Consider the following 115,343-nt stretch of genomic DNA (forward strand, 5'->3'; position numbering starts at 1 on the left):
CAAGGATTCCAAATCTATCAATATCAATATTGACGGTTCTTGTTTTTTCCGTACACCATATATATATCACATACGGTGCACCGGCTTGTACTACTTGTTTGTTTATCTTAAATCTTTCAAAGAACTCATTCATGCCTATTTCCGTTTTTCTCGGAAATGTTTTGCAAAGATAAAGCGTTTATTTCAAACTACCAAAAAAACATCGAACTTTTTTAAAACTTTTTTGTTTCATCTATGTTCTTCAAATCATCTTGTCAGTTTTAAACTTACCTCTCTTGCTAAGCGGATGCAAAAGTAGTTGATTTCATTTCTTTATCCAAATATATCTACTGTTTTTTCTATTTTTTTTGTGATTATATTTATAAACATCTGATTTACAGATTATACGTAATGTTTATTTCGATAATCCATTTTACAATATCAAAAAGTATACACCATATTATATTATCGCGCGCGACAGACTAAAATGAATATTGGGTAAACATCGGCTCACCTGCAAAATCATAGGAAGAGGGAACGCTCTTAAAGCATCATTTTCTTCTTCGAACAATTTCCGAAAGTCTTCTTGACGCATCATTCAAAAAAAGTTGGGAGCATTTATGCCCTCATGCCCTCACTTCGTACACAACAAACTCATTATAAGCAACTTATGTAGTTATAGTAAAAATTATTGCCCTCACTTATACCCTATGCCCTCACTACGTTTTGAAGCTGATTTCTGTATAACATGCTTACTTTCAGTTATATAAACTTCTTTTTTAGACTATTCCAACTTGATGTAAAATAGGGTGTTCTCGTTTTTTTGCTCGCAAACAGTGTGCATATCTCCACGAAATATAATAGTATCCCCGGTAGTGGTAAAAAGGCCAAGACACTTTTAAAAAAGCCCGTTATCTTTTAAAAAAAGCTCTTGTTCTTTTTTGAAAAGCTCTTGATCTTTTTTAAAAGTGTCCTTATCTTTTGGAAGAGAATAATTTCACTGATGTCTACCGAGATTTTGTTGACAACTTCTATTGTTATTACTCGCTTCTTTTAGCTACAAAATTAATGAACATCGAGCCTTTTGAAGTCATGAAAAGTAACGAATACATTGAAAGAAAAATCATTTACCATTTTCTGACTATCCGCATTTGCAAAACAACGGGTAAGTAACGGAATTCGCAGAAAAATATGCTCCATAATACTCGATTTACCTACCGCCAGCCAAGATAAAAGCCCATAACTATTTGATTATTAATCATTTTTCTACTTTTACAAACAGTAGGAAACACTTTGTTTCCATTAGATAAACTGTATCATTCTGTTTCTTCCTTTTTGATTATTGTCTTCTTTTTCTTCATTCTGCCACTCTTGCGCAAAGCTTCCGCTATAATCCATTGAAGCTGTCCATTCGTGGAACGGAATTCATCCGCCGCCCATTTCTCGATAGCTTCCATGGTTTCCGCATCCATTCTGAGCACAAAACTTTTTATCGTTTCTTTCTTTGCCATCTCCTACACTAATGATTCAACGTTCCGGAATTAATTACCGGCTGTGCTGGCTCATCCGCACAAAGCACTACCAACAAATTACTGACCATAGCGGCTTTCTTTTCTTCATCCAGTTCTACAATTCCATCCTCGGCTAATTTATCCAAAGCCATTTTAACCATAGAAACAGCCCCCTCCACTATTTTTTCGCGCGCTGTAATAATAGCACTTGCCTGCTGACGACGAAGCATCACCGCTGCAATCTCCGGAGCATAAGCCAAATAATTGATTCTGGCCTCTACTATTTCCATACCTGCCATAGCCAGACGCTCATTAAGCTGACGTTCCAGCTGGTCATTAATCTCCTCACCTCCGCCACGCAAGGTCAGCTCATTCGTATCATGCTCATTGTCATCGTAAGCATACTGTCCGGCCACCTGACGGAGGGCCGCATCACTCTGCACACGTACAAAATCCTCAAAGGCATTCATACGCCCTGCCACGCTGACACTTGCCGTCCCTGTCCCTTTACTGTCCGCCATCGTCTGCGCGTCAATCTCAAACATCGCCTTATAAGTATCTTTCAATTTCCAGACCAAAACCAGCCCTATCAGAATAGGATTGCCAATCTTATCATTCACCTTTATCGGCTCCACATCCAGATTACGGGCGCGAAGAGACAACTTCTTCTTGTTCATGAAAGGGTTTACCCAAAAGAAGCCTGTGTTTTTAAAAGTGCCTTTATATTCACCGAAAAACACCATCACACGTGCCTCATTAGGTTCTTGAGAAAAATATCCCGGAAGCATCAGCACAAACAACAATACCAGCATAAACAAAACAGGAATAGATAACCAAGGTAGTTGCCCAAAAATCAAAAAGTTCAGGAATACTAGTGCAGGCAACATAACCAAGTTAAAAAACAAAGCCATAAACCCATTAATTACCAGCTCATTGTAAGACATTTCTTTTGTTTCCATAATGATTTATTTTTGATATTATTATGATATCACAAATCAAACAATACTTCTTGAGATAAACAAACTGATTTATATGTTATACGACAGAAGCAAACAAAATATTCACCAAAATGCAATAAGAAACTCCTACTTTTTTTGACCTAAATCAATAAAATTGAGATATCGATTAAAAATATGCTGTAAAACATATATTATAACGAACAGACTCCTTATCTTTGTGTTGTAAAACATAAAAAGATATTTTTTTAGTAGCTACTAAGGTAAAAAGAAAGATTGTTTAAAGAAGGCCAACCGGGAGGTGCGCCTGCTATTTATGAGTGTTTTTAGGTATTAATTAAAAAAAGAAAGGATAACATTATGAAAAAGGTAAAAAACATTTTTCACAAAATTGCTAACGCTGATCCTATGATTTGGGGTTACGTTATGTTGAACGAAACAAAGTAAATTAGAACCAATACAGGGCAACCCCCTGTAGGACTATAAAAAAGGACGGTTATTTAACCGTCTTTTTTATGCCCTTTTACGGGATTTCCACTATCTTTGTCCATTCATTTTCAAACGTATGGACAAAATGCAAGTAGACACCCATAATAAAGAGTTTCAAGATGCCTTGAACCTTATCCAATATACACGTCAGTCAGTATTCCTCACTGGAAAGGCGGGTACAGGTAAATCTACTTTTCTAAAATATGTTTGCGAAGTAACCAAAAAGAAACATATAGTACTGGCTCCCACAGGTATTGCAGCTATCAATGCCGGCGGAAGCACACTGCATAGTTTTTTTAAATTACCATTCTATCCACTTTTACCGGATGATCCTAAATTCAGTTTGAAAGATGGAAAGTTACATAGCTTTCTAAAATATACTTCCGCTCATCGAAAACTGATAAAAGAAGTAGAATTAGTGATCATCGATGAAATTTCCATGGTTCGGGCAGACATTATTGACTTTATAGACAAAATATTGCGGGTATATTCACAAAATATGCGTGAACCATTCGGAGGCAAGCAAATATTGCTGGTAGGAGATGTTTTTCAACTTGAACCAGTCATTAAAAATGACGAACGTGAGATAATCAACCGCTTCTATCCCACCCCTTATTTCTTTTCGGCACGGGTCTTTCAGGAAATGGAGCTGGTATCCATAGAACTGACAAAAGTATACCGCCAGTCGGACAAAATTTTTGTTAACGTATTGGATCATATCCGGACCAATACTGCCGGAGCAGCCGACTTGCAACTACTGAACACCCGTTACAACACTCACATAGAAGAAAATGAAAGTGATATGTATATCACACTTGCTACCCGGAGAGATACCGTAGACTTTATCAATGAAAAGAAATTATCTGAACTACCTGGAGAATCAACGATTCTGACCGGTGAGATACACGGAGAATTTCCAGAAAGCAGCCTTCCCACCCAAATGGAACTGGAAGTAAAACCAGGAGCACAAATTATTTTTATAAAAAACGATTACGACCACCGTTGGGTGAACGGTACGATTGGCACCATTTCAGGTATAGACGAAGAGGATACATTATATGTTATCACAGAAGACGGACAGGAATTTGACGTTAAAAAAGACAGTTGGCGCAATATACGATATAAATATAATGAACTAGAAAAAAAAATAGAAGAAGAAGAATTAGGAGTATTTATACAATATCCTATCCGTTTGGCATGGGCCATCACGATACACAAAAGCCAAGGATTGACTTTCAGCAGGGTCGTTATTGATTTTACAGGAGGGGTGTTTGCCGGTGGACAAGCCTACGTAGCATTGAGCCGCTGTACTTCACTAGACGGCATCCAACTAAAAAAGCAAATTACACGTGGAGATATCTTTGTCCGCCCGGAAATAGTAAAGTTCTCGCAACGATTCAATAACCGCCAGTCCATTGAAAAAGCATTGAAGCAGGCACAAGCTGATGTACAATATGTAGAAGCGGTACAACACTTCGACAAAGGTGATTTTGAAAGATTTCTAGAACAATTCTTTCTTGCCATCCATTCACGTTATGATATCGAAAAGCCTTTGATCAAAAGATTTATACGTAAGAAGCTGGGAATCATCAACAATTTGAAAGTCGAAAACAAACGGCTAAAAGACCAATTCCATGTACAACGCAAAAATCTTGAAAAATATGCCCGCGAATATTATTTAATGGGAAATGAATGTATCATCCAGGCACATGATTCACGTGCTGCTATTGCCAATTATGACAAAGCGATTGAATTGAATCCTTCTTATACGGACGCTTGGATACGTAAAGGTATCACATTACATAATGACAAGGAATACTACGAAGCCGAAGTTTGTCTGAATGAAGCGGTACGCCTTAGTCCCGCTTTATTCAAAGCTATTTACAATCGAGGAAAAAACAGACTGGCATTAGATAATATAGAAGGAGCTTTGGGAGATTTTGACCGGGCTGTTTCTTTAAAGCCGGAACATCCGAAGGCCCATGAATATTTCGGAGACGCATTGATGAGAGTCGGAAAAGAAGAGGAAGCCGCCCTACAATGGGCTATTGCGGAACGCTTGCGTGAAAAAAAATCTAAAAATTAAAATAACATGCTTTTAAGACTTTATAATAAGAATAATAATCCCAAAGATCTGGAAGAAGTAATCCGGATATTGGAAGAGGGAGGGTTAATTATTTACCCTACCGATACGATGTATGCCATAGGATGTCATGGTCTGAAAGAACGTGCAATAGAACGTATCTGCAAACTGAAAAACATTGATCCACGTAAAAACAATTTATCCATTATCTGTTACGACTTAAGCAATATCAGCGAATATGCCAAAGTAGACAACAGCACATTCAAGCTAATGAAACGCAATCTTCCCGGACCGTTCACTTTTATCCTGAATACGGGAAACCGTCTGCCCAAAATATTCAAGAACCGTAAAGAAGTAGGTATACGCGTACCAGACAACAACATCATCAGGGAAATATGCCATATACTAAAAGCACCAATCATGACCACCACGTTGCCTCTGAAAGACGGCGAAGACATAGAATATATTACCACTCCAGAACTGATAGAAGAAAAATTCGGCAAAGAGGTAGAACTAATTATTGATGGAGGTATCGGAAGCATAGAACCTTCTACCATTGTGAACTGTACAAACGGAGAAGCAGAAATTGTACGTCAAGGTAAAGGTATTCTGAACGATTTTTAATCTGAATTGTTTTATATATTAGAAATGTCAAATTAAAGTAAATTTATCATGTTATTAGCATCTGAAACAAGTATTCAATTAACCAATGCATTAGAGAAACTTATCGACTCCGGCATTCAATTAGGAGAAAGAGTATTAGGAGCACTTATTATTTTTATAATCGGAAAGTTCCTCGTAAATTGGCTGAACAGACTTTTTGCACGTATTTTGGAAAAAAGAAAAGTGGACCCGAGTATCCAGTCATTCCTAAAGAGTATGGTGAATATCTTACTGCTCATCATGCTGATTCTTGCTGTGATAGGGAAATTAGGTATCGAACTGACAGGATTCGCCGCACTTCTCGCTTCTGCCGGTGTTGCCATCGGTATGGCACTGTCTGGTAACTTACAAAATTTTGCCGGAGGACTGATTATCTTATTGTTCAGGCCTTATAAAGTGGGGGACTTTATCGAAGCTTCTACCGGTGCCTCGGGAACAGTAAAAGAAATACAGATTTTTCATACTATTCTTATCACTGCAGACAACAAGATGATATATGTACCTAATGGAGCCATGAGTAGTGGGGTCATTACAAATTACAGCAAACTGGACACCCGCCGTATAGAATGGAATTTTGGCGTGGACTACGGAGAAGACTATAATAAAGTAGAAAAAGTATTGCGTGAAATCATTGCCAATGATAAACGTATTCTCACCAGTCCTGCCCCTTTTATTGAATTAGGAGAACTTGCTGCCAGCAGTGTAAATATAAAAATCCGCGTATGGGTGAATAGTTCGGATTACTGGAACGTATTTTTCAGTATGAATCAGACTGTTTATACTACTTTTAATAAAGAAGGAATTAACTTCCCATTCCCACAGCTTACTGTACATCAAGCCTAACGTCAGAAATCTTTAGAACACGAATGACGCAATTGTCACAAGCTTGATCTTATCAATCATGTGTCATTTGCGTCATTTGTATGCTATCACAAGATTTATTTTCTATCCGCTTTCAAACGATCAGCCATAGCCTTAGCCAACTCCTTTGCCTGAGTGTTAGTTTCGGCCTTCATGCTATGTTTCATTTCTACAGGATTTCCGACAGGCTCAAATTTCAACTTATCATTAAACTCTGCAATTTTCTTCACAGCAGCGCTAGCCCATGTAAATGAGCCAAAATATCCCAGATAACGTCCCTTTATCTCGCGAGAAGCCAGCTTGCTCAGCAGAGCTTCCATTTCCGGATACATCTGAGTATTATAAGTGGGGCATCCCACAATCAGTCCTTTATATTTGAATACATCCGCAATAATAAAAGAATGACTGGTATGAGAAACATTATGCATCACGATATTACGAATTCCCTGCTTGCTCAGTTCTTCTGCAATAGCTTCTGCCACCTCCTCTGTATTACCATACATCGAGCCATAAGCTATTACAACCCCTTCTTCGGCCTCATAACGACTCAAACGGTCATAAATACGTACCACACGAGGAATTTCCTCTGTCCATACCGGACCATGAGTAGAACAAACAGTCGTTATTTTCAAGTTTTGCAATTTCTGTAAGGCCTTCTGTACCGGCGCACCATATTTGCCTACAATATTAGAATAATAGCGCACCATTTCATTCCAATAAATATCTGTATTAATATTTGTATCAACTACACCACCATTCAATGCACCAAAACAACCGAAAGCGTCACCGGAAAACAAAATACCTTCCGTTTCATCAAAAGTAACCATCGTTTCGGGCCAGTGAACCATCGGAATCAATGAAAAGCGCAGTCTATGATGTCCCAAAGCTAGAAAATCTCCTTCACCCACTACATAACGCTCACCGCCTACACCATAATACCCTTCAATCATTTCGAAAGTCTTCTTGTTACCGACAATCACAATGTTAGGATAATATTGCTTGATCAAACTGATAGAACCGGAATGGTCTGGTTCCATATGATTTATAATCAAATAATTGATAGGTTTATCACCGATAATGCTACGAATTTTCTTCAAATAAACCTCAAAATAGCATACGTCTACTGTATCCACCAAAGCGACCATCTCGTCGTCAATCAAATAAGAGTTATAAGACACACCGTAAGGTAACGGCCACAAGTTCTCAAACAAAGCCTTGTTACGGTCATTCACTCCCACATAATGTACTTTTCCTTTGATTTCCATATCTGTTTTCTTCTTTTAATATTTATAGTATTTGCCTTGCCAGGCATCTTTTTCTCTCATCCGTTTTTTCACCTTATCCGTAAATTCATAATTTTTCAATCCCCAATCAGGAGCTATCAACAATTCTTTAGGTGATTGGGAAACAAAACGCTCCAGTACGATGTCCGGACGAAGATGTTCTATATAATCAATAACCAAATCAACATATTCATCAGCTGTATAAAGATGGAAAGCTTCAGGCTCTTTCACATATTCACTCGCCATGCGCGTACCTTTAATAAGTTGTAACTGATGCAGCTTTAAAGTAGTCAGAGGTAATTGTGAAAGTACTCCTGCCTGTCTGATTAACATTTCTCTTTCTTCTCCGGGCAAACCAAGAATTATATGCCCTCCTACTAAAATCCCTCTCTCTGCAGTCTTCCGAACAGCCTCCGCAGAAACGGCGAAAGTATGTCCCCGGTTTATCCGGCGCAACGTTTCATCATCCGTACTTTCAATGCCATACTCCACTAATACAAAAGTGCGTTTACCAAGATCTTCCAAATAATCCAGTAATGATATCGGCATACAGTCCGGACGAGTTCCTATCACCAGTCCTACCACATCCTCTACCATCAGTGCCTCTTCGTATTTTCTTTTCAACTCTTCCAGTTCCCCATACGTATTGGTATAAGCCTGAAAATAGGCCAGATATTTCATTTCCGGATATTTGCGTACAAAGAACCGCTTTCCTTCTTCCAACTGCTGAGTAACAGACTTTCCCGTATGGCAATAGGCCGGATTAAATGTTTGATTATTACAATAAGTGCAACCTCCGTATCCTACCGAGCCGTCACGGTTAGGACAAGTAAATCCGGCATTAATAGAAATCTTCTGCACTTTGCAAGGAAAGTGCATAGCTAAAAAGCCGGATAAGTCGTTATAAAGCATCTCTCTGTTCATGAACTTATTTTGCGGGACAAAGATACGTATTTTCAAACAAAAGTTTTACCTTTGTCTTTGATTATCATTTAAAGAATTTATCTATTATGAGAAAATTAAGTATATTTATTATTTTATTCTTCTGCTTGCTGACAGTCAGAGCCCAACAAGTAAGCTTGCAAGACGTAGCAAACAGAACGTATCGTGCCGAAGGAATCAGAGGTATCAAACCGATGTTGGATGGAGAACATTATACCCAAATGAGTGCCGATGGCAAAAAAATCATACAGTATTCTTTCAAGACCGGCAAAGAAACAGGTACCATCTTCGATGTAAATACGGCCCGTGACTGTAGCATCAAGTCATTTGATGACTATATCATGTCACCCGATGAAAAACTGATTCTAATACAGACTGAAACCAAACCTATTTATCGTCGTTCGTTTACCGCCAATTACTATATTTTCAACGTAAAAAACAATAAAATGGAACCGCTCTCAGAAAACGGTCCACAACAGGTTCCTTTATTCTCGCCGGATGGCAATCAGATAGCTTTTGTACGTGATAATAATATCTATCTGGTAAAATTATTGTTTGGCAACAGTGAATCACAAGTAACCAAAGACGGCAAATTCAACGAAGTGCTAAATGGTATTCCCGACTGGGTATATGAAGAGGAATTCGGCTTCAACCGTGCTTTCGACTTCAGTGCAGACAGCCAGATGCTTGCCTATATCCGTTTTGATGAGAGTCAAGTACCTATGTATTCTTTTCCATTATACAAAGGTATGGTTCCCGCATTAGAGAAATTCAGCACTTATCCGGGAGAATATGAATACAAATACCCTATGCCAGGAATTAACAATTCCAAAGTAACCGTTCATACTTTTGATATAAAAAGTAAGGTAACCCGCAAGATGAACTTGCCTCTAGATGCAGACGGTTATATCCCTCGCATCAAGTTTACGGATGATGAGAATGCGTTGGCAATCATGACTTTGAACCGTCATCAAAACCGTTTCGACCTCTATTTTGCCAATCCACGAAGTACATTGTGTAAACTGATGGTACGTGATGAAGCTCCCCAATACATTAAAGAAGAAGCCTACTCCAACATCGTTTTCTATCCAAAAAACTTTGTGGTGATGAGTGAAAAAGACGGTTATAACCATCTCTATCTTTACACTAGCGGAGGAAACCTGGTTAAGCAAATCACAAAAGGGAACTTCGAAGTGAAAGATTTCCTGGGATGGGATGAAGCTACCAACACATTCTATTTTGAAAGTAATGAAGGTAGTCCGCTACGCACCGCTATCTACAAAGTGGACGGCAAAGGTAAAAAGACCAAACTATCCAAACAGGAAGGAACTCATAAAGCTATTTTCAGTAACAATATGAAGTATTACATCAATACTTTCTCTAATATCAACACCCCTCCTGTCATTACCCTTAATGACAATAATGGTAAAGAATTGGCAACCTTAGTAGATAATAACACATTGAAACACCAAGTTTCACGTCTGAATATGCCAAGTAAAGAACTATTTAGTTTCAAGACCAATGACGGTGTGGAATTGAATGGTTGGATAATGAAACCCGCAAATTTCAATCCGAACAAAAAATATCCTGTTATCATGCACCAATATAGTGGACCGGGTTCACAAGAAGTTGCAGACAAATGGGGAATTGGAGCCCGTAGAGATGGCGGCATGTTCGAAGCTTATATGGCCGGTCAAGGCTTCATCATGGCTTGTGTAGACGGACGCGGAACCGGTGGCCGAGGGTCTGATTTTGAAAAATGCACCTACTTGAGTTTAGGAGTAAAAGAATCGAAAGATCAAGTAGAAGCCGCCAAATACTTAAGTACACTACCCTATGTAGATGGTAACCGTATCGGTATATGGGGATGGAGCTATGGAGGTTACAATACATTAATGTCCATGAGTGAAGGAACACCGATATTCAAAGCTGGAGTAGCTGTTGCAGCTCCTACAGACTGGCGTTTCTACGATTCGGTATATACAGAGCGCTTCATGCGTACCCCCAAAGAAAACATGGAAGGTTACAATGCTGCATCTGCTATTAACCGTGCCAACAAACTGAACGGTGAATTGTTGCTGATCCACGGCACAGCAGATGATAATGTACACTTACGTAACAACGCAGAATACAGTGAAGCATTGGTACAGGCCGACAAGCAATTTGACATGCAAATCTATACCAACCGCAACCATGGAATCAGTGGAGGCAACACAACTAAACATTTACTGACTCGCGTAGCCAATTTCTTTATTGATAATTTAAAATAAAAAACCATTCACCACAGATTATACAATTTTACATAAAAACCGAATGAAAACAATTTGCATTGGTATAATCTGTGGTGAATTATAAATCTAATATCATCATGAATCACGTTAAAAAACCAGACTGGCTTAAGATAAACATAGGGGCAAATGCTCGATATACCGAAACCAAACATATTGTAGATTCCCACAAACTACATACCATTTGCAGTAGCGGACGATGTCCCAATATGGGAGAATGCTGGGGAAAAGGTACTGCCACTTTTATGATAGGTGGCGAAATTTGTACCCGTTCCTGCAAATTTTGCAACACACAGACCGGACGACCTCTTCCGTTAGACCCTGAAGAACCTACCCATGTAGCAGAGTCCATTCAACTCATGAAATTATCTCATGCCGTTATTACCTCTGTAGACCGTGATGATCTAGATGATTTGGGTGCTGCCCATTGGGCTAAAACGATTTCAGAAATCAAGCGCTTGAATCCGGAAACCACAACCGAAGTTTTAATCCCTGATTTTCAAGGAAAGAGCGAACTGATTCAGCTAGTCATTGACGCCAAACCAGACATCATCTCACACAATATGGAAACCGTACGCCGCATCAGTCCCCTGGTACGAAGCGCAGCCAACTATGCAACCAGTTTAAAGGTCATCAAACAAATAGCCAATAATGGTATTACAGCTAAATCCGGTATTATGGTAGGTTTGGGAGAACGCCCGGAAGAAGTAGAAGAAGTCATGGACGATTTATTGGCACAAGGCTGCAAGATACTTACTATTGGCCAATATCTACAACCTACCCACCGCCATTATCCGGTAGCGGAATATATTACTCCCGATCAATTTAAACAGTATAGAACAATTGGATTAAAGAAAGGATTCCGAGAAGTGGAAAGCGCACCTTTGGTACGTTCCTCCTATCATGCAGAAAAACATATAAAATTTAAAGGGTAACGAGTAAACCAACTTTATATCTTTTTTGTTATAAAGATATAAATAGAGATAGAGAGAATGAAATCGTTACTGGAATACAAGAATTTAATCATGTCCACAGGGTTAATACCAGCCATTGTATGCATGATTTTCTGCATTTTCTTTCAAGATGCAGTTGTTTTGTATGTCTGTAGTTTGGCTAGCATTATTTATATCCTATACAGACTTGTCAAACCTCCTGTTTATCAGCCAAATCTAGTATTACTACATGGAACTTTGGCATTAATCATTGCATCCATCATAAAAGGCATAAGCGGAGATATGCTTATTCCGGACCGAACAGTTCCCATTACGCTAGAAATACTGATACTCTGTTTTTCACTACTCTATCTCATGGTCCCCAATTTTTATACAAAACTATTCTCCTACTTTCATTATAAGATATCTATTCTGAACTGTTGGGCCACACAGGTTATAGCTGTTTTATCCGGCATTCACCTGTTTGCTTCCTGCATAATTTATTTATTTTTCAGTCCACTATCTTATAATACCCTTTACGCTATGACCCACATCATCCCTCCTTTGATATATGTCATTTGCATTATTGTCAATCATGCATTTGTGAAAACAATCAGTTTAACCTATAAAAAAATGCCTTTTTTACGTATCGCCCCTATTTGCAATGGAAAGATCTATGTTGCTCCCCGCAGTTATCAAGGTGAAGAACCCGGCAAGTTGGACATACCTATGGAAGACTACATTTATGCCTGCAAGACAGATACGGATAAATATGCCAAAGAAGTAGAAAATAAATATAGCAACCATATTACCGGACAACCGGAACCACGCTTCAGTTTGAAACATTTGGTAAAAGAAACCAATGGAGTTAAAAAAACCATCATGCTATATATTCTTCCTTTAAACGATGAAGAACAGATACATTTTACCGGAGGAAAATTTGTAACTCCCGAAGAAATAGAAATGAATTCTGCCCAATATAGTTCTTTTCTAAAAGAAGAAATAGATCATCTGAACATAGTGACACAGATGTGGGAGGAATTTAAATGAATATCTGTTATCGCATTACTTATAAATCAAGAAAATACAGGGAATCTTCGATAAATCCGGCAATTTCCCCTGCCACTCCTTTATTGTCTTAGTCTTTATATATTCTCCTTCACACGTAATATTGGCAGCAATACAAAGTTTGGTTTGCGGACGGCAATTCTTAAGAATATCTTCCGCCATCTTATTATTACGATAAGGAGTTTCAATAAAAAGCTGCGTCTGATCTTCTGCATAAACACGCTGCTCCAATACCTTAATACGTTTCGCACGCTCACCAGGCTCAATAGGCAAATAACCATGAAAAGCAAAACTCTGTCCATTAAAACCCGATCCCATAACAGACATAATAATAGAGGAAGGTCCTACCAAAGGCACCACTTTAAGATTCTTACGCTGAGCAATAGCAACCACGTCCGCTCCAGGATCAGCAACAGCCGGACAACCGGCTTCAGAAATAACTCCCATGGACTGTCCGGCCAACAAAGGTTTCAGATAACCGGAAATATCTTCAGGAGAAGTATGTTTGTTCAATGGATAAAAAGTCAATGCATCTATGTCAATCCCGCGATCTACCTTTTTCAAAAAGCGACGTGCCGAGCGTACATCTTCTACAATAAAATGTTTGATGCCGAGAATGACCTCTTTATTATACACAGGCAACACATTTTCCACAGGAGTTTCGCCTAATGTGACAGGCAATAGATACAAAGCAACTTCCATCATACTACTAATCAATCAAAATATCAAGGTTTGAAATCTGTTTCAGCCAACATCTGATGATAATCCGTCTTAGCCAACAAATCCTTTATTGTCATATCAGGATGCTTTTTCATATATTCATCAATCAGCAAAATCCCCATCCATACTCCAATACTTGCAGGAGTTTTCTCACCCATAATAGAAATAAAGGGATCCTTGCGTATATAAGTACGTACAACAAGGGGATCGGTAGCATATAAATGACCATTTTCAACCATTGTCTTCCACAGACTTGTTTTATTCTTCCTGCACCACTCAGCCTCATCCTCACTATATCCCATCTCTTTCTCAAAAGATTCATACCCTAAAATATGAGCCACTATCCAATTTATCTTTCCACGATGCATAATCATATCTAATAAAGTACGACCAGGCTGCCATGGCAAAGGATACTGACTCAGCAAATAAAAGGTAAAACAATCCGGAACAATACGATCAGGCTCCATACTGCGACATTGATAGTCATAATAGAAGCGTTTATATAAAGGATAATCTGCTCCCATATACTTATCAATACTAAAACCCAAAATACTATCCCCAACTACAACAGACTGATTCAGAGCAGCTATTTGAGCATAAAAATGAGGAACGAACAATGTAGGAACCTCTTTTTTCAAACGTTTGAAACCTTTGGTCAGTTTTTCCTCAACCCAACCAAGATCCTTAAATTTCTCTTCGGCATCGTGCATCAAAGTCAATAAAGTAGAATCCGAATAATATTCCAACATCCGGTCGTTAATCTTCATGTCATCCACCTCACCTATCGCCAATACATCTTCTATCAACAGCTTGGTAACCTGAGGATAGTCCGTATTCATTTTTTGCAGTGCCGAGAAACTATTCATCGTGACATACTCATACTGCAAACGATCATAACGGGCAACTCTTACATCCACATCAGCAGTATTGCCACTCTTCCCATCCCACTGACAGGAGGAAAGAGCAACAAGACATACTACTAATATGAATATAATTTTGCGCATCATCTATTTCTTATCCGTAAATGATGTTTCCGTTTTCGTCTTTATATTCATCCAGACCTTTTTCATAAGTTGCCATAGCACGCAAACTCATACCTACACTGGAGAAACCTCCATCATGATATAAATTCTGCATAGTCACTTTACGAGTCAGGTCAGAGAACATTACAATGCAGTAATCTGCACATTCGTCTGCCGAAGCATTGCCTAATGGTGACATACGGTTAGCAAAGTCAAACAGCTTATCCATACCTTTCACACCTGAACCGGCAGTAGTCATGGTCGGTGACTGAGATATGGTATTCACACGCACATGATGTTCACGACCATAAATGTAACCAAAACTGCGTGCGATAGATTCAAGCAATGCTTTTGCATCCGCCATATCATTATATCCATAGAATGTACGTTGTGCAGCAACATAACTCAAAGCCAGAATTGAACCATACTCCGCAATAGCATCCAGCTTTTTAGCAGCTTGAATCATTTTGTGGAACGAAACGGCAGATATATCCAGAGTCTTGCTCAACATATCATAATCGAGGTCATCATAAGTACGTTTCTTACGAACGTTAGGAGACATACCGATAGAATGCAGAACGAAATCTATTTTTCCACCCAATATTTCCATCGAACGTTTGAAAACATTCTCCAAATCTTCTACGCTGGTTGCATCTGCCGGAATTACCTCACAATTCAGTTTCTCAGCTAAAGCAGAAACTTCTCCCATGCGGACAGCTACCGGAGTATTGGACAATGTAATGGACGCACCTTCTTCTACAGCCTTTTCAGCAACTTTCCATGCGATAGACTGTTCGTTCAATGCACCAAAAATAATACCTCTTTTTCCTTTCAACAAATTGTAACTCATACCTTCTTTATTGTTAAATTAGTTTGCAAAGATACAAACAAATAAATTAATCATAGCTTTTTTTGCACACAAATGAAGAAATAATGCAATTATAAAACTAATTTTTACCATTTAAGGTTTCAGCTAAATGAGAATTTAACAAAAAATCCACTTATTCTATCAAATAGTGCACATAAAGGACAATTCTTTCAGCTATATTTGCCATCGAATTAAGAGGTTTTTTCATAATATTTATTTAAGGTTAGAATTAGGTTAACATGAAACATTATTGCTGCTCCCGTAAATAGCCCGTGAGGGTCTTTTACGGGAGAGTGATAAGACTTCTTAAAGCAACAATCAACTAGATAATTATTAATCTTAAACATATATAATACCAATGACTACTTTAATAAAGAAGATTCTATTACTTCCTGCCACATGTTTAATTCCTTTTTTGACCGGATGTAATAATTGTCCGTCTACGACTATTGTAGAAGATATTATAGATCCCGCCATCTATACAAGCCTCCCTTTCAAGATGGATAAAGTTGAACAACCTACTTTCCCAGACTATTCGGTAAACATCATAGATTTCGGTGCCAAGCCAGACGGTATTACTTTAAACACAAAGGCTATTAATGATGCAATCCAACAGGTTAATGCCAAAGGCGGTGGTAAAGTCATTATCCCTGAAGGCTTGTGGCTGACCGGTCCCATCGAACTATTGAGCAATGTGAATCTATATACAGAAAAGAATGCGTTAGTATTATTCAGTGCAGACCATTCACTATATCCCATTATAAACACTTCTTTTGAAGGTTTGGAAACCCGTCGTTGCCAGTCTCCTATTTCAGCACGTAATGCTGAAAATATAGCGATTACAGGCCACGGAGTATTTGATGGTAATGGAGACACATGGCGTCCGACCAAGAAAGATAAACTGACTGAAGGCCAATGGAAAAAATTGGTCGCCTCCGGTGGTGTGGTAGATGCCGACGGAAGAATCTGGTATCCCAGTGAAGGTGCATTGAAAGGTGCTATCCTGTCAAAAGACAACTTCAACGTACCTCGTGGAGAACTTACCGATTCTGACTGGGACTACATGCGCGACTGGTTACGTCCTGTATTGCTAAGTTTCATCAAATGTAATAAGGTATTGCTGGAAGGAGCGACATTCAAAAATTCACCCAGTTGGTGCTTACATCCGCTATCATGTGAAAATATTACAATTAATAAAGTTACAGTTTCTAATCCTTGGTACTCACAAAACGGAGATGCTCTTGATTTGGAATCATGTAATAAAGCATTGATTATCAACAACTCATTTGATGCAGGAGATGATGGTATCTGTATAAAGTCAGGAAAGGACGAACAAGGGCGCAAACGCGGTGAACCTTGTCAAAATGTTATCGTTATGAACAACACCGTATTACATGGACATGGAGGTTTTGTTGTAGGTAGTGAGATGTCAGGAGGTGTAAACAACATATATGTAGACAATTGTACTTTCATGGGTACAGATGTTGGATTACGCTTTAAAAGTAATCGTGGGCGTGGCGGATTGGTAGAGAATATCTACATCAGCAATATCAACATGATTAATATTCCGAACGAAGCATTAATATTCAACTTATACTATGGTGGAAAAGGTCGTGGTGAAGATCCTAATCAGGATGAAAAGAAAGCAGAAACTACCATCCCTCCTGTAACAGAAGAAACTCCGATATTCCGTAATATCTTTATCAAAGATGTAACCTGTAACGGAGCAGGCAGGGCTGTGTTCTTCAATGGCTTGCCTGAGATGAGAATCAAGAATATCAATATGGAGAATATCATCGTATCTAATGCTAAAGAAGGTGTAGTATTAAGCGAAGCCGACGAAGTTAATATGAAAAATATCAAAATAGAGTTATTAAAAAGTGGAAAGAACTTGAAGATGCAAAATGTTTCCAATGTAACGATAGACGGAAAGAATCATGCTGAAATCGGGGCACAAGGAGAAGAACTCAACTTCTAATTCTTACACCCATTAGTGCATTTCTCCACTTAATTTATAAAAATAGTAAAGCACGGATTGCACGGATAAACACGGTTTTCATACTAACACTGTGTAATCCGTATGATCCGTGCTTAAAATAATAAACTATACATCATTATGAAAAAGCGCTCAATTATTATCCTCACATTATTAGCAGGATGCTTTACCAACTCTTTTGCACAAAAAGGCGAAAAGACACTGACCGTAGAAGTCAGCAATGAATGGACTCAAAATAAGACCGACGAACCGATAGTGATAGATTTAAATAACCTGAAAGCAGGTTTCAACATCAAATCCGCCACTGTATGGGAAGGTAATAAAGAAATTCCGTCCCAACTGGACGATCTGAACGGTGACGCACGTGCTGACGAACTGGCTTTCCTCATCGATATGCCAGCCAAAAGCAACAAAAGTTTCCGTATAATTCTCTCTTCAGAAAAAAGTGAAAAAAACTATCCGGCACGTACTTATGCCCAAATGAAAGCTTACGGACATAACAACAAATTCGCCAATATTACGGGATTTTCAGCGGCAGGAACCGAGAATGTATATAGTTTTGTTTACCATCACGGACCGGCTATAGAGAGTGAATTAGTTGCCTATCGTATCTATTTCAACGAAAAACAGACGGTAGATCCATATAGCAAAGTAAATAAAAGACTGGAAATAAAAGAGACTTGTTTCTACCCTACCAAAGCGCAACGTGCCAACGGCTACGGAGATGATGCGCTACGTGTTTACAATAGTGGTGGTGTAGGTGCATTAAAAGGTTGGAATGGTACTGAAGCGACCCACATAAAACCAGTAGTAAACCGCACGGAACGTGTACTAGCCTCCGGTCCTGTACGTGCCATCGTCGAAGCAGAAGTCATCGGTTGGGAATATCAAGGGAACGATTTGAACATGATCAATCGATATACCATCTATGGCGGTCATCGGGACATGAAGGTAGATGTCCTGTTTGACCGTCCGCTTAAACAGGAAGTCTTTGCAGCAGGTGTACAGATTCTGAAAGAAGGAGGTCACATGAGCGACCATAAAGGACTGACTGGAAGCTGGGGAACCGACTGGCCCGTCACAGACACCATAGGCTATGTGAAGGAAACAACAGGTATGGGAACTTTCATTCCTAAATATATCGGTAAAGAAGTACAAGACGGTTCAAACTACTTATATACCTTACAAGCACCGGGGCAACAGCATTTCCACTATTACGTTACTTTCACCTCAAAAAAAGAAAGTTTCGGATTTAAAGATATGAAAGACTGGTTCAATTATCTTCCCCAATGGAGAAAAGAATTGGAACATCCTTGCAAAATTACGATTAAATAAAAAATCTAAAACCATGAAACGACTAATCACTCTCTGTCTGCTAGGAGGCTGTTTTTTATCTGCTCCCGCACAGAATTATGTATCCCAAGCCTGGGTGGCCGACCAAGGCAATGGGACCTACAAAAATCCAGTCCTGTATGCGGATTACTCCGATCCGGACGTTTGCCGTGTAGGAGACGATTATTATTTGACCTCATCCAGTTTCAACTGTCTGCCCGGTTTACAAATATTACACTCCAAAGACCTTGTCAACTGGACTATCATAGGTGCGGCTGTACCCTACGCACTGCCCCCTGTTACCGATGTCCGTCCTGAACATGGCAACCGTGTATGGGCACCCAGTATCCGCCACCATAACGGTGAATTCTATATATTCTGGGGTGACCCGGACCAAGGAGCATTCATGGTGAAAGCCAAAGATCCGAAAGGTCCCTGGAGCGAGCCAGTTTTGGTGAAAGCCGGAAAGGGCATCATCGACACGACTCCATTATGGGATGATGACGGTCGTGTATATCTGGTTCACGCTTATGCAGGAAGCCGGGCCGGACTGAAAAGTGTAATTACAATTTGTGAGCTAAGTGCTGATGCAAGTAAAGCTATCACACAATCCCGTATCATTTTCGATGGTCATGAAGCACATCAGACTTGTGAAGGGCCCAAATTCTATAAACGTAATGGATACTATTACATCTTCCATCCGGCAGGCGGCGTTCCTACAGGATGGCAAGTCGTACTTCGCTCAAAAAACGTATACGGTCCATACGAATGGAAAACAGTATTAGCGCAAGGCAACTCTCCCGTCAACGGGCCTCATCAAGGCGGTTGGGTAGACACCCCTACGGGAGAGGACTGGTTCATGCACTTCCAAGACGTAGGAGCTTACGGACGCTTAGTCCACCTGCAACCTATGAAATGGGTTGATGACTGGCCCGTTATAGGTGTTGATAAAGACGGCGATGGTTGTGGCGAACCTGTTCTGACTTATAAAAAGCCTAATGTAGGTAAGAACTATCCTATTTGTACCCCGCAAGAAAGTGACGAGTTTGATGGTTATACATTGTCTCCTCAATGGCAATGGCAGGCTAACATCAATGAAAAATGGGCGTATTTCAACGGAGGAGAAGGATTTGTACGTCTATACTCCTACCCAGTTCCCGAAGATTATAAAAGTTTATGGGATGTTTCTAATCTGATGCTACAAAAAACCCCGGCTCCCAATTTTACTGCCACCACCAAACTTACTTTCAAGCCGACAGAAAAATATAAAGGTGAACGTACGGGACTGGTTGTAATGGGAATGGATTATGCCGGATTAGTTGTTGAAAACACAGACAACGGACTTGTCCTGTCACAAGTGGAATGCCTGAAAGCCGATCGGGGGGCTACTGAAAAAGTAAATGCTTCCGTTCCCTTAAAAGACGGCACAATCTATCTTCGCGCTAAATTTTCTGCAAAAGGAGACAAGATTAAAGCCAGTGAAGGCGGTCACGACTTATTAGTGAAATGTAACCTCAGTTACAGTACGGACGGCAAGAAATTCCAGCCATTAGGAGAAACTTTCCAAGTAAAAGAAGGTAAATGGATAGGAGCCAAGGTAGGTATCTTCTGTACGCGCCCCGCTATTGTAACCAATGACGGAGGATGGACGGACGCTGACTGGTTCAGAATTGAAAAATAAAGAAAATATTCATAATACATTGTACTTTTTGCATTTTTAATCCATGAAAGTCGTATATCGTGTCGGTTAAATTCCTAATTTTGTGCCGCAAAAGGCATCCATGAACAATAATGCAAGAAAATACAATAGATATAATGAAGTAGACGAAAGGATACTAGCTCTCTTTGCAGAAAACAAAGAAAAGGCCTTTCGTCTACTGTATGATACTTATTATCTCCCTTTATGTCTCTACTCTGTACAGTTCACAGGTTCTGCGGAAACATCAGAAGATATCGTACAGAATTTATTTGTGAGTTTTTGGGATAAAAACTCGCATACCACTATTTCCTCCAATCTGCACGCATGGCTATTCAATGCCGTCCGTTTCTCCTCACTGACCAAAGTACAACGGGAACGTTACTTTTCTTTAGACGAAATGGAAGAAGAATCTTATTCTCCTATCGATGATTTTTATGATGAAGAAGAGCTATTGCAAAAAAGGAATCAATTACTGGCCGAATTAAAAAAATTGCCGGAACAAGAGTATAATGTTTTAGTCAAAATTATTCTAGAAGACAAAAAATACAAAGAAGTAGCTGAAGAGCTCCATATTTCCATAAATACAGTAAAAACCCACCTATCACGCGCACTAAAAATGTTGCGTCGTTTCAATATGACAGAAATCCTAATCTTATTTAATTTATAAATTTCTTCAGATTTTTGTCACCCATTTTGTGTAATTGTGATACTTCTGTTAAACAGTACAACAATTATGCAAAAGAATAAAACAGAAATCCTAATTCAAAAATACCTGTCCCATCAACTCAATGAACAGGAATTTGAAGAATTAAAGCAATGGATTGCAAAGGACGCATCGCATAGAGAAATTTTTGTGAAGTTACTTTCACTCCATCATGTAAACAACCAACTTAACTTATTACATCAGTTTGATAAAGAAGGCTCATGGAAGTCACTTCAAAATCGTTGTAACCAATCCGGTAGTATTTACCGCCGTATCGTAGTCTATTCCTCAGCCGCTGCAATAGCAATACTGATAGGGATTACCTCCATTTTATATTTCAATGACCGGAACCTAGCACCTGTTATTACCCAAAGCGAACAATCACAACAATCACCTCTTTCCCAAAATCCAGAAACTCCTAAAGCCACCTGGGTACAAGCAAACCAGTCTGTAGTTCCACTTTATAACAGCCAACGGGAAATCAATGGAAGTCGTATCAACAATGGAGAGATCACATTCCCACAAGAAAGTAATTATCCTCATAAACCAGAACCGGATGCTGAATTATTACAGAATAAAATCATAGTACCCAAAGGCTCGGAATACGCAATAGTACTGGCTGACGGCACAAAAGTAAAAATGAATGCGGACTCCCATATCAACTTTCCGGTTCAATTCGGAGATACCCGGGAAGTTACTTTGGAAGGAGAGGCCATGTTTGAGGTTACACACGATGAAGCCCGCCCTTTCATAATAAAAACACACGACCATACTATTTATGTATTAGGAACAACTTTCAATATCTCGGCTTATCCCGATGAAGAATTATCAGTAACCTTGATTGAAGGAAAATTAAAGGTAAATGCTCCATCAGGTGAATATTATCTACTACCAGGCGAACATTACTCTTCTGCACAATCAAAAGTTTACAAAGTAGATCCTGAATTCTATATTTCATGGACTGAGGGCGCTATGGAATTTGACGCAATGCCATTTCCCTTGCTGATAGCCCGTCTGTCCCGATGCTATAATGTAGATATTCAAATAGCATCCAAGGAATTAGAAACCATGAAATTCACCGGAGTTATTTTCCGCAACAAGCCTTTGGACTTTGCACTAGACATCATTCATCGTGTATCCGACGTCAAGTTTGAGAAAAAGGGAGAAACCATATTAGTAAAAAAACAATAATCAAGCCCTGTATAACAGGAATATTCTAAATTATTAAATAAGTTATTTGAGTTTTATGAAAAGAAACGAGCTTTGGAAGAGTTTAGTAGCTAAACCTCCAAAAATGAGGTTTTTAGTAATGCTAATGTGCATATTCTGCACATTCAACGCTGTGTTTGCAAATGTATCAGCTGATAAGACAGTCACTATCAAAAGTGAAAACATCAGTGTGAAAGAAGCCCTTAACATGGTCAAAAAGCAAACCGGAATTAATATCATGTACGAAGATGCAACTTTGAACAATGTACCTTTGAAACTAACATTAAACAAAGAACCTTTAGAGCAAGCACTTTCAGTGATTTGTAGCCAGGCAGGTATGCGTTATGAGTTAGTGGAAAACAATTATGTGTTAATATTACCGATTGACAGAAATGCCAAACGCAGAACGATTACCGGAGTTATCAAAGATGATACGGGTGAACCGGTCATTGGAGCTTCTATTGTCATCCAAGGTACAACTTTCGGTACTGTAGCCAATATGGATGGGCAGTTCATGTTGTCTTATCCCGAAAATACTAAAAACGACGAACTGATGATCAGCTTTATCGGTATGCAGACGGTTAAGGAGAAAATTGGTAACAGACATGTCTTCAATGTAAAAATGGAAAGTGAAGTAACTAATCTGGACGAGGTTGTCGTAGTAGGTTACGGCACTTCCTCCATTAAGGACTTGACCGGTTCTGTTGCTTCAGTAGGTTTAAAACAATTGAGCCAATTAAACACTCCTAATGTAACCTCCATGCTTCAAAACTTGGCTGCCGGTGTACAGGTATCCCAAAATACAGGTGTTCCAGGTGAAACTGTCCGTGTACGTGTGCGGGGTGCCACGTCATTGACCGGTTCCAATGAACCCTTGTATGTGATCGACGGAGTTCCTGTAGAAGATCCCAGTATGCTGGATGCAATTTCGCCCAATGATATCCAGTCTATGGACGTACTAAAAGACGCTTCTGCGGCTGCTATCTATGGTTCTCGCGCCGCAAATGGTGTAGTTATCGTTACCACTAAAAAAGGAGTGGAAGGTTCCAAACCTACCGTCAGCTTCAACTACAATGTTACCACTGATGTTCAAATTAAGAACTTCCGTATTTTATATGGTGATGAATGGCGAGAAACAGTACGCCGCTTTGCCAAAGAAACCTTGGTATATGATCCGTCCAACCAATATGCATTGGAAATTCTTGAACCTAATTCCACTGCATTAGGCAGTGCCAACACCAATTGGTTTGATGAAGTGAAACAAACTGCTATCCGCCATAATGCCGACTTGACTGTAAGCGGAGGTAGTAAAGTATCTAAATACCTTATTTCATTATCAGTATTCGATCAGCAAGGTATGGTCAAAGGAGGTGACTTAAGCCGATATAACGCACGTGTGTCTACAGAAATGAACGTGCTGCCTATCCTTCGTTTTGGTATTAATGCCAATATGAGTTATACAGACCAAAATAATGCGAACACATCACTATTTAGTGCGCAAGGATTCCGTCCTGACCTTCCTATATATAATGATAACGGTGAATTTGATATGTCCACAGGTCAAGCCAACCCGGTAGCCAACACCTATAAGAAAAATCATGATAATATTTACCGCATCATGGGAACCGTATACGGAGAAGTTGATATTTGGAAAGGATTCCGGTTCCGTTCCAGTTTATCGGGTAATTTACAATTTACTGAAAACAATTCATTCAGTCCAAGTTTTCTAAGTACTAGAAATGAAGCCAGTGGGTCAGAATATCATTATAAATATTCAAAAACCGTATTCGACAATACATTGAATTATAACTATGAGTTCAACAAGAATCATGTTTTGGATGCCGTAGCCGGTATCTCCTTTGAACGTGGTATAAGCCGTAGTACAAGAATGAATAGCCAGACTTATCCGGATAATGATATTTACACCAATTTAGGAAGTGCCGCAAGCATCTCATCTTGGGGTAACGGATATAATGCAAGTGGTCTGTTCTCTTCATTTGCCCGTATCAATTATAAATTAATGGAGCGCTACCTGTTCACTTTTACAGGGCGTTATGATGGTTCATCCATGTTTGGTTCGAACAACCGTTATGGTTTCTTCCCTTCAGGAGCCATTGCATGGCGTATCTCTCAGGAAAAATTCATGAAAAACCTGACATTCATTAATGATTTGAAATTACGTGCCAGCGTAGGTACTACCGGTACCCAAAACTTAACCAGCTTCTCTAATCGTGATTTATACGAAGCAACCAGTTATAATAACCTGTCAGCCATTATACATAAACAAGTGGGTAACCGCGACATCCGTTGGGAAAAATCGACCCAATATGATTTAGGTCTTGATTTCGCATTGTTCGATTACCGACTGACCGGTTCTATCTCCGGCTATATCAAAGATACCAAAGACTTGATCTGGTCATTTGATTTCCCGCCCAGTGCAACCGGTGGCTCTATGCAGATGAACCGTAATATCGGAGCATTGACCAACCGCGGTATTGAAATAAACCTGGTAGGCCGTGTATTATCTACTAAAGACTGGAACTTGGACCTGACCTTGAATATGTCACATAACAAGAATAAAGTCACCAAACTGGTTGAAGAAGGTAGAGCACAATCAGCTATGAATGTAGTAGTTCAAGGCAGCTATGCCGACCAAGTATTGGCTGTAGGCTATCCAATGGGAGCTTTCCATGGTTATGAATATGCCGGGATCATACAAGATCAAGCCAGAATAGATGAATTGAATGCCTATGCTAAATCAAAGGGACAAAGTTATTACGATGGTAACTCATTAAAACCGGGACATTTGGAAATTAAGGATTTAAATGGAGATGGAATCATCAACTACAATGACCGTGTTATTATCGGTAATCCGGATCCGGATCTGTTCGGCGGTCTGACTGCCAATTTATCTTATAAACAATTCAGCCTGTTCGCCAACTTCGGATATCAGATCGGTGGTTTGAAGATTTATAACAAAACATTGCAGAATCTACCCGGACAATTAACCGGTTTGATTGACTATGGATTGAATGACAGATGGTCTGACACCAACAAAGATGCCAAATACCCGGCCTTGTATATAGGTGACGGTGTACCTAGACTAACCGATCATGAATTGTTTAATGCCTCCTTCTTCCGTTTGCAGGAAGTGCGTCTGACTTATAATTTACCTTTAAACAAAGTAATTAAAGGACAACTATTTGTCTCGGCTACCAATTTGTTCACGCTCACCTCTTATCCGGGAACAGACCCTGCTACCGTAAACAGTAACAGCAACTATGGCGGTAACTATGAAACCTCCACTTATCCGGGTTTCCGCTCTTTCTCGGCTGGTTTAAAAATTAACTTATAATCATTTAAATGTATAATCGAATGAAAAAATATATATTCTTAGCTTTACTTACAATGGGCGTTTCCTCGTGCCAGTTGGTAGATGTCTTGGACCAAAAGCCCGAATTCGAAGCAGATTTAGACGGTGCCATCACAACACCCGCTGCTGTAGAGTTAGCCTTAAACGGAATCTATTACTCCTTGCCCGGAAATGGATTCAATGTCATATTTCCTACAGTAAGTGGTTCCTTCAAAGCCGGGACCATGTGGCGTCAAGAAATTGTCAGCGCCGGTAATGCCGTTTACTACTCCGAACGAATGTTGCCTACCCTATCATTCAGTGATGCAACGGAATGGGATGCAGATTACGCTGTAATCAAAAACGCCAACTTCCTGGAAACAGCCTGTAACCGCATGAGTGACGGAGAGTTCTCCGGAAACCGTAGAGCCGAAGTGTTAGGTGAAATAGCCTATTTACGCGCTTTGGCCTACTTCAATATCTTGGTTCGTTACTGCGAATTTTGGGATATGAATAGTGAATACGGGGTTGTCATGCGTAATGAAGCTCCATCCGTATCCAATGCTCTAAAGGCACGTAGCTCCGTAGCCGATTCTTATCAATATATTCTGGATCAACTGGAAATAGCTATTGAAAAAGCTCCTGATTGGAAAAAGCTTTCACAAGCTTCTAAAGAAGCAGCCAAGGCATTAAAGGCAAGAGTATTGCTGTATGCAGGAAAATACACAGAAGCGGTAGCAGCAGTTAATGATGCAATTGATACAAATTCTCCATTGCCGGAAGCAAACTATGGTGACGTTTTTGATAAGTTTTCAACAACCAAAGAGATTCTATTCGCTCGTGTATTCGACCAAAAAGATGCCACCAACACTTCAACCCGTCAGCAATGTTACGGTAACAGCCCCACGAAAAAACAAGGTTACTGGGGGCCCACCAATGAGTATGTGGAACTGGTGGGGGATGATCCTCGCGCCGATGCCATCTTCTCTAAAGTAGACAGCCTGATGGACAGCCGCAGTTCTGCGGTAGCCTACAACCTGAAATCGGTAAAGAAGCTGCTGAATGATGCCAATGACATGCCTGTCATCTTCAGCCGTGTTTCTGAACTTTATCTGATAAAAGCCGAAGCCTTGTATCGTTCGGGAGCCTCTATATCCGAAGCCTACGCACCGATCCGTAAACTACGCGAAAGAGCAGGAGCCGAAATAATTCTTCCAGCCAATAACGAAGAACTGGAAACCGCCATATTCAACGAATGGATGCTGGAATTGTCTTTCGAGAACTGGCATGAATGGTTTGCCATGATCCGTTTTGCAGGATACACAGAGAAACCCGATTTCACCCGTCTGCTTGCTTTGAACAAGACGTTAAGAGAAGCTTTGGAAAAAGAATATGAAAAATCGGAAGCACAAGGAGACAATTATTACCAACGCATCATAGACCGCCGTATCGATGCCATTCCGTCGTCAGAAATCAGTTCTAATCTGGAATGTAAACAAAACCCTGGTTATTAACATATTAAATTCAAAGACATGAAAAAATATATCTTACTCATTTTCGCATGTATCTATGCGATTCACTTAAATGCCCAGAATGCAGGAATCAATTTCCTGCACGGCACTACTTGGGCAGAAGCCGTAGCCAAGGCCAAAGCAGAAAATAAACTGATATTCATTGATTTCTATACCCAATGGTGCGGACCTTGCCTGAATATGGCACAAACCGTATTCTCATTGCCTACAGTGGGTTACTACTATAACCAAACTTTCATCAACCTCAAAATTGATGCTGAAGAAGGTGAAGGAATTACATTAGCCAAGAAATACGGTGTACGCAGTTATCCCACCTATGCATTCATAGATCCTGCCACCGAAGAAATCGTTCATCGCAGCAGCAGCCGTCAGACTCCCGAACAGTTTATTCAGACAGGAAAAGATGCAAACATTCCTACCAAACGCTCTTTTTACCTGCAAGAGCAATATACCAAGGGGAACAGAGAACGTGCATTCTTGATTGATTACATCAATTATCACTATTCAGTCTATGCACGCAATAACGTACAAGCCGCTTTTGATGAATTAATAAAAGGAGGTGCCAAACTGACTGATCCGAATGTATGGGAAGTATATGTAAACACCATCAATGGCATGAACCCGTACCTGAAGCAAGTATCAGACAATTATGCGGATTTCTGCCAGCGTTTCGGCAAAAAAGCTGTTGACGCTAAATTGGCAAAAGAAACTTCATACGGCGAATTGGCGGAAATTGAAGCCTTATGCAACTATGAAGGAAAAGATTTCAATCTGAAAATGATCCGTATCAATAATGATATCCGGGAACAAAAGTATGAAGCGGCAGCTACCCAGATTGATGCGATGATTGCAGACACCACAGTCAATCAGCAAGAGTTAATCAGTAGACTGAAATTTATCGCCCGTTTGGGATACAAAGCAGAGGAACTTCCCGAATTCTGGTTCAACAAATGTGTAGGCTATCTGCAATACATTGCTTATAACCAAACAGACAGAGATGATGCTTTCATCCATCAGGAATATGCAGCCGCCTTGGAAATGGTACTTCGCAAACTGAACGGCAAAGCCCCCATCCCTGCCTGCCTCAGCACAGAACCCGCATACGGAAAGAAAGTCTATAACATGCGTCCCGATGCATTGAAAATGAAACCTAAAAGAAAAAAATAAGATGAGAACTCTAAAATCCATCATGGTACTTGGCCTTGCGCTGAGTACCTTTACCGCTACAGAAGCTGCAAAGCTCACTTTTAAGGTCACCAATCCCAATGAGAAGGTCAAAGTGAGATTGACTTTCAGCCAAAGTGGCGAACAAAAAGAAGTGGCGATTGATGCCGCTGGAAACGGCAACATAGAAATCACAGGATTCACTCCGCAATATGTAACCATGCAATACACACGCGGACGCCGTACTCTTTATCTGGATCCCAATCAAGACCTTACCTTGTCATTCGACAGTGACAACATGTGGAGAAACACAACCTTTGAAGGAGCAGGTGCCGCTATCAACACCTATCTGGGAAGCAAAGAGCTCCAATCACTCGGTATGCCCGATATGAAAATGCAAGAGGCCGCCCTCATACACAAAGGGGACAGCCTGTACGCAGCCAATTGCCAAGTATTGGAAGCCGCAAAACTTCCAGCCGATTTCACTACACAGGAAAAAATACGTTTGCAATTCTATACGTATTATTATTTCTCCAAATACGCTTTGTATCATCCTCATTTTGGAAAGGATGACAACTATATTCCTTCCAAAGCATATTATGAAAAACTGGAAGCTATTACTCCGATCAATGCCAGTTTATTAGCTCTAAAAGAATATAAGGCTTTTCTTCCCGATGCTATCAGTGCCTTTAGTAATAAAGGAAAAACAGTTGCATCAAGTTCTACAGAACAAAGTGTAAACTACGTAGATGCAACCATACAGGATGAAAAGGTTGCAGAATTTCTGATTGACCAATTTGTTTATAACTTTGTAGACAATAACGGGCTGGATGAAGCAGACGGGCTGATTGTCCTATTCCGCAAACATGTGAAGGATGCAAAGTCCATAGAAAAATTCAACGCACTTTGTACCAAGTGGGAAAAATTAAGATCAGGCAATCCCTCAGCAGCTAGCTTCTCCTATCCGGATATCAATGGAAAAACAGTATCTTTGGCAGATTTGAAAGGGAAATATATCTATATTGACGTGTGGGCTACCTGGTGTGGCCCTTGCCGTGGAGAACTTCCTGCGTTAAAGGAATTGGAAGAGAAATATGCAGGAAAGGATATTCATTTTGTCAGCCTGTCATGCGACAAGAACAAAAAGGCATGGGAGAACATGGTAACAAAGGATCAACTAAAAGGGATCCAGTTACACATGGGAACAGACAGGACCTTTATGGATGCTTACCTCATCAACGGCATTCCCCGTTTTATCCTGCTGGATCGGGATGGCAAAATCATCTCTGCCAATATGACCCGTCCGTCAGATCCCAAGACAGCAGAGAAGTTCAATGAACTGTTAGGACTATAAAACTCTCTCTTATATTAAACATTAATCTAACGATAGGCTTTCTTCGTGAGGAGAGGGCCTATTCTATTTGTTTTAGCCAGGAGAACGATACAGAAAGAGAATAAAAGACACGAACTATACAGATCTTACAGTATTGTCTAAAACACCTGTAATTTCCGTATAATTCGTGCCCGAACAATTTAAATACGATGATTTTTATTGTAGGAATGAAATCAGCACACCGGCAGCCACGGCAGAACCGATAACTCCTGAAATGTTACTTGCCATACAATATTGAAGCACATGATTTTTGGGGTCATACTTCAAAGCAATTTCATTAGCCACACGGCTGGCCATGGGCACAGCACTCAAACCTGTAGCCCCAATCAGTGGATTGATCTTCTTCTTAGTGAAAAGATTCACCAACTTCACAAACAAGATACCACCGGAAATAGACAAGGCAAACGCCAAGAAACCACCTATCACAATACCGATAGTAGTCCAATTCAAAAATGCCTCCGTAGTCATTGTCGCACCGACTGACAACCCCAAGAAGATAGTTGCCGCATTCATGATACTATTTGAAGCTGCATCAAACAAACGTGAAGTATCACTACCTATTTCCTTAATCAAGTTACCAAACATCAACATACCAATCAAAGGCACTGCACTTGGCACAAACAGAGCGACCACCGTAGTCACTACAATCGGAAATACAATCTTCAGCACACGAAGATTCTTGATTTCTACCGAAGAAGGATATTTCTTTTCCTGTTCCTTCATATTGATACTCAATTCTTTCTTCGTACACCAGATTTTCACAACCAACGGAATGATAACGGGTACCAGAGCCATATACGAATAAGCGGCAATAGCAATCGGCCCTAGCAAATGGGGAGCCAGTTTAATAGTGGTAAAGATAGCGGTAGGACCGTCTGCTCCACCAATAATACCCAATGAAGCCGCCTCTTTCGGAGTGAACCCCATCAAGATAGCTACCAACAATACTGTGAAAATACCCAACTGTGCAGCAGCTCCGAAAATAGAAAGCCGCAAATTACGCAACATCGGACCAAAGTCTGTCAAAGCACCTACCCCCATAAAAATGATAGGCGGAAGAAAACCGGTCTTAATCAACATGTAGTAGATAAAGTTCATCAGGCCCAAGTCGTGCGCAATTTCGTGCAACGGCATTTCCCAGATGTTCTTCAGTGCTCCATTCACCATTACCATGCCGTTTTCATCGGCCTGGACAACCCCCATCTCACCACCGGGAAAGTTAGCCAGCAACACTCCGAAAGCTATCGGAATCAGCAGCAGCGGTTCGTACTTTTTCTTGATCCCCAAGTAAAGTAAGATGAACGCAATGGCATACATTATCAAGAATTGCGGTTCAGCAATAATATTGCTGAAAGCAGTCATATCATAAAGTCTTTCAAATATATCTTCCATTATACTATTTTCATTAATACGTCATCCTCTGAAACCGTGTCACCCGAATTAGCGCAAATAGCAGTTATAGTACCGTCATATTCCGCACGGATCGCATTATAGGTCTTCATTGCTTCGACGTAACAAATCACATCACCTTTATTAACCTTTTCACCCACCTTCTTCGGAGTTTCCTGGGCATTCTTTACTAGGAAGAATTTACCTTCCAACGGAGAAAGCACATCTTTCCCTTCCCCTACCGGAGCAGGAGCAGCTTGTGCGGGAACTGCACCCGAAGCAGCTGTCAGCGTAGCAGGATCTACAGCACCATATGCCACTGTAACGCGATAAGGTTGCCCGTTCACATCCACCGTCAATACCTTGGTCTTGTTTTCAGCTTCGACAGGAGTAGTGGCATTCGCTTTCTCCTCACGACGTTTCTTCACATCTGCCAAGAAGTCTTCTTTTGCCTTCCCGCTCTTATAAGCTTCATACTGGGCCGGATGCATGGCATACTCAAACAGTTCTTCGTCATCCTGTCCTTTATCCCATTGTTTTTCAAGCATCATCTTGCGATATTTTTCCAACTGGTCGGGATAATTGTCCTGCGGATTGCCATCAAAGAACTTGCGGCCTTCACGTTCTGCCTTTTCAATAATTTCAGGAGCCAGTTTACCCGGTAAACGTCCCGCTTTACCCAAAATCATATCCCAAATATCATCGGCAATCATTCCCCAACGTTCCTTACCTTTCTCCATAGCCATTACATTCATCATGGCAAGGTTCTTCACATACTGGCTGAACGGAGTAACCAAAGGAGGATAACCCACACGCGGCCATACGTAAGCAACTTCATTGAACAACTTGATCAACAATTCATCCTGAGTCATAAACGGCAGGTTACGTTTTGCCTTGTACTTGTTGATAGATTCCAGATTCGTTTCAAGATCGGCCATCAAACTTCCCATCATGCCGCCCGGCAATCCCGGAGCAATCAGTAAAGAATTCATCAGACGGTTTTTGGGACTGATATATAAACCAAGGAAATCATCCATAAACTCCTGAATCATGGAACGCACTTTCATATACGCTTCCATATTAATTTCGGGCACTTTAAATCCGGCATCTTTCAACATGGCTTGCACACTAATCAAATCAGCATGGCCGGTTCCCCATGACAATGGTTCCATACCTACATCAATATAGTCGCAACCAGCCTGGCATACTTCCAAAATAGAAGCCATATTGAATCCGGGTCCCGCATGAGAGTGATACTGTATAGGAATATTTTTAATCTTCTTGATTCCGGCAACAATCTTTCCCAATGAAACGGGACGTCCGATGCCGGCCATATCTTTAATACAGATTTCATCGGCTCCGGCTTCTATAAGCTGCTTGGCCATATTCACATAATATTCCACAGTATGTATCGGAGAAAAAGTGATACAGAGCGAACATTGTGAAATCATTCCGGCTTCGTGAGCATAGCCGATAGAAGGGATAATATTGCGGACATCATTCAATCCGCAGAAAGTACGGGTAATATCTGTTCCTTGCACATGTTTAACCTTATAGAATAATTTACGGACATCTGCCGGGACGGGACTCATGCGGAGACCGTTCAGCGCACGGTCCAGCATATGAGTCTGGATGCCTGCTTCGTGGAAGGGTTTCGTCCACTCGCGCACAGCTCTATTCGGATTTTCACCAAACAATAAATTTACCTGTTCAAAACCACCACCATTTGTTTCCACACGGGCGAAACAGCCCATTTCAATAATAGCCGGGGCAACCTTAACCAACTGGTCTACACGAGGCACGTACTTACCCGCACTCTGCCACATATCGCGGAAGACCAGACTAAATTTTACTTCTCTTTCCATTTTTGATAAATGTGTTTTTCTTTTTTTGGATTATAACTTCTCAATCTTTATCACCTGACCTTTACCTGCTGTCAAAATCTCAACTGCCGCCTTAATAGCATCCATAGCACCAGTATCTGCCGTAGGTGCTACAGCAGGTGCTTTTTTGGGGGTCTCTTCGGGGGCCACTTTGTTGACAACAGTAATAAGGTACTTGCTTAGATAGATAACGATGAGGAGAATGACAAAGACGGTCGCCATACCGACCACCATCAACATCAATCCAACTCCTATGTTCTCCATAATTTTCAGTGTTATTAATAGTACTTACTACACTCATAGGTTATTCAAAGCCTAAAAAGTGCTCAAATTTAGCCATTTCGGCTTTACTTCTATCATAAATGGAATACAAAATATGCAAAATTATCAGAAAATAAGAAGAGTCTAAAGAAATGTGCTTAAAATCCGGAACAGTCATCAGGTCAAGAAATTAACAGTACCTTCATCCACTGTAAAAGGAAATTGAATCTGCCTGCCCGATGACACTCCGAAAGGTGGTTTTGTGATTTTTTAAAGAAGGATTTCATTTAATGGTTTCCGCTTCTTTTCTGTAGGTTCATCCTCCGCATAACCGACCGGAATCAAAACGGCCGGTTCCAAATTTTCCGGCAGTCCCAAAACCTCACTGCATTGCGGAGCATCAAAATTACAAACCCAACAAGTACCCAGTCCTTGTTCGGCAGCAGCCAGACAAAGATGTTCTACTGCAATAGCAATATCAATATCAGCATGATCCTTATTATCGGCACGGCGATGCCAAGACTCATTATGATCCACACAAGCCACTATGATACAAGGAGCCGTAGCAAGCCATTCCCGTTTATAACATGAATACAACGCTTTCAGTACGGCCTCATCTGTAACAATACGGAAACGCCATGGTTGAAAATTAACTGCAGATGGTGCAAAACGTACACATTCCATGATATAATCCAACTTTTCAGCCTCAACAGGACGATTGGCATATTTGCGTGCAGAATAGCGCGCCTTCACTAATTCTAGAAAGTTCATAAGCATTATTATTAGTTTGCATACAAAAATAGTAACTTTGCACCGATAAAAGAAGTACAAATATGAAGAAACTTGTAATATTCGACCTGGACGGCACATTACTGAACACCATTGCCGACCTGGCTGCCGCCACCAACCAAGCCTTACAATATTATGGCTATCCTACACATGAAACGGAAGCATACCGCTTTTTTGTAGGAAACGGAATCAATAAATTATTTGAGCGTGCTCTGCCTGAAGGGGAACGTACGGAAGAGAATGTATTAAAGATACGTTCACAATTCATCCCCTATTATGATGAGCACAATGCCGATTTAAGCCGCCCTTATCCCGGTATCTCCGAATTATTAAAAACACTGCAACAGCAAGGGATCATGATAGCGGTCGCCTCCAATAAATACCAGGCAGCTACCCGAAAGTTAATAGCACACTATTTTCCTGAAATAAACTTTGTGGAAGTATTGGGACAACGCGAAGGTATCCCCGCAAAACCCGATCCATCCATCGTAAACGAAATTATGACAAAAGCAGGAGTCAAACAGGAAGATATACTTTATGTAGGTGATTCTAATGTAGATATGCAAACAGCGCATCATGCCGGAGTAACAGCTATAGGTGTGGCATGGGGATTCCGCCCGCGCACAGAATTGGAAGCCTTGCATCCGGCGCACATCATAGAAAAAGCAGAAGAATTACTTCCACTTCTCCTTTCATGATTATTTTCATTAAATACATAATTCATCAAGCACCTTGATAAGCGATTTATCGGGGGGCTTGTCTTTTTTAATTGCCTCAGAAAAAGGCATATATACCACCTCATCGTTATAAATGCCAATCATTACATTGCGCTGTCTGACACATAACAAACATTACACTTTATAGAACTTCCGAACATTTCACCCTTTTGTTACGTTTATATAAATATAGTATAAACAAAAAAAATAAAAACGTATTATGTCAGTCATTTATAAATTCTTATTTCCATCCAAGCCCGATGGCACTGCTATGTCACTTCTGATATTAGCTTTACGAATCCTGTTTGGTGTTTTACTCATGTCGCACGGTGTACAGAAATGGGCCAACTACGATGTCATGTCCGGCAGTTTTCCCGATCCTTTAGGAATAGGAAGCCAACTTTCACTGGTACTGGCTATTTTTGGTGAAATGGTTTGTTCGATGGCTTTCATTTTCGGATTCCTTTATCGCTTGGCAATGATTCCGATGATCTTCACCATGTGTATCGCATTCTTTGTTGTTCATGGTTCTGATCCTTTCGCCGTTAAAGAATTAGCCTTTATTTATCTGGTAGTATTCATATTATTGTATATAGCAGGACCGGGTAAATTCTCACTAGATCATTTCATAGCCAAAGCACTTGCCTCCCATAAGAAATAACCGATTCAGATATGTTTCAAGAAACGTTCTATATCTGCTTCCAATTTTTTATAAAGAGGTGATAACTTATAGCTGGTATGTTTGCGGAGTACAATGTCTACTCCCAACTGCCGGCGCTGATAGCTAGTCAGTTCATTATGAAACTGCATATTATGCTCTGCCAGTTCTTTAATCTCCGTTTCACGTTCACGGCGTAACACATTGCAGACAGGTACTAACAATCTCATCACTACACTATCCATAATGTGATGTCCTTGAATAAACATATAGGTATTGTCCTCATTCACTCCCAATTTGGCAAATTCCCCCTTCATCGCCTCTATTTCCTCCAAGGCTTTCGGATGGCGGCGTTCCAGCTCCAATAATTTACGCCTCACCCTGCGGCTCATACTCTCTAAACTCCGTTCAAGATGATAGACACTGACCCTATCTAATTTTACATACGAACAGAAATCAAGCAAAGAGAATTCGGAAAGATTATGTTTTCTATAAAACCACACCGACCAGATGAACAACGGATAAGCTATTTGAGAATACATACGCATAAAAGCGACAAAATCCACCAATGGATGATCATTCAACGTTGCCATGACACAAACCTCATGCAATGCTTCAGCATAACACTGATAGTTTTCTATTGCATATGCATAGGTATGAAAAACATATTTGTTATTTATTATATAACGTGAGGTATGGGTAGCCCCCTGCAACAGATAATCATAATCACTATCTACACAAGCTATCATATTTTGTCCCAACCGAGGTCCCAGTTCATTCATCAGCACAGACTTCTTACCTTTAGCCAAAGTGGTTTTCGAAGGAAGCATCACTTCGAAATAACGAGTTTCATTTTCGTATTCACCTAACAAGGTACGCCAGAATGAAATATCATCATAACTCTCAACGTATGCAATAATCTTGCGTCGCGAACATTTAGGCTTCAATTTGTTGGCCGCACCAATATATAAGGAGGACAGATTCTCGGACAATCTTTTTCCCATAGTATCGTCGTTAGAAATTGTTTATTTTGTAATATCACTCACCTCGGTCACTGCATCCAGCCAGCCATCCATAATCACAGCAGGCGAATGAGTTGTCAATACAATCTGTACATTAGGATTCAATTGCCGTATCAATGAAATAAGGCGTTGCTGCCATTCCACATGCAAGGATACTTCAGGCTCATCCATAAACAAGACCCCGCGGCGATTGTCTTGCACCAGAACCGTCAGCAAAATAACCAAAATCTGCTTCTCGCCGGAAGACAGTTGATAAGGATAAAGTATATCTCCATCCTGTTCAAACAAAATCTCATTGCTTTTACGAATGATTTTCTTACCGGTCTCACCAAACAAGTCATCCATCAGATTCTGGAATTTTGTCTTGGGGTAAGACATCTCGGCGGCACGAAGCTGACCGTCAGGACCACCGGAGGTAAGGCACTCGATGATGCGGTTACCGATATTTACCTGATAATCCAGATAACGCCGTTGCAACTGATAAAGTTGCCAATCCAATTCTGTCTTAACATTCTTATCCGCCATCTTTTCGAGAAGTTCCGAATGAATCAACGGACGGTCAAAACTACGGATTACATCAAAGTGTATCTGGGTAGCATCTTCCGGAGAGAAGACAAAATGTACCCCGGGAGCCGAACCGTTACTCAATGCTCCACCTTCCAAAGCCGTCAGGCTATTCACAGATCTGTTCAGGATAGTGCTCTTGCCGATACCATTCACTCCGCTCAGAATATTGACATCCGGACGCAGTTCCCATGAGATATCTTTACGGCCCCAAAGCCGCTTTATCTCGATACGTTTTATATAATCAGCTTGTTTTTTCATTTTTGATAGATTTACTTGTAAGCAAAGATAGAAAATATAAAAAAAACCTCCTACATTTGCACTGTTATTTAAGGTAAAAAGAATGGCTATTCAAAAGTACAAAGGACATTTGGCATTGCTAGGCGCTGCCATAATGTGGGGATTGATGTCCCCAATTGGTAAAACGGCGTTAGAAAACGGTATTTCAGGCCTTTCCCTCGCTACATTTCGAATGACAGGAGGTGCTATCTGTTTTTGGATAGCTTCTATTTTCGCTCCTAAAGAACAAGTAAAGCCGCACGACTTGATGATGTTGTTCTTTGCAGGATTGTTGGGTATCGTCCTGAATCAGGGATGTTTTACTTTCGGACTATCACTGACTTCCCCCATCGATGCTTCCATTGTAACAACCACAGCCCCTATCGCCACTATGATTGTCGCTGCCATTTATCTGAAAGAACCGGTTACAGGGAAAAAAGTGATTGGCATTTTTCTAGGTTCCATCGGAGCTTTAACACTCATACTGAGCAGCCAGGGCTCAACAGATGGAAAAGGCGGAAGTATTCCGGGAGATTTGCTTTGCCTGTTGGCACAAATCAGTTTCTCATTCTATCTGGCTATTTTCAAAGGACTGATCAGCAGATACAACATATTTACTTTAATGAAATGGATGTTTACCTATGCAGCCATCTGCTTTATTCCATTTTCCTATCATGAGGTCTCGACCATACATTTTCACGAAATTTCCACTTCCACATGGGCCTGTGTAGCCTATGTCATTGTAGGTGGAACATTCCTTGCCTATATTCTGATGATGATCGGACAGAAAACATTGCGCCCTACTGTCATCAGTATGTACAACTATGTGCAGCCTATTGTAGGAACCAGTGTCTCTATCTTGTTAGGAATGGGAACCTTCGGTGTTGCCAAAGGAATAGCTGTGGCACTGGTATTCACGGGAGTTTATATTGTAACCCAAAGTAAAAGCCGTGAACAGATGCTGGCAGAACAAGCAGCCAAGAAAGAATAACCTCAACTACACTGCAATCCGAAACCAGACACTCTTCACCGACCATAAAAGCCGTATCCACTCTACTTTTGAGTAACGATACGGCTTTTATGTATTTAAAGGAATTCTCAGCCAATTGGCTCCTCCAATTTCAGTTTCTCCAAATATGCTTTCGTATCCGCCCAAAGCTGTCTTGCCTGCGGATGATTCATAAACTTATCCTTTACTTTTTTAGGCTTGCAAGAAGCAAACATCTGTCCTGTAACTTCTTTCCATCGCTCATCCAAAAGCAAACTGACAGCTGTCGCAGCTCCTTGCTTCGGAGTACGGATACAAGGACGGAACAGTATGTCGGTCAACGGATCAAACCACATATCCATACGGATGATATTGGTAGAAACAATACCGGGATCGGCAGCATTGACGGTGATTCCCTCTGCTTTCAACCTTTCAGAAAGTTCACGGGTAAAAAGCCACAAAGCCAACTTTGTATTGCTGTAAACAGGGATACGCCAAAAACTTCCTCTCTTTCCACGAACAAAAAATTCAGGAGTAATCTTCCCTATGGAATACGTACAAGAAACCATGTTCACAATCCGGGTTCCCTGCCCCATCAGAGGTAATAATTTCAAGGTCAGTAAAAAAGGGGCCACATAGTTCACGGCTACCGTATATTCCAAACCATCCTCCGTTGTAATCAAACCTCCGGAACTCATGGTTCCCGCATTGTTCATCAGTAAGTCGATATGTTTTCCACGCCCCAACAAATCTTCTGCGATATTAGTCACAGAAGCCATAGAAGAAAGGTCAACCTGTCTGACTTCTATCTCTTTATTGCCTGTTTCCAAAATCAACTGGTTCTTACGCTCCTCTCCTTTGAAAAGAGTGTAGCACAACATAATTACATGATAACCGGCCTGTGCTACCGCACGGGTTATTTCGGTTCCCATTCCTCCATCGGCACCGGTTATTATGGCTAATTTACTCATTGGTTCTCTAATTTTTCTATTTCACGTTCCAAGCAAAGGGGCAATTTCTCTTCCAAATGTTTGTGGCATGCCATATCAATAGTGTACATTCTCGCAATGCAATAATTACTATGACCGCAATTGCAACGCGCCTTTTCTTCAGTGCGCAACCGATTCACAAAACCAGGTTCATTCAGCAGCGCCCTTCCCATCTGTACAAATTCAAAACCATCATCCAATACCTCATCTATCTTTTCACGAGATACCAGCCCCCCCACATATACTAACGGAATTTCCTTTATTTCTGTTCTGAATCTCAATGCATCTTCCAAAAAATAAGCCTCTTTGAAAGGTACTGTCGGAATCATCCATTTGCCTACCATACGCACCCCATATTTCAGCCACCAACAGTTCATATAATGTGTCATACTTTTTATAGGCATCGCTCCCCGCATGACATACATAGGCGCTTTGCTTACAAAACCTCCACTCAGCACCAACGCATGAGCCCCGTCCTGTACCAACCGTTTCGCTACCTGCACAGCTTCATCTATTTCCATTCCTCCTTTAAAACCGTCACGCATATTGGTTTTTACCAGAACGGCCATGTCATTACCTGCGGCACGCATCACTTCCTCCATCACCATATCCATAAAGCGCATACGATTCTCCAACGAGCCGCCGAACTCGTCTTTACGATGATTGGTGTAAGGTGAAAGAAACTGACTGATAAGATAGCCATGCCCCGCATGTATCTCCACCGCGTCAAATCCGGCCTCACGCGCCCAGTTGACCGACTGACCGTATGCCTTTGCCATCTGCGGCAGTTCCTCCTTGCGCAAGCCACGCACGAAAGTAGGCGAATAAAGATTAAAACCGGAAGAAGCTCCTATGGGTGTTACCCCACAAATACTTTTGTGCGACATATTTCCACAATGTCCCAACTGAATGCTTACGGCAGCCCCTTCTTTATGAACCGCATCGGTTATTTCCCTTAATCCCGGTATAATTTCAGGGCGCATCCACAATTGCCTGTCGAAAGAAAGGCCACTCTGTGTAACTGCTGCATAAGCAATAGTAGTCATTCCCACTCCACCTGCCGCCACCGAGCAGTGATAATCCTTCAATTGCCGGGACGGAGCATTGCCCGGACACATACTCTCAAAAGCAGCCGAACGAATCGTACGGTTACGCAAAGTCAGCGGTCCGATAGAAGCGGGAGTAAATAATTTAGAGTTCATCATTCATATGTTATGTTTCGCTTTCATCATTTCCTGAAACAGAAACGATATACTATTCAAATTCAATAAATAAAAGGAATCATTCTTTTCTTTTTTCCTACCGCATCCTTACCAAACTCTTCCCGATAACGGTTACGGATGGAATTGGCACGTGGAGCCAGATTAGCAAACGTCCACAGCACAAACACCCATGCAGCGGGCGAACAAGTGAGTACAGCAAACCCTATCCATTCCACCAACTCGCCAAAATAGTTGCCCGAAGTGACATATCGGTACATTCCCTTCTGCGGCAAATAATGGCGTGTATCGCCCGGTTTACGTAAATGGCGGATCACACTGTCGGAATGTAGATTAATGCCCATCCCTATAAAGAACAAAATAACCCCAAGCCAAAAAGAAGGAGTACTGAGCCAGGCATCTGTATAGAGTCCTTCCGGAGCCAGATAGAACAACCATTCGCCCTGCATCAGTCCGTTCAGGACATTAAAGACCACTCCCATCAACATAATGGCAAGGGGCATCCGGCTCTTTCCTTTCATCAGGAAAGGGAAGATAAAAGAGCGCTGGAAATAATGTAATTCAAAAAGAAGAAAAAAGAGGAAAGGAGCGGCATCAAAACGCACGCTGCTATTCCACCACAGATAAAGCATTACAAGGAATACAGGCGCTTCCATCAGTACCCAACCTAATTTATTGTTCACTGAAAGTCCCCATTTCGGGGTGTGGAACATACCATAACCGGCACGTACATAATAGAGGGCTACAAATACAATCACCGCAAGTGCGGACATTGCCAATAGCAAAAATTCAAAAGTCTGTTGTCCCATACTCGTTCCTCCCTGTATTAAATTTAGTAAGTCACTAACAAATTTAAGGGAAAAATCAGAGGAAAGCAACAATTAAGAGATTTTTTGCAAGAAAAGGATACGATTTTTATCGCAGAGAAGACTTTACTTAGAGAGGTATGTACTATTTTCTACAGGTTTTCCATTGATTTCCGACTTCCCTCCCCCGCCAATCATCAAAGTACCATCACGTTGCATTTCAGCATCAGACATATACAGGAAGCTCGTAACGCCATTAGCAAACTGGACATGCTTTTTTATTGTACCCAGACTTAGACACAGAAAAAGAGTTGGGATAAGATATTTCAAAATTATATTAAGAGCAGTTTATTTTAGATTTTCATCATCTTGGATTAACCAATTGAAAAAACAAATGTTTAGCGTAATATTTAAGGAACAGAGGTAACGATTCAGCAACTGTGCAAATTTCAATAATTTGTGGTGCTATGCTGTCAAATAATTATTTACTATTTTTTCAATAGACAATATTTTGATCTCTTGTCAGTTTTTAATTTTCGTATCTTTGCCACGAATTTCAAACGAAAGTTCTATGACACAAGATAATTCAATTGTAATTAGAGAATATTTGACGACAGATAAAGAAGTTGTCATGAATTTAATTAAATTAAACACACCCAACTTCTTTGCAAAAGAGGAAGTTAATGATTTGAGCAATTATTTGGATAAAGAAATAGAGCTCTATTATGTCTTGCTCGTTGACGGGAAAGTGGTTGGATGCGGCGGGATAAATTTCGCAGAAAAAAGAACCATTGGAAAAATAAGTTGGGATATTATGCATCCCGACTATCAAGGCAAATCTTTAGGTAAAAAGCTTTTAAGATACAGAATTGAGGTTTTAAAGGCTATTCCCAGTATCAAAAAAATAACAGTCCGAACCTCGCAATTAGCATATAAATTCTATGAAAAGCAAGGATTCACACTGAATGAAATCAAACGCAATTATTGGGCTGACGGTTTTGATATGTATAGTATGCAATATAATGAATTATAATTGTAAAATATTCAATAGTAACGTATCATCCCACACGTTATTAACCTTCCGGCATACACGTTACTAACCTTTCAAACGTCTTGTTCTTTTTTTTAAAGACCTTGTTCTTTTCAGAAAAGAACAAGACGTTTTCATTGAAAGAACAAGAGCTTTTTAAAATTTGACCTGTTGTTTTTTCCCATAACGGCATCTACATGCCGAAACGCCTTATTTTTCCTTCAGATCTTTCAGCCATTCCGCAAACGCCCTGCCCGTCGGCATTCCGGCTGAAGGATATGCATTGTGAAATGTTTCAGCCGGAAAATATCCTTCAGAAAAACCAATTCCCTAAGAACTGGAAAGACACCGGTCTGGCTGAAGGATTCCCGAACCCAATTCTTCAGCCGAAAAGCCGACGGGCAGGGCATTTGCGAGCAGGCTGAAAGATTTGAAGGATTTTTCAAGGTACTCTATATAGAGTATTATGAACGACCATATCTCACTGAAAAAAGTAAGATAACGTGAGTTCGATATTAGAACTCATATCGAACTCACGTTAAATAAAACCCCTCCTCGGCAGTCTTTAGACTGCTAAAGGAGGGGTTATCATGTTTACCTATTGAAAAATCAAGATAGCTTCCGCCAATCGTTTATTTTTCAGCACGTCCACCAGCTTGGATAGGCCAGTACAGATTCTGATACAAGTTACTGTTGTTCAAATCTCGATCGGCAGAGCCTGTACGAATGTCTGTAATACCCAGAGGATAAAGATAATAAGCTTCACGCCATGTATATCCGTTGAGTAGTTCGTTGGTTTCCAATGTACTGATGCTATACGGACGCACATACTTGCTCATTTCCTTCATTGACATGTTGGCATTGGCGGAACCGTCGGCAATAAGCAAGTCACGTGGATCATCTTTGTCATTAGGGTCTGTCTTGAAATGCGTGTACATCTCATCCCAAAAGTTTACGCCTTCAGGAACCCATTTGGTCGTGATGAGGCGGTCGAAAGAACGCCAGCGAATCAAGTCGGCAAAACGGAATCCTTCACTGAACAATTCCTGCATACGTTCACGGCGGATATTGTAAAGTGTCTTGTCTACCTGCTGTGTACCCGAATAAACTCCGAAGTCACTTTCTTTATTCAAATCAGTAGCTGCAATGGTTTTCTCGAAATCATCGCTTACGCCGGCGCGCTGACGTATTTTCCTCCAATAGCTTTCGGCGGTAGCATCCAGCCTTCCGTTCTTTTCATAGCAGGCTTCCAAGTAGTTCAGCATGCCCTCAGCCACACGGAATGCCGGGCAGGCATTGGTGCCTTGCTGTTCGTCGCTCTTTCCTTGACTGTAGTCATACGCATAGAACTTGCGTGACTGATAGCCGGAAATCATACGGGTCTGAGCTTCTAGGGAAATCAAGTTGGGAAAATCAAATGTGCCCCCCACTTGTTCTTCTCCGGCATCGGGATCAGAGAATACCAACGTGCTTTCACCCCATACGAAGAGCTGTAGACGCAAGTCTCTGTCGGTCTTTACGTCATCAATAGTCTTGTCGCCTTTGTACTGGTATTGTCCTCCAGTTGCATAGATAGGCAGTCCGTCTTTCATAAGAAATGATTCGATGAACGGACGGGTATAGCCGCTTTGGGCACCGATTCGTGAACGGTAGATGGCATTGTGCTTGACGCCTAGGTCAAAGTTATATTCTTTCCACAACAGAACTTCGGGGACATCTTTCAGGCTCGGTTGGCTGAACATTTCAAAATAAGGATTCCATCCTTCAATCTGTCCGATTTCCGGCTGTAACACTCCATTGTTTGTGGTCAGTTCAGTTGTACCTACCGCCAATGTGGCAGCTTTCATGGCCTCGTCCAGGAAAAAATCGATTTCTGCCTCAATGTTAAAGGTCTTTCCTTGATTATAAGCCATCTTGGCACCCGGCCAGTTAGCATCGCCCGGCACGCGGCCTGAACCTTTGTGGTATTTCTCGAAAGTAGCTTCAAACAAGGCAACGCGTGATTTCAAGAGAGCGGCTGTCTGCTTGTTTACACGTTGACCCTTAAAGTGGTCACGGTCATACAGACGTTCGATGGCTTTATCCAAATCGCTCAAGATGAAACGGACAACTTCATTGCGTGGAGCCCGTTTGCTATTTTCTACAATTACCTCATTGTTATCTTCCAACACTTCAGTAACAATGGGAAGGTCTCCATATAAAGCCAACATGCGGTAGTAAGTCAATGCACGGAAAAAGTAGCCCTCACCGATATAGTTCAGAATTAACTTATCGTCGCCTTCTATTTCACCGGCTTCATTTCTTGCTTCGGCTGTCTTCAAGAAATAGTTGAACGCACGTACAGTGCCATACCATCCCTGCAATTGCTTTCCACCGGACACCTCCCATTTGTCGGGAACAAAAAGCTGTGTGTTTCCTCCGCCTACTACCTGAATATCTGTATTTCCGTCGGAACGGGCAATTCCATCATCGTAACCTCCGCCATGAAACATGGCACCGCTGAACGGGTTCTGTAATTCACCATAGTAATTAATCATGTAAGCCCCTAACTGATCGGCTGTCTTGTAAAAAGAGTCGGGAGTAATTTGGCTCACAGGGTCAAGGTCAAGCAAATCGTTGCAGGATGTAGCCGTCAACAATGTCCCTCCCAACAAAAGGCAAGCGCCTACGTTTTTTATATTTAATTTCATAATAATCTTCAGTTAACAAATTTAAAAATTCAAATTTACACCAACAGAAATGGTACGCTGCAAGGGGTAAGTTTTACCACTGGTTCCGTAGCCGTCGTAACTTCCGAATGCCTCCGGGTCATAGACGCTTGACAGTCCGGTAATGGTAAACAGATTGTCGCATGAAAGATAGATACGGCAGTTGCTGATGCCGGCTTTTTCGGTAATGTGTGTCGGCAGGGTGTAACCCAACTGGATGTTCTTGCAGCGTAGGTAAGAAGCTTTCTGCATATAGGCATCTTGAGCCTGTTGGTTTTTCGTTTCATTGAAGTAGGGTTTCGGATAATAGGCATCGGTATTTTCCGGAGTCCAGTAATCCATGTGTTCTTCAAAGCAGGCTGCTTGCCACATTCCGGATCCTGCGCCCCAAAAATAAGGGTCACCTGCGTCAAACATCCAGTCACGTTTCAATACCCCTTGGAAGAAGATAGAGAAATCAATGCCTTTCCAAGCTGCATCCAGATTCAAACCTACCCGATAACGCGGTGAGTTGTTTCCGATGCGTTTCAAGTCACCGTGATTTTCCAAAGTGCTGGCACCTGGGGTTACTTCTCCTTCACCGGTCAAGTCCTTGTACTTCACGTCACCTGCCTGCCATTTGCTTCCCCAGTTTGGCTTGTTGCTTGTCAGCCATTCTTTCATTTCTTCATCGCTTTGTGCCAGTCCTACACTAGTATATCCCCAAAGTTCTCCCAATTCTTTACCATTATAGTAGCCGTAGATTCCTTGGTTTCCGAACTCACCGTCGAACGGATAAGATATGATTTTAGACTTGTTGTCGGAAAGGTTGAAGCGGACACCGTACTTGAAATCCTGAATCTGGTCACGCCATCCGATTTCCAATTCCCAACCGGAGGTACGCATGTTGCAGTTGTTTGTTTTCGGAGCATCAGTTCCCAGCATGGAACCCAATACCGGAGCAGGACCAATCATATCTTTGGTTGTTCTGCGGTACCAGTCGAATGTAGCGGTCAGTCGGTTGTTGAAAGCGGCCAAGTCAAAACCGATGTCCCAAGTCTCGACGGTTTCCCAAGTCATGGTTGAGTTGACGATTCCGGGCAGACTTGCGGTATTGACGCGTTGACCGTCAATTAGCCATCCGCTGTTTGCCGTACCGGTGCCTTGCTCCTGATAGAACGGATACCAATCCCAGAACGTTTCATATTTGGAACTTGTATTACCCAATTGTCCCCATGAAGCACGAATCTTGAATGTTGAGATAGCATTGCTCAATGGTTTGAAGAATTTTTCGCGAGCCATATTCCAACCTAATGAAACAGATGGGAACCAAGCCCAGCGGTTGTTGGAGAGGAAACGTGAAGAACCATCATAACGGATGTTGAACTCAGCTAGGTATTTTCCATCGTAGTCATAGTTCAAGCGAGCAAAGTAACCGGCAGTTGCACGGTTCCAATAGCCGTCTCCGGTCTTCATGTTTTCCTGAGCTTGGCTCAAAAATGGTTTGTCGGTAGTGGTAAGTTTGTCTCCACTTCCCCACAGATTATCCTGATCGTAACGTTCGTAGTTCAAACCGACCATAATCTTTCCGTTATGCAACCCAAAGTTACGGGTATAGTCTGTATACACATTCACCGCATAATAGTTCTGGCGGAAGCGGTTATCGTATACATTTGAAACGGTTCCATATCCGGAGTCACGTAGGTAGGAATTGCCGTCAATATCGTAAGAATAAACGGGAATCTTACTGGTCGTTTTCTTTTCATTTGAAGTACGCATTGCTCCTTCTGCATAGATGTTCCATCCTTCAAGCGGAGTGATGGTAAACTTCAATTGCTGGGTGAACCAGTCTTTGTGTTCGGAAGTTACACCTCCGTCTTCCAGCTCGGCAATTTCCATTCCATCCATCCAATGGCCATTAGGATCAATAGCCGGACAGGTCGGCCAGCGGCGGGCAATATTGTGAAAGAACAAACCAGTTAGATATTGGGGCTTTTCATAGTCTGTACGAGTCCATTTGGTGTTGTAGTCCAAACGAATCCAAGAAGCAATCTCAGCTCCGATTTTGCTGTTTACGGTATAACGATCCAGTTCGTCATGTCCGTGGCGAATCAAACCATTCTGTTTCAGGAAACTGCCGCTGACAGACCAGTTGATTTTTTCGCTACCGCCGCTTAAACTGATATTATGCTGGGTAGAGGGAACATTTTTCTTGTAAAACTCGTCAAACCAGTCGGTATTGGCAAAGGCACCTCCATAGTTGTTCCATTTCTTGTTGTCCAAGTTTGCTGTAGTACCATAATATTCCGGCTGGGTAGGATCATTGAATTCTCCACGCTGGAATTTCAGAATCTTTTCCATCTGCTCTTCATTAAACTGAGCCTGTCCTCCGTTATTGATGGAAGCAGCATTAAAATAAGTGGCAAAACGATAAGAATCTACCATGTCCGGAGTCTGTGTAGCTGTGCTGAAGCGCACATCGCCCGAGTAGTTTACTCTTACCTTGCCCGCTTTTCCGCTTTTTGTGGTTACCAAGATGACACCGAATGCGGCTCTCGAACCATAGATAGATGCTGAAGCTGCATCCTTTAATACAGATACACTTTCTACATCATTGGGATTCAAGGTATTCAAATCTCCTTCGATTCCGTCAATCAAAATCAAGGGCTTGTCGGTAGATCCGGAACCAATAGAACCTGCACCACGGATATTGATGTTCATTCCAGAGTTCAAGTCACCACCGTTTCCACCTACAGTTAAGTTCAATCCAGGAACAGCACCTTGCAGTGCTTGTGTAACATTGGCTACCGGACGCGATTCAATGACTTCGGCTCCTACCATACTTACGGCACCGGTTACATTTACTTTCTTCTGTGTACCATAACCCACAACGACTACCTCATCCAACATTTCCGAGTCTTCCTTGAGGATGATATTCAAAGGAGAACCATTCCATTTTACCTCCAATGTCTTGTATCCTACAAAAGAAATTTTGATAGTACTTCCTTTAGGCACATTGGGAAGGCTGAAATTACCGTCCAAATCGGTAATTGTTCCATTTGTAGTTCCATCCACTGTTACAGAAGCTCCGATAACAGCTTCTCCACTTGCATCTTTTACTACACCCGTACATGCCCCATTCTGTTGCACTGACTGTATTCTCGTTACAGGGGCAGGATGGACTGCATAAAGAGACCCGACCGGAAAGCCAGCGCATATCAGCATCGCACTGATAATCTTTTTTCTCATAAAAATTAGTATTAAGGATTAGTAATCATGCGAATTAATGATTTTTCCTATATCTTAATTCGCAATTTAAATATCTGATTTGGCTAATGTTTTTTTTCATGTTGTTGAAAATAAAAGTGTTATACGTGTATTCTTATTCATAGTATCGTAATGTAAAAACGCCTTGTGGCAGAAATATTTTTTTGATTTAATTCTTGTTGTTTTTATTACATTTTCTTCTTACGAAAGAAAACTTAGGCAAAAGTAATAAAATACCTGGAAGATATTTAAAAAATAAATAAAAAAGTAGTGCTATTTAGTAAAAAACAAAAAAGCAGTACTCCTTTTAAGGCAACTTTTTTACTTTAAATCAAGTTATGCAAGTGTTTAATTTATTTCTTTCTCGTTTCAAAAGCAGATAATGAAATTAGAGTAACTTTAAGCTTTTTGATTCGTTGTTTGGAGAATCTGCTTCCTTTGTATGGGAAAAATGGGGTGAGAGTTGTATGGACTTTTATGCGGAGGAGTGATACTGCTTCTGAATTTAACTTCTGGTTTTAGAAATTGTTAAAAAATAATTCGGTTAGCTGTATGATAACGTGAGTTCGATATAAAATCAAAAAATAGAAAATTGTTCATCATTGACAAAATTTACGTCAATGGCAAGCTTCTTCTCAAAAAAGCAGTATACTGCAATAGCTGACGAAGAGTTGACTATAAAGTTACTGAATGAACGATGTCTGGAATGTTCGATCTGTACAATATTCTTCAGTTCATCATTGACAGTTTCAATCAAGGCTCTTCTTCTGAGCAGAATTTTATCAGCTATACTCATCAGTAAATTCTTCATGTTGCTTTTACCTTCGTAACAAACCGAACACCGTTAAGAAAGAGATTTTCAAACAAACCTGTCTAATGTTTCCTTTATCTGCACATAGTTTTCCCTTAATGTTTTCCAGAAACTTACCCTGTTTCAATGGCTCATGATCATCTACATTTCCAAGTGTAAACATGGAATTAAGGATTTCACATTTATTATTGATAATCAGGTATAATTTAAATCCGAAGAACTATCCCATGAAACATTTTCCGCGCTCTGCAAGTCCTTTAAATATCTTATGAATCAGGATTCTTTGGTTATAACAGAGATGTAAAGGGAGAAGATAGAGTCAACAAAACTGATGCCAGTACAGCTCCCCAACAAGGCTTTTTTATGAAAATGGTCAGGGGAAGCAATACTTCTTTCTCGAGTTCCACAAAACGGTTATAGGACACTTGACGAGGAAAAAGGTGTTTCAGATGTTTACAGACATACTCCTTGGTAATAATACTTGAAGCAGCGGAAACTACTAGAATGAAACAAAATAAGAATAACCATAATCTCAGCACCATTCATGCGGTTAGGCTTCTTACTATGCCTAGCCTTTTTGCTTCAATCATGTATTGTTCCTACTGCAATGAAAATACCTTGCAAAAATCATCGGCCATACAATAAATCTCTATAACTTTAGACTCTAGGAACATAATGGTAATCGTTTAAATGTTATAATTGAGCACTATAAATTTAATAACTTTATCAATATATCACTAATAATCAAGCAAATATATTAATCCTAATATCGAATTCACGTTAAGATATCTTCGTGGAACAAATACGTGGTGTTACTTTGCTCGGAAACATATCTTACTTTGCCCACGAAGATATCTTACTTTTCTTTACAACAATACAGACCTCATTGCCGCCAAGCTAAAACAATAATACCAAAGCTTATCGCCAACCGAGGTGCCTCTAAACCGTTATCTCTGTTTCAAAGGCACATATTCCAGTTCTTCCAACACATTCTTGTATGCCGGACGAATAATGCGTTTTCCTTCAAAATTCAGCTCCTCATTGCGGTGTGCGCACCACCCCACGATACGAGCCATCGCAAACAAAGGTGTAAATATTTCCTGTGGCAGACCAATCATTTCATATACGAAACCTGAATAGAAATCGATATTGCTGGACACCGTCTTGCCGTTATTCTTAATCTTTCCGAACATAGCAATGGCACGTTCCTCCAACAATTCCAGGAAGGCAAATTCTTCTTCCTTACCTTTTTCTTTTGCCAAATCACGAGCCAATTCTTTCAACAAGATGGCCCGAGGATCGGATATCGTATAGACCGCATGGCCGATACCATAAATCAGACCGGACTTATCATACGCTTCCTTATTCAACATACGGGTAAAGTAAGTATCAATTTCGTCCACATTGGTCCAATCCTTGATATTTTCCTGCAAATGATGGAACATATCCGCCACCTGGATATTTGCCCCTCCATGAAGCGGACCTTTCAACGAGCCGATACCTGCGGCTATGGCCGAATAAGTATCCGTACGGCTGGACGAAACTACACGGACGGTAAAAGTAGAGTTATTACCACCTCCGTGTTCAGCCTGAAGTACCAACAGCAAATCAAGCGTACGCGCATCCAGTTCCGTATAATCCTTTTTCAACATATACAGGAAGTTTTCTGCGATAGACAGTTTTTCACGCGGATGACGGATATGCAACGAACGACCATACGTGGCATGGCGCAACATGTTATAAGCGTATGCAATAATGGTCGGGAACTTGGATATCAAGTCAATACTCTGACGCATCAGGTTATCACGCGAAGTATCATCCGCCTGCGGGTCAAAACGGTACATTTCAAGCACGCTACGGGCCAGAATGTTCATAATGTTATTTCCCTCCAACTCAATGATATTCATTTTGGTCTTCTGTTCCAACGGAGTATTGTCATTAATCAACTCACAGAAAGACGCCAACTCTTCCTTGTCAGGCAAATGACCGGACAATAACAGATAAGCCACCTCCTCAAAACCAAAACGTTTCTCCTTAATGATACTATGTGCCAAATCTTCCAAATCATACCCACGATAGAAAAGTTTGCCGGGAATCGGCTTCAATCCTCCGCCGGGAATACGTTCATACCCTACTACATTGCCTATCTTGGTCAACCCTACCAAAACACCGGTGCCATCTTCGTTACGCAATCCGCGCTTTACATCAAACTTCTTGAACAATTCGTTCTCAATCCGGGTCGCATTCTTCATTTCCTCGGAGAGTTTGTAAATGATATATTCTTTCTTCATATCCGTGAATTTTTAGGAGTTTATTCTTTCTATTATTTCTTTTGTAAATGCCGACGTGCCAAGCGAGACACCTCCGGGCATAAAACGGGCAAGGTCATGTGTGGCACGTCCCTCGCCAAAACTGGATTCCAAGGCATTCACTATCAGCTCCGCCGCCTTATTCCAGCCAAAATGTTCCAACATCATGACAGCCGAGAGGATTAATGAACAAGGATTCACCACATCCTTTCCGGCAATATTGGGAGCCGTACCGTGAGTCGCTTCAAAAATGGCATGACCGGTATTGTAATTGATGTTCGCTCCGGGAGCAATTCCGATGCCGCCTACCATGGCAGCCAACTGATCCGAGATGTAATCTCCGTTCAAATTCAAGGTAGCCACCACCGAATATTCTTCGGGAATCAATAACGTATTCTGCAAGAATGCATCGGCTATGCAGTCTTTTATCACCAACTTGCCTGACGCAATGGCATCTCCGAATTCACGTTCCGCCAGTTCATATCCCCATTTCTTGAAGCCGCCTTCAGTAAACTTCATGATATTTCCTTTATGCACCAACGTCACTGACGGCAAGCCATGCTCCAAAGCATATTTACATGCCGCACGTACCAGACGTTCCGTTCCTTCTTTGGACACCGGTTTCACGCCAAACGAAGAAGATTCGGGAAAGCGCACTTTAGCCACTCCCATTTCATCATGCAAAAAACGATAAAACTTCTCAGCTTCCGGCGTGCCTGCTTCCCATTCTATACCTGCATAAATATCTTCCGTATTTTCGCGGAAAATATGCATATCCACCTTCTGAGGCTCTTTCACCGGAGATACCACTCCGCTGAACCAACGTACGGGGCGCAGACACACATACAAATCCAGCGTCTGGCGCAAAGCCACATTCAAGGAACGGATACCACCTCCTACCGGAGTAGTCAACGGACCTTTTATGCCCACACCATATTTCTTGAAAGCCTCCATCGTCTCATCCGGCAACCAGGAACCTGTTTCGTTGAAAGCACGTTCACCTGCCAGCACTTCCATCCATTCTATTTCATGTTCATTGCCGTATGCCTTTTTCACGGCTGCATTCACTATGGCTTGCATGGAGGGAGTGATTTCTACTCCCACTCCGTCTCCTGTAATATAAGGTACTGTCTTTTTCATCTTTTATCTTGCATTTAGAGCAGAGCCGGCACGGAACCAACCTATCTGCTGTTCATTATAAGTATGCTGTACTTCAAAACGATCCTGAGTGCCATCTTCATGGTGTAAAGTCACAGTCAGATTTCTTCCGGGAGCAAAGTCCGCCAATCCGCTGACGGTAATCAAATCATGTTCTTGAATCTTGTCATAGTCCGCTTTGTCTATAAAAGTCACCGCCAACATTCCCTGCTTCTTCAGATTCGTTTCATGGATGCGGGCAAAACTCTTTGCCAAAATAACCTTTACATTCAGAAAACGAGGCTCCATAGCGGCATGTTCACGACTGGAACCTTCTCCATAATTTTCCTCCGCAACTACCATAGACCCGATGCCTTGCGCTTTATACTGCTTAGCCGCGCCCGATACACTCTCATAGGTATTTGTCAATCGGTTCCACACCTTGTTCGTTTCACCATTGAAAGCATTCACCGCCCCCATCAGCATATTATCCGAAATATTTTCCAGATGACCACGGAAACGCAGCCACGGGCCTGCCATCGAAATATGGTCTGTGGTACATTTACCTTGAGCCTTAATCAGTAAAGGCATATCCGTAAAATCCTTTCCATCCCATGCCGGAAACGGAGCCAATAACTGCAAACGCTGTGATTCGGGATTCACCTTAATTTCTACCTGTGCACCGGCAGGAGCCAAATAACCGGGATTACCTTGAGTGAAACCTGCCGACGGCAATTCATCTCCCTCGGGAACGCTCAATTTCACCTTCTCGCCTTCTTGATTTATCAACGTATCTTTCAACGGATTGAAACATAAATCACCGGCAATAGTCAGAGCCAATACCAATTCAGGAGAAGCCACAAATGCATGTGTATTCGGATTACCATCGGCACGTTTGGCAAAATTACGGTTGAAAGAAGTGACAATCGAGTTTTTGCGGACAGGATCATCGGTATGGCGTTTCCACTGTCCGATGCACGGACCGCAAGCATTCGCCATAATAGTAGCCCCAATCTTTTGGAAAGCATCAATCATCCCGTCACGCTCGGCGGTAGCTCGAATCTGTTCAGAACCCGGATTGACAATCAAAGGAGCAGCCACAGCCAAATGTTTTTCAGCTACCTGACGGGCAATGGAAGCAGCCCGACTTAAATCCTGATAAGATGAATTGGTACATGAACCTATCAGCCCGACTTCCATCTTACGCGGATAACCATTAACCAATACCTTTTCGGCAAACTCTGAAATAGGTGTTGCGGCATCCGGTGTAAACGGCCCATTGATATAAGGTTCCAACTCGGACAAATTAATTTCAATCACACGGTCGTAGAAAGCAGAAGGATTGGCAACAACCTCAGCATCGGCACGTAAATCATTTGCCACTTTTCCGGCCATCTCTGCTACAGACTCTCTTCCGGTAGCTTTCAGATACACAGCCATCCGGTCGTCATAGGGGAACAAGGATGTGGTAGCCCCCACCTCTGCACCCATATTGCAGATAGTAGCCTTACCGGTTGCCGAAAGTGAAGCTGTCCCTTCTCCAAAATATTCTATAATGGCATTCGTTCCACCTTTCACGGTCAGAATACCGGCCAATTTCAGAATCACATCCTTTGGCGAAGCCCATCCATTCAAGCTTCCGGTCAAATGAACTCCAATCAGTTTCGGCATCTTTAACTCCCATTCCATACCGGTCATTACATCCACAGCATCGGCACCACCGACTCCGATTGCCACCATTCCCAATCCTCCGGCATTGGGGGTATGAGAATCCGTCCCTACCATCATTCCCCCGGGAAAAGCATAGTTTTCGAGTACCACCTGATGAATGATTCCTGCTCCCGGTTTCCAAAACCCGATACCGAAACGCGAAGAAACATCTCGTAAGAAATCGTATACCTCACGGTTGGTTTCCGTAGCCGTTGCAATATCCGGGCCCGCTCCTTTATATGCCTGAATCAAATGGTCACAATGCACAGTAGAAGGTACGGCAGCGGAATCCTTTCCTGCATTGATAAATTGCAACAATGCCATTTGCGCCGTCGCGTCTTGCATAGCCACGCGGTCGGGACGGAAATTCACATAGTCCTCGCCACGTTCATAATTCTTCAGTTGAGCATCATCATAAAGATGTGTATACAGAATTTTCTCAGCCAATGTCAGCGGACGCTGCAACACGGCTCTTACCCGACCTATCTTCTTTTCGAAAGAAGCATAAAAGGCCTTTAACATGTCCAAGTCATATACCATACCTTTTACTATTTATAATTATTACAGTTTTAAATCTATTTTATTTTTGGCAATATAGGAATAATATTTGAATTCTTGTGTTATCTATAATACGTTTAACAAAATAAAACATAAAGTCCTACCTAAAGGATTATTATTATCTTTGCAATTCTTATAGAAAAAAGCATCATTATGAACCAACATATACCCCTTTCTAATATAATTAACAAACTACAACGCAAAGAGTTGTTACTAAAATTAGAATATGATTACGAAAAAGAGACTTTCAGGCAACAGACTGAAGCAATGGGCATCGGGCGCAAAGTGAAACGGGGTATGTGCTGGTATCCTATATCGGCAGGCAGAAGCTATTATAACTCATTGAATCAATTGGTTGTAGAAGTTGAAAGGCAAGAAGACAAAGACATAGAACATGTATTTGAATTCGGCCGTCCGGTATGCTTTTTTACGCAAAATGCATCAGGCCAATTACATTATTTCAATTTTACGGCAACTGTCAACTACGTGGACGAAGACCGAATGGTAATCGTTCTCCCCTCGGCAGATGCATTGCTCAGCATACAGGCAACCGAGCTACAATTGGGAGTACAGCTTTATTTTGATGAAACCAGTTACCGGTTGATGTTCGAAGCGTTGGGACAAGTCCTCAAGGCAAAAGGGAATCGTCTGGCAGAGTTACGTGAGATTTTTCATGGCAGCCAAAAGGCGGAAACTTTCAGTTTCGGCTTCACCCGTTTCCCTTGGTTAAACAATACGCAGGAGGAAGCAGTAAATAAAGTGATGCATGCCAAAGATGTTGCTATAGTCCACGGTCCGCCCGGAACCGGTAAGACTACCACATTGGTAGAAGCCATTTACGAGACCCTTCACCGGGAAAATCAAGTGATGGTTTGCGCACAAAGCAATATGGCTGTAGACTGGATTAGCGAGAAACTGGTGGACCGGGGTGTTCCCGTTCTCCGTATTGGTAATCCCACCCGCGTCAATGACAAAATGCTTGCTTTTACCTATGAACGCCGTTTTGAAAGCCATCCCGATTATCCGCAATTATGGAGTATCCGAAAAGCAATACGCGAGCTCTACGGACGTTCGCGCAAAGGAGCGGAACGTGAGAATATCCGACAGAAAATAAACTCACTGAAAGACCGTGCCACCGAACTGGAAATTCGCATCAACGAAGCATTGTTCGGCGAAGCACGTGTGATAGCCTGCACACTGGTAAGTTCCGCCAACAGAATATTGACAGGACGCAAATTCAGTACCTTATTCATAGACGAAGCCGCACAAGCTCTAGAACCTGCCTGCTGGATTGCCATCCGCAAAGCAGACCGTGTCATTCTGGCCGGTGATTATTGCCAGCTTCCTCCTACCATTAAATGCATGGAAGCAGCTCGTGGAGGATTAGACCGGACACTGATGCAGGAGATTGCAGACAACAAACCCGACACTGTATCCTTGTTAAAGGTACAATATAGAATGAATGACGAAATTATGCGTTTCTCTTCAGAATGGTTCTATCAGGGTGAACTGAAATCAGCTCCCGAAGTAAAATATCGGAGTATATTGGACTATGACACACCGATAGAATGGATAAATACGGAAGGAATGGAATGCAACGAAGAGTTTGTGGGTGAAAGCTTCGGCCGTATCAATAAAGAGGAGGCGGCACTCTCCATTTCCCAACTCACCAACTATATCAATAAAATAGGTAAAGACCGTTTTCTGGAAGAACGGATTGATGTGGGACTGATTTCTCCTTATAAAGCACAAGTACAATATCTCCGTCAACTGATAAAACGAGATGCTTTCTTCAAGCCTTACCGACACCTTATCACCATCAATACGGTAGATGGTTTTCAGGGACAGGAACGAGACGTTATCCTCATCAGTTTAGTACGTGCAAATGAAGAGGGACAGATTGGTTTTCTAAATGACTTGCGACGAATGAATGTAGCAATTACACGTGCACGCATGAAACTTATTATATTAGGAGATGCCTCTACGCTGACGAAACATCCGTTTTATAAGAAGTTATACGAATATATCTTGGCGCTGCAAGAATAAAAGAAGGAGAGCAGAACTCCATGACACTCTTTTTCAGATTGTCATTCGTTTTGCTCTCCTTAAATATTTTTTATTAAAGCACGTTCTTCATTCCTCTACTTGATTTCCCGTTATCGGAACAAATAATATTCAGAATCACAAAAGAAGGGAAGCTCTCAGTTGTGGCATAATTTCAAATAATTATTGAGACAATTTACTCATAAACTTCTCTTTGTCCACAATATAACGTACATGTGTACCTTCTCCAATCACGCCCTTGCTATCTTGCGCCCGCACTTCAAAAGTAAGTTTTCTGCCTTCCACCTCTTTTAATACGGCAGTAGCCGAAACCGTGTCTCCCACAGCCGAGGGCTTGATATGAGTAGTGTTCATCATGGCCCCTACTGTAGTGGAACCTTCAGGCAACTCATCTGCCACGGCACTCATGGCAGCATTCTCCATCAACGCCACCATAGCGGGAGTGGCAAACACATTCAAATCGCCGCTACCCATGGTGGCAGCTACATTTTCTTTTGAAACGACAACAGTCGAAGTATAAGTTAATCCTGTTTCCATCATGCTGTTTTTTTATTCTAAATGCAAATGTAACTGAATATCGTATATCATACAAATCTATTTTTCCACATTCATCTTTTACTCTCTCATCAAAATCACAAAAAATGTATAACAGAAATACAAATTCACATTTCAACTGCCTGCCACAAAAATCATAATGTTTAAGCCCCCCAAAGCTGTCCGGCCCTATGAAACATCCGCCTGTTTACCTAGCATAGCCTAGGGGATAATAAAATTACAACCAAACGCCGTCCTTATCTACCTTTACTTTAAGCTCTTTATCGATCTGTTTGTTTTCCAAATCAAGTATATACCATTCATTATCAGGTGTCACCACATAATCAGCATCATCTATCACATAGTCTGAATATTTTTCCATAACCGATTTTTTTACCGCTTCCGGTAAATTTGCCACCTGTACATCCCAGCTTGTTCCCATCCATTCGTTCCGCTCATTGAAATAAACCTCTTTCTCTTTGTTTTCATCTAAAATAGTAACTTCCTGCAAACCTTTTTCACGTTCTATTTCTACAATTGTCGCATTGGGATATTTCTGCTTGACAATAGCTATAATGCCGTTTGCATCAGGCTGCGGCAAATAATCATCATAATCTTCTTCGTGTCCGGTATCTACAACAGTTTTTACCAATATGCCTGTAGACGAATAAAACAAATCCAGCTCGGATTCTCCTTTCTCCACCTCAATGACATAAAGAGTTTCCATTCCCTCACGAGTCAACTTATCCACATCATCCACCCGCCAATCAGCATATTTGCCTGCTTTATGGGCAGCAAGTACAGGTTCGGGAAGATTTTCATAACGAACATCTGTTTCTGTCATATACCAGGCAGCCGATAACGGATTGAACCATGCAGAATGCTCTCCACCATCCCAATAAAAATCTACTACAGCATAATCACCTTTCAGCTCCCATTTCACGTCTTTGGCTTGCGGATATTTTGCATTAAATGCAGCCTGTACTTCTTTTGAAACCAAATGTGTGTTTTCAGGAGCATCACTATTGTCATCATCACTACAACCACTAAAAGTTAGTGCAGCAAAAGCTGCGAAAAATAAAAATAACATCCAACTCTTTTTCATAATTACATTGTTTTATAGTTTCTTTTTGATGCAAAATTCTTATAGGATTCTGAAAAGAAACTGAAATCATAGAGAAAAGTTCAAAAGACATTCGTCAAACAGCAAATAACAGAAAAACCATACCTAACAGCCCATTTGCACTGAAATGACCTTAAAGCCCCCGATACCTACTTTTAAATTCTTATAAAAGAAGAACTAATAAAGACAAAACAAAATCTCTTCCGAGGTTTTTATTACCTTTGCAATCCTATTTGAACAGAAACGAAAAAAAATATGATAGTTTGTATTGCCGAAAAACCTTCCGTAGCCCGTGACATAGCGGATGTACTGGGAGCAAAAACCAAAAAAGACGGATATATAGAAGGAAACGGATATCAGGTTACCTGGACATTCGGACACCTCTGTACTTTGAAGGAGCCTCATGAATACACTCCCTCATGGAAAGCATGGAGTCTGTCCAGCCTTCCTATGATTCCACCTCGTTTCGGCATTAAGCTAATCAGCGATCCGGGCATTGAAAAACAATTTCGTATTATAGAAGGACTGATGCAAAATGCCGATGAAATTATAAATTGCGGTGATGCCGGCCAGGAAGGAGAACTTATTCAACGATGGGTCATGCAGAAAGCAGGAGCACACTGCCCGGTGAAACGTCTATGGATTTCATCCTTGACTGAAGAAGCCATACGCGAAGGATTCAGCAAACTAAAAGATCAAAAAGAATTCCAACCTTTATACGAAGCCGGATTAAGCCGTGCTATCGGCGATTGGGTATTGGGCATGAACGCCACCCGGCTCTATACCTTAAAGTACGGACAAAACAGACAAATTCTATCGATAGGACGGGTGCAGACCCCGACTTTGGCACTGATAGTAAAGCGTCAGCAAGAAATAGAGCACTTCACTCCTCAACAATATTGGATACTGGCTACTTTATACCGGGAAACCACATTCTCTGCCATCATCCGCAAAAGCGATGAGGAACTGGCTCAGGAAGAAAGCGATGCTAAAGAGAACCCCAAGAAAGTCAAAAAGGCTGAAGGGAACAGGGGAATTCCTCCCATCACCGATCTTGCTACCGGACAGGCACTTATGGAACGTATCAAAAATGTTCCTTTTACCGTGACAGAAGTAGCAAAAAAACAAGGCACAGAAGCACCTCCCCGTCTTTTTGACCTGACTTCCCTACAGGTGGAATGTAACAAAAAATTTGCTTATTCAGCTGACGAAACTCTAAAACTTATCCAGTCATTGTATGAAAAGAAAGTGACTACTTATCCTCGTGTAGATACTACTTTCTTAAGCGATGACATCTATCCCAAATGTCCCAATATCTTGGCGGGACTAACTCCATATACAGTATTTACCGCTCCGTTGGCAGGACAAAAGCTCATCAAGTCCAAAAAAGTATTTGACAATTCAAAAGTAACGGATCACCATGCCATTATTCCTACGGGACAACCTCCTGTAAATCTGACAGAAATGGAGAAACGGGTATTTGATTTAGTAGCACGCCGCTTTATTGCCGTATTCTATCCCGACTGCAAGTTTGCCACTACTACCGTAATAGGCGAAGCTGACAGTATAGAATTCAAAGCCACAGGAAAACAGATTCTAGATCCCGGATGGCGCGTTATCTTTGCCAAACCACAAACCAATCTGCCAGAAGGTATGACCGATCCCGATGCAGAAGCCCGTGAAAATGACGAAGAACACTCCTTGCCCGCTTTTGTGAAAGGAGAAAGCGGGCCGCATCTGCCCAAACTGGACGAGAAGTGGACACAACCCCCACGGCCATATACAGAAGCAACTTTACTACGCGCTATGGAAACTGCCGGTAAGCTGGTAGATAATGACGAGCTACGCGATGCATTAAAAGAAAATGGAATAGGACGTCCGTCTACACGTGCAGCCATTATTGAAACCCTATTTAAACGCCATTATATCCGTAAAGAACGTAAAAATCTGATCGCAACCCCTACCGGAATAGAACTGGTGGGACTAATTCGCGAAGAACTGTTGAAATCCGCCGAATTAACGGGAATATGGGAAAAGAAACTACGTGAAATAGAAAAGAAAAGCTATGATGCAACGACTTTTCTAAATGAATTAAAGCAAATGGTAAGTGAAATAGTACACAGCGTTTTAAGTGATAATACAAACCGCCGCGTCACCACAATAGAGGAAACAGCAACGAAAACTGCAACAACCTCTACGGTCAAACAGCCGAAAAAAAAGGCAGGGACCTCACGAAAAAACGCTTCTTCAGCCACGCCCGCTCCCACTATCCCATCCGATAACGAATTGGTGGGAAAATCCTGCCCGCTATGTGGCAAAGGAACGATTATAAAAGGAAAAACCGCGTATGGCTGCTCAGAATGGAAAAACGGGTGTACCTACAGGAAGCCTTTCTGATAATCACATTTTCCTTGTACGAAGCCAAACAAATTTGTATATTATAGAATACAAACAAGTCTGTACCCGGAGAAGCATTGCGCCAGTCTATGAAAAACAATATGCACAATCTTCCCGAACAAATCTATGGCTCCTTTTAGCATACAAAAGAAAGTTCTTCGGGTAAATAACCGCTTCGGATACGCCATTCCTGCGGATAGAGGTTATTAGCCCGATTGCCAATGTTCTTGGCAAATCCTAATGGAATGTTTTTATAAGTCAAAAGTATATAACCACGCGGAACAGAAGCATCCAATGTGATCGCTTCTTTACGCAAATAAGCAATAGCCTGTTCATAGGTCAATTCAAAACGAGAGAAACCATCATGATTCAGCAATGTGCTCATTGCCAACGAATGATCCGGTATAACGTCTTTTCCTTTCAACTCACCTATAGTAACACCCGCATGAACAACTTTTAATTCCTGACGGAACAGATCATATTCTGAAAGATGGACATTGGGGAAGGCTATCACCTTCGTGCCTCTTACCTCAAATCGGAAATCCTCCGCCTGCTTTAACCAACTTTTTACTTCTTTGGGAAAAGGAACAACCTGAGACAAGCTCCCCTTTTCTCCTTTTCTCTTCTTTTTTGTTATTTTCTCTTTGTCATCCTGACAACGAATACAAGGAACAACATGAGAAATGGCAGCACTCTTCCTCAATACAGCCAAGAAAAATCCTTCTCCTTTCACTCTATGAGGCAAAAAACGATAAACAGGAAAATCCTGTCCCGCCAAATTTCCTATTATCCCCCATTCCGACGCCACTGGCACTTTCAGTATCTCCGCACCCAATTCATCAGCAATCCAAGCCACATTTTCCTCATCCTCTTCCCTATTATAAGTGCAGGTACTATAAATCAGCAGACCACCGGGTTTCAAAGCCGGCCATATATCCGCTAAAATCCTACGCTGACGTTGCCAACAAACCTGCACATTGTCCGTACTCCATTCCTCTACAGCCACAGGATCCTTCCGGAACATCCCCTCACCGGAACAAGGCACATCCGCCAAGACAACATCAAACACCTCTGTCAAAGAAGTGAAATCGGCCGGATCGTTGTTCGTCACCACAACTTCTGCATTTCCCCACTTTATCAAATTTTCAGCCAATACCTGAGAACGGTTACGCATCACCTCATTAGCCACCAACAAACTACCTACGGGGAGAACTGAACGCGCATGAGTAGACTTGCCACCGGGAGCAGCACACAAATCGAGCATCACTACAGGTCCGGTAATATAAGTGCGTAATACCTGTTCCACAAACATGGAAGATGCTTCTTGCACATAATAGCAACCAGCATGAAACAACGGATCGAATGTAAAAGTGGGCCGTTGCGATAAATAAACCCCTGCAGATGCCCAAAGTACCGGTTCTCCTGCAACTTCCCCACTCCACTTCGTACGATTGACACGAATACTGACAGGAGGCTCCGTCTGCAAAGCCGCTTCCAACGCGCGATAAGTTTCTTCTCCCATCCATTCCAGGGTTCTTGCTTCAAATTCTGATGGTAATTTCATGTTCCTTCCTTTTTATGTTACAAAAATACGATGATATTTTGGGATTATCAGAAAATTTTCTGTCTATTTGCAACCTATTTCCTTATTCGTTCCGTCTAACTAGCAGAAAACAATAATAAAGATATAAAAACATGAAACAGTTACTTTTTATTTTGACCTTACTCATAGGGACTTGCTTCGCAACCCATGCCAAAACAATCAAATTAGTACCTTCAGCCCTTGACAGCACTCGGATGGATACAGTCGTTATAAGCGACCTGCAAGATGTAAATGAAGATCAGAATGCTGCCATGCATGACATTAGTTCGGATTTCGGTGATTGGAATAGCGGTCCTCCTACTTCGGTAGCAATTGTCGCACTCATCATCTGTTGTGGCCTCCCTTTCTTTATCGTAGCTATTGTACTTTGGTTCAGGTACAAGAACAAACAAGCCAAATACAAACTGGCTGCAGAGGCTCTGGCAGCAGGACGAACCATTCCGGCCGAACTGTTCAATGACCCCGAAGAACAAGGAAATGCTGTAATGACAAAGGGGATCAAGAATATATTCTTAGGCATTGGTTTGGGAGTATTCCTTTGGGTACTGACAGAAGAAGAAGGATTGGCAGCTATCGGATTCCTTATTTTCTGTATGGGGTTGGGACAAGTATTGATAGCTTACACTACCACTCCACACAAAAAGAAAAAAGATGATCCTTTCCCTCCTACCCGAATAAACCAGGATGAAAACGGAGTCAGATCAATGAAAATTGAAAATATTGAACTGGGACGTAACAAAGAGGCCAAAGAAACACAAAACATAAAGGACAATATAGACACTCACCACAACGAAGAATAAAAATGAGCCAAATCAACGACATAGCGTTGGTAGCACAAGTGGTGGTCTTTAAAAACACCCGGGCGTTTGATACTTTGGTCAAAAAGTACCAATCGCCCATCAGGCGTTTTTTCCTGCACCAAACATTGGGAGATACAGAGCTCAGCGACGACTTGGCACAGGAAACTTTTATAAAAGCATACACCAACTTGGCTTCATTTAAAAATTTGTCCAGTTTCTCCACATGGCTTTACCGTATTGCTTATAATATATTTTATGACTATATTCGCAGCAAAAAAGAAACGTCCGGACTGGAAACTTGGGAAATAGACGCTGTTTACCAAACAGAACAAAGGCAAGTAGGTGAACACATGGACATATATCGGGGATTGAGCCAATTAAAAGAGGTAGAGCGAACCTGCATCACCTTATTTTTTATGGAAGATCTTCCGATAGAAAAAATTGCAGTGATTACAGGAATGCCTGCAGGAACAATCAAGTCCCATTTATCACGCGGAAAAACAAAATTGACAACTTTCTTAAAACAGAATGGTTATGATGGAAAACGATGATACATTAATTAAGAATTTCATGCTTGCCAACAAACATGAAATTGAGGACAATGGATTTTCACGCGGGGTTATCCGCCGCCTCCCCCAACCAGCCCAATGGTTATCGGATATACTCAGTGTAACTTGCGCCATTGTCTGTTGTGCATTATTCTACATTTTCAATGGCTTTGAAATTCTATGCCAGACAATCAGTGACATAGTTACTTCCCAAACTTATTATTTGGTAAGTGATACTAATTTCCAATCACTGGTTATCGCCACTGCGGTTCTTATCATCATCGGCTTACAACGTGTATGCAGCCTGAAATGGTGAAAACTGAAATAGAACTAGGGTCATGCTCGGAAAAAGAAAGATTTTGTGTACTTTTGCAATCTATAAAATGAATATCCGAACATGAAACAATATTTAGACCTATTAAACCGTATCCTGACCGAAGGTATTCACAAGGAGGATCGCACCGGTACAGGAACCATCAGCGTATTCGGTCATCAAATGCGCTTCAACTTGGAAGAGGGTTTCCCTTTGGTCACCACCAAAAAGCTGCATTTAAAATCCATCATTCACGAACTTCTGTGGTTTCTGCAAGGGGATACCAATGTGAAATACCTGCAAGACAACGGGGTACGCATCTGGAATGAATGGGCCGATGCAAACGGAGACCTAGGACATATCTACGGCTATCAATGGCGTTCCTGGCCAGATTACAATGGAGGCTTTATTGACCAAATTTCCGAAGCAATAGAAACGATCAAGCATAATCCGGATTCACGACGCATCATTGTCAGTGCATGGAATGTAGCCGATTTAAATAACATGAATCTTCCCCCTTGCCATGCTTTTTTTCAATTCTACGTTGCCAACGGACGTTTAAGCCTACAACTTTACCAACGCAGTGCAGATACATTCTTGGGAGTACCTTTTAATATCGCCTCCTACGCATTGTTGCTGCAAATGGTAGCACAAGTTACCGGATTACAGACCGGTGATTTTGTTCATACACTAGGTGACACACATATCTATACCAACCACTTGGAACAAGTAAAACTTCAATTGAGCCGTGAACCCCGTCCCTTACCTCAAATGAAAATCAACCCGGATATCAAGGATATATTCAGTTTTAAATATGAAGATTTTGAATTGGTGAATTATGATCCATGGCCACACATTGCGGGTAAAGTATCTGTTTAGCAGTTATGGTGAATAGGCTGCACAAGCTTATTCATCACTTACCACTAATATCACTAAACATTCACCACTAACCACTCATCACTATGAATATTTCAATTATAGTAGCAATAGCACGCAACCACGGCATTGGATTTGAAAATAAATTATTATATTGGCTTCCCAACGATTTGAAACGTTTTAAAGCTTTAACAACCGGACATACTATCATCATGGGACGCAAAACCTTTGAATCACTTCCCAAAGGAGCACTTCCCAATCGCCGGAATATTGTATTAAGCCGCCGGGAAGGAGCAGTCTTTGCCGGAGCTGAATGTTTCCCTGCATTGGAAATCGCTTTATCCCACTGCAAAGAAGAAGAAGAAGAAATATTTATTATAGGCGGTGCAAGCTTGTATAAAGAGGCAATGCATATAGCCCAACAATTATATATCACATTTATTGATGACACATCCAAGGAAGCTGATGCTTATTTTCCCGAAATAAAGAAAGAGGAATGGAAAGAAACAGGCAGAGAAGATCACCCGACAGATGAAAAACATCTCTACCCGTATAGTTTTATTAATTATAGCCGGATAAAGTAACGATTAATCTTCATCAGCTAAATCGAGGATAGGCATTTGTCTCTTGATAGCCTCATTAAAAGATATAATAGTTTCTGAACGAGCCAAGCCCAATGGTTGCAACTTATCATGAATTATGCTAAGCAAATGATGATTGTTCTTTGCATAAATCTTGATAAACATATCATATTGTCCCGTAGTGAAATGACATTCTACGACTTCAGGAATATTTTTCAAAGCCTCTGTCACTGAATCAAATTGTTCCGGATCTTTCAGATAAAGACCAATATATGCACATGTCTCATATCCGATCTTTTCTGGATCAATAACATATTCAGATCCCTTAAGAATTCCCAGATTAGTTAATTTCTGAATACGCTGATGAATGGCTGCACCGGATACATTGCAAGCACGGGCTACTTCCAAAAACGGAATACGAGCATTACTGGCTATCAACCTCAAAATCTGCTCATCCAAACTGTCTAATTGATGATGTCCCATTCTTTTTAGTTTAATTTTCTGCAAAGATATGACTTTTCCCGACAATATTCGTGCGATTCATAACTTTTATTGTATAAATACCAATAATTTAATAGAATGTCCTATCTTTGCAGAAAATGCAAAGACGATGAAAAAGACATTTATTTTTACCTTGTGCAGTTTATTCAGCATGACTGTAAACGCTCAAAATTTCAGTGATTATTTCGAAGATAAAACACTTCGGGCAGATTATATTTTTACCGGAGATGCCAAAAAACAAGAAGTATATCTGGACGAACTGTCAAGCCTTCCGCAATGGGCAGGACGCAAGCATCATCTAGCAGAACTTCCTTTGGCAGGCAACGGTGAAATCACAATGAAAGACAAAGCAACAGGAGAAACCATTTATCGAACGTCATTCTCTAGCCTTTTCCAAGAATGGGTAAGCGAAGAAGAAGCAAGTAGGATAAAAAGAGGCTTCGAGAATTCTTTTCTTTTGCCTTATCCCAAAAAAGAAGCAGTAGTGACCATATCTCTAAAAGATGTATATCATAAAGTAAATGCCTCACTCACACATGAAATAATCCCCAATGATATTCTGATCCATCAGAGGGGAACAAACCATATTACCCCTCATCGCTATCTTCTGCAAAACGGAAATGCCGCAGATTGCATCGATGTAGCAATCATGGCAGAAGGATATACAGAAAAAGAGATGGATATATTTTATAAAGATGCCCAGACAGCGTGTGACGCCCTGTTCAGTCATGAACCTTTCAAGAAACTGAAGGACAAATTTAATATTGTCGCTGTGGCAAGCCCTTCGGAAGACAGCGGAGTCAGCATACCGGGACAAGGCAAATGGAAATCTACAGCTGTAAGTTCACATTTCAACACGTTCTATTCCGACCGGTATCTCACTACCAGTCGGGTAAAAAGTATTCATAATTGGTTGGCTGGAATTCCTTACGAGCATATCATTATTCTAGCCAATACAGACACCTATGGAGGAGGTGGCATCTATAACTCATATACACTGACCACAGCACACCATCCTGATTTTCAACCGGTTGTAGTCCATGAATTCGGCCATAGTTTTGGAGGATTAGCAGATGAATATGCATATACCGAAGCCCCAAGCCCGCAATATCCATATGAAGTGGAACCTTGGGAGCCAAATATCACCACATTAATTGATTTCGACAGTAAATGGAAAGATATGATTCCGGAAGGTACTGCCATACCTACTCCGGTAGCTACAGAAAATGCCGACTTATACACCAAGGTGGGTGTCTATGAAGGAGCAGGCTATACACAAAAAGGACTTTATCGTCCTACTACCGAATGCAGAATGAAGATAAACGAAGCACCTGCATTCTGCCCGGTATGCCAACGTGCATTAGAAAGACTAATAAACTTTTATACTGCGAAATAAGTTCATAACTTAAGACTAAACAAAGACAGATAAAATGATTGAAATTAAACAAGTAAAAACACAAGATGAGGTTAATTATACCTTTGTGGAAAAATTAATGCATACGGCATTCCCTCAAGAAGAACGCCGTGATACCGTACAGCAGAGAGAATATTCTGATAATAATCCCCGGTTCTGCAACAACATTATTTTAGAAAACGGTAACAGCATTGGTATGATCAGCTATTGGACAATGGGAGATTTTTACTATATCGAACATTTCGCTATTGATCCCAGCCTCAGAAACGGAGGGTATGGAAAACGTGTGCTGGAAATGATAAAAAAACAGTTAAAAGGTCCAATTGTATTGGAAGTAGAGGAGCCTAATGATGAAATGAGCACACGCCGTATTCACTTCTATAAACGTTTGGAATTCACTTTACATAAAAAGCCCTATATACAACCTCCCTACCGTAAGGGAGATAGCGGCCTACCAATGCTCTTAATGACCTATGGGGATATAGATATGGAAAGTGATTTTGAGAAAGTTAAAAAGACTCTTTACAAAGAAGTTTACGGACAAGAGCTCTGAACATTCTTTTTCTTCAATTCCCTGAACCACCACACAGGAGTTTGTCCTCAAAAAATCCATTGTACGTACTATTACTAGCCATAGGTAACGGATAAATTCGTCCATAACAAATAGAATGGAAAACATAAAAAAAGGAAGCTGTTAAAAACAGCTTCCTTTTTTATCTATGCTTATATAACTATTACTGACGTTGAGTAGCTGAATAGTTTATTTTCAAAGCGTAAGCTTGACGAAGTGCCTGCTTTACATCCTGTACAATACCCATCTTTGTATCTTTATCAACTTTCAAGGATACTGTCATAAATGGCTGGTCTTCTTCTTTCATATTCTCACGTTCCTGATAAATGTAGTCCTGAACTTCTGACACTTCAGCAAACTTATCATTCAACTGAATACGACTTTCAGCACCCATTTTCTTTTGGAATTCCGGCAACGGTTTACCTATATAAATAAAGGAAACCAACGACTTCTTTTCCAACTTTTCCAATTCTGTTCCTTGAGGAACCTGAAATTGAACCTTCAATGTAACCTCACGCATGGTTGTTACAATCATAAAGAAGAACAACATGGTAAAGATAAGGTCAGGCAATGAAGAGGTATTCAACTCAGGCATTCCACGTTTACCTGTTTTATTAAATTTTCCCATTACTTACCTCCATACTTTTTAGGTTCAGCTTCAGAAATCTTCTGCGGATAATATTCACGAATAGCTTTTTGTTCATCTTCGTTGCACTCATTATAAAGCTTTCCAAATTTAGCTTTACCTAGTTCATTACGAAGTTCATTATACGCAGCAACCAATTCATTTTGCACATCAATATATGCTTGATAGCTAGTTCCAACGTCATTCTGAACAGAGATTACATGATTTTCCGTAATCATACAATCACCCAGCAAAGGAATATTCTTTCTATGCTTTTCAGGCAGATTTTCATCATCATACGGATTGGCTATAAACTCTTTTGCCTTTTCTTTCAATTGCTTCACATCAATATAGTCCGTACCACACATCAGCTGGTTGTCTTTATTCAGACGGACTTGAAGGATGTTTCGTTCCTTTACAATAATATCATCATCTTTCTGATCCTTGTTTTCGGGAGGAGGCGGAAGCCGTCTCGCCAAGCCACGGTCAGTATCCATTGATGTTGTTATCAGGAAGAAAATAAGCAACATAAAGGCAATATCAGCTGTTGAACTGGAGTTAATTCCAGGTACGCCTCTTTTTTTTCTTGCCATTTTACTTACTTCGTTTTAAATTATTTAATCAATGTAGATAATATTATCTTTTAAAGATACCGCTCAAGTTTACTAAAGTACCGATTGCAGCCACACCAAACAAGAAATAAATGGAGTAAATCAGCATATCAGTAATTTTCAACCAACCTGTATCAGTGTAAGCACTACCATCGGCCAAAACAACAGGAGAGTCAGAACCCATACCGTAAGAAACGACCAATACTACCACAAACAAGACCAAGCCGATCAAAGACTTTATTGCACTTTTAGGATTATCTCTCAAAGCAGCGCCAAATTGTGCTATCGCACCAATTACAGTTACTGCCACACATATTCCAAACATTGCATACATTAAGTAAATCAATGTTTCCGTATGTTCAGGTGCATTATATTCACCTACCGGATTATTGTATCCTACAAAATAGAACATTCCCAGCACGACAAGAATCAGCGCAAAGCAAATGTACATTATGTAGTAAGACACTTTATATGATAACTTAGCCATCTCCTAATTATTTTTTGTATTTCAAGTTATATTTAGTGATCATATCCAACAAAGTGATAGAAGAGTCTTCCATTTCACTTGTCAAACCTTCAATCTTAGAAAGGATGTAGTTATAGAATACCTGAAGAATCAATGCTACAACCAAACCGAAGATAGTAGTAATCAAAGCCACTTTCATACCACCAGCTACAACTGTCGGAGAAATATCACCAGCCTGCTGAATCTTATCGAACGCCATAACCATACCGATTACAGTACCCAAGAATCCCAAAGACGGAGCCATTGCGATGAACAATGTAATCCAAGAACATCCTTTTTCCAAATAACCGGCTTGAACTCCACCGTAAGAAACAACTGAACGTTCTACTACATCAATACCTTCATCTATTCTCATCAAGCCTTGATAACAAATAGAAGCGACCGGACCACGAGTATTGCGACATACAGTTTTAGCAGCTTCAACATCACCTTTTTCCAAAGCAGCCTCAATGTTAGCCATCAACTTCTTTGTATTCGTTTCAGCCAAGCTCAAATAAATGATACGTTCAATACAGAAAGCCAAACCTAAAACCAATGCGATAGCTACCAATGACATGAAGCTGGCATCACCTTCAATAAATTTGGTTTTTAACTCTTTGTGAAGACCACCACCTTCTTCAACCACTGCTGCTTCAGTAGTCTGTTCTGTTTGAGCCGGAGCTGCGTCTTGAGCCATAACAGGCTGAACTGATCCTAAAGTAAGGACTCCCATCACTGCAAGAATTGCAAATAACTTTTTCATTGTGTGTCTAATTTTTAAGATTAATTAATTGTTATTTATTTGTTTTAATTGTCTTCCAGTCTGTTGTGCTTTCCATTACAATGCGGAGAGAGCGGGATTCGAACCCGCGAAACACTTTTGGCGTTTACACGCTTTCCAGGCGTGCCTCTTCAACCACTCGAGCATCTCTCCTTTTCGGGCGACACAATACTATCTTTTTTAAAATCGGGTGCAAATTACAAAGAAAATCGGGAACTGCAAGCGATTTCAGCTACAAATGTATTCTTTTTTTTCGTCTTACGTAGAATTAGCCCTGCCAATATTTAAATTACCTATCAAAATTAATAAACTTTAAAAACTTATTCAGCCATTTTGAACACTTTTAAAGCATTATTGGCAGTAATTCTATCCACATCTTTAAAATCCAGACCATAGATTTCGGCAAGTTTCATCGCTACATTCTTTATATAAGAAGACTCGTTCCGTTTTCCCCTGAAAGGCACAGGAGCCAAATAAGGAGAATCCGTTTCAAGAACGATTCTGTCTAAGGGGATATGAGGTAAGACCTCAGCCAGACTACTCTTCTTGAATGTAACGACTCCATTGATCCCAAAGAAAAAACGAGCATACTCTAAAACCTGCCCTGCTTCCTCCAGAGTACCCGTAAAACTATGAAAGATACCGCTTAACTCAGTTTTTTTATAAGGTTCCATCACTTCAAACAACTCCGGAAAAGCTTCACGGCAATGCAACACCAAAGGCAGATGATATTCCAATGCCCATTGAATCTGTATATCCAACGCCTTCTGTTGTTCTTTCAAATATGTCTTATCCCAATACAAATCCATTCCCACCTCACCTACAGCCACAAAAGGATGTTCACCGGAAAGCAGCTTTTTCATCTCATAAATACGGAATAACGAATCAGCCCCAACAGAAGTCGGATGAAATCCAATCATAGGAAAACAATACCCCTTATATGCCGTACAGACATTCAACATCGCTTCCACCGTGGTGTCATCAATATTGGGCATAAAGACTTTAGATACTCCGGAATCCCGAGCACGTTCTATCACAGCCGGCAAATCCTCATCAAACTCCTCAACAAACAAATGAGAATGCGTGTCAATCATATTATACTTTTCTATTCATTAAATGACAAACAAAAGACTTCAGCTCTTCTTTTCTTTCAGAAGGCACAGCCATACTTTCCAACAATGAAAGCCCCTCGACATAATAAGCGTTAATCTTTTCTTCACAAATTCCGCCGATGCCTATCTTATCATAAAGAGCTGTTACAGCTTTTATCTTTTCTTCCGGACAAAAAGCAGTAGAAGCTATCCATTTTTCCAACTCCTTCCGTTGTATCCCATCTGCCAAAGCCAACGCATTGATCAGCATAAAAGTCTTCTTATTGCATAAAATATCTCCACCTATATTTTTTCCAAACACTTTCGAATCCCCATACACATCCAGATAATCATCCTGTAACTGGAATGCCAATCCCATTTTGATACCGAAATCGTATAATTTGCGGGCATCATCTTCCGACCCCCCCCCTAATACAGCACCAATTTTTAACGCAGCAGACAAAAGTACCGATGTCTTTAAACGAATCATCTCCATATATTCGGGAACAGTAACATCATTCCGGGTTTCAAATTCCATATCCCACTGCTGTCCTTCACAAATTTCCAAAGCAGTCTGACTGAAAATATCCATCACTTGCTTCAAATAACGCTCCGGACAATTGTTCATCAGCCGATAAGCCAACACCAGCATGGCATCCCCCGAAAGAATAGCCGTATTCTCATCCCAAACCTTATGCACGGTAGGCTTGTTTCTGCGCATATCCGCACAATCCATCAAATCATCATGCAACAATGTATAATTATGATAAGTCTCTATACCTGCCGCTTGTGGTAAAATATCATCCACATTCTCTTTGTAAAGCTGATAGGAAAGCAACATCAAAACAGGACGGATACGTTTACCGCCTAATGACAAGACATACTCTATAGGAGCATACAATCCTTTTGGTTCGCGCACATAAGGCATCGTAGCAAGATAAGTATTTACCTTTTCCAATAACTGGTCTGCAGAAAAAGCCATAAATTATTTTGATTAAGGGGTTCTAGAAAAAGAGGCTGCTTTTTAAAGGCAGCCTCTTAATTAAGATATTAAAGTATTTTATTACTGTAATTTGAAAGTTACAGGCACTGTATATTTCACACGTACAGCTTTACCACGCTGTTTGCCAGGTTTCCATTTCGGCATGGTCTTGATTACACGGAGTGCTTCCTTATCCAAGTAGGGGTCTACACTACGCACAACCACCGGGTCAACGATAGAACCGTCCTTATTAACGACAAACTGAACGATAACCTTACCTTGCACACCGTTTTCCTGAGAAATAGTGGGGTATTTAATATTCTTACCCAAGAACTTCAAACATTCAGCCATACCTCCGGGGAATTCAGGCATTTCCTCTACAACTTGGAATATCTGCTGTTCTTCAGGTTCTTCTTCTTCCACTTCTACCGGAACATATTTAACTTCCACAGCCTGACCTGTTTCTTCAGAAGCCTGAATGGCAGTTTCTTCTACTTTAGCATCGTTTTCAACGATCTGAAGCACTTCTTCTACCTTAGGAGCTTCGGGAGGAGGAGGAGCTTGTTTTTGTTCCTGTTCCGTAATAGGGATAATTTCTTCTTCAAATACGACATCGGTTATACCTGTTTCCGTAGTCACTTGCTTGTCGCGATCAGTCCATTCGAAAGCTACAAACATGAGAGCAAGGATAAACACATAACCGATAAGCAGCCAGGTACTCTTTTTACCTTCGAGATCTGCTTTAGGCGATTTTTTAACTTCCATAAATTGTGTTTTAAAATTAAGTGTTTCTCACTGAGGGCAAATGTAACACAAATCTTTTAAATAAAAAGTATTTTCACATGAAAAATATGCTAATTCATTTTATTTTCATCCGATTTCATAGACATACACCCAACTTTTATCTATCTTTGAAGCGTTTTTAGTAGTCACCTATACATTAATTATATATGAAAAAAATAACTATTGCCATTGACGGTTTTTCATCATGTGGAAAAAGCACGATGGCCAAAGACTTGGCACGTGAAATAGGATACATTTATATTGATAGCGGTGCCATGTATCGTGCTGTTACATTATATAGCCTGCAGAAAGGGTTCTTTACGGAAAGAGGCATCGACACCGAAGCGTTAAAAACAGCGATGCCCGATATACATATTTCATTCCGGTTAAATCCGGAAACACAACGCCCCATGACTTTCCTGAACGATACAAATGTAGAGGATGCCATCCGCAGCATGGAAGTTTCCTCTCATGTAAGCCCTATCGCCGCCTTGGGTTTTGTACGTGAGGCTTTGGTGAAACAACAACAGGAAATGGGAAAGGCCAAAGGAATTGTCATGGACGGAAGGGACATTGGAACCGTTGTTTTCCCCGATGCCGAACTGAAAATATTTGTAACCGCCTCGGCTGCCATACGTGCACAGCGCCGTTATGATGAATTAAGAAGTAAAGGGCAAGAAGCCTCTTATGAAAAAATTCTGGAAAATGTGGAAGAGCGTGACCGTATAGACCAAACCCGTGAAGTCAGCCCGTTACGGCAAGCGGATGACGCTATCTTGTTGGACAACAGCCACATGAGCATTGCCGAACAGAAAAAGTGGCTGACCGAAAAATTTCAAGCAGCGATAAATGGTTAACATAGAGATAGACGAAGGATCTGGGTTCTGCTTCGGAGTCACCACAGCTATCCGTAAAGCAGAAGAAGAACTGGCAAAAGGAAACACTCTTTATTGTCTGGGAGACATTGTACACAACGGACAGGAATGTGAACGCCTAAAAAAAATGGGGCTTATCACAATAAACCACGAAGAGTTTGCCCAATTACACGATGCCAAAGTACTGTTGCGCGCACATGGAGAACCTCCTGAAACATACGCTATAGCCCGTACCAACAACATCGAGATCATTGACGCCACCTGTCCGGTAGTATTACGCCTCCAAAAGCGCATCAAACAGGAGTATGACAATGTTCCGGCAAGTCAAGACACACAAATCGTGATTTATGGCAAGAACGGTCATGCCGAAGTACTGGGGCTGGTAGGTCAAACTCATGGAAAAGCAATTGTCATAGAAACACCTGCTGAAGCTGCTCATCTGGACTTCACCAAAGACATACGCTTGTACTCCCAGACAACCAAGTCTTTGGAAGAATTCTGGCAAATCATAGAATATATCAAGGAGCATATCTCACCCGATGCCACTTTTGAATATTACGACACAATCTGCCGGCAAGTGGCCAACCGGATGCCTAACATCCGCAAATTTGCAGCAGCACATGATCTGATCTTTTTTGTCTGCGGACGAAAAAGCTCAAACGGAAAGATCTTATATCAAGAATGCAAAAAGATCAATCCGAATTCATACCTCATTGACCAGCCGGAAGAAATAGACCGGAACTTGCTCGAGGACGTCCGTTCCATCGGCATTTGTGGAGCGACTTCCACCCCCAAATGGTTGATGGAAGAATGTAAAAAAGCAATCTTAAACGAAAAATAGACCAATAAAAAATAGAAAATTATCGTTGTCCAACTGATAATTTGTTAACTTTGCGACATAAAAATATTAAAATGGGTATTTATGGGAACGATTAAAAGTATTGGTATTTTAACCTCTGGAGGAGATGCTCCGGGAATGAATGCTGCCATTCGTGCAGTCACACGTTCTGCCATCTATAACGGCTTGAAAGTATATGGCATTTATAGAGGTTACAAAGGATTGGTAACAGATGAAATTCAGGAATTCAAAAGCCAAAATGTTAGCAACATCATACAAATGGGAGGTACCATTCTGAAAACCGCCCGTTGCAAAGAATTCACGACACCCGAAGGACGGGCACAAGCTTACGAAAATATGAAAAAGCACGAGATTGATGCTTTGGTCATTATCGGCGGTGACGGTTCGTTGACCGGTGCACGTATCTTTGCTCAGGAATTTGATGTGCCTTGTATCGGTCTGCCCGGAACGATTGACAACGACCTGTATGGAACCGACACCACCATCGGCTATGATACAGCTTTGAACACAATTTTGGATGCAGTAGATAAAATCCGTGATACGGCAACTTCTCACGAACGCTTATTTTTTGTTGAAGTGATGGGACGTGATGCAGGTTTCTTGGCATTGAACGGCGCTATTGCCGCAGGTGCAGAAGCAGCTATCATTCCGGAATTCAGCACAGAAGTTGACCAATTGGAAGAATTCATCGAACATGGTTTCCGCAAATCCAAGAGCAGTAGCATCGTATTAGTAGCCGAAAGCGAACTGACCGGGGGTGCAATGCACTATGCCGAACGTGTGAAGAACGAATATCCGCAATACGATGTGCGTGTAACGATATTAGGACATTTACAACGTGGCGGACGCCCCACAGCGCATGACCGAATCATTGCCAGCCGTATGGGAGTGGCCAGCATCCAAGCACTATTGGAAGGACAACGTAATGTAATGATTGGTATTGATGATGATAAGATTGTTTATGTACCTTTCGCTAAAGCTATAAAGAACGACAAGCCTATAGACAGAGAATTGGTGAATGTACTTCACGAACTTTCTATCTAATTTCATCCACCACAGACAATAAAAAAAACGCAGATTTAATGAATAATCATAATCTGCGTTTTTTGTTTTGCCTGTTGGTAGCAAAACCTTATTTCAAGGTTGAGAAATAAGCATCCAATAACTTTTTGGCAGCAACAAACGAAGTCAGTTTGCCATTCAGCACCTCTTCCTCTTTTGCAGCCAACATAGAAATTATCTTTTCATTATTATAGAAACTATCACGCAAATGCTCGTTGATAGACTCATACATCCAATACTTGGCCTGTTCATTTCTGCGATATTCAAAATAACCATTCGCTTTCACAAAAGCGAAGTATTCATAGATCATATCCCAGATTTCTTTAATTCCAATACCATAAAAGCCGGAATACGTCATTACTTTAGGACTCCAGCCCGAATCAGGAGCAGGAAACAAATGTAAAGCATTGCGGAAATGACTGGCAGCCAGTTTTGCTTTCTCAATATTGCTGCCGTCGGCTTTATTGATAACAATTCCATCCGCCATTTCCATGATACCTCTCTTAATCCCCTGCAATTCATCACCAGTACCGGCCAGTTGGATCAGCAAAAAGAAATCCACCATAGAATGCACTGCCGTTTCGCTCTGCCCTACTCCAACCGTTTCAACAAAAATCTTATCAAAGCCCGCCGCCTCACAAAGTATGATCGTTTCACGAGTCTTACGAGCTACCCCTCCCAACGAACCTGCCGACGGACTAGGCCGTATAAAAGACTTCGGATGGACAGATAGTTTCTCCATACGGGTCTTATCTCCCAAAATACTGCCTTTAGAACGCTCACTACTGGGATCAATAGCTAAAACAGCTAATTTTCCTCCCTTCTCAAGCACATGCAATCCAAATACATCAATAGATGTACTCTTGCCGGCACCGGGCACACCACTGATACCGATTCGCATAGAATTTCCGGAATAAGGCAGACACTTCTCTATCACTTCCTGGGCAATAGCCTGATGTTCCGGTTTTACACTCTCCACCAAAGTAACCGCCTGACTCAATACGGTCACATCACCTTTTACGATGCCTTCTACATATTCACCTACGGAAAACTCACGACGACGAGGTTTTTTACGTAGTTTCAAATAAGGATTCACAATAGATGGTTGCTCAATACCTTTGTTCACTGTCAATCCCTTATATTCTTCACTATTTTCAGGATGTTCCATAGCTATTTTTTTGAGGTTACTTTTACTTTTATAATTATCTTCGGATTGTTAGGATCATTGGTTATCATCAAGACACGCGGAGTACCCTTTACTTTCTTCAAATTTTGACCGAAAGCAGTAATCTTCAACTTGGTAGACGCACCCGGTTTCAAGACACGTTTCTTCAACTGGACCCCCAAAGCAGAATTAAACACCTGCAAATCAAGAATTTCCAGATTAGATTTTCCTACATTCTTAACAATAATCGTATGTGCTTTCTTTTCATCGCTTTTCAGTTCTCCCATCTGCAACTCTTTGGCAGAAAGATGAATGGCAGGCGGATTCAAGCGTTCCTGCTGGCTGATATGCGAGAAATCCGGCAATAATATGGCAGAAACCGGAATTTCATTTTCCTCTCCTACCTTATCTCCCGGAAAACGGGATAAATAAACAGAAGCTGTTGTCAAGCCCAATTTAGGCAGCTTATCCGTATCAAGAGTGATCTTGATTTTACCCGTACGTCCCCTTCCTAATTTTTCCGGAGTTGCAACAGCACTGAGGTAAGGAGGCAAATGCATCAGCACAGGGGTATATAGTTTATCTGACGTATTGGCAACCAACAATTCCATAGTCGGTTTATCACCTTTATTGGCATCCTCAAACTCTATTTCTTCCTTATCCAGACGAATAGCGCCAATTTGAAAAGGATGTGTGAAAGTGTAATTCTTAGGATCGGCTGTTACCTCTCCCCGGATAGCCAGATAGATAGGTTTATTCGAGGCATTGCAATAAATGCCTACGCTCTTCTGAAAACGTCCGATGGCTTTGGCGTCAAAAGTAGAACTGACAATCCCGGTCTTTCCCGGTGCAATCGGTTCTTTGGTCCAATCAGCAACCGTGCAGCCACAAGACGTTGTCACATTAGATATCACTAAAGGTTTATCTCCTTTATTAGTGATTTTAAAGGTTGCCGTCACCGGATTTTTCCATAAAATAGTTCCAAATTCATGCGTTGTCTTATCAAATAATGCTTTGGGTTGTGCCTGTACTCCCAAAGTCACTCCCATTAACAAACTTACTATCAGTATAATATGTTTCATACAATTATTTTATGCTTTTTAGATAGCAAAGATAGACAAAAAACATCCTTTACCCATTTTTTCAGCCTATAATTTATTTTATCTTATGAATAACCTTTATCTTTGTCCCGCATTAAAAATCAGATAAATTATGAAAATAGTAAAACATTACTGGTTCGTTGCCATTGCATTGATTACAATGATAAGTTTTTCTTCATGTGAAAGCGATGAGGAAAGAGGATTTGACATTTCAGGATTATACGGTAAGACTTGGTGGGGCGATATGGGATTTGAAGACCGATATGGAGAACCTCTTTACAGTTACATCACATTCACCTCAGGTGCTTTCACAGATCATGGTGTAGGTACGGAAGAGCGCTGTTACCATAATGATGAACTTTATAGGGTATATAAGTTTGACTGGGAAATTCAAAACGGTTGGTTGTATCTATATTATTCAGATGGTTATACATTTATAATTGAATATCCATCCGTTTCAGGCCGCTATTTTTATGGCACGGCTGAAGATGGTTTTGAAATAAGACTAGAATGGGTGGACGGCAGAAGCATAAGAAAAAAGTAAGTTAGCAAGCTAACTTACTTTTTATGAAATCACACAATTAATTCCAGACATCCCGTGTCTTTATTCCACCATCACCCGATATCCTCCCGTATGCCCTCCGAATTCCGGAGCATAAGCAGACTGAACAGTTGCAATTCCGGCCTGATATTCTCCTGTCCGGTTCACATACACCTGATACTCTATCACATAAGTTCCTTTTCTCATCTGATCGATAAAGAACTGAGTCGAAGCATCTTTGGTAGCCTGATAATATCCCAGCCCGTTACCCCAACGGAATCCCGAAACTGCCTGTAACGGTTCCATACAAGCTGCACGGTCATCCTTGATCTGAACAAAATCCATATCACGGTCAGCCTTCACAGTCAGGCGAACGGTAATCTTATCGCCAACCTTCAATGGAGCTGATTCATTCAAAGCCTCATCTCCTTTATATAATTGACGGCTGACAGACAATCCGTTTCCCTGCTCACCTATTTGATCCATACTTTCCAGATATTGGGCATAAACGGCTCCCCAACCCATTCCGGTTCCTTCTTTATCCACGCTTACTTTCTTGATATTCATCACATCACCGGACACCGTCTTCTTGATATAACCGATGGCATCATCTGCCGGAGTCCGGATCACTTCTTTACCTAAAGTAATCTCTACTCCTCCTGTATTTGCCAATAAATCCGAAGCTCCTGTAGCCATCAATGCATACACCGCATCAGCCGTGGCAATCGGCGTTTCCCAAGTCTGTGTCTGTTTCTGCTTCAACAGCCAGCGTTTCATTTCATCAATAGCTTTCGTATCTTTTGTTATACGCTGTATAGCTTCCATAGCAGCCACTTCAGTCGGAATTTTATAACTGAACCATGAATATCGGGCTTTAGGAGTATCAAAGTAACGTCCCATTTCATCCGTCACAACAGAATACTCCATCAATGACTGCATAAACAGCTTGGCTTCTGCCACCTTACCGGCTTGCTGCAAGATGATAGCTCCCAACGCCTTTTCATAAATCGTCAGTTCTTTTCCCTCACCGGACAACTTGTCTATGAAATACCGGTTCACCTTTTCATCAACCGGAGCCTTGCCATCCAAAGCACAGATATACAAATACCTGAGAACCTGCTCTGACGGACGGATACCGACAGCCCCTTTCTTTTCAGCTTCTTTCATGGACTTATACTCTTCGGCTGCCTGCTTGCCTAAATACTCGAACCCTTTTTGAATCATAGGCTGCATCCGGCTGTCAGCATCCTGATGAGTCAATGCATTCAGCCGGACCAGCATTTCCATTACCTGAGTAGTTACATAGCGGCTGCCTTGCATACCTTTATACCAACTCCATGCGCCATCGGCATTTTGCAATTCTCCCAGTTTCTCTACAGAAACAGCCAGTTGGCTATTCATTGTATTCAGGTCAAACAAAGTGGCGATACGCTGTTTTTGTTCGGCTTCATTGGTAGCTTCTGCCAGCCAGGGAGTTTCAGCCAGCAGGATATTTTTCAGTTCCTGATTCTTTTGCAGATTGCTCATAAAAGTCTCCTTCGTGCCACCTTGAGCCTTCCAGCTATCAAAGACTTGCTTGATACGGGGATTTTCTTTGACTATATATGCAGCCAATGAATGGGCATAATAAGCGGTAGCCCAGGAAAGAGCATCTTCATTCTGAGGATGAGCCACTACAGGCAAAGCCTGCACGGCATACCAAGCCGGATGGGCAGTAAATTCTACGGTCAACCGTTGTTCGGAAACCGTTTTGCTATGCTTGTTAAACAGGTTTTCCAAAGAGAAAGTATGCGCACCTTCCCCATTCACGTTCAGAGGAACGGTTTCCGTCACCCACTGTTTGTCTGTCAGAACGGGGATGTAACGCTGTTCTCCATCACTGAAGGTATCTCCATCCGCTACCATCCGGCATGCCATTACCGCATATTTGTCACTCACTTCAAAAGTAAAGTTCACATGCCCGGTTTCTCCTCCCTTCACATCAAACTTCTGTTTTTGTGAATAGAATACCTTTTCTGTTTCCGGATTGAACAATTCCATGCGGACAGTCCCTTTCACTCCCTTGTCCGACAGGTTCATCAGTGAAGCGGCAATATTCGCTTTATCTCCCACGCGGACAAAGCGGGGCATATTAGGCTGAAGCATAAACTCCTTGCTGGCAGTAGCGGTAGCTTCTATCTTTCCATAATCCACATTCCGGGTATGTGCCAAGCCCATAAACTTCCATCGGGTAAGGCTTTCGGGCAGTACAAAGGAAATACTGACTTCACCTTTTTCATTGGTGCGGAGCTGTGGGTAAAAGAATGCCGTTTCCGCAAAGTTTTCACGTATCTGTATATCACCCGTTTCTGCCAGTTCTTCAGAACTGCCCATTTCTGCCTTTTCCTGTGCAGATGTTTCTACCATTTCTTCCTGGAGCACCATATCAGTAACAGCCTCCTGGTTCATCACAGCATTTGCGGCACTCCTGCCTCTAATCTTCAAAGCTCCTGCAAGAGTGGCACGAGGACTGCCTCCGTAACCTACCACCATAGCCTCCATTCTTCCTGTAGATGGAATGATCAATTCACTATATTCCAAAGGAACCGCACGGAGCCTCTTCAACGGGAAATCAACATACAAATAAGCATTCCGCATATAGGATGTATTCCAATAAGTCAAAGGAACCACATAATGAAAGTCCACTCCAAAGTCCAACTTATGTGCACTATAGATTTTATCCAGAGAAGCATCATACATAGTAGCCAGCATTTCAGCCTCAGCCGGGCTTCCATCCGGATAAAGTACCGTCAGTTTCCATTCCTCTTGCTGTCCAGAACGGAGTTTGTCACGGAACGTAGTCCATTTCAGCTGCAACTTCTTTTCAGGGGCCGGTTTCATAATCCGTGCATTATGACTGTAAAGTCTGCCATCTTTCACAAATGCCATACTTACCAGAATGCCGTCACCATATTCCTTCTTATAAGGGAAGCGGAAACTGACCACCGAGTCCGAAAGCTCTATACGTTTGCTTTCCAAGCGCTTATTTCCTGCAAATACATCATAAAGCAGATAGACATTCTTTTCGCTGCTACCTATATATACAGTAGCCGGAGATGCTGCATCAAATTCCAGACCATCCTGATAGAACCAATCCGTTATCACGAAAGGCGGACGCTTGTCGTTCAATGAAAACAGAAGGAAATTCTTAGATGCCGTACACTCTCTGCCCTGCGTATCCTTAGCCGAGAGCTTCAAACGATAATTGCCGGAAGGCAGGGCATAAATAGCCTCAGGAACAAAACTCTTGTTGGCTTCCACCGTACCGGTCAATACCTTTCTGCCTTCTTTTTCCTGACCGTCTTTCTGCTCCTCCATCTCGACTACCTGATAAGTAACCGGAGTATCTACCGGCTCACCCGAAAGATTCATGGCTGTCAGTTTTATTTCCAGCTTCTTTTCTTTCACCAAATTATCGGGCAGATTATCCATATTCAGCACCATTGAAGTGCTTCCTAAAGGCAATGACAAATTAGCTTGCTGTGTCTCACCTGCACCATCCGTCACATCCGCCTGTATGTTGTACGTATAATACCACAACGGAGATTCTCTCCTGTCCGAGTCTATTTCAAAATGCACCGGAACGCTGAACTTACCATCCGCATCGGTCATTGCCTCTCCCTCCCAACGGGCTGAACCTCTGCCCATAAACCGCCAGACCCAGGCATAGGAACGAGATATATTATAGTGTACCCTGGCATTCTGCACAGGCGCACCGGCAAAAGTCTTTGCCATACCCACCACTTCTATAGAGTCACCCACTTGATACTCCACTTTCACGGGCTCAAACGTGACATCAAAGGTGGGACGTTTATATTCTTCTACCTTAAAACTGACAGAAGTATCGGCCGCACGCAAGCTAAAATAACCGGTCAGGCAAGGAGAGGGCAAAACAAACTGTCCGCTGAACGAGCCAAAACCATTCGTCCGTACTTCCACTTTTCCTGTTTCATTATTATTCGCATCATATAGGGATACCGTATATTTTTTATCCGTCAGCACACGCGTAGAATCCTTTTCCATTTCATAAGCCAAGCCGGATACATATACGGTTTGACCGGGACGGTAAATGGAGCGGTCGGTAAATAATTGCAAAACTTCTTTCCTCTTGCTCTCTTTATAGTAATAATCATTTTTCCAAAGATTCAAGATGGGCATCGCATTATCAGCCGCCGTATGTGCATTATACCAGTATTTGTTACTATTCAGGAAATCCAGTTTCAAAGTACCCTGTTTATCCGCCTGGTAGGTCTGTTGGGGAGAATAGCCTCCCCCCTTCTCCGTATAAATGGTTACTTCCGCTTCCGAAACCGGCTGTCCGCTCACTGCATCTACCACCACCAGTTCCAACGTACCATCCGGCAGAGGACGATAAATGGTCTTTAAAGCGGTGACATTCATTAATGTTCCGTCCGAAACGCCCTTCTTCCCATCGGGCACTGCCTTTAAGAAATAAATTCCCGCTTGAGGAGCCTGTATGGTCAGGGTGGTATCGACATTCAAATAATCTGTAGTAGGTTTCAAAGAAAAATGCTCCTCGCGTTGCAAACGGGCATATTTACTTTCAAAATGGGTGGTTCTGTTCTGCAATACGGCAGAGGTAACGGGTAAATTCACCTTATATAACTGCAAGGTGATGCCGGTAAGGTTTTTATAATTTACTTTCACCGACTGCTGTTCACCCGGGTAAGCCGTAGCTATTTCCAGTGAGAGGCTTGCATTCAGAATTTCCTTTTCTATATTCTTCAGTTGGTTGATACCTTCGTAACGGGGGTATCCGGCTATTCCTTCACGAACTATCCGCAAGCGCTCTACCTGATTATTTTGATACTGTAGGAATTGTGCCAAAGCCAGATAAGCTTCAGGGACTGTTTTCACAGCCGGATAAGTATGAATCCACTTCCGGAGTTCCTGTTGGCATACGTCATTCGAGAAGTTTCCGGAAAAATTGCGGTACAGGTAATTCAATGCATCTATCCCGGTCAGCAACCAGCCCTCACGCTCCGTTTCCGTATCGTATGCTTTCAGCAAGGACTGATAAGTCTGCATGACAGCTGCCGTCAGGTCACAATCAGAGACAGGAACAAACTGATAAGTAACAAACTGATCCATATCCGTCATATCCACAGGCAGACTGTTTGTCTGATTTGCTTTAGCAGCCGCCTGCCACCTGTACTGCTGCATGATCTGTATGGCACGACGTGCCAGCAGGTTGTACAGATTATCACGAAAATACCGTTTACTAGTCTCTCCCACTCTCACCATAGGTCTCAATTTCTCGACCGGGATAAGTAATAACCGGTCCTTATCCTTGAGAGAGGCCTGCAAATAACCCAATCCTTTTTTTACGTCGACAGGCATGGTCATTTCACCCAGAATGGAATACAATATAGCTTTGTCTTCCACACTGCCGGTTTGGGAAGCCCATTGTTCCAAACCATTCATATCTACCTTCAAGCTATCGGGAGTTAAAAGGGAACGGTACTGCATGGCAGTGAGATAGGCTTTCATCATTTGCGGTACATTCTGTTCCGCTTTTGCTTTATCGTAGATTTTCATTGCTTCGGAAATAACCGACTTGGGCAGATCCTTTCGTTCCAATACTTCCAGTTCTTTCCACAAATTGTCATAGGTTTGTGCCTGCATAGGAGCAAATACGCTCATTACCAGTAACACTATCAAAGATAAATAACGAATTTTCATATCTACAATCTTTTAGTTCGTACTAAGTCTTCTTTAACAAAGAAACGAAATAGATGTTTAAAGACTGCATACGTTTTAATTAAAATAACTAAAACAGAAAAGGAAAGATCTTTCAGCGCAGCCAAAGCAAACGTTGCAGCACCAGTCTTTTATAGGGTTTCTTCATGTCTTCGGGCAGGAAGGAAACATCTATCAGTTCCATCCATTTAATGATGGAACGTCGGAATTTCCAAGCGATGTTCTCTATTACCTTGCCACTGCCCCCCGGCGAGCTCCTCCGTATCCTCGGGCATGACAATAACCGTGGACAGCAAATGGTATGCAGGCGTCAGACTATAGCCCATCCCCGTATCATACAATGAAAAGTTCTTCAGGTGCCAGCCGGATAACGCAAGAATCCGGCATCATAGACAAAGGTAAAACCATTTTCGTCTTCCGTCAGCGTCCCCGCGTAGATATATATCATTCAGGTATATTTTTCCCCTTCTCATACGCTATGCTCCTTTCCTGCAGGCACTGCTCCCACTTCATACCCGAAGAGGGCAAGCACCTGGTTTACCTTGTCTATTCGCAAAGTTTGCTTTCCTTGCTCCAACTCGCGCACAAAGCGAAGCCCCACTCCCGCCTTAGCTGCCAAATCTACTTGCGTAAGTCCGAACCGCTTGCGCATTTCCTTAACAAACAATGACAATGAATTATTCATAATTACACCCTTTAGGGTACCAATATAGCAAAACCAGCGATAATTACACCCTAATGGGTATAATTTATTAGCTTCTTTTGCATAATATACCCGAAAGGGTGCAAAGTATTAGCCCGGGCCATCGCATTACGGAAAACCAGGAGTATTCAGCAAATTCGTGATACAAAGAAAAAGGACAGGAAAATTCCTTCAAAAGCTTCAGCCTCTCCGCAAACCCTTTGCCGGTGGGCATTCCGGCTGAAGGATTACACCGGAAAATGCTTCAGCCCGAAGAAAAATCCTTCAGCCGCGCCTCTGGGAGTATGCGTACTCCGCACAGACTGGTTCCCCAATGCTTCAAAAGTCCTATATCCAGGCACTTGTCACCGTATTGCACCCCTAAATGAGCAAACTGACACAACCGGAAACATATTCTTTTTCATCAGGATAAGTTTATATTTTCTGCCTTTCAAGTTTATCGTTTCACTCTAGTGATGAAGTTTCATCACTAGAGTGAAATAATTTGATCACTAAAGTGATACAACTTCTTCACTAAAATGAAACGATAATTTTGAAAGGCAGTCAAAGCAAACTCTTCCTAATAGTAACATCATTTCCAACAGGCATAAAAGCACTAGAGAAAATAAACTTCCACAAACACATCCCGAACAGCCAAAAACTGAAGCTTCCATAATCGGGCTGAAGAAATTTCCAAAGGCAATCCTTCAGCCGCTTCGCCCTATTGACGGGCTTTTGCGGAGAGGCTGAAGCTTCTGAAACAAAAAACAGGGCAATGTCCCCGGAGGCACTGACAATCATCTCAACGGTAGCAGAAACCGACAAGTGTACACATGAAGCGGCAGTTTCCGAATAAAATAAGCCCACTCCCGCAGTATATAGCCGGAAATATTGTATATTTGCTCTGTACAAAAAGAAATAGAACCACTATGGAAAAAGAAGAATTAATGCGGAAAGCCATTGAGCTTTCTATAGAGAACGTGGCAAACGGCGGCGGCCCTTTCGGAGCAGTTATCGCCAAGGACGGAGAAATTATCGCTACCGGAGTCAATCGTGTCACTTCACAATGCGACCCTACCGCCCATGCGGAAGTCAGCGCCATCCGTGCGGCGGCAAGCAAACTAGGAACATTCAACTTGAGCGGATGTGAAATTTATACTTCGTGTGAACCGTGTCCTATGTGTCTGGGAGCCATTTACTGGGCACGACTGGATAAAATGTATTATGCAAACAACAAGACAGATGCCAAGAATATAGGTTTTGACGACTCTTTTATCTATGATGAGTTAAGCCTGAAGCCTTCGGCACGCAAGCTGCCTTCCGAAGTTCTTTTGGCGGAAGAGGCGATAAAGGCATTCCAACAATGGACAGAGAAAAGTGACAAAGTGGAGTATTAATAGAAAGGCGCGGACGAAATCCCTATCATCCGCGCCCGAAATCTTTATAAGATCTTAAAGACTATTCTTTTACCGGCGTATTTTCCAACGTAGCTACCACGAAATCATAGAACTTGCCTACAGAAGGAATAAAGCAGCGTTCATCCGGTGAGTGAGGAGAACGCAAGGTAGGACCGAAAGAAATCATATCCAATCCCGGAACCACCGCACCGATGATACCGCATTCCAAGCCGGCATGAATCACTTTCACAGCAGGTTCCGTACCGAATTGTGCCTTATAAGACTCCTTCATGGCTTTCAGAATAGGAGAATCCACATTGGGTTCCCAGCCTGAATAACCACCTGAACGGGTTACTTCCATACCTGCCATAGAGAAACAGCTTTCCAATGCAGTATTCAGATAATCCTTCATTGAATCGCGTGAACTGCGGGCCAGGATTTTTATCTCCGCCTTGCCACCACCTATAGAAACAATAGCCAGATTGGAAGAGGTTTCCACGGTATCGGGGATAGTAGGAATCATACGCATCACTCCATTCTGACAAGCATAAATGGCATCCACCAGATTATCTTTAATTTCATCGGGAACCATCATCGCAGGCAATTCCACCCGTTCTGCCTTGAAGCTGATCGGTGTTTCGTGTACATGATATTCTTCATTCCACAATGCTTCGCACTCCTGCACAAATTCCAGTACGTCCGCTTCTTCTTCAGCCGGAACCGTAATGACCACTTCACATTCACGAGGAATAGCGTTACGCATATTGCCACCTTGCCAGGACACCAGACAAGCCTCATCGTAAGTTATCACCTGGTTCATGAAACGAGCCATCAGCTTGTTGGCATTGGCACGTCCTTCATTTATTTCCAATCCTGAATGACCACCGCGCAGCCCTTTCAAGGTAACTTTCAAAGCAATGTCAGCCGGATCTGTTTCCACTTCTTTATATTCCAACACTGCTGTCAGGTCTTCACCGCCTGCACAACCGATATACAATTCTCCTTCTTCTTCCGAATCCAGATTCAACAGAATATCACCGTCTACCGTTCCCGGCTTCAAACCGAACGCACCGAACATACCGGTTTCTTCGTCGGCAGTAATCAGTGCTTCCAACGGACCATGTTTCAGCGTCTTGTCTTCCATGATAGCCATGATAGCGGCAACACCCATGCCATCATCGGCTCCCAAAGTCGTGCCTTTAGCTTTCACCCAATCTCCGTCAATGTAAGTCTCGATAGGATCATTTTCAAAATCATGCACTGTATCGTTATTCTTCTGAGGAACCATGTCCATGTGAGCCTGAAGAATCACCTTCTTACGGTTTTCCATCCCCGGAGTGGCAGGCTTGCGGTAAATAATATTACCGGCTTCGTCCTGGAATGACTCTACGCCTACACTTTTTCCAAAGTTCAGCAAGAACTCTTGCACTTTCTTCAAGTAACCCGAAGGGCGGGGAACCTGAGTCAATGAATAGAAATGCTTCCACACATTCTGCGGAGCGAGAGAGAGAATTGTACTCATAACTTCTTAGTTTTATTTGTGAACGGCAAAGCCGCTAATCCATATATACCCAACAAAATTAATAAAAAAGTTTGTATTCCATGCACTAATAAGGCAAAAATTCCCGCATCTTCTTTTCCCACTCCATAGAGCATCATCATCGTTATGACAGCAAAATGCCACGGACCCGCCCCATTAGGAGTCGGAACTACTACCGCAATGCTACCTACAGCAAACATGACCAGTCCCGCCATCACTCCCAAATTATCGGAAAAATCGAAACAAAAGAAAGAAACATAGAATTGCAGGAAATAGCAAGTCCAGATACCGACGGTATAAAGAATGAACAGAGGCATCCGCTTTACATGACGCAAAGACAGTACACCGACCCATACATTATGGAGAATGCCTTTCACCTTAGCAAAGACCGTCACATTCCTGATCAGAAAAAAAGCCAGCACCAATACGGCCAGCACACAGACGATAGTGATATAGAAATGCCCCGAAGTAAATACCTGTGCCAAAACCGTGGTATCCGTGCCGGTTTCTTTAAAAAAAATATCGAATACCCTTGCCTGCATTATAAGAGTTACCCCTGTAATCAACGACACACACAGCGTATCAATCAGCCGTTCCGTAACCACCGTACCCAGCGATTTGGAAAAAGATGTACCATCATATTTAGCCAACACCCCGCAACGGGAAATCTCACCTACACGGGGAACAACCAAGTTGGCGGCATAAGACACAAAGATGGCATACACACAATCGGATGTTTTGGGATGCTCGCCCAACGGAGCCAGCGTAAGCTTCCACCGCCAGCCACGAAAAATATGGCTAAACACACCAAACACTAATGACACTAACATCCACCCATAGTTCATTCCTCCATCCAAGACCTCCCACACCCGGGAAAAATTGAATCCGTGATACATCCATATCAGTATCGCAGCCCCCAAAAATAACGGAAATGCAATCTGCAAACCTTTATTTATAATCTTTTTTAATCGAGTTCGTTCCAAAATCTGTGTATATTAATTTAGAATGTTTACCTTTGCACGATGCAAAGATACTATCTTAGCGAAATAAACCTATTTATTAACGATAGAAAAATAACGGAATGGGATTAGTAAAGCCAAAAAAATTTCTAGGACAACACTTCTTGAAAGATCTCAGTATTGCAAAAGATATAGCCGATACGGTAGACGTGTGCCCTGACTTGCCAATTCTGGAAGTAGGACCGGGGATGGGGGTACTAACCCAGTTTATTATGCAGAAAAACCGTCCGGTAAAAGTGGTGGAACTGGACTATGAATCTGTAGCCTATCTCCGTGAGAACTTCCCTGCCCTGGAAAATAATATCATTGAAGACGACTTCTTGAAACTGAACCTCGAAAAATTATTTGACGGAAAACCTTTTGTCCTGACCGGCAACTATCCTTATAATATATCCAGCCAGATATTCTTTAAAATGCTGGATTACAAAGACCTGATACCCTGTTGTACCGGAATGATCCAAAAAGAAGTGGCCGAACGCATTGCCGCCGGTCCCGGAAGCAAGACATACGGCATTCTCAGTATCCTGATACAAGCCTGGTACAAAGTAGAATACCTGTTCACCGTACACGAACATGTATTCAATCCGCCTCCCAAGGTGAAAAGTGCGGTCATCCGTATGACACGCAATGAAACGACGGAACTGGGATGCAATGAAAAATTGTTCAAGCTCATTGTAAAAACAACATTCAACCAACGGCGTAAAACTTTGAGAAACTCTATTTCTTCCATTTTAGACAAAGAGAACCCATTGAGCACAGACCCCATTTTCAACAAACGCCCGGAACAGTTGTCTGTACAAGAGTTTATCGAACTGACCAACCGGGTGGAAGCGGCGCTGAAAAACAAGACGGATATTGTCTATAGCAATGATATCGCCCGGAAAGGAACAAACAAGAAAGAATAACACCTATTTATTATATTAACGGAAGAATAGGATGAATAAAGAGGAATTAGAAAAAGTAGAGCAGCTGATCGAGCAAAAAGACTCAGAGCAACTGAAGGACTTGCTTGCCGGACTGCATCCTGCCGACATAGCAGAGCTGTGCAATGAACTGGATGCGGAAGAAGCACGGTTCATATACCTGTTACTGGACAATGAGACTGCCGCCGATGTCCTTATCGAAATGGACGAAGACGCCCGTAAGGAATTCCTGGAAATCCTTCCCTCTGAAACAATCGCCAAACGGTTCGTTGACTACATGGATTCGGATGATGCCGTGGACATTATCCGTGAAATGGACGAGGACAAACAAGAAGAAGTCCTCTCACACATTGAAGACATAGAACAAGCCGGAGATATTGTCGATTTGTTGAAATATGACGAAGACACTGCCGGTGGATTGATGGGTACCGAAATGGTAATCGTAAACGAAAACTGGAGTATGCCCGAATGTCTGAAGGAAATGCGCATCCAGGCGGAAGATATGGACGAAATCTATTATGTATATGTAGTAGACGATGACCAGCGGCTGCGCGGTGTGTTCCCGTTGAAGAAAATGATCACCAGCCCTTCCGTATCCAAAGTGAAGCACGTGATGAGGAAAGAACCGATATCCGTCCATGTAGATACCCCTATAGACGAAGTGGTACAAACCATTGAAAAATATGACCTGGTCGCCGTTCCGGTAGTGGACAGTATCGGACGCCTGGTAGGACGGATTACGGTAGACGATGTGATGGACGAAGTACGTGAACAGGCTGAGCGCGACTACCAGCTGGCATCAGGTTTGTCACAAGACGTGGAAACAGACGATAATGTATTCCGCCAGACTACAGCCCGTCTGCCCTGGCTGCTCATCGGCATGATAGGCGGAATAGGAAACTCCATGATTCTGGGCAACTTTGACAGCACTTTTGCCGCACATCCCGAAATGGCCCTCTACATCCCCCTTATCGGCGGAACAGGGGGGAATGTGGGAACACAGTCCTCGGCACTTATCGTACAAGGACTGGCAAACAGCTCGCTGGATGCCCAAAACACCTGGAAACAAATAGTAAAGGAATCTGTAGTGGCCGTAATCAATGCTACTATTATTTCTATGCTGGTATATATCTATAATTTCATCCGTTTCGGGGCAAGTGCCACCGTGACTTATTCGGTTTCATTCAGCCTGTTTGCAGTAGTCATGTTCGCTTCCATCTTTGGGACCCTGGTTCCTATGACACTGGAAAAACTAAAAATAGATCCGGCCATCGCTACAGGTCCGTTCATATCCATCACCAATGACATTATAGGTATGATGCTTTATATGGGCATCACCGTATTACTATCCTGACACATTTCACTACAGATTACATAGATTGAAATTCAGAGAAAAACAGATTCACACAGAAACCGGCAAAGAATCACAATAAAAGAGAATCTGTATGAATCTATGTAATCTGCAGTGCATTTATCCCCCTTGATTCTCCTATTTTCTCCACTTTTAAGGATTTTCCTAAAAAAATCGGGAAAAACAGTATGAAGTTCTAATTTATTTCTTTTAATTTGTAAATTGTTGTTATAACAAAAACGCTTACTTTAAAAATCTATACGATGGACTCGAATGAAACTATCCGCCCTTTAACCGAAGTTCCAGTGGAACAGACATCTGAAACTTTGGTATCATCTTCCGCTACTGCAGAAGAAAATAACGCTACGTATGTACCTAAACAAACGAAAGAAGAGGTCATCGAACGTTTAAAAGAAATCAACGAAGACGCCTGCAATGCAGACAAACAAGAGTTGGATTTATTGAAACAGAACTTCTACAAGCTGCACAAGGCTGAGCAAGAAGCCGCCCGTAAGGCATTTATTGATGGCGGAGGTGCTCCTGAGGCATTTATTCCCCAACCGGACGATGCTGAAAGCCGTTTCAAAGATATCATGAGCTCTATCAAAGAGAAAAGAAGCGCCATACAAGCAGAACAAGATAAAGAAAAAGAAGATAACCTGGTGAAAAAGCTCGCCATTATCGACCGCTTGAAAGAACTTGCCGAATCTCCCGAAGATGCCAACAAAGCATACAATGAATTCAAGAAACTGCAACAGGAATGGAACGATATAAAACAGGTGCCGGCTGCCAAGGTAAATGAACTATGGAAAAATTATCAGCACTATGCAGAAAAGTTCTATGACTTGATAAAGCTGAACAATGAATTCCGTGAGTATGATTTTAAAAAGAATCTTGAAATAAAAACTCATCTCTGTGAAGCCGCAGAGAAATTGGCTGATGAAGAAGATGTGATTTCCGCTTTCCACCAATTACAAAAGTTACATCAGGAATTCCGGAATACGGGTCCTGTTGCAAAAGAATTGCGCGAAGATATATGGACCCGGTTCAAAACTGCCTCTACAGCCGTAAACCGTCGTCACCAGCAACATTTCGAAGCCTTAAAAGAAAAAGAGCAACGTAATTTGGATGAAAAGACCGTAATCTGTGAAATTGTGGAAGCGATGGAATACGATACGTTCACTACTTTCCAAGACTGGGAAAACAAAACTCAGGAAATCATTGCTTTGCAAGCTAAATGGAAAACAATTGGTTACGCACCTCAAAAAATGAACGTGAAGATATTCGAACGTTTCCGTGCCGCTTGTGATGAGTTTTTCAAACGCAAAGCCGAGTTCTTCAAATCCATCAAGGAAAGTATGGCAGGCAATCTGGAAAAGAAGAAAGCATTATGTGAAAAAGCAGAAGCACTAAAAGAAAGCACAGACTGGAAAGCAACTGCTGATATTCTAAGCAAATTACAAAAGGAATGGAAAACAATCGGTCCTGTACCTAAAAAGTATTCGGATGCCGTATGGAAACGATTCATTGCCGCATGTGATTATTTCTTCGAGCAAAAGAACAAGGCGACTTCTTCACAACGCTCGGTTGAACAGGAAAACATGGTTCAGAAAAAGGCGATCATTGAAAAATTAAATGCAATTGACGCACAGGAAACACCGGAAGAGGATGCGGGAAACACCATTCGAGAATTAATGAAAGAATGGAACGGCATCGGTCATGTACCGTTTAAAGAAAAAGATAAACTGTACAAGCAATATCATGGTGTCATCGACAAGTTGTTTGACAAGCTGAATCTTTCCGCATCACAGAAAAAATTAAGCAATTTTAAATCAACCATCAGCAAGGAAGGCAACCTTTATCGTGAACGTGAAAAACTGGTTCGTGCTTACGAAAATATGAAGAACGAAATTCAGACTTATGAGAACAATTTGGGCTTCCTGACCAGTTCTTCCAAAAAAGGTAGCAGTTTGGTTACGGAAATGAATCGTAAAGTGGAAAAACTCAAAGCAGACCTAGAATTGATCTTGAAAAAAATTGAGGTGATCGACCAATCAATGAAAAACGAATAAAAACAGTTATATGAAAAAAGAGTCTAACGCAAATGCGTTAGACTCTTTTTTCATATAACACTACTAATTCTTAAGATAACCAACACAAAATAAAAAAAGATCTTCTAAAATTATAATTTTAGAAGATCTTTGTCTTTGACAAGTGGTTTGTCTGTTGGGATACCAGGATTCGAACCTGGAAAAACAGGACCAGAATCTGTTGTGTTACCATTACACCATATCCCAATTTTCCTATCAAAACACCCGTTTTGATTTTGACGCTGCAAAGATACGGCTTTTTATTTAATCCACAAATTTTTGAAGCTTTTTTTTCTAATCAAGATTCTTTTTTTCTCCATTTGCCTTCTTTTCCGGCCTTCCTTATCCTTCTTGACCGTGTATCATCATTCTAGACTTAACATAACAATAAAAAGATTCTCTAACTAAAAAAAACAAAAACCGAATATATTTAATGCACATTTTTTCGCTAGAATGAGAAAACCAAGTATCTTTGTGCATTGTTGTAAATACATATATTAGAATAATCAGTTGTTAATAACATTATAATGAACGAAGCAGAGACTTTAGTAAAAAAAATAACAGAAGGCATTCAAGAAAAGAAAGGTAAAAACATTGTAATAGCGGACCTCACCGCCATTAATGATACCATTTGCAGCTATTTCGTAATCTGTCAAGGTAATTCCCCAAGTCAAGTTACAGCTATCGTTGACTCAGTCAAGGAATATGTACATAAAGAAATAAATGACAAACCTACGGGAATAGACGGACTGAGAAACGCAGAATGGGTTGCAATGGACTACAGTGATGTACTGGTACATGTCTTTTTGCCGGAAACAAGAAATTTTTATAATCTGGAACATTTATGGGCAGATGCCAAACTAACCCAAATTCCTGATCTAGACTAATCCAATACAGAATCAAAATGAGTGAAAATACCAATAATAAACCAAAGATAAATATGCCACGCTTCAATTTGAGTTGGCTGTATGTTATCATTGCCATGAGTTTTGCCATCCTCTACTTTTCCAATCAAGAAGGAGGAATTGACAAACAAATAACATATACCGAGTTTAAAGATATGATAAACAAGGGATATGCCAATAAAATAATTGCATACGATGACAACACGGTAGAAATGTACATTAAACCGGAATTTGTTAAAGATGTATTTAAAAATGACTATAAAAAAGTAGGTCGTAATCCAGCCTTGAACGTAGAAATAGGTTCCATGGAGTCATTGGATAAATTCATGGAAAAGGCACAGGAAGAAGGTCATTTTACCGGATCTATCAGTTATGAAAAGAAACGCGACTACTTCGGTGCATTATTTTGGAATATCGCTCCGTTTTTACTGTTGATCGGTATCTGGATGTTTGCCATGCGCCGCATGAGCGGCGGAGCAGGGGCCGGAGGCGCCAATCCGTTCAACGTAGGTAAAAGCAAAGCTCAGGTATACGAAAAAGGAGACAAAACTAACCGGATTACTTTTAAAGATGTAGCCGGACAAGCGGAAGCTAAACAAGAAGTGGAGGAAATTGTAGAGTTTCTGAAACAACCTCAGAAATACACGGAGCTGGGAGGTAAGATACCTAAAGGCGCTTTACTGGTAGGCCCTCCGGGAACCGGTAAGACTTTGCTGGCAAAAGCTGTTGCCGGTGAGGCGGATGTACCTTTCTTTTCGCTTTCGGGTTCCGACTTTGTGGAAATGTTTGTCGGAGTAGGTGCATCCCGTGTACGTGACTTGTTCCGCCAGGCGAAAGAGAAAGCTCCTTGCATTATTTTCATTGATGAAATTGACGCGGTAGGACGTGCCCGTGGCAAAAATCCAAGCATGGGTGGAAATGATGAACGCGAAAATACATTAAACCAATTATTGACAGAAATGGACGGTTTTGGTTCAAATAGCGGTGTGATCATTTTGGCCGCTACCAACCGCGCGGATATATTGGATAAGGCATTATTGCGTGCCGGTCGTTTTGACCGCCAGATTCATGTTGACTTACCCGACTTAAACGAACGTAAAGAAGTATTCGGAGTACATTTGAAGCCTTTAAAACTGGACGAAAGTGTTGATCTGGATTTGCTCGCCCGTCAAACTCCGGGATTCAGTGGGGCAGATATTGCCAATGTATGTAATGAAGCAGCACTGATCGCCGCCCGCCATGGTAAGAATGCGGTTGGGAAACAAGATTTTCTAGATGCTGTAGACCGTATTATCGGTGGTTTGGAAAAGAAAACCAAAATCATGACTGCCGAAGAAAAGCGTACTATTGCCTTACACGAAGCCGGTCACGCTACGCTGTCTTGGTTTTTGGAACATGCCAATCCTTTGATTAAGGTAACCATTGTTCCCCGTGGACGTGCATTGGGAGCCGCATGGTATTTGCCCGAAGAACGGCAGATCACAACCAAAGAGCAGATGCTGGATGAAATGTGTGCCACTTTAGGTGGACGTGCAGCCGAAGAACTGTTCACCGGACATATTTCAACCGGTGCCATGAACGATTTGGAACGTGTGACAAAACAATCATATGGAATGATTGCTTATGCCGGAATGAGTGAAAAGTTACCCAACTTATGTTATTACAGCAACGATGAATACTCTTTCAGCAAGCCTTACAGTGAACGTACAGCCGAACTGATTGACGAAGAAGTGAAAAGAATGATCAACGAACAATATGATCGGGCAAAAGCAATATTATCCGAACATAAAGATGGTCACAACGAGCTGGCCCGTCTGTTGGTTGAAAAAGAAGTAATTTTCGCCGAAGATGTGGAACGCATTTTCGGCAAACGCCCCTGGACTTCACGTTCAGAAGAAATTATGGCTTTAGAAGCTACAGCAAAACCAGTAGAAGTAACCGAAGATTTTGAAGAGAAGAATTCTTCAGATTCTGAGGAAAAGGAAAAAAAAGAAGCATAACATTGTAGAAAGATCTGTCAACTATATAAGCATTGTCATTCTGAATGATACAAAGAGTCCGTAATAATCCAGATATATCCGGATTCTTCATGGCCACTCAGAATGAAAAAAAACAGATCTTCTACTTTGATTTTTGAATCACTTAAGACTAACGACCGTGAAAAGCAATTTCTTACAACGTGCCATAACCGGAATTATTTTTGTTGCAGTACTGATAGGCTGCATCGTGGGAGGGGCTGTCTCATTCGGCATCCTATTTGCCATTATCAGCGCATTGGCAATCAATGAATTCTGTAATTTGGTCAATCATGTAGAAGGAATACAAGTAAATAAACGTATATGTATTCTCAGCGGAATTTTTCTTTTCCTGTGCTTTTTCTATTTTGGAATAGATCCTTCACAAACAGGTATATTTATTCCTTATTTAGCTTTATTTATTTATCTGATGGTCAGCGAACTTTATTTGAAAAAAGAAAACCCGCTGAATAATTGGGCTTATGCCATGTTAAGCCAGATGTATATTGCCTTGCCATTCGCTTTGCTGAATGTATTGGCTTTCCATTCGGACGAAACAGCCAGCCTTTCACAATACAACGCTATTCTCCCACTATCTATTTTTATATTCAACTGGGTGAATGATACAGGTGCTTACTGTACAGGCATGCTGTTTGGCAAACATAAACTATTTGAACGCATCTCTCCTAAGAAGTCATGGGAAGGCTCTATTGGCGGCGGCATTTTCTGTATCATAGCTTCTTTCCTGCTATCTCACTTCTTCCCTTTCATGTCTACCGGAGTATGGATCGGACTAGCATTGACAGTGGTAGTATTCGGAACCTGGGGAGATTTAACGGAATCTTTATTAAAACGCCGTCTAGGCATCAAAGATTCGGGCAATATTTTACCGGGACACGGTGGAATGCTCGACCGTTTTGACAGCGCGATTCTCGCAATCCCGGCAGCAGTAGTCTATCTGTATGTAGTTTCTTTATTTTAACTCTGCCAAATCCAAAGGATTAAAGCCCGGTACATCCTCGCCAGTGAGCGGATAAGAGAAAATATATGTTTTTTCTTCCCCGTCCACAGGATTAACCAATACCTTTATTCCTTTCAATTCACTGTTTTCCGGTGAATAATCACCTAATTTAAAAGAAACCATACCAGGTACCAATCTGCCCTGACTTCCGTTGTTATTATAGCGGAGTTCCAAATGCGCATATCCGTCCTTTGTCCAAGGAATCATCTCATTCACAACCAGATTAAGAATAGGTTTCTGCGGACTGGGAAAATTCAACATAAAACGTACATTCAGATAGTCATCAGAAGGCCACATATCCTTGATCTGTACTTTCATATTTCCAATACTGTCCATATTATCGGGGTTCAATCCGATAATTTCCTGAACAGGTACTAAGGTATAGTCATTCAAACGGATATTATAAGCAAATCCACTTTCACCGGCTTCCAAAAAAGAATAATTTCCAAAAATCCGTTCTCCTGCCTTCAAATCCCGGTAAGGAACAATATGCTGCACCACCCACAACTTCTCTCCGTTGTCCAACACCAAATAAGGAGCATCATACTGAGGTTGTTTTTCTACGGTAGCCATAGCTATAGTCACCGTACTGTCCGGATCACTTTCATCATTACCACAAGATGAAAAGGCGAATACTCCGCTCAAAAGAAGCATCGCCCCTAACATAGATTGAAAAAAATATTTCATATACTTCCAGGGTTTAAGTTGTTTACCCGAAAGAACAAAAAGAGATCGTGAAAAGTTTATTTCTTCAACAAAGCTACCATTTCACGGGCTGCTGTCCCCGAAGCTCCTGCCGGACCTAAAATCTGAATAATACGATCATACTCTTCCAACACCTTATTTCTGTATACCTTATTATATAAAAGAGATTCTAACTCTGAACGCACGTTATCCACCGTCATCGTATCCGCCACCAGTTCACGAACCACTTCCTTGTCGGCTACCAGATTAACCAACGAAATATATTTCACTTTTAGAATATGCCGGCGAAGAAAAGCGATAAATTTCCCTACCGGAGTATAGTAACACACCACTTGAGGAACACGGAAAAGAGCTGTTTCCAAAGTTGCAGTACCCGAAGTCACCAATGCCGCCTGCGCGTGCTGCAACAACCTGTAGGTCTGTCCGAAAATGATTTTAACCGGTACATTCGGATTTATATAATCCGAATAATAGGCAGGGTTCATCCCCGGAGCCCCTGCCAGCACCAATTGATAATCTTTGGTAAACGGAGCAGCAGCCTCCAGCATCATCGGCAGGTTGTCTTTGATTTCCTGTTTCCGGCTGCCCGCCAACAATGCGATAACAGGCTTTTCGGACAAGCCATTATCCGCCACAAATTCCGGAAATCCATCCGGATGTTCCTTACAATAAGCATCCACTGCATCTACACAAGGATTACCCACATAATGAACAGGGTACTGATGTCCGGCAAAAAACTCAACCTCAAAAGGCAGGATGGAAAACAGTTCGTCCACATCCCGCTTGATATTTTTAATCCTATACTCTTTCCAAGCCCATATTTTAGGAGAAATATAATAGTAGACAGGTATTTTCGTCTGCTTCTTTATAAACTCGGCTATTTTCAGGTTAAAGCCGGGATAATCCACCAGAATCACTACATCAGGAGCCCAACGAACAATGTCCTGCTTACATTCTTTCATATTCCGAAAGATAGTACGCAAATGCAACAACACCGGGATAAAACCCATATAAGCCAGTTCTTTGTAATGCTTCACCCGCGTTCCACCAACAGCCGTCATCAAGTCCCCGCCAAAGAAACGGAATTCTGCTTCCGGATCTTCCTGTATCAAGGCACGCATCAAATTAGATGCGTGCAAATCGCCTGATGCCTCGCCTACTATCAAATAGTATTTCATACTTCCAGATTCCAGTTTTTCAACTCATTCATCATCCCATAAGCAGTCACATCAATTTGGGTCGGAGTTACCGCCACATACCCATGTCCTAATGCCCAGTGATCCGAATCTTCCGCTTCCGGTTCATAGTTATCAAACTCTCCGGTCAGCCAGAAATACTCTCCCCCCCGAGGATGCAGACTACGCTTCCATTCATTAATCCAAGCCCCATTCGTCTGACGGCAGATGCGTACCCCTTTCAAGGAAGCTGTATCCGGAAAGTTCACATTCAAGCAAATCCCCAAAGGCAAGCCATGCTCCAGGACCTGCTCAGTAATACGGCGTATATAAGGCAGCGATGAAGAGAAATCAGCATCCGCAAAATGATTACATAATGAATATCCGATAGAAGAGATCCCCTTCAGACACCCTTCAATCACTACCCCCATCGTACCGGAATAATGCACATTCACTGAAGAATTATCACCGTGGTTTATTCCACCTATCACCACATCGGGACGACGGGGAACCACCGTATGCAATGCCAGTTTCACACAATCTACCGGTGTGCCCGTACATTTATACACAGTCAAATCCTCCTCTTCACGTACCTTGTAATACTTCACAGGATGCTCGGAAGTGATCGCCCCCGAAGCTCCCGAACGAGGACCGTCCGGTGCCATTACGATTATCTCACCCATTCCACGCAACCCGCGTATCAATTCATTCAATCCCTTAGCTTCCACGCCGTCATCATTTGACAGCAATATCAACGGTTTTTCTTTCTTCATATTTTTCCACTCTTTTTCTCGGAGCGTAAAGATACAACTCTTTGCCGGAACTACCCCTCACCGGAAAAGAAAATTATCTTAATGTTCTACAACCCAGTGCTAAAAATAGAATAGAATTGAATGAAAATTTCTATCTTTGCCGCCGTTGAGTTATTAACAAAACCAATGAGTTATCAACAGTTTTGCTAATGTCTGCCGTTTTTTATAGGTGCAATCACCTATTATTTGTTACTTCGCAGCGAGAAAAACTGATTAATATGGGAAAAATTATTGCTTTAGCCAATCAAAAAGGTGGCGTAGGTAAAACTACCACAACGATTAACCTCGCAGCTTCTCTGGCAACACTGGAGAAAAAGGTGCTGGTTATTGATGCAGACCCTCAGGCCAACGCATCATCAGGATTGGGTGTGAACATCAAAGAGGTAGAATGCTCTATCTATGAATGTATTATCAACGAAGCCGATATACGGGAAGCAATTTATACCACCGACATTGACGGACTCGACATTGTTTCTTCACACATCGACCTGGTTGGCGCAGAAATAGAAATGCTGAACTTGGAAGACCGCGAGAAGATCATGAAAAAAGTATTAGCCCCAATGCGGGACGAATATGACTATATCCTGATAGACTGCTCCCCGTCGTTAGGCTTGATAACAATCAATGCGCTGACAGCAGCCGATTCAGTGATTATCCCTGTTCAATGCGAATATTTTGCATTAGAGGGCATCAGCAAATTGCTGAATACCATTAAGATTATTAAATCGAAACTGAATCCTTCACTGGAAATAGAAGGCTTCCTGCTGACAATGTTCGATTCACGTCTGCGTCTGGCCAACCAGATTTATGATGAAGTGAAACGCCATTTTCAAGAATTGGTATTCAAGACAATTATACAGCGTAACGTCAAACTGAGCGAAGCTCCCAGCCACGGCATTCCTGCAATATTGTATGATGCCGACTCTACCGGAGCCAAGAATCATTTGGCATTGGCACAAGAAATTATAACACGTAACAGTAAGTAAACAATGGCAGTACAGAAGAAATTTGCTTTAGGACGCGGGCTTGACGCACTGATCTCGACTGAAGAAGTAAAGACAGCCGGCTCATCTTCTATCAACGAGATAGAACTGAGCAAAATATCCGTCAACCCTAACCAGCCGCGTCGTGAATTTGATCCGGTGGCGTTACAGGAGTTGGCCGACTCTATTGCCGAAATTGGTATCATCCAACCCATTACGTTGCGTCAACTGAGTGAAGACTCTTACCAGATCATAGCCGGAGAACGTCGTTACCGCGCCTCCATACAGGCAGGACTTAAATCTATTCCGGCATACATCCGCACAGCCGATGACGAGAATGTAATGGAAATGGCGTTGATTGAAAATATTCAGCGTGAAGATTTGAATTCATTGGAGATTGCACTGGCTTATCAACATTTATTGGAACAATATGCATTGACACAGGAACGGCTGAGCGAACGTGTAGGGAAAAAACGTACCACTATCGCCAATTATCTGCGCCTGCTGAAACTTCCGGCCCAGATTCAAGTAGCATTGAAAAACCGCGAAATAGACATGGGACACGCCCGTGCCTTATTGTCCTTAGATGATCCTAAGACCCAAATACGTATCTTTAATGAAATACAGTCACAAGGCTATTCTGTCCGTAAAGTGGAAGAAATTGTCAAGGCACTGAGCAGTGGCGAGACAGTGGACAGCGGTGGGAAGAAGATCAAACCGAAAGGCTCCAAACTATCCGAGGAATACACTTTGCTGCAAAGCCACCTCTGCGGATTCTTCGGTTCGAAAGTACAGCTATCATGTACAGCCAAAGGAAAAGGCAAGATCAGTATTCCGTTCAATAACGAAGAGGACTTGGAACGAATCATGGAAATACTGGATTCACTGAAAAAGAAAGAATAAAGCGTTATTACTACATTGAAAAGAAGAACATCCACATATAAACTGTTTACATTCCTGCTTTTATGCCTTATGATGGCTGGAAGCATGAATGTTCACGCCCAAAAGGCACGCAACCGCCGTATGGGTATAAAGACAGATTCTATTATACAAGTCAAAGATTCACTTGTCATTGACAGCCTGAAACTGCTGGAAGAACGGCAAAAGATAGAAAATATGGAAGCACCTGTTGATACTGCCGCTTTAGTCCGTAAAAATGATTCCATACAGAAAGCAATGGCTGCCGAAACAAAACCCCGGTTTATCCCGAACTCCAACCGTGCCATCTGGCTGGCGTTGGTAATTCCCGGCGGAGGACAGATATACAACCGTAAATATTGGAAACTGCCGATAGTATATGGTGGTTTTGTGGGATGTGCATATGCGCTGACCTGGAACAACAGAATGTACAAGGACTATTCTCAAGCCTATCTGGATATTATGGACGATGACCCTGATACCAAAAGCTACGAAGACTTCCTGCCTCATGGCATGAGCGCGGAAGGTATGGAGGACACCTTTAAAAAACGAAAAGATTTCTATCGCCGAAATCGGGATTTAAGCATATTCTGTTTTATCGGTGTATATATACTGTCTGTCATAGACGCATACGTGGATGCCGAACTATCTGATTTTGACATATCCAAAGACTTAGGTCTTCAAATACAACCTGTTATTTTTAATGACGGCCGGAGCAGGATACCTAATACAATAGGCCTGCAATGCAGCTTCAAATTTTAATCGCATGAAAAACTTTTTAATTGGTTTATTTACATTTATAGGAACAACGGGAATAAGCGCACAAACCCAAAGTATTACCGTTCACTCGCAAACTACAGGAAAAGAAGAAATTATTGATGTTCCTGAAAGTATGCAGTCAGAAATGGACAGTCTTTACTGGGACTGGCAATCTAAGAATCACATCACATTGGGAGAGAACTGCACAATGGCCTCTACCAACCCTGTTGTAAGTGATTCCATCTATATGGATCGTCTGTCACGTATTCCCTCTATCATAGAAATGCCTTACAATGAGGCAGTACGCAAATTCATTGATATGTATGCCGTCCGTCTGCGCAATAAAGTATCCTTTATGCTTGCGGCAACCAATTTTTATATGCCTATCTTTGAAGAAGCACTTGATTTATACGACCTTCCTCAAGAACTGAAATATCTGCCGATTATAGAGTCCGCCTTAAATCCTGTCGCTGTTTCCCGCCAGGGAGCTACCGGCTTGTGGCAGTTTATGCTGGGTACAGGAAAAATATACGGGCTGAAGAACAATAGTCTGATAGACGAAAGACGGGACCCGGTCAAATCAACTTGGGCGGCAGCACGTTACCTGAAAGACCTGTACGACATCTATCAAGACTGGAATCTGGTATTGGCAGCTTACAACTGCGGGCCGGGCACTATCAACAAAGCCATACGCCGTGCCGGAGGAGCCACGGATTATTGGACAATCTACAACTATCTGCCCAAAGAAACCCGTGGGTACGTTCCTGCTTTCATAGCGGCAAACTACATCATGACCTATTATTGCGAACATGGCATCTGTCCCATGGAAACACAGCTTCCCAACGCTACAGACACCATTCACATTAACAAAGACCTCCACTTACAACAAGTGGCAGAAGTATGCAACATCAACCTAGACCAGCTTCGCAGCCTGAACCCCCAATACAAAAAGGACATTATTCCCGGTAACAGCGAGTTGTGCGCACTTCGTCTGCCCAATAACTTTGTCAGTACTTTCATTGACCGCCAAGACAGCGTGTTCGCTTATAAGCCCAATGAATATCTGACCAAAAGAAAAACGGTAGCCATCAAGGAAACAACCAGTAGCAGAAACCGCTCATCCAAGGGAACTCTTTATCATAAAATCAAACAAGGAGACACATTGGGAGGAATTGCTGCCAAATACCACGTATCCATCAGCCAATTACGTAATCTAAACGGTATAAAGGGCAATAATATCAGAGCCGGAAGAAGTTTGCGGATCAGATGATTGATAAAAAATACAGATTTAACACTATACATTTTCTGAAAATACTTGCTTGAATATGTTTTTTGTATATTTTTGCAGTATAGATTATAGGAGGCAAAGATATGACGGATGAAAAGCAGACTCAGGAACAGGCGGATGAGGAAATGATAAACCAAGGGTTTCAGGAACTTTTGGACAGTTATCTAGCGACCAAGCACCGCAAAAAAGTAGAAATCATCACAAAGGCATTCAATTTTGCCAAACAAGCACATAAAGGAGTAAAACGACGCTCGGGTGAACCATACATCATGCATCCCATAGCCGTTGCTAAAATTGTATGTACCGAAATAGGACTGGGATCAACTTCCATTTGTTCGGCTTTACTGCATGATGTGGTTGAAGATACAGACTACACTGTGGAAGACATTGAAAATCTGTTTGGTCCTAAAATCGCACAGATTGTAGATGGCCTGACTAAAATATCCGGCGGCATATTCGGAGACCGGGCTTCCGCACAAGCCGAGAATTTCAAGAAATTGCTACTGACCATGAGTGATGACATCCGGGTTATCCTCATCAAAATAGCCGACCGTCTGCATAATATGCGTACACTTGGCTCCATGCTTCCCAACAAGCAATACAAAATTGCCGGAGAAACCTTATACATCTATGCGCCACTGGCTAACCGCTTGGGGTTAAACAAAATAAAGACAGAACTGGAAGATCTCAGTTTCAAATATGAGCATCCGGAAGAATATGCACAGATAGAATCCAAGCTACAAGAGACACAAGCGGAACGCGAAGAAGTATTCCGTGAATTTACAGCACCTATCCGCGCACAACTGGACAAAATGGGTATCAGCTATCAATTGATAGCACGAGTCAAATCCCCTTATTCCATCTGGAACAAGATGCAGACCAAGCATATCACATTTGAAGAAATATATGATATCCTGGCCGTCCGTATCATCTTCTGTCCCAAAAATCCGGAAGAAGAACTCAACGAGTGCTTTAACATATACGTATCCATATCCAAGATTTATAAACCGCACCCAGACCGCTTGCGCGACTGGGTAAGCCATCCTAAAGCCAACGGCTATCAGGCACTTCACGTAACTCTGATGAGCAACAAAGGCCAATGGATAGAAGTGCAGATACGCAGCGAGCGGATGAATGATGTAGCCGAACAAGGCTTTGCCGCACACTGGAAATATAAAGAAGGCGGAGGCAGTGAAGACGAGGGCGAACTGGAAAAATGGCTGCGTACCATCAAGGAAATTCTGGATGATCCGCAACCGGATGCCATGGACTTTCTGGATACCATCAAACTGAACCTGTTCGCTTCTGAAATATTTGTCTTCACTCCGAAAGGTGAAATCAAAACGATGCCGCAAAACTGTACGGCACTGGATTTTGCATTCTCCATCCATACATTCTTGGGCAGCCATTGCATCGGAGCTAAAGTCAACCACAAGCTGGTGCCCTTGAGCCACAAACTGCAAAGCGGCGACCAGGTGGAGATTCTTACTTCCAAATCACAACATGTACAGCCTTCGTGGATAAACTTTGCCACCACTGCAAAAGCCAAGGCTAAGATACAGGCCATACTGAAACGCGAACAGCGAGGTATGCAGCAGGCCGGTGAGGAAATGTTACGGGAATTCTTCTCCAGGGAGGGAGTAGAGTACACTCCCGAAAACATACGAAAGATCTGTAATCTGCATACCCTCAAGACACAGGAAGAATTGTTTGCAGCCATCGGATTCAAAACAATCATTCTAGGAGAAAACGATAAAAACGAACTGAAAGACAAACCGGTTTCCAGTAACTGGAAAAAGTATATCTCTTTCGCTTTCGGAGGCAGCAAGACAAACAAGGAGAAACCGACAGAAGAGAAGGTTCCCCTACCAAAGATAGATAGCAAGAAAATATTGAAACTGACTCCCGAAGCTATCCAAAAGAACTATGTGATAGCAGAATGCTGCAAGCCTATTCCGGGAGATGACGTTTTGGGATATATAGGCGACAATAATCGTATCATCATCCACAAACGCCAATGTCCGTTGGCTACCAAACTGAAAAGCAGTTATGGCAACCGCTTGTTGGCTGTCCAATGGGAGACTGGAAAGTCCTTGTACTTCCCTGTAAATATCTACATAAAAGGTATTGACCACATCGGTCTGTTAAACAAGGTAACAGAAATCATTTCACAACAATTGAATGTAAATATCCACAAGTTGAATATTGAAAGTAACGATGGTATCTTTGAAGGAAGAATACAGCTATTTGTGCACGATGTGGATGATGTAAAATCCATCACTACCAACCTAAGGAAAATAGATGAGATAAAAACCGTCACCCGTATCGAAAAGTTCGAAGACCAGCCGAATTAACCAATACCAGTTTCACCGCAGATTACACTGATTTGTCCATAACGATTATCTGCAACTCGTTTTTAATCCGTGCAATCTGTGGTGAATATTCTTAAGTCAGGTAATCCAGTTCTTTACGCATACTAACCAATTCCTCACGTATCAGTTTCAATCTGTCCAAAATCTCCGTAGTACGGATAGTGGTTTCCCTGTTCATCTTCAGTTTCTGCTTGGCCCCCTGTAAAGTCATCCCTTTCTCTTTCACCAGATGATAGACCAGCCGGATATTCTCAATATCCTCTTTACGATACTGACGGACATTCCCTCCCGCCTTCTTGGGCGAAATAATAGGAAATTCCTTTTCCCAATAACGCAACAAGGATTCATTTACATCAAACATCTTCGCCACTTCCCCAATGGAATAGTAAAGTTTCAATTCTTTATTCGGATTATAGGCCATGGTAAATTAAAATTAAGAATTAAAAATTCACGGCTAGTCAAATACCTTACCGTGATTGGCTGCAATCTGTATCATCTTGTCATAATCTTCCGCACTCAAATCCATGAAATAATAATTCACAGGATTCTGCACTTTTCCTTTCACGTGCACTTCATAGTGCAAGTGCGGCCCGGTACTCTTGCCCGTATTTCCTACCTCCCCTATCACTTCCCCACGTACCACCTTTTGCCCCGGGCGAACCTTATACTTGCTTAAATGTGCATACCAAGTCACATACCCGAAACCATGATCCACCTGGATCAGATTTCCATAACCGGTTTCCCATCCCGCCTTTACCACCGTTCCGTCTCCCGTAGCATAAACAGGAGTACCTATATTGGCAGAGAAATCCATTCCCGCATGAAACTTGGCTGTTTTATAAATAGGATCTATACGTACACCGTAACCTGAAGCCGTCTTCTTCAAATTCTTATTGGATACCGGCATTATGGCCGGAATACATTTCAGCATCTCGTCATGATTCTTGCACAAATCCACCACCTCGTCAAAAGACTTGGACTGGATATAAAGCTGCCGGTTCAACATATCCAGCTTCTGAGTGGTATTGATAACCAGATCGGCATTCGCCATATCCCGCAACTGTTCATAGCGGTTTGTCCCCCCATAACCGGCCTTACGGACTGCATCCGATACAGGATCGGCCTGCAACACCACCCGATACAAATTATCATCACGCTGCTGGATATCCTGCATCACCCCCATAGCCTCATCCAGACGATGGGACAACACATTATACTGGGCCAGCAAACGGGTATTCTCTATACGGAGCTCCTTCTCGGACGGAGAACCAAAGATCAATAATAAGATAATGAAACTGCCTGCCCCCAAGCCCATTCCCACAAACAAACGGCGCAAGATGCTTAAGGCACGCTGCCTCACTGTAGGGTAAATGCGGTCATAAGTTCGGGTCTTAGGATTATAAATATAGTAGACTTTACGCATCTAATTCTGCTTTTTGAAGTTTTTAATGCACAACACATCAATATTTTGCACAATTCTTGACGACAAAAATAATAAAACCAATTATCTTTGCAAATCCTTTTTGAGAATATTAACTAGAAGACAATATATTATAAGCGACATGATGACAGCTAAAGAAATTAGAGATTCTTTCAAAAGCTTTTTCGAGTCGAAAGGACACCAGATTGTCCCATCGGCTCCGATGGTCATTAAAGATGACCCCACATTGATGTTCACCAATGCAGGTATGAACCAGTTCAAAGACATTATTCTGGGCAACCACCCGGCCAAATACAAAAGAGTCGCGGACTCACAAAAATGTTTGCGTGTAAGCGGCAAGCACAATGACCTGGAAGAAGTGGGACATGATACCTACCACCATACTATGTTCGAAATGCTGGGCAACTGGTCTTTCGGAGATTACTTCAAGAAAGAAGCTATCGGCTGGGCATGGGAATATCTGGTAGATGTACTGAAGATAGATCCGAAAGATCTGTATGCCACCGTATTCGAAGGAAGTCCCGAAGAAGGACTGGAACGGGACAACGAAGCCGCCTCTTACTGGGAACAGTTCCTGCCGAAAGACCATATCCTCAATGGCAACAAACATGACAACTTCTGGGAAATGGGTGATACAGGTCCCTGCGGCCCGTGTTCCGAAATCCATATCGACTCACGTTCGGAAGAAGAAAAAGCTCAAATCCCCGGCAACCAACTGGTAAATAAGGATCATCCGCAAGTAATCGAGATCTGGAATCTTGTATTCATGCAGTTCAACCGCAAAGCAGACGGTTCACTGGAAGGTCTTCCCGCCAAAGTGATCGATACCGGTATGGGATTCGAACGTTTGGTGCGCACACTGCAAGGCAAGACATCCAACTATGACACTGATGTGTTCCAACCGATACTGAAAGCCATTGCCGAAATGGCAGGAACCACCTATGGTCAAGACAACCAGAAAGATATCGCCATGCGCGTTATAGCCGACCATATCCGTACCATCGCATTCTCAATCACCGACGGCCAGTTGCCCAGCAACGCAAAAGCCGGCTATGTAATCCGCCGTATCCTCCGCCGTGCCGTCCGTTACGGATATACTTTCCTGGGACAGAAACAAGCATTCATGTACAAGCTGCTGCCTGTATTGATTGAGAATATGGGCGAGGCCTATCCGGAGTTGAACGCACAGAAAACACTGATCGAGAAAGTGATCAAAGAAGAAGAAGAATCTTTCCTGCGCACACTGGAAACAGGTATCCGTCTGTTGGACAAGACTATGAACGATGCCAAAGCTGCCGGGAAAAAAGAGATCAGCGGTGTGGATGCCTTTACATTATATGACACTTTCGGTTTCCCCCTCGACCTGACAGAACTGATTCTCCGCGAAAACGGCATGACTGTAAACGAAGAAGAGTTCAACGCCGAAATGCAGAAACAAAAAGAACGCGCCCGTAACGCGGCAGCCGTTGAAACCGGCGACTGGATCACCATAAAGGAAGGTGACACCCACTTTGTAGGTTATGACTTTACCGAATATGAAACCAGCATCCTGCGCTATCGCCAGATCAAGCAGAAAAACCAGACACTGTATCAAATTGTACTGAGCGATACTCCTTTCTATGCCGAAAGTGGTGGTCAGGTAGGTGATACAGGGGTGATCGTAAGCGAATTCGAAACCATTGAAATCATTGACACCAAGAAGGAAAACAACCTTCCTATCCATATCACCAAAAAACTGCCCGAACACCTTGACGTTCCGATGATGGCTTGTGTAGATACAGAAAAACGTGCCGCCTGTGCCGCCAACCACTCTTGTACTCACTTGCTGGACGAAGCGTTGCGCCAGGTATTAGGAACTCACGTAGAACAAAAAGGTTCTTTGGTAACCCCTGAGTCATTACGTTTCGACTTCTCTCACTTCCAGAAAGTGACTGACAAGCAACTTCGTGAAGTGGAACATTTGGTAAATGCCAAAATCCGCGAGAACATCCCTTTGACGGAATACCGCAATCTTCCTATCGAAAAGGCAAAAGAACTGGGTGCTATTGCTTTGTTCGGTGAAAAATACGGTGATGAGGTACGTGTTGTCCAATTCGGAAACTCTATTGAATTCTGTGGAGGTACCCACGTTCCGGCTACAGGCAAGATCGGTATGGTCCGTATTATCAGCGAAAGCTCTGTTGCTGCCGGTGTGCGCCGTATCGAAGCTATCACGGGTGCCAAAGTAGAGGAATTGATGGATACAGTCCAAGATACGCTGAATGACTTGAAGGCATTGTTCAACAATGCTCCCGATCTGAAAGTCGCCATCCGCAAGTATATTGACGAAAATGCAGGATTGAAGAAGCAGGTGGAAGAGTTCATGAAAGAAAAGGGCGCCGCACTGAAAGCCAGACTGGTAGAGAATGCCAAAGAAATAAATGGTGTGAAAGTGGTGAAAGCCATCATTCCGATGTCTGCCGACGTAGTGAAAGATATTGCCTTCCAGCTGAAAGGTGAGATTCCTGCCAATCTGTTCGTTGTAATAGGTAGTGTGGACAACAACAAACCGATGCTGACTGTCATGATTAGCGAAGACCTGGTAAAAGCCGGACAGAATGCAGGTAAACTGGTCCGTGAAGCAGCCAAACTGATTCAAGGCGGCGGCGGTGGTCAGCCCCACTTCGCAACGGCAGGCGGTAAGAATCCCGACGGTCTGAATGCGGCTGTTGATAAAGTGATAGAGCTGGCTGCATTGTAATCTATTCGAATTTCGTCCATATTTCGTATATATCAAAACTCCGCCATCTGGTCTGAAAGCCGATGGCGGAGTTTTTTTATCTGGTTTACTAAGCCTTTTCTTCTTTATGGATAAGGGAAATAAAAAGGAAGATTTCTATCTCCCAAGCCTTTGGAGTTATCTCCATAACCTTTGGAGTTAACTCCATAAGCTTGGGAGTTAACTCCAAAGGTTATGGAGATAGAATACAAACGTTCAAAAAGGCTTAGCCATAAAGAAAAAAACATTAACCAAACGGTTGAAAACATATCATCAGTCATTAACACCTCACTGACTGCCCGCTCATTCCGTCTGCTCCTTCGGCCAGTTCACTAGATACAGAATTTCCGTAGCACGGGTGAAAGCCGTATACAGCCAACGGAAATAATCCGGAGTCAACATATCCTCCGTCATATAACCCTGATCCAAAAAGACCCGTTTCCACTGGCCACCCTGCGCTTTGTGACAAGTAACGGCATACGCATATTTCACCTGCAAGGCATTGTAATGAGGATCGGCTTTCATTTTCTTCATCCGCTCACGTTTCACTGTTATATCAGCATAATCCTCCAATACCGAATAAAACAACTTGTCATTCAATTCTTTAGGCAGTGCGGGTGTTTCAGTATGCAAGGTATCCAACAAAAGTTTCACCTCCAGTTCCATACCATCATAGTCGGGGAACGCCAGCACCACATCGGCAAAACGAAAGCCGTATGCCTCACGCACCCGACGGACACGGCGAACCACAGCTATATCTCCATTGGCTATAAAATCAATCTCCTTACAACCCTCCGTCCAAAAATAGTTATTCTTCGCCACCATCAGCAGGTCACCGCTGTTCAGCTCATCCTCCCGAAACAGAATCGTATTCCTGATTCCCTTATTATAAATATTCGCCCGTTTATTGGAACGGCAGACCACAATCGTTTCGTCCATACCTGCCTGACCGTAACAATCATTGATTACCTCAATCAGCTCACTACCAGAAACCATCCGGATATCCGGAAACCCTTCCACACGGACAGAAGGCAAAGTGAGAAAATTTTCCTCGGATATGTAGCGGCGCAATTCTGTCGCATTCCAAAGAATCCCCGAATCATGCATCTGACGGACCACCTCAGTGAGCTGCGCCTCATATACTTCCATGCCATACCCGCGTAACTTATCGGCCGAAAGAGCCGGACTCTCCTCCTCTCCCACCGGAGGAAGCTGCGCCGTATCTCCTATCAGCATCAGACGGCAACCTGTTCCGGCATATACATATTGAATCAAGTCGTCCAGCAAACGCCCTGTACCAAAGACCGCCCCCGCCAATCCGTCATTAGCGATCATCGACGCCTCATCCACAATAAACAAAGTATGCTGATGCAGGTTATCATCCAAAGAAAAGTTGTCCAGGTCATTTGAAAAGTTGCGCTGGCGGTAAATCTTCTTATGGATAGTATAAGCCGGATGCTGTGCATAATGTGAAAAGACTTTAGCCGCCCTTCCCGTCGGAGCAAGCAGAACACACTTTTGCTGTAACTGGTCCAAGGTCTTCACCAATGCTCCGATAAGGGATGTTTTACCCGTACCGGCATATCCCTTTAAGAGAAAAACCGAGTCCGATTGGCGGGAAAAGAGAAAATCTGCTAAAAATTTAACAGCTTTTTCTTGTTCTAAAGTTGGTTTATATAGAAAATTTCCCTTAATTTGCTGCACTAAATAACTATTAATCATAATTGCGTAATAAAAAGTTCCTTGAACTGTGCGTTATTAGATTTATTTGTTTTATTTTTGCGATGCGAATATAAACTAAAAAAAACACATATTTATCATGAAAACAGTTATTAATATTGTATTGGCTGCTTGCGTTATCGGTTTGATATACGTTTGCTACGGCAGTATCATGGGACCGATCAACTTCGATGACGCTAAAAAGACTAGAGAGAAACAAGTTATTGCACGCTTAATTGACATCCGTAAGGCACAGTTGGAATACCGTAACCTGCACAATGGACGATATACTGCAAGCTTCGACACCTTGATTGATTTCGTCAAAACTGCAAAACTTCCGTTTGTAAAGAAAGAAGGAGTTTTGTCTGATACACAACTGGAAGCCGGTATGACTGAAAAGAAAGCGATGGCAATCATCAACAAAGCCAAAAAGACCGGTAACTGGAAAGAAGTTGAAAAAGAAGGTTTGATGAACTTCAAACGTGATACTTTATGGGTTGCCGTAACAGATACAATCTATGCTCCGGGCTTCAATGCAGACTCTTTGAGATATGTTCCCTTCGGAAACGGCGTACAATTTGAGATGGTTACCCGCAGCGATACTACCAAATCGGGTGCTCCTTTGAACTTGTTCCAAGCTCAAACTCCGTATGAAACATATTTGGGCGGCTTGAATACTCAAGAATTGGCTAACCTTAAAGACCTTCAGACCAAATTGGGTAAATATTGCGGTTTAAGAGTGGGTGATATCGAACAGCCTAACAATAACGCAGGTAACTGGGAATAAGAATGACTGAACGTATCGATTTTACAAAATCGGAACAATATACATTATCCATCCGCCTCAGTGCGGATGGATTTTCTTTTTCTATCTATAACCCACTGACAGATAATGATTTCTGCTTTGTTCCGCATCCGGTCAACACCGGATATTCCATGACGGCCAATCTGAAAGATATGCTGACTAAAACAGAAGCGCTGAAGTATCCGTATAAACGGGTTAACATCTTGTATGACTCCCCCCGTTTCACCCCTGTTCCTTTGGAATTATTCGAAGACGAACAGATGGATACAATTTTCTATCATAATTTTCCTAAAGCTAAAGGAAATAACGAGATTGTACTTTGCAATGTCCTGGGAAGAAGCAATGTGGTAATACTTTTTGCTATGGACAAACATACCCATTTGTTACTGACTGAACATTTTCCTACAGCTCGTTTCTTCTCCACCGCCAGCCCGCTGACTGAATATTTCGCCCGGAAAAGCCGGTTGGGTAACAGCCGGAAACTATATACATACATACGCGAGCAACAAATGGAAGTTTTTTGTTTTGATAAGGGCAACTTATTACTGATCAACTCATTTCCATGCAAACAAACCACAGACCGTGTGTATTACCTATTATATGTATGGCAACAATTAAATTATAATCAGGAAAGAGACGAGCTGCACTTGACAGGAATATTAAAGGACAAAGAAGAATTACTGAAAGAGTTGCGCAATTATCTGCGCCAGGTATTCGTCATCAGCCCCAAAGCGGAATTCAACCGCTCCGAGATAAGTAAAATAGAAGAGATACCTTTTGACATGCAAACCTTATTATTATGCGAGTAATCAGCGGTATATACAAACGGCGCCGTTTCGATGTGCCTCATACATTCAAGGCACGTCCGACAACGGATTTCGCCAAAGAGAACCTTTTCAATGTATTAAGTAACAATTATTTTGACTTCGAGGACGGAGTTACAGCCTTGGACCTTTTCGCCGGTACGGGCAGCATCAGTATAGAACTGGTTTCACGCGGTTGTGACCGGGTTATTTCAGTAGAAAAAGATCCCCAGCACCTTTCTTTCATCTCACAGGTGATGCGTGAAGTGAAGACTGACAAATGTTTTCCTATCCGTGCTGATGTCTTTAGATTTATAGACAAATGCAGCGAGCAATTTGATTTCATCTTCGCCGACCCTCCATACGCCTTGAAAGAGTTGGAAAGCATCCCCACCCGTATTTTCGAAAGCGGGATTTTAAAGGAAGACGGATTACTGGTACTGGAACATGGCAAAGAGAATCATTTTGAGGATGACCCCCATTTTATTGAGCGCCGTGCATATGGCAGTGTGAACTTCTCTTTCTTCAAAGCAACGGTGCCAGCAACCGGACAATAGATTCTTGTGCTTTTTGATACCAAGGACGCTTTATCCATGTTTTTCTCTGCAACAGGATGGCGTCCTTCTGGTCTTGCAGGAAAATACCTTTCAACAGCAATGCTGAGGACGGATCATACATA

94 protein-coding genes, 2 tRNA genes and 2 pseudogenes (1 of these 98 running past the window's edge) are annotated in these 115,343 nt (G+C 41.9%); 49 read left to right on the top strand and 49 right to left on the bottom strand.

From position 1 onward, the window contains the following. Positions 1 to 1,295 precede the first annotated feature (1,295 nt). On the bottom strand, positions 1,296 to 1,490 hold the full coding sequence (locus RE317_RS04405) for an Arc family DNA-binding protein (protein WP_117873742.1): 195 nt from the start codon (positions 1,488 to 1,490) through the stop codon (positions 1,296 to 1,298). 8 nt (positions 1,491 to 1,498) lie between these two features. After that, the gene (locus RE317_RS04410) at positions 1,499 to 2,449 is read right to left on the bottom strand and encodes an SPFH domain-containing protein (RefSeq protein WP_005845921.1); all 951 of its coding nucleotides are present in this window, start codon (positions 2,447 to 2,449) and stop codon (positions 1,499 to 1,501) included. 571 nt (positions 2,450 to 3,020) lie between these two features. On the opposite strand from RE317_RS04410, the gene RE317_RS04415 reads away from it, so the two are divergent. The 3 genes from RE317_RS04415 to RE317_RS04425 are packed head-to-tail and all read left to right on the top strand — an operon-like array spanning position 3,021 to position 6,524. Further along, the gene (locus tag RE317_RS04415) at positions 3,021 to 5,021 is read left to right on the top strand and encodes an AAA family ATPase (RefSeq protein ID WP_005848915.1); all 2,001 of its coding nucleotides are present in this window, start codon (positions 3,021 to 3,023) and stop codon (positions 5,019 to 5,021) included. Positions 5,022 to 5,027: 6 nt separating this feature from the next. After that, positions 5,028 to 5,642 (top strand): L-threonylcarbamoyladenylate synthase, encoded by a 615-nt coding sequence (locus RE317_RS04420; RefSeq protein WP_005848917.1) that lies wholly within the window; start codon positions 5,028 to 5,030, stop codon positions 5,640 to 5,642. Between the two features lie 48 nt (positions 5,643 to 5,690). Next, a complete protein-coding gene (locus tag RE317_RS04425) occupies positions 5,691 to 6,524 on the top strand; it encodes a mechanosensitive ion channel family protein (protein ID WP_005845913.1) in 834 nt (277 codons plus the stop codon). Positions 6,525 to 6,619: 95 nt separating this feature from the next. On the opposite strand, the gene RE317_RS04430 is transcribed toward RE317_RS04425, so the two are convergent. Together RE317_RS04430 and RE317_RS04435 are read right to left on the bottom strand one after the other, a co-directional pair. Further along, positions 6,620 to 7,807 carry an FprA family A-type flavoprotein gene (locus RE317_RS04430; RefSeq protein WP_005845911.1) on the bottom strand — a complete coding sequence of 396 codons (1,188 nt, stop codon included), beginning with the start codon at positions 7,805 to 7,807 and terminating at the stop codon, positions 6,620 to 6,622. A 15-nt stretch (positions 7,808 to 7,822) separates the two neighbouring features. Continuing rightward, complete coding sequence (locus RE317_RS04435) at positions 7,823 to 8,749, bottom strand: TIGR01212 family radical SAM protein (protein ID WP_005848922.1); 927 nt, start codon at positions 8,747 to 8,749, stop codon at positions 7,823 to 7,825. A gap of 86 nt (positions 8,750 to 8,835) precedes the next feature. On the opposite strand from RE317_RS04435, the gene RE317_RS04440 reads away from it, so the two are divergent. From RE317_RS04440 to RE317_RS04450, 3 genes are all read left to right on the top strand, one after another. After that, positions 8,836 to 11,037, top strand: coding sequence for a S9 family peptidase (locus RE317_RS04440; protein ID WP_008667741.1), 2,202 nt, complete (start codon positions 8,836 to 8,838; stop codon positions 11,035 to 11,037). A 98-nt stretch (positions 11,038 to 11,135) separates the two neighbouring features. Next, entirely contained in the window at positions 11,136 to 11,990 is an 855-nt protein-coding gene (gene lipA, locus RE317_RS04445) for a lipoyl synthase (protein WP_005848926.1), read from the top strand. A gap of 57 nt (positions 11,991 to 12,047) precedes the next feature. Further along, a complete protein-coding gene (locus tag RE317_RS04450) occupies positions 12,048 to 13,037 on the top strand; it encodes a hypothetical protein (protein ID WP_008667743.1) in 990 nt (329 codons plus the stop codon). A gap of 15 nt (positions 13,038 to 13,052) precedes the next feature. Here the strand turns inward: RE317_RS04450 and RE317_RS04455 are convergent, their stop codons facing one another. Genes RE317_RS04455 through RE317_RS04465 form a run of 3 tightly spaced genes read right to left on the bottom strand, consistent with a single transcriptional unit; the run spans position 13,053 to position 15,647 of the window. Next, complete coding sequence (locus tag RE317_RS04455; protein WP_032934791.1) at positions 13,053 to 13,757, bottom strand: SAM-dependent methyltransferase; 705 nt, start codon at positions 13,755 to 13,757, stop codon at positions 13,053 to 13,055. 23 nt (positions 13,758 to 13,780) lie between these two features. Continuing rightward, complete coding sequence (locus RE317_RS04460; RefSeq protein WP_005848930.1) at positions 13,781 to 14,782, bottom strand: hypothetical protein; 1,002 nt, start codon at positions 14,780 to 14,782, stop codon at positions 13,781 to 13,783. Positions 14,783 to 14,789: 7 nt separating this feature from the next. After that, positions 14,790 to 15,647: an enoyl-ACP reductase gene (locus tag RE317_RS04465; protein WP_005845903.1), complete on the bottom strand. Its 858-nt coding sequence runs from the start codon at positions 15,645 to 15,647 to the stop codon at positions 14,790 to 14,792. 376 nt (positions 15,648 to 16,023) lie between these two features. On the opposite strand from RE317_RS04465, the gene RE317_RS04470 reads away from it, so the two are divergent. The 9 genes from RE317_RS04470 to RE317_RS04510 all read left to right on the top strand — a co-directional run bounded on the left by RE317_RS04470 (position 16,024) and on the right by RE317_RS04510 (position 30,006). After that, positions 16,024 to 17,643 carry a glycoside hydrolase family 28 protein gene (locus RE317_RS04470; protein ID WP_005848933.1) on the top strand — a complete coding sequence of 540 codons (1,620 nt, stop codon included), beginning with the start codon at positions 16,024 to 16,026 and terminating at the stop codon, positions 17,641 to 17,643. Between the two features lie 138 nt (positions 17,644 to 17,781). Further along, positions 17,782 to 18,996: a DUF4861 domain-containing protein gene (locus tag RE317_RS04475; protein WP_008782437.1), complete on the top strand. Its 1,215-nt coding sequence runs from the start codon at positions 17,782 to 17,784 to the stop codon at positions 18,994 to 18,996. A 13-nt stretch (positions 18,997 to 19,009) separates the two neighbouring features. Beyond that, positions 19,010 to 20,674 (top strand): glycoside hydrolase 43 family protein, encoded by a 1,665-nt coding sequence (locus RE317_RS04480; protein WP_008667747.1) that lies wholly within the window; start codon positions 19,010 to 19,012, stop codon positions 20,672 to 20,674. 100 nt (positions 20,675 to 20,774) lie between these two features. Next, positions 20,775 to 21,359 carry an RNA polymerase sigma factor gene (locus tag RE317_RS04485; protein WP_008782436.1) on the top strand — a complete coding sequence of 195 codons (585 nt, stop codon included), beginning with the start codon at positions 20,775 to 20,777 and terminating at the stop codon, positions 21,357 to 21,359. A gap of 66 nt (positions 21,360 to 21,425) precedes the next feature. Continuing rightward, the gene (locus RE317_RS04490) at positions 21,426 to 22,586 is read left to right on the top strand and encodes a FecR family protein (protein ID WP_005848941.1); all 1,161 of its coding nucleotides are present in this window, start codon (positions 21,426 to 21,428) and stop codon (positions 22,584 to 22,586) included. Between the two features lie 55 nt (positions 22,587 to 22,641). Next, positions 22,642 to 25,959 (top strand): TonB-dependent receptor, encoded by a 3,318-nt coding sequence (locus RE317_RS04495; protein WP_057098885.1) that lies wholly within the window; start codon positions 22,642 to 22,644, stop codon positions 25,957 to 25,959. Between the two features lie 20 nt (positions 25,960 to 25,979). Beyond that, positions 25,980 to 27,470: a RagB/SusD family nutrient uptake outer membrane protein gene (locus RE317_RS04500; protein WP_005845896.1), complete on the top strand. Its 1,491-nt coding sequence runs from the start codon at positions 25,980 to 25,982 to the stop codon at positions 27,468 to 27,470. Positions 27,471 to 27,488: 18 nt separating this feature from the next. Then, complete coding sequence (locus RE317_RS04505; protein WP_032945810.1) at positions 27,489 to 28,655, top strand: thioredoxin family protein; 1,167 nt, start codon at positions 27,489 to 27,491, stop codon at positions 28,653 to 28,655. 1 nt (position 28,656) lies between these two features. Continuing rightward, a complete protein-coding gene (locus tag RE317_RS04510; RefSeq protein ID WP_005848950.1) occupies positions 28,657 to 30,006 on the top strand; it encodes a TlpA disulfide reductase family protein in 1,350 nt (449 codons plus the stop codon). Between the two features lie 195 nt (positions 30,007 to 30,201). Here the strand turns inward: RE317_RS04510 and RE317_RS04515 are convergent, their stop codons facing one another. The 4 genes from RE317_RS04515 to RE317_RS04530 form a co-directional block, all read right to left on the bottom strand. Continuing rightward, positions 30,202 to 31,437 (bottom strand): sodium ion-translocating decarboxylase subunit beta, encoded by a 1,236-nt coding sequence (locus RE317_RS04515; protein WP_005845893.1) that lies wholly within the window; start codon positions 31,435 to 31,437, stop codon positions 30,202 to 30,204. Next, complete coding sequence (locus RE317_RS04520; RefSeq protein ID WP_008667755.1) at positions 31,437 to 33,299, bottom strand: biotin/lipoyl-containing protein; 1,863 nt, start codon at positions 33,297 to 33,299, stop codon at positions 31,437 to 31,439. The genes RE317_RS04515 and RE317_RS04520 overlap by 1 nt, the downstream gene beginning before the upstream one ends. A 30-nt stretch (positions 33,300 to 33,329) precedes the next feature. Continuing rightward, a complete protein-coding gene (locus RE317_RS04525; RefSeq protein WP_005845891.1) occupies positions 33,330 to 33,581 on the bottom strand; it encodes an OadG family protein in 252 nt (83 codons plus the stop codon). 267 nt (positions 33,582 to 33,848) lie between these two features. Further along, positions 33,849 to 34,349 (bottom strand): nitroreductase family protein, encoded by a 501-nt coding sequence (locus RE317_RS04530; protein ID WP_005845890.1) that lies wholly within the window; start codon positions 34,347 to 34,349, stop codon positions 33,849 to 33,851. A 62-nt stretch (positions 34,350 to 34,411) separates the two neighbouring features. Between RE317_RS04530 and RE317_RS04535 the strand changes: the two genes are divergently transcribed. After that, positions 34,412 to 35,065, top strand: coding sequence for an HAD family hydrolase (locus RE317_RS04535; RefSeq protein ID WP_008667757.1), 654 nt, complete (start codon positions 34,412 to 34,414; stop codon positions 35,063 to 35,065). Positions 35,066 to 35,074: 9 nt separating this feature from the next. On the opposite strand, the pseudogene RE317_RS04540 reads toward RE317_RS04535, so the two are convergent. Then, positions 35,075 to 35,200 (bottom strand): annotated as a pseudogene (locus RE317_RS04540) (6-phosphofructokinase); the annotation flags it as partial. Positions 35,201 to 35,303: 103 nt separating this feature from the next. On the opposite strand from RE317_RS04540, the gene RE317_RS04545 reads away from it, so the two are divergent. Beyond that, the gene (locus RE317_RS04545; RefSeq protein WP_005848959.1) at positions 35,304 to 35,744 is read left to right on the top strand and encodes a DoxX family protein; all 441 of its coding nucleotides are present in this window, start codon (positions 35,304 to 35,306) and stop codon (positions 35,742 to 35,744) included. A gap of 5 nt (positions 35,745 to 35,749) precedes the next feature. On the opposite strand, the gene RE317_RS04550 is transcribed toward RE317_RS04545, so the two are convergent. Then, on the bottom strand, positions 35,750 to 36,745 hold the full coding sequence (locus RE317_RS04550; RefSeq protein ID WP_005848961.1) for a DUF4435 domain-containing protein: 996 nt from the start codon (positions 36,743 to 36,745) through the stop codon (positions 35,750 to 35,752). Between the two features lie 21 nt (positions 36,746 to 36,766). Then, positions 36,767 to 37,588 carry an AAA family ATPase gene (locus RE317_RS04555; protein WP_005845885.1) on the bottom strand — a complete coding sequence of 274 codons (822 nt, stop codon included), beginning with the start codon at positions 37,586 to 37,588 and terminating at the stop codon, positions 36,767 to 36,769. 82 nt (positions 37,589 to 37,670) lie between these two features. Between RE317_RS04555 and RE317_RS04560 the strand changes: the two genes are divergently transcribed. Beyond that, entirely contained in the window at positions 37,671 to 38,597 is a 927-nt protein-coding gene (locus tag RE317_RS04560) for a DMT family transporter (protein WP_005848963.1), read from the top strand. 107 nt (positions 38,598 to 38,704) lie between these two features. Here RE317_RS04560 and RE317_RS04565 read toward each other — a convergent pair whose 3' ends face one another. From RE317_RS04565 to RE317_RS04575, 3 genes are read right to left on the bottom strand one after another with little or no spacing between them, the layout of a single operon-like run. Next, entirely contained in the window at positions 38,705 to 39,565 is an 861-nt protein-coding gene (locus tag RE317_RS04565) for an SDR family NAD(P)-dependent oxidoreductase (protein WP_005845883.1), read from the bottom strand. Then, complete coding sequence (locus RE317_RS04570) at positions 39,562 to 40,788, bottom strand: NADH:flavin oxidoreductase (protein ID WP_008667759.1); 1,227 nt, start codon at positions 40,786 to 40,788, stop codon at positions 39,562 to 39,564. Before RE317_RS04570 ends, RE317_RS04565 begins: the two co-directional genes overlap by 4 nt. A gap of 59 nt (positions 40,789 to 40,847) precedes the next feature. Then, complete coding sequence (locus RE317_RS04575) at positions 40,848 to 41,612, bottom strand: DUF1295 domain-containing protein (protein WP_008667760.1); 765 nt, start codon at positions 41,610 to 41,612, stop codon at positions 40,848 to 40,850. A gap of 568 nt (positions 41,613 to 42,180) precedes the next feature. Between RE317_RS04575 and RE317_RS04580 the strand changes: the two genes are divergently transcribed. Further along, a complete protein-coding gene (locus RE317_RS04580; RefSeq protein ID WP_005848970.1) occupies positions 42,181 to 42,642 on the top strand; it encodes a GNAT family N-acetyltransferase in 462 nt (153 codons plus the stop codon). Between the two features lie 194 nt (positions 42,643 to 42,836). Continuing rightward, positions 42,837 to 43,064 (top strand): hypothetical protein, encoded by a 228-nt coding sequence (locus RE317_RS04585; protein WP_008782433.1) that lies wholly within the window; start codon positions 42,837 to 42,839, stop codon positions 43,062 to 43,064. A gap of 207 nt (positions 43,065 to 43,271) precedes the next feature. Here the strand turns inward: RE317_RS04585 and RE317_RS04590 are convergent, their stop codons facing one another. The 6 genes and pseudogenes from RE317_RS04590 to RE317_RS04615 form a co-directional block, all read right to left on the bottom strand. Further along, on the bottom strand, positions 43,272 to 45,329 hold the full coding sequence (locus RE317_RS04590; RefSeq protein ID WP_005848976.1) for a RagB/SusD family nutrient uptake outer membrane protein: 2,058 nt from the start codon (positions 45,327 to 45,329) through the stop codon (positions 43,272 to 43,274). 21 nt (positions 45,330 to 45,350) lie between these two features. Then, positions 45,351 to 48,575, bottom strand: a complete 3,225-nt coding sequence (locus RE317_RS04595) for a TonB-dependent receptor (RefSeq protein ID WP_005848980.1) — start codon at positions 48,573 to 48,575, stop codon at positions 45,351 to 45,353. A gap of 595 nt (positions 48,576 to 49,170) precedes the next feature. Beyond that, a pseudogene (locus tag RE317_RS04600) lies at positions 49,171 to 49,994 on the bottom strand (IS982 family transposase). A 357-nt stretch (positions 49,995 to 50,351) separates the two neighbouring features. Beyond that, positions 50,352 to 51,695, bottom strand: coding sequence for a citrate/2-methylcitrate synthase (locus tag RE317_RS04605; RefSeq protein WP_005848990.1), 1,344 nt, complete (start codon positions 51,693 to 51,695; stop codon positions 50,352 to 50,354). A 12-nt stretch (positions 51,696 to 51,707) separates the two neighbouring features. Further along, positions 51,708 to 52,853: an NADP-dependent isocitrate dehydrogenase gene (gene icd / locus RE317_RS04610; RefSeq protein WP_005848993.1), complete on the bottom strand. Its 1,146-nt coding sequence runs from the start codon at positions 52,851 to 52,853 to the stop codon at positions 51,708 to 51,710. A gap of 3 nt (positions 52,854 to 52,856) precedes the next feature. After that, positions 52,857 to 55,100 carry an aconitate hydratase gene (locus tag RE317_RS04615; RefSeq protein WP_008667761.1) on the bottom strand — a complete coding sequence of 748 codons (2,244 nt, stop codon included), beginning with the start codon at positions 55,098 to 55,100 and terminating at the stop codon, positions 52,857 to 52,859. 171 nt (positions 55,101 to 55,271) lie between these two features. On the opposite strand from RE317_RS04615, the gene RE317_RS04620 reads away from it, so the two are divergent. Further along, positions 55,272 to 57,164: an AAA domain-containing protein gene (locus RE317_RS04620; RefSeq protein WP_008782431.1), complete on the top strand. Its 1,893-nt coding sequence runs from the start codon at positions 55,272 to 55,274 to the stop codon at positions 57,162 to 57,164. A 180-nt stretch (positions 57,165 to 57,344) separates the two neighbouring features. On the opposite strand, the gene RE317_RS04625 is transcribed toward RE317_RS04620, so the two are convergent. Further along, a complete protein-coding gene (locus tag RE317_RS04625; RefSeq protein ID WP_008782430.1) occupies positions 57,345 to 57,722 on the bottom strand; it encodes a thioesterase family protein in 378 nt (125 codons plus the stop codon). Between the two features lie 232 nt (positions 57,723 to 57,954). Next, a complete protein-coding gene (locus RE317_RS04630; protein ID WP_008667764.1) occupies positions 57,955 to 58,821 on the bottom strand; it encodes a PepSY-like domain-containing protein in 867 nt (288 codons plus the stop codon). 273 nt (positions 58,822 to 59,094) lie between these two features. On the opposite strand from RE317_RS04630, the gene RE317_RS04635 reads away from it, so the two are divergent. Then, positions 59,095 to 61,236, top strand: a complete 2,142-nt coding sequence (locus RE317_RS04635) for a DNA topoisomerase 3 (protein ID WP_008667766.1) — start codon at positions 59,095 to 59,097, stop codon at positions 61,234 to 61,236. A 136-nt stretch (positions 61,237 to 61,372) separates the two neighbouring features. On the opposite strand, the gene RE317_RS04640 is transcribed toward RE317_RS04635, so the two are convergent. Continuing rightward, positions 61,373 to 62,800 (bottom strand): rRNA cytosine-C5-methyltransferase, encoded by a 1,428-nt coding sequence (locus RE317_RS04640; protein WP_005849007.1) that lies wholly within the window; start codon positions 62,798 to 62,800, stop codon positions 61,373 to 61,375. Positions 62,801 to 62,931: 131 nt separating this feature from the next. On the opposite strand from RE317_RS04640, the gene RE317_RS04645 reads away from it, so the two are divergent. From RE317_RS04645 to RE317_RS04665, 5 genes are all read left to right on the top strand, one after another. Beyond that, a complete protein-coding gene (locus RE317_RS04645) occupies positions 62,932 to 63,639 on the top strand; it encodes a DUF6249 domain-containing protein (RefSeq protein WP_008667768.1) in 708 nt (235 codons plus the stop codon). Between the two features lie 2 nt (positions 63,640 to 63,641). Then, positions 63,642 to 64,190, top strand: a complete 549-nt coding sequence (locus RE317_RS04650; protein WP_005845869.1) for an RNA polymerase sigma factor — start codon at positions 63,642 to 63,644, stop codon at positions 64,188 to 64,190. Next, positions 64,174 to 64,503 carry a DUF5056 domain-containing protein gene (locus tag RE317_RS04655; RefSeq protein WP_008667769.1) on the top strand — a complete coding sequence of 110 codons (330 nt, stop codon included), beginning with the start codon at positions 64,174 to 64,176 and terminating at the stop codon, positions 64,501 to 64,503. The genes RE317_RS04650 and RE317_RS04655 overlap by 17 nt, the downstream gene beginning before the upstream one ends. 81 nt (positions 64,504 to 64,584) lie before the next feature. Further along, positions 64,585 to 65,379, top strand: coding sequence for a thymidylate synthase (locus RE317_RS04660; protein ID WP_008667770.1), 795 nt, complete (start codon positions 64,585 to 64,587; stop codon positions 65,377 to 65,379). Positions 65,380 to 65,462: 83 nt separating this feature from the next. After that, entirely contained in the window at positions 65,463 to 65,960 is a 498-nt protein-coding gene (locus RE317_RS04665; RefSeq protein ID WP_308821642.1) for a dihydrofolate reductase, read from the top strand. Between the two features lie 3 nt (positions 65,961 to 65,963). Here the strand turns inward: RE317_RS04665 and RE317_RS04670 are convergent, their stop codons facing one another. Continuing rightward, the gene (locus tag RE317_RS04670) at positions 65,964 to 66,440 is read right to left on the bottom strand and encodes an Lrp/AsnC family transcriptional regulator (protein WP_005849015.1); all 477 of its coding nucleotides are present in this window, start codon (positions 66,438 to 66,440) and stop codon (positions 65,964 to 65,966) included. A 127-nt stretch (positions 66,441 to 66,567) separates the two neighbouring features. On the opposite strand from RE317_RS04670, the gene RE317_RS04675 reads away from it, so the two are divergent. Further along, positions 66,568 to 67,854: a M64 family metallopeptidase gene (locus RE317_RS04675; protein ID WP_032934923.1), complete on the top strand. Its 1,287-nt coding sequence runs from the start codon at positions 66,568 to 66,570 to the stop codon at positions 67,852 to 67,854. A gap of 34 nt (positions 67,855 to 67,888) precedes the next feature. Continuing rightward, positions 67,889 to 68,425, top strand: a complete 537-nt coding sequence (locus RE317_RS04680) for a GNAT family N-acetyltransferase (protein WP_008667772.1) — start codon at positions 67,889 to 67,891, stop codon at positions 68,423 to 68,425. A 181-nt stretch (positions 68,426 to 68,606) separates the two neighbouring features. Here the strand turns inward: RE317_RS04680 and RE317_RS04685 are convergent, their stop codons facing one another. The 8 genes from RE317_RS04685 to RE317_RS04720 form a co-directional block, all read right to left on the bottom strand. After that, complete coding sequence (locus RE317_RS04685) at positions 68,607 to 69,071, bottom strand: biopolymer transporter ExbD (RefSeq protein WP_005845862.1); 465 nt, start codon at positions 69,069 to 69,071, stop codon at positions 68,607 to 68,609. Continuing rightward, positions 69,071 to 69,661, bottom strand: a complete 591-nt coding sequence (locus RE317_RS04690; protein ID WP_005845860.1) for a biopolymer transporter ExbD — start codon at positions 69,659 to 69,661, stop codon at positions 69,071 to 69,073. Before RE317_RS04690 ends, RE317_RS04685 begins: the two co-directional genes overlap by 1 nt. Positions 69,662 to 69,704: 43 nt before the next feature. Then, positions 69,705 to 70,166: a hypothetical protein gene (locus RE317_RS04695; protein ID WP_005849022.1), complete on the bottom strand. Its 462-nt coding sequence runs from the start codon at positions 70,164 to 70,166 to the stop codon at positions 69,705 to 69,707. Between the two features lie 7 nt (positions 70,167 to 70,173). After that, a complete protein-coding gene (locus RE317_RS04700; RefSeq protein ID WP_005845856.1) occupies positions 70,174 to 70,947 on the bottom strand; it encodes a MotA/TolQ/ExbB proton channel family protein in 774 nt (257 codons plus the stop codon). Positions 70,948 to 71,030: 83 nt separating this feature from the next. Then, a tRNA-Ser gene (locus RE317_RS04705) sits at positions 71,031 to 71,118 on the bottom strand. Between the two features lie 167 nt (positions 71,119 to 71,285). Next, positions 71,286 to 72,059 carry a TatD family hydrolase gene (locus RE317_RS04710; protein ID WP_008782427.1) on the bottom strand — a complete coding sequence of 258 codons (774 nt, stop codon included), beginning with the start codon at positions 72,057 to 72,059 and terminating at the stop codon, positions 71,286 to 71,288. 1 nt (position 72,060) lies between these two features. Then, positions 72,061 to 73,038: a polyprenyl synthetase family protein gene (locus RE317_RS04715; RefSeq protein WP_008782426.1), complete on the bottom strand. Its 978-nt coding sequence runs from the start codon at positions 73,036 to 73,038 to the stop codon at positions 72,061 to 72,063. An 81-nt stretch (positions 73,039 to 73,119) separates the two neighbouring features. Beyond that, positions 73,120 to 73,803, bottom strand: a complete 684-nt coding sequence (locus RE317_RS04720; protein WP_005845850.1) for an energy transducer TonB — start codon at positions 73,801 to 73,803, stop codon at positions 73,120 to 73,122. A gap of 185 nt (positions 73,804 to 73,988) precedes the next feature. Between RE317_RS04720 and cmk the strand changes: the two genes are divergently transcribed. From cmk to pfkA, 3 genes are all read left to right on the top strand, one after another. Then, the gene (gene cmk, locus RE317_RS04725; RefSeq protein WP_008667779.1) at positions 73,989 to 74,678 is read left to right on the top strand and encodes a (d)CMP kinase; all 690 of its coding nucleotides are present in this window, start codon (positions 73,989 to 73,991) and stop codon (positions 74,676 to 74,678) included. Then, complete coding sequence (locus RE317_RS04730; protein WP_005845847.1) at positions 74,671 to 75,537, top strand: 4-hydroxy-3-methylbut-2-enyl diphosphate reductase; 867 nt, start codon at positions 74,671 to 74,673, stop codon at positions 75,535 to 75,537. The genes cmk and RE317_RS04730 overlap by 8 nt, the downstream gene beginning before the upstream one ends. Positions 75,538 to 75,618: 81 nt before the next feature. Beyond that, on the top strand, positions 75,619 to 76,599 hold the full coding sequence (pfkA, locus tag RE317_RS04735; protein ID WP_005845845.1) for a 6-phosphofructokinase: 981 nt from the start codon (positions 75,619 to 75,621) through the stop codon (positions 76,597 to 76,599). Between the two features lie 88 nt (positions 76,600 to 76,687). Here pfkA and meaB read toward each other — a convergent pair whose 3' ends face one another. Then, positions 76,688 to 77,785 carry a methylmalonyl Co-A mutase-associated GTPase MeaB gene (gene meaB / locus RE317_RS04740; RefSeq protein WP_005845843.1) on the bottom strand — a complete coding sequence of 366 codons (1,098 nt, stop codon included), beginning with the start codon at positions 77,783 to 77,785 and terminating at the stop codon, positions 76,688 to 76,690. 2 nt (positions 77,786 to 77,787) lie between these two features. Beyond that, positions 77,788 to 78,864, bottom strand: a complete 1,077-nt coding sequence (locus RE317_RS04745; protein ID WP_005845841.1) for a DUF1573 domain-containing protein — start codon at positions 78,862 to 78,864, stop codon at positions 77,788 to 77,790. A gap of 130 nt (positions 78,865 to 78,994) precedes the next feature. Between RE317_RS04745 and RE317_RS04750 the strand changes: the two genes are divergently transcribed. Next, entirely contained in the window at positions 78,995 to 79,426 is a 432-nt protein-coding gene (locus RE317_RS04750) for a hypothetical protein (RefSeq protein ID WP_008667780.1), read from the top strand. A 60-nt stretch (positions 79,427 to 79,486) separates the two neighbouring features. Here RE317_RS04750 and RE317_RS04755 read toward each other — a convergent pair whose 3' ends face one another. Both RE317_RS04755 and RE317_RS04765 read right to left on the bottom strand, forming a co-directional pair. Further along, positions 79,487 to 85,165 (bottom strand): alpha-2-macroglobulin, encoded by a 5,679-nt coding sequence (locus tag RE317_RS04755; RefSeq protein WP_117889614.1) that lies wholly within the window; start codon positions 85,163 to 85,165, stop codon positions 79,487 to 79,489. A gap of 487 nt (positions 85,166 to 85,652) precedes the next feature. Beyond that, entirely contained in the window at positions 85,653 to 85,868 is a 216-nt protein-coding gene (locus RE317_RS04765) for a helix-turn-helix transcriptional regulator (protein ID WP_005845833.1), read from the bottom strand. A 926-nt stretch (positions 85,869 to 86,794) separates the two neighbouring features. Between RE317_RS04765 and RE317_RS04770 the strand changes: the two genes are divergently transcribed. Continuing rightward, positions 86,795 to 87,262: a nucleoside deaminase gene (locus tag RE317_RS04770; RefSeq protein WP_117873489.1), complete on the top strand. Its 468-nt coding sequence runs from the start codon at positions 86,795 to 86,797 to the stop codon at positions 87,260 to 87,262. 61 nt (positions 87,263 to 87,323) lie between these two features. On the opposite strand, the gene RE317_RS04775 is transcribed toward RE317_RS04770, so the two are convergent. Together RE317_RS04775 and RE317_RS04780 are read right to left on the bottom strand one after the other, a co-directional pair. Next, positions 87,324 to 88,784, bottom strand: coding sequence for an aminoacyl-histidine dipeptidase (locus RE317_RS04775; RefSeq protein WP_005845829.1), 1,461 nt, complete (start codon positions 88,782 to 88,784; stop codon positions 87,324 to 87,326). Continuing rightward, the gene (locus RE317_RS04780; protein WP_117873487.1) at positions 88,781 to 89,785 is read right to left on the bottom strand and encodes a lysylphosphatidylglycerol synthase transmembrane domain-containing protein; all 1,005 of its coding nucleotides are present in this window, start codon (positions 89,783 to 89,785) and stop codon (positions 88,781 to 88,783) included. Before RE317_RS04780 ends, RE317_RS04775 begins: the two co-directional genes overlap by 4 nt. A 98-nt stretch (positions 89,786 to 89,883) precedes the next feature. Here RE317_RS04780 and rsmA point away from each other — a divergent pair, with 98 nt between their 5' ends. The 3 genes from rsmA to RE317_RS04795 all read left to right on the top strand — a co-directional run bounded on the left by rsmA (position 89,884) and on the right by RE317_RS04795 (position 94,167). Then, the gene (gene rsmA / locus RE317_RS04785) at positions 89,884 to 90,726 is read left to right on the top strand and encodes a 16S rRNA (adenine(1518)-N(6)/adenine(1519)-N(6))-dimethyltransferase RsmA (RefSeq protein WP_117873485.1); all 843 of its coding nucleotides are present in this window, start codon (positions 89,884 to 89,886) and stop codon (positions 90,724 to 90,726) included. Between the two features lie 31 nt (positions 90,727 to 90,757). Then, positions 90,758 to 92,098, top strand: coding sequence for a magnesium transporter (gene mgtE, locus RE317_RS04790; protein ID WP_005845823.1), 1,341 nt, complete (start codon positions 90,758 to 90,760; stop codon positions 92,096 to 92,098). A gap of 260 nt (positions 92,099 to 92,358) precedes the next feature. Then, positions 92,359 to 94,167, top strand: coding sequence for a DUF349 domain-containing protein (locus RE317_RS04795; protein WP_022508863.1), 1,809 nt, complete (start codon positions 92,359 to 92,361; stop codon positions 94,165 to 94,167). Between the two features lie 154 nt (positions 94,168 to 94,321). On the opposite strand, the gene RE317_RS04800 is transcribed toward RE317_RS04795, so the two are convergent. Beyond that, positions 94,322 to 94,392: transfer RNA gene (locus RE317_RS04800), tRNA-Gln, on the bottom strand. Between the two features lie 320 nt (positions 94,393 to 94,712). Between RE317_RS04800 and rsfS the strand changes: the two genes are divergently transcribed. From rsfS to RE317_RS04815, 3 genes are all read left to right on the top strand, one after another. Next, positions 94,713 to 95,072, top strand: a complete 360-nt coding sequence (gene rsfS, locus RE317_RS04805; protein ID WP_005845819.1) for a ribosome silencing factor — start codon at positions 94,713 to 94,715, stop codon at positions 95,070 to 95,072. Positions 95,073 to 95,089: 17 nt separating this feature from the next. After that, positions 95,090 to 97,090 carry an ATP-dependent zinc metalloprotease FtsH gene (gene ftsH, locus RE317_RS04810; protein ID WP_117889616.1) on the top strand — a complete coding sequence of 667 codons (2,001 nt, stop codon included), beginning with the start codon at positions 95,090 to 95,092 and terminating at the stop codon, positions 97,088 to 97,090. 157 nt (positions 97,091 to 97,247) lie between these two features. Continuing rightward, positions 97,248 to 98,087, top strand: coding sequence for a phosphatidate cytidylyltransferase (locus RE317_RS04815; RefSeq protein ID WP_005845815.1), 840 nt, complete (start codon positions 97,248 to 97,250; stop codon positions 98,085 to 98,087). Here RE317_RS04815 and RE317_RS04820 read toward each other — a convergent pair. From RE317_RS04820 to surE, 3 genes are read right to left on the bottom strand one after another with little or no spacing between them, the layout of a single operon-like run. Then, positions 98,079 to 98,813 (bottom strand): NigD-like protein, encoded by a 735-nt coding sequence (locus tag RE317_RS04820; protein ID WP_117851688.1) that lies wholly within the window; start codon positions 98,811 to 98,813, stop codon positions 98,079 to 98,081. The genes RE317_RS04815 and RE317_RS04820 overlap by 9 nt on opposite strands. Before the next feature lie 56 nt (positions 98,814 to 98,869). After that, entirely contained in the window at positions 98,870 to 100,009 is a 1,140-nt protein-coding gene (gene lpxB / locus RE317_RS04825) for a lipid-A-disaccharide synthase (protein ID WP_117873483.1), read from the bottom strand. Next, on the bottom strand, positions 100,006 to 100,779 hold the full coding sequence (gene surE / locus RE317_RS04830) for a 5'/3'-nucleotidase SurE (RefSeq protein ID WP_005845809.1): 774 nt from the start codon (positions 100,777 to 100,779) through the stop codon (positions 100,006 to 100,008). Before surE ends, lpxB begins: the two co-directional genes overlap by 4 nt. Positions 100,780 to 101,036: 257 nt before the next feature. Between surE and RE317_RS04835 the strand changes: the two genes are divergently transcribed. From RE317_RS04835 to RE317_RS04855, 5 genes are all read left to right on the top strand, one after another. Continuing rightward, entirely contained in the window at positions 101,037 to 101,804 is a 768-nt protein-coding gene (locus RE317_RS04835) for a ParA family protein (RefSeq protein WP_005845807.1), read from the top strand. 3 nt (positions 101,805 to 101,807) lie between these two features. Beyond that, complete coding sequence (locus tag RE317_RS04840) at positions 101,808 to 102,704, top strand: ParB/RepB/Spo0J family partition protein (protein ID WP_005845804.1); 897 nt, start codon at positions 101,808 to 101,810, stop codon at positions 102,702 to 102,704. Positions 102,705 to 102,719: 15 nt separating this feature from the next. Next, positions 102,720 to 103,481 carry a DUF5683 domain-containing protein gene (locus RE317_RS04845; RefSeq protein WP_224205276.1) on the top strand — a complete coding sequence of 254 codons (762 nt, stop codon included), beginning with the start codon at positions 102,720 to 102,722 and terminating at the stop codon, positions 103,479 to 103,481. A 4-nt stretch (positions 103,482 to 103,485) separates the two neighbouring features. After that, positions 103,486 to 104,748, top strand: coding sequence for a lytic transglycosylase domain-containing protein (locus RE317_RS04850; RefSeq protein ID WP_005845800.1), 1,263 nt, complete (start codon positions 103,486 to 103,488; stop codon positions 104,746 to 104,748). 101 nt (positions 104,749 to 104,849) lie between these two features. Next, entirely contained in the window at positions 104,850 to 107,120 is a 2,271-nt protein-coding gene (locus tag RE317_RS04855) for a bifunctional (p)ppGpp synthetase/guanosine-3',5'-bis(diphosphate) 3'-pyrophosphohydrolase (RefSeq protein ID WP_005845799.1), read from the top strand. Positions 107,121 to 107,211: 91 nt separating this feature from the next. Here the strand turns inward: RE317_RS04855 and RE317_RS04860 are convergent, their stop codons facing one another. Both RE317_RS04860 and RE317_RS04865 read right to left on the bottom strand, forming a co-directional pair. Continuing rightward, positions 107,212 to 107,559, bottom strand: a complete 348-nt coding sequence (locus RE317_RS04860) for a MerR family transcriptional regulator (RefSeq protein WP_005845797.1) — start codon at positions 107,557 to 107,559, stop codon at positions 107,212 to 107,214. 33 nt (positions 107,560 to 107,592) lie between these two features. Then, positions 107,593 to 108,561, bottom strand: a complete 969-nt coding sequence (locus RE317_RS04865) for a M23 family metallopeptidase (protein WP_005845796.1) — start codon at positions 108,559 to 108,561, stop codon at positions 107,593 to 107,595. Positions 108,562 to 108,700: 139 nt separating this feature from the next. Between RE317_RS04865 and alaS the strand changes: the two genes are divergently transcribed. Further along, a complete protein-coding gene (gene alaS, locus RE317_RS04870; RefSeq protein ID WP_032939438.1) occupies positions 108,701 to 111,319 on the top strand; it encodes an alanine--tRNA ligase in 2,619 nt (872 codons plus the stop codon). Positions 111,320 to 111,640: 321 nt separating this feature from the next. Here the strand turns inward: alaS and RE317_RS04875 are convergent, their stop codons facing one another. Beyond that, entirely contained in the window at positions 111,641 to 113,059 is a 1,419-nt protein-coding gene (locus tag RE317_RS04875; protein WP_005849066.1) for an ATP-dependent RecD-like DNA helicase, read from the bottom strand. 97 nt (positions 113,060 to 113,156) lie between these two features. Between RE317_RS04875 and RE317_RS04880 the strand changes: the two genes are divergently transcribed. The 3 genes from RE317_RS04880 to RE317_RS04890 are packed head-to-tail and all read left to right on the top strand — an operon-like array spanning position 113,157 to position 115,221. Continuing rightward, positions 113,157 to 113,843 (top strand): hypothetical protein, encoded by a 687-nt coding sequence (locus tag RE317_RS04880; RefSeq protein WP_005845793.1) that lies wholly within the window; start codon positions 113,157 to 113,159, stop codon positions 113,841 to 113,843. A 2-nt stretch (positions 113,844 to 113,845) separates the two neighbouring features. After that, a complete protein-coding gene (locus RE317_RS04885; RefSeq protein ID WP_008669341.1) occupies positions 113,846 to 114,670 on the top strand; it encodes a DUF3822 family protein in 825 nt (274 codons plus the stop codon). After that, entirely contained in the window at positions 114,661 to 115,221 is a 561-nt protein-coding gene (locus RE317_RS04890) for an RsmD family RNA methyltransferase (protein WP_005845790.1), read from the top strand. The genes RE317_RS04885 and RE317_RS04890 overlap by 10 nt, the downstream gene beginning before the upstream one ends. Here RE317_RS04890 and cls read toward each other — a convergent pair. Next, positions 115,190 to 115,343 carry the final stretch of a cardiolipin synthase gene (cls, locus tag RE317_RS04895; RefSeq protein WP_005849070.1) on the bottom strand. 1,283 nt of this gene lie beyond the right edge of the window, so only the last 154 of its 1,437 coding nucleotides appear in the window; the start codon falls outside the window, past its right edge; the stop codon is at positions 115,190 to 115,192. The two genes, RE317_RS04890 and cls, sit on opposite strands and share 32 nt — an antisense overlap.

It is taken from the genome of Phocaeicola sp. GP0067 (assembly GCF_031119655.1).
Classification (GTDB): domain Bacteria; phylum Bacteroidota; class Bacteroidia; order Bacteroidales; family Bacteroidaceae; genus Phocaeicola; species Phocaeicola vulgatus.

Excerpts from the sequence above, each read along its gene's own strand:
- RE317_RS04530 (WP_005845890.1), bottom strand. The coding sequence starts at position 34,349 with ATGAACTTTCTAGAATTAGTGAAGGCGCGCTATTCTGCACGCAAATAT.
- RE317_RS04665 (WP_308821642.1), top strand. The coding sequence starts at position 65,463 with ATGAATATTTCAATTATAGTAGCAATAGCACGCAACCACGGCATTGGA.
- RE317_RS04865 (WP_005845796.1), bottom strand. The coding sequence starts at position 108,561 with ATGCGTAAAGTCTACTATATTTATAATCCTAAGACCCGAACTTATGAC.
- rsfS (WP_005845819.1), top strand. The coding sequence starts at position 94,713 with ATGAACGAAGCAGAGACTTTAGTAAAAAAAATAACAGAAGGCATTCAA.
- RE317_RS04415 (WP_005848915.1), top strand. The coding sequence starts at position 3,021 with ATGCAAGTAGACACCCATAATAAAGAGTTTCAAGATGCCTTGAACCTT.
- RE317_RS04675 (WP_032934923.1), top strand. The coding sequence starts at position 66,568 with ATGAAAAAGACATTTATTTTTACCTTGTGCAGTTTATTCAGCATGACT.
- RE317_RS04660 (WP_008667770.1), top strand. The coding sequence starts at position 64,585 with ATGAAACAATATTTAGACCTATTAAACCGTATCCTGACCGAAGGTATT.
- RE317_RS04795 (WP_022508863.1), top strand. The coding sequence starts at position 92,359 with ATGGACTCGAATGAAACTATCCGCCCTTTAACCGAAGTTCCAGTGGAA.
- RE317_RS04730 (WP_005845847.1), top strand. The coding sequence starts at position 74,671 with ATGGTTAACATAGAGATAGACGAAGGATCTGGGTTCTGCTTCGGAGTC.
- RE317_RS04535 (WP_008667757.1), top strand. The coding sequence starts at position 34,412 with ATGAAGAAACTTGTAATATTCGACCTGGACGGCACATTACTGAACACC.
- RE317_RS04835 (WP_005845807.1), top strand. The coding sequence starts at position 101,037 with ATGGGAAAAATTATTGCTTTAGCCAATCAAAAAGGTGGCGTAGGTAAA.
- RE317_RS04480 (WP_008667747.1), top strand. The coding sequence starts at position 19,010 with ATGAAACGACTAATCACTCTCTGTCTGCTAGGAGGCTGTTTTTTATCT.
- RE317_RS04450 (WP_008667743.1), top strand. The coding sequence starts at position 12,048 with ATGAAATCGTTACTGGAATACAAGAATTTAATCATGTCCACAGGGTTA.
- ftsH (WP_117889616.1), top strand. The coding sequence starts at position 95,090 with ATGAGTGAAAATACCAATAATAAACCAAAGATAAATATGCCACGCTTC.
- RE317_RS04680 (WP_008667772.1), top strand. The coding sequence starts at position 67,889 with ATGATTGAAATTAAACAAGTAAAAACACAAGATGAGGTTAATTATACC.
- cmk (WP_008667779.1), top strand. The coding sequence starts at position 73,989 with ATGAAAAAAATAACTATTGCCATTGACGGTTTTTCATCATGTGGAAAA.
- RE317_RS04520 (WP_008667755.1), bottom strand. The coding sequence starts at position 33,299 with ATGGAAAGAGAAGTAAAATTTAGTCTGGTCTTCCGCGATATGTGGCAG.
- RE317_RS04575 (WP_008667760.1), bottom strand. The coding sequence starts at position 41,612 with ATGGGACAACAGACTTTTGAATTTTTGCTATTGGCAATGTCCGCACTT.
- RE317_RS04590 (WP_005848976.1), bottom strand. The coding sequence starts at position 45,329 with ATGAAATTAAATATAAAAAACGTAGGCGCTTGCCTTTTGTTGGGAGGG.
- RE317_RS04525 (WP_005845891.1), bottom strand. The coding sequence starts at position 33,581 with ATGGAGAACATAGGAGTTGGATTGATGTTGATGGTGGTCGGTATGGCG.
- RE317_RS04545 (WP_005848959.1), top strand. The coding sequence starts at position 35,304 with ATGTCAGTCATTTATAAATTCTTATTTCCATCCAAGCCCGATGGCACT.
- RE317_RS04650 (WP_005845869.1), top strand. The coding sequence starts at position 63,642 with ATGAGCCAAATCAACGACATAGCGTTGGTAGCACAAGTGGTGGTCTTT.
- RE317_RS04585 (WP_008782433.1), top strand. The coding sequence starts at position 42,837 with ATGCCGAAACGCCTTATTTTTCCTTCAGATCTTTCAGCCATTCCGCAA.
- lipA (WP_005848926.1), top strand. The coding sequence starts at position 11,136 with ATGAATCACGTTAAAAAACCAGACTGGCTTAAGATAAACATAGGGGCA.
- RE317_RS04410 (WP_005845921.1), bottom strand. The coding sequence starts at position 2,449 with ATGGAAACAAAAGAAATGTCTTACAATGAGCTGGTAATTAATGGGTTT.
- RE317_RS04505 (WP_032945810.1), top strand. The coding sequence starts at position 27,489 with ATGAAAAAATATATCTTACTCATTTTCGCATGTATCTATGCGATTCAC.
- RE317_RS04515 (WP_005845893.1), bottom strand. The coding sequence starts at position 31,437 with ATGGAAGATATATTTGAAAGACTTTATGATATGACTGCTTTCAGCAAT.
- RE317_RS04630 (WP_008667764.1), bottom strand. The coding sequence starts at position 58,821 with ATGAAAAAGAGTTGGATGTTATTTTTATTTTTCGCAGCTTTTGCTGCA.
- RE317_RS04855 (WP_005845799.1), top strand. The coding sequence starts at position 104,850 with ATGACGGATGAAAAGCAGACTCAGGAACAGGCGGATGAGGAAATGATA.
- RE317_RS04700 (WP_005845856.1), bottom strand. The coding sequence starts at position 70,947 with ATGAAAAAGTTATTTGCAATTCTTGCAGTGATGGGAGTCCTTACTTTA.
- RE317_RS04715 (WP_008782426.1), bottom strand. The coding sequence starts at position 73,038 with ATGGCTTTTTCTGCAGACCAGTTATTGGAAAAGGTAAATACTTATCTT.
- RE317_RS04875 (WP_005849066.1), bottom strand. The coding sequence starts at position 113,059 with ATGATTAATAGTTATTTAGTGCAGCAAATTAAGGGAAATTTTCTATAT.
- RE317_RS04425 (WP_005845913.1), top strand. The coding sequence starts at position 5,691 with ATGTTATTAGCATCTGAAACAAGTATTCAATTAACCAATGCATTAGAG.
- rsmA (WP_117873485.1), top strand. The coding sequence starts at position 89,884 with ATGGGATTAGTAAAGCCAAAAAAATTTCTAGGACAACACTTCTTGAAA.
- RE317_RS04885 (WP_008669341.1), top strand. The coding sequence starts at position 113,846 with ATGACTGAACGTATCGATTTTACAAAATCGGAACAATATACATTATCC.
- RE317_RS04880 (WP_005845793.1), top strand. The coding sequence starts at position 113,157 with ATGAAAACAGTTATTAATATTGTATTGGCTGCTTGCGTTATCGGTTTG.
- alaS (WP_032939438.1), top strand. The coding sequence starts at position 108,701 with ATGATGACAGCTAAAGAAATTAGAGATTCTTTCAAAAGCTTTTTCGAG.
- RE317_RS04500 (WP_005845896.1), top strand. The coding sequence starts at position 25,980 with ATGAAAAAATATATATTCTTAGCTTTACTTACAATGGGCGTTTCCTCG.
- RE317_RS04570 (WP_008667759.1), bottom strand. The coding sequence starts at position 40,788 with ATGATGAACTCTAAATTATTTACTCCCGCTTCTATCGGACCGCTGACT.
- RE317_RS04890 (WP_005845790.1), top strand. The coding sequence starts at position 114,661 with ATGCGAGTAATCAGCGGTATATACAAACGGCGCCGTTTCGATGTGCCT.
- RE317_RS04670 (WP_005849015.1), bottom strand. The coding sequence starts at position 66,440 with ATGGGACATCATCAATTAGACAGTTTGGATGAGCAGATTTTGAGGTTG.
- RE317_RS04840 (WP_005845804.1), top strand. The coding sequence starts at position 101,808 with ATGGCAGTACAGAAGAAATTTGCTTTAGGACGCGGGCTTGACGCACTG.
- RE317_RS04745 (WP_005845841.1), bottom strand. The coding sequence starts at position 78,864 with ATGAAACATATTATACTGATAGTAAGTTTGTTAATGGGAGTGACTTTG.
- RE317_RS04860 (WP_005845797.1), bottom strand. The coding sequence starts at position 107,559 with ATGGCCTATAATCCGAATAAAGAATTGAAACTTTACTATTCCATTGGG.
- RE317_RS04750 (WP_008667780.1), top strand. The coding sequence starts at position 78,995 with ATGAAAATAGTAAAACATTACTGGTTCGTTGCCATTGCATTGATTACA.
- RE317_RS04620 (WP_008782431.1), top strand. The coding sequence starts at position 55,272 with ATGAACCAACATATACCCCTTTCTAATATAATTAACAAACTACAACGC.
- meaB (WP_005845843.1), bottom strand. The coding sequence starts at position 77,785 with ATGGAACATCCTGAAAATAGTGAAGAATATAAGGGATTGACAGTGAAC.
- icd (WP_005848993.1), bottom strand. The coding sequence starts at position 52,853 with ATGAAAAAGACAGTACCTTATATTACAGGAGACGGAGTGGGAGTAGAA.
- RE317_RS04580 (WP_005848970.1), top strand. The coding sequence starts at position 42,181 with ATGACACAAGATAATTCAATTGTAATTAGAGAATATTTGACGACAGAT.
- RE317_RS04685 (WP_005845862.1), bottom strand. The coding sequence starts at position 69,071 with ATGGGAAAATTTAATAAAACAGGTAAACGTGGAATGCCTGAGTTGAAT.
- RE317_RS04475 (WP_008782437.1), top strand. The coding sequence starts at position 17,782 with ATGAAAAAGCGCTCAATTATTATCCTCACATTATTAGCAGGATGCTTT.
- RE317_RS04635 (WP_008667766.1), top strand. The coding sequence starts at position 59,095 with ATGATAGTTTGTATTGCCGAAAAACCTTCCGTAGCCCGTGACATAGCG.
- RE317_RS04490 (WP_005848941.1), top strand. The coding sequence starts at position 21,426 with ATGCAAAAGAATAAAACAGAAATCCTAATTCAAAAATACCTGTCCCAT.
- RE317_RS04850 (WP_005845800.1), top strand. The coding sequence starts at position 103,486 with ATGAAAAACTTTTTAATTGGTTTATTTACATTTATAGGAACAACGGGA.
- RE317_RS04485 (WP_008782436.1), top strand. The coding sequence starts at position 20,775 with ATGAACAATAATGCAAGAAAATACAATAGATATAATGAAGTAGACGAA.
- RE317_RS04820 (WP_117851688.1), bottom strand. The coding sequence starts at position 98,813 with ATGAAATATTTTTTTCAATCTATGTTAGGGGCGATGCTTCTTTTGAGC.
- RE317_RS04695 (WP_005849022.1), bottom strand. The coding sequence starts at position 70,166 with ATGGCTAAGTTATCATATAAAGTGTCTTACTACATAATGTACATTTGC.
- RE317_RS04405 (WP_117873742.1), bottom strand. The coding sequence starts at position 1,490 with ATGGCAAAGAAAGAAACGATAAAAAGTTTTGTGCTCAGAATGGATGCG.
- RE317_RS04595 (WP_005848980.1), bottom strand. The coding sequence starts at position 48,575 with ATGAGAAAAAAGATTATCAGTGCGATGCTGATATGCGCTGGCTTTCCG.
- RE317_RS04430 (WP_005845911.1), bottom strand. The coding sequence starts at position 7,807 with ATGGAAATCAAAGGAAAAGTACATTATGTGGGAGTGAATGACCGTAAC.
- RE317_RS04460 (WP_005848930.1), bottom strand. The coding sequence starts at position 14,782 with ATGATGCGCAAAATTATATTCATATTAGTAGTATGTCTTGTTGCTCTT.
- RE317_RS04455 (WP_032934791.1), bottom strand. The coding sequence starts at position 13,757 with ATGGAAGTTGCTTTGTATCTATTGCCTGTCACATTAGGCGAAACTCCT.
- RE317_RS04555 (WP_005845885.1), bottom strand. The coding sequence starts at position 37,588 with ATGAAAAAACAAGCTGATTATATAAAACGTATCGAGATAAAGCGGCTT.
- RE317_RS04690 (WP_005845860.1), bottom strand. The coding sequence starts at position 69,661 with ATGGCAAGAAAAAAAAGAGGCGTACCTGGAATTAACTCCAGTTCAACA.
- RE317_RS04625 (WP_008782430.1), bottom strand. The coding sequence starts at position 57,722 with ATGATGGAAACAGGATTAACTTATACTTCGACTGTTGTCGTTTCAAAA.
- RE317_RS04510 (WP_005848950.1), top strand. The coding sequence starts at position 28,657 with ATGAGAACTCTAAAATCCATCATGGTACTTGGCCTTGCGCTGAGTACC.
- RE317_RS04440 (WP_008667741.1), top strand. The coding sequence starts at position 8,836 with ATGAGAAAATTAAGTATATTTATTATTTTATTCTTCTGCTTGCTGACA.
- RE317_RS04470 (WP_005848933.1), top strand. The coding sequence starts at position 16,024 with ATGACTACTTTAATAAAGAAGATTCTATTACTTCCTGCCACATGTTTA.
- RE317_RS04435 (WP_005848922.1), bottom strand. The coding sequence starts at position 8,749 with ATGAACAGAGAGATGCTTTATAACGACTTATCCGGCTTTTTAGCTATG.
- RE317_RS04495 (WP_057098885.1), top strand. The coding sequence starts at position 22,642 with ATGAAAAGAAACGAGCTTTGGAAGAGTTTAGTAGCTAAACCTCCAAAA.
- RE317_RS04640 (WP_005849007.1), bottom strand. The coding sequence starts at position 62,800 with ATGAAATTACCATCAGAATTTGAAGCAAGAACCCTGGAATGGATGGGA.
- surE (WP_005845809.1), bottom strand. The coding sequence starts at position 100,779 with ATGAAGAAAGAAAAACCGTTGATATTGCTGTCAAATGATGACGGCGTG.
- RE317_RS04420 (WP_005848917.1), top strand. The coding sequence starts at position 5,028 with ATGCTTTTAAGACTTTATAATAAGAATAATAATCCCAAAGATCTGGAA.
- mgtE (WP_005845823.1), top strand. The coding sequence starts at position 90,758 with ATGAATAAAGAGGAATTAGAAAAAGTAGAGCAGCTGATCGAGCAAAAA.
- RE317_RS04560 (WP_005848963.1), top strand. The coding sequence starts at position 37,671 with ATGGCTATTCAAAAGTACAAAGGACATTTGGCATTGCTAGGCGCTGCC.
- RE317_RS04550 (WP_005848961.1), bottom strand. The coding sequence starts at position 36,745 with ATGGGAAAAAGATTGTCCGAGAATCTGTCCTCCTTATATATTGGTGCG.
- RE317_RS04465 (WP_005845903.1), bottom strand. The coding sequence starts at position 15,647 with ATGAGTTACAATTTGTTGAAAGGAAAAAGAGGTATTATTTTTGGTGCA.
- lpxB (WP_117873483.1), bottom strand. The coding sequence starts at position 100,009 with ATGAAATACTATTTGATAGTAGGCGAGGCATCAGGCGATTTGCACGCA.
- RE317_RS04770 (WP_117873489.1), top strand. The coding sequence starts at position 86,795 with ATGGAAAAAGAAGAATTAATGCGGAAAGCCATTGAGCTTTCTATAGAG.
- RE317_RS04605 (WP_005848990.1), bottom strand. The coding sequence starts at position 51,695 with ATGAAGAAAGAATATATCATTTACAAACTCTCCGAGGAAATGAAGAAT.
- RE317_RS04775 (WP_005845829.1), bottom strand. The coding sequence starts at position 88,784 with ATGAGTACAATTCTCTCTCTCGCTCCGCAGAATGTGTGGAAGCATTTC.
- pfkA (WP_005845845.1), top strand. The coding sequence starts at position 75,619 with ATGGGAACGATTAAAAGTATTGGTATTTTAACCTCTGGAGGAGATGCT.
- RE317_RS04710 (WP_008782427.1), bottom strand. The coding sequence starts at position 72,059 with ATGATTGACACGCATTCTCATTTGTTTGTTGAGGAGTTTGATGAGGAT.
- RE317_RS04565 (WP_005845883.1), bottom strand. The coding sequence starts at position 39,565 with ATGAGTAAATTAGCCATAATAACCGGTGCCGATGGAGGAATGGGAACC.
- RE317_RS04755 (WP_117889614.1), bottom strand. The coding sequence starts at position 85,165 with ATGAAAATTCGTTATTTATCTTTGATAGTGTTACTGGTAATGAGCGTA.
- RE317_RS04645 (WP_008667768.1), top strand. The coding sequence starts at position 62,932 with ATGAAACAGTTACTTTTTATTTTGACCTTACTCATAGGGACTTGCTTC.
- RE317_RS04720 (WP_005845850.1), bottom strand. The coding sequence starts at position 73,803 with ATGGAAGTTAAAAAATCGCCTAAAGCAGATCTCGAAGGTAAAAAGAGT.
- RE317_RS04765 (WP_005845833.1), bottom strand. The coding sequence starts at position 85,868 with ATGAATAATTCATTGTCATTGTTTGTTAAGGAAATGCGCAAGCGGTTC.
- RE317_RS04655 (WP_008667769.1), top strand. The coding sequence starts at position 64,174 with ATGATGGAAAACGATGATACATTAATTAAGAATTTCATGCTTGCCAAC.
- RE317_RS04615 (WP_008667761.1), bottom strand. The coding sequence starts at position 55,100 with ATGGTATATGACTTGGACATGTTAAAGGCCTTTTATGCTTCTTTCGAA.